This window comes from Nocardioides sp. DN36, assembly GCF_055380375.1.
This window is the reverse complement of the sequence record NZ_AP043822.1, coordinates 57,672-173,014: the sequence shown is the minus strand read 5'-3', so window position 1 is coordinate 173,014 and position 115,343 is coordinate 57,672. Positions and strand designations below refer to the sequence as shown.

Below are 115,343 nucleotides of genomic sequence, written 5' to 3'. Positions count from 1 at the left end.
TCGACATCAACCTCGACTCGCTGCGGGAGATCACCGAGAAGTACCCCCAGGCCATCGCGGTCGAGGCGAACGTCGCTGAGGAGGACTCGGTGCACGCTGCCGCGAACGAGATCGCGTCCGCCTTCGGCCGCCTCGACCTGCTGGTCAACAATGCGGGCATCGTCAAGGGCTCGAACTTCGAGGACCTGTCTCGTGAGGAATGGGACCAGGTGTTCGCGGTCAACTCGACCGGCCCCTTCCTCATGAGCCAAGCGATGAACGGGCTACTGCGCGAGGGGGTCGCCGCTCGAGGGGACAACGCGACCGCGGCGATCGTGAACATCACCTCGGTTGAAGCCCACATCGTCATCTCGAGCAGTGGCCATCCCCAGATCCACTACAACGCATCGAAGGGCGCTTTGCTCCAGCTCACCCGCGCACTTGCTGTCGAGTGCGCGAGCAACAAGATCCGGGTCAACGCCGTCGCGCCCGGTTTCATCGAGACGCCCTTCACGCGCGCGGTGCTGGGCAATCCCGAGGTGCTGAACTGGCTCCTCGAGCGCACGCCCATGGGTCGGGTCGGGCAGCCCGAGGACGTCGCGAACGCCGTCTCGTTCCTCGGCAGCGAGAAGGCCAGTTGGGTTACCGGAGCGACGCTGTTCGTCGACGGCGGCTGGACGGTGTACTAAATTGTCTCGCCCGCTCATTGGTGTCTCGGCCGCCGCAGAGGAGCTTCCGACTGCGTTCGGTCCGAAGGACTGCACCAAGCTCAACACCGCTTACACCAACGCGATATACGCAGCCGGTGGGCAGCCCGTCATCCTGCCGGTCACCCTTGACCCGCCTGCCGATCTTCTCGATCGCATCGACGGTCTGATGTTGACCGGTGGTGGCGACCTGGACCCGGAGCTGTACGGCGAACCGCCCGACCCGACGGTCTACGGAGTAAGGCGTGACCGTGACGCGTTCGAGGTCGCCCTCTATCAGGAGGCTATGAGGCGCGAGCTCCCGGTCCTCGCGATCTGTCGCGGAATGCAACTGGTCAATGTTCTGCGCGGTGGCAACCTGATCCAGGAACTCGAGACCGAGCATGATCACTGGCAGACCAACCCGAGCCACGAGCACAGCCACCACATCACCACAACGCCCGGCTCGCGCCTCGCCGAGATCTTCGGGAGCGACCTCGACGTAGCCCCGGTGAACAGCTACCACCACCAGGGACTCCGCAACCTCGGCAGCGGGCTCGTGGTCACGGCGATGTGCGGCGACGTCATCGAGGCAGTCGAGGCGACCGACGCGGACATCTTGGCGGTCCAGTGGCACCCCGAGCACATGGCTCCTCATGACCACCGGCAGTTCGCACTGTTCTCCGCATTCGTGGCCCGGGCTGCGGACCGAATCTCGACCATCGCATAGGAGAGGGAAACCATGCCCGACAACCAGACATCCGAAGTCGACTTCGACTTCCACGGATCCGCCCTGGACAACATCTTCGAGACCTACAGCGATCTTCGGGGTCAGTGCCCCGTCGGCCGCAGCGAGAAGCACGGCGGCTTTTGGTACATGATGAACAGCGAAGACATCTTCGCTGCCGAGCAGGACCCGTCAACCTTCTCTGTCGCCCCGTCGATGCTGCTGCCGGCATTCGGCACGGACGTGCCGCTGATCCCGATCGACATCGACCCGCCGGAACACACCGACTACCGGCGTATCCTGCTGCCGCTGTTCACCCCGAAGATGGTTGCGAAGCTCGACGAGGGCATGCACAAGACCGCGCGCGAACTCGCCGCAGACGTAGCCAGTCGCGACGTCGTCGACGCAAGCGCGTTGTTCGCCCGTCCCATGCCTACGATCGTGTTCAGCCGCCTCGCGGGATTTCCCGAGAAGGACTGGCCCAAGTTCGATCAGTGGGTCGATGACATCATCTACGAACGCACCGTCAACCCCGACCGCGCCTGGAAGGCCGGGCAGGAAGTCATGGAGTATTTCGACAACCTGCTCAAGGAGCGCGACCAGGTTGAGCACACCGACGACCTGATCGCGGAACTGACTGCTGCGGAGATCAAGGGACGCAAGCTCACCCACGAGGAGTTGCTCTCGTACTGCTTCCTGCTGTTCCTTGCCGGCCTGGACACCACCGCCTGGGCAATCCGGTCCAGCCTTTGGTACCTCGCGCAGCATCCCGAGGAGCAGGAGCGCCTCCGCAACGATCCCGACCTCATCCCGCTGGCGAGCGAGGAGTTCCTGCGCACGCTGTCACCGGTCCAGGCAATGGCGCGGACGTGCCTCAAGGACGTTGAGGTCTCCGGCCAGCAGCTCAAGCAGGGCGATCGTGTCGTTCTCGTTTTCGGTGCCGGCAACCGTGACCCCCAGGTGTACGACCGCCCCGACGACATCGTCATCGACAGGGAGAACAACCGACACCTCGCGTTCGGAGGAGGCATTCATCGCTGCCTGGGCTCGAACCTTGGGCGCCAGGAGCTGATCATTGCGCTCGAGGAGTTCCTCGCCGCTGTTCCTGCGTTCTCGTTGGCCAACCCGGACGAGCAATGGCACGGCGTCGGATCCCTCACGCTGAAGATCGGAAAGTGACCAGCCATGCAACGGGTATCGGTTGATCCAGCCAAGTGCCAAGGTCACGCACGGTGCTTGGCATTCGCTCCGGACGTGTTCGACTTCGACGACGAGGGCTACGCGTTCGTGCCCGACGACCGGGCGCAGTTCGAGGAGTTGCCCAACCCGGTCAAGCTCGCTGTCGCCAACTGCCCGGAGCGCGCTATCTCTGTGAGCGAAGTGGCGGAGTGATGGACGAGAGTGTCGGAGTCCTGGTCGTGGGCGGAGGCGTCGCTGCGGCGTCGCTGATCGCTCAGCTCAGATCGGACGGGTACGACGACAAGATCGTGGTCGTCGACCATGACCCTGACACTCCCTACGATCGTCCTCCGCTGTCCAAGGAATTCCTGGGCGGTGAGGCGGCGGCGCCCGAGGCGCCGTGGTGGGCCGACGAGTGCGAATTGGTATCTGGGTCGGTCGTCGGCGTTAATGTGGCGAAGTCCAGCGTCACGGTGCACCAGAATGATGGCCGCATCCTGCGCATCACTGGCCGTGACATTGTCGTGGCCACGGGTGCCTCGCCGGTTCGGATCCCGGGGATACACCCCGACGTTCTCCATTTCCGAACCGCCGAGGACGCGCGTGCCTTACGCAGCCAGCTTAGAGACGAAGCGCGCCTGGTCATTCTGGGCGCTGGCACGATTGGCACTGAGCTCGCGTCGAGCGCGGTGGATCGTGGCGCGCGAGTCACTCTGGTCGACATCGCCTCCAGGCCGCTGGAACGCTTTCTCGGCGGATACCTTGGGCCAGAGGCGGAGACGTGGATCCGCGAGGCGGGCGTCAACCTGATGCTCGAAACGGTTGTCGAAACGGTCCAAGCGGCGAATTCGGGGTTGACAGTCGAGACGACGAGAGGTCCCGTCCAGGCGGACGTGGTTGTCAGCGCTGTCGGAACGCGACCCTGCGTGTCGTGGTTGAACGGCTCCGGGCTCGATCTTCGTGACGGGATTCGCTGCGATCCAGACGGAACGGCCGTCGACCTCTTGGGTCGGCCGATGCCCCACATTCACGCCATCGGTGATGTTGCTGCTTGGTCCGACCAGTACGGAGTTGTCAGCCGGCGTGAAGACTGGACGTCTGCGCAGCGTCAGGGCAGACATGTCGCGCGGACGATCATGGGGCTCAGCCCTCTTTCGGCCGAGTTGCCCTACTTCTGGACGCATCAGTTCGGCCGCCGCGTTCAGATCCTTGGCACCCCAGCGCCCGACGGCGAGCTCGTCGCCCAGATGTCGAATCCAGAGCGTAAGTCGTCGTTCTACACCGTGGAACGAGATGCGCGCCCGATCGCATGGATCTCAATCAATGCCCCCCGAGAGTTCGCGCTCGCCATGCGCGACTCGATGTCCATGACCGGTTGACCGGCAGGTGTGCCCCCACCCACTACCAACCTGCCGCGCACGACGAAGTGCGCAGCGCACTCCATGAGTTCCAGACGTGTGCGCCACGGCTACATACGGGCTAGGCCGTCCGCCCTAGCATCGAATTAGTGCTTCAGATCACACCCCAAAGCGAGGTAGGACCAGTGTCCAACGAACAGCCCTCTGTCAGCACCGCCAACGAGCTCCAAGCCTTCGTCGACGAGCACCAAATCAAGACATTCAAGGTCGGTGCGGTCGATGTCGACGGGCTCTGGCGGGGTAAGCGGATCGCGGCGCCCTACTTCTTGGAGAGCGTGGCCAGCAAGGGAACGAATATCTGCAACATCCTGTTCGGATGGGACCTGCAGGATCAGTCGATCCCGAACCTGAAGTACACGGGATGGCAGACCGGATACCCCGACATCACCCTTCTGCCTGACCTGAGCACACTGAAGCTCGTGCCTTGGGAACCAGGCACGGCTTCGGTGATCTGCGACATCTACGAGATGGACGGGACCCTGCTCGAGCTGGCCCCGCGAGCGCTCCTGCGACGGATCGTTGAGCAGGCGAACGCGGCTGGTTATGCGCCCAAGTGCGGGTACGAGCTGGAGGTCTACCTGCTCAAGGGCACGGCTGATGAGCTGGAGGCGAAGGGCTTCCGCGATCTCGAACCCTTCTCCCGCGGCAACCACACATACAGCGTCCAGCGCGACACCGGCTCGGAGTACCTGATTGGCGAGATCCGCGAGCAGTTGGCCGCCTACGGGATCTACATCGAAGCAAGCAATAGTGAGCACGGTCCGGGCCAGTTCGAGGTCAACATGCGGTACTGCGACGCCCTGGCCGCCGCCGACGGGGCCATGCTCCTGAAGAACTCCATTAAGGAAATTGCAGCCAAGCACGGCTGCACGGCCTCCTTCATCGCGAAGCTCTCACCGGAATGGGCTGGATCCTCGGGTCACCTCCACCAGAGCCTCGTGGACGCTCATGGCAACATTGCCTTTGCGAACCCCGAGGAGCCGGGCCGGCTCAGCGCGGTCGGCGAGGCATACATGGCTGGAGTCGTAGACCTCGCGAAGGACATGACTGCGCTGTACCTTCCGACCATCAACTCCTACAAGCGAACCGAAGGTGGCTCGTGGGCCGGTTCGAGCTCAACGTGGGGCTACGACAACCGAACCGTCGCGGTGCGCGCAATCCCCAGCGCCGGTCCGGCCGCGCGCATCGAGAACCGCATTGCCGGCGCCGACGCCAATCCGTACCTCGTCATCGCGGCCAGTTTGTCAGCCGGACTGCACGGCATCTCCAAGGGGCTGACTCCGCCCGCGCCGATGGAGGGCAACGCCTACGAGCAAGTTGGCCCCGAGACGGCGCTTCCGCACACCCTCGAGTCGGCTTGCGATGTCCTGGAGAACAGCAACACGGCCCGGACTCTGCTCGGCGACGCATTCGTGGACCACTACGTCGCCACTCGACGCTGGGAGGTCCAACAGTTCAGGGCTCAGGTCACTGAATGGGAAGTCGCCCGATACCTCGAGCACATCTGACGGCCGGGCCCGTCGACGCAGGTGACACAGTCATGGGACCGTATCGTCATGGGCGAGGAAGGCGATCGGTCGAGCGTCAATATTCGCTCGACAGGTGACGTCGAGGTCCTGCGCGAGTCACTTGCGGCGGCCGAAAGGCGAGCGGCAACTCTCGCGGAGCTGACCGCGCTGATGAGCGAGGGTCGGGACTCGCTCGCTCTCGCTCAGAGAGCTGTCGAGCTCACCGCGAGGGCCACGAGGGCCGCGGGTGCGTTCGTCTACCTGTGGGATCGCGACGAGGAGAGATTGGTCCTCCGCGTTGCGACCGACGGCTGGCAGCAAGGGCACTTGGGGAAGATCAAGCTGCGGATCGGCGAGGGCGTCACCGGTTGGGTTGCACTGATGCGACAGGCCGTGGTTCTCGGCAAAGATCCTCAAAAGGACCCTCGGTACAAGGACTTTCCGGAGCTTCGAGAAGGATCCTTCCGGTCGATGGTCGCGATCCCCATCGTGGCACCAGGTGAGGACGTGCTCGGCGTCTTCACTCTCTATGCTCTCAAGAAGAACGCATTCGATTCCAGCGACGTGAGCCTTGCCAGCGAGGTGGGCGGCCTCCTCGCAAGCGGTTTGGTGCAATCGGAAACGCTGACCCAGCTGAGAGTTCAGTCCGCCGCCGCGCAATTCCTTCGGGACCTGCCGGAAGACTCCTGGGGATCGTTGGAGAGTTGCCTGCACGCCATGGCGTCGCAGTGCGCGGTGGACCTCGAATCCGACGTGTGCGTCATCGAGGTCACAACGGACAGCGCGCATGCTCAACACGGAACCTACGGCATGGCTATCTCAAGCTCGTTCCGAGAGGAGCATGGCGGGGCGTGGGGAACTCGACCGCTCGACCGCAGCGTCCTCCTTGAGACCTTGACCCCGCTGTCGATGCAGCGGCTGCGCATACCGCTGGGCACTAGCGCACCGATCGGTGCAGTGACCTGTTTCCGGATGAAGAAGTTCAGAGCCGACGACGAGGTTCTCCTCGAGGGAATCGGAGCACAGATCGCTGCCGGCGCCCTTTCTCTGCACGGGACCGAACGTGTCCGTCCCGTGCTCGACCAGCTATTCACATCGACGGATGTGAGCACAACCGAATCGATCCTGCATCGGTACGGTTGGAGATACCGAACGAGCTGCGCCACGGTCATCCGGGTACAGACCAACAACGCTGCGGAACTGCGCACGCCAGATGATGAGCGTGTCCGACTCGCGCTGCAGGACGTGCTCGACACCCAAGGCGGCGAGTCAATCCTTCTGGGGACCGGCGGCAGGTACGTAGCGTTGCTGGAAGCCTCCGAACCGGGACGCCGGCTCGCTCTAGTCAGCCGTCTTGGCGATCTCGGCAAGCAGCCTGGCGTCCGTCTGACTGCCGGCGTCGGCCCTGTCGCCAACGATGCGAACGAACTGCATCGGGCGATCCGCCACGCGCTGCACGCGTTCTACTGGGCTGAGCTGACCGCGCCGTCGGACAGCGAGGTCGTGGGTTTCGAGGACATCGCTCATCTGCGTCTGCTTCCCAGAACCGCCATTGGCATGGCTGGCGACTTGAGAGAGCTCATGAACTCATTCGGCGCAGTGTTGAAGTACGACATCGACAACTCCACCGACCTCGCCCAGACCCTCGACTCGTTTCTCACCAACAGCGGCTCGGCGGCGAAGTCGTCGGCGGAGCTCTTCATCCATCGCAACACCCTCCGCCAGCGCATCCAGAGGATCGAGGAGCTGATTGGGAGGTCGCCCGAAGAGTTCGAGGATTGGGTGACGGCCGGCGTAGCGATCCGCCTGATCCGCGAGAGCGAGACCGAGCTCGCTAGACCAGGTCAGCGTGTGCGGTGCCCGCTCGGCGTCCTGACCCTGGGTAAATCGTGCTGCGGGATCCCTAGCGCGTGTCCAGTTGCTGCCGGCAAGAAGCCGTCACGAACGCTCTAGATGTCTCCGCGCACGTGGTCGAAGACCAGGCTCGTCTCGGTAGAGGCGAACTCGCGCGAGGCGCTGAGGTGCTCTGTCACAAAGCGGCGGAGTGCATCAGGTGACGCGGCCGCTACCTGGATCAGAAAGTCGACGTTTCCGGCAAGGAAGTAGACGTTGAGAACGCCGGGGAGACGTGCCAATCGACTGGTGTAGTCACCGATCCGTGCACGCGCGTTGGGTTGCACCCGCACTGCAATCATCGCCTGGATCGGCAAGCCAAGGGCCTCAGGGGCGATGTCGGCATGAAACCCCCGGATCGCTCCAATCTCGCGAAGTCGCCGAAGTCGCATTGAACATGTCGACGGGGCGACGCCGACGCGCTCAGCCAGCGCGTTGTTCGGGAGTCGGGCGTCCTCGGACAGTTCGGTTAGCAACCGACGGTCGACCTCGTCCAGTTTCGAATCGGTTCGGAACCGCCGAACAGGATTCGCCGACTCGGGACTGCTGCCTGTCATCGTCGAACAATATACGAACTTGCGTCAATGTTGCGACAGAAGTTCGCCCGTGGTGGCTATCCATTGAAGATTCGGTCACTTTTGGAGCCCGACCTCGACTAGGAGACCACCATGCGCATCGGCGTACCAAAGGAAGTAAAGAATCACGAATACCGCGTGGCGATCACGCCCATCGGCGTTCACGAACTGAGCGCACGCGGCCACGACGTCTTCGTCGAGGCGGGCGCAGGTGCTGGGTCTTCGGTCACTGACAGCGAGTACGCCGCAGCCGGTGCGAAGATCCTCGACTCTGCTGACGACGTGTGGGGCTCGGCCGAGATGGTCCTCAAGGTCAAGGAGCCGATCGCCGAGGAGTACCACCGACTGCGCGACGACCTCATTCTGTTCACCTACCTGCACCTCGCCGCCGACCGGGCCCTGACCGATGAGTTGGTGAGGGCGAAGACCACCGGCATCGCATATGAGACCGTCCAGCTGCCTTCCGGCGGCCTTCCGCTGCTCTACCCGATGTCTGAGGTTGCCGGCTGTCTGGCGCCCCAGGTCGGCGCGTACTCGCTGCTCAAGGCACAGGGCGGCCGGGGAACTCTGTTGGGTGGTGTCGGTGGCGTCGCGAATGCCAAGGTCGTGATCATTGGCGCCGGAGTGTCGGGTCAGAACGCGGCGAACATCGCTCTCGGCATGGGCGCAGACGTCACGCTGCTCGACACCGACCTGGACAAGCTGCGCATGTCGTTCTGGCGCTACAACAACCGGGTGCATGGTTTGGCGTCGTCCAAGCTCGCAATCCAGCAGCAGGTCACGGAAGCTGACATGGTGATCGGGGCGGTCCTGATCCCGGGTGCGGCTGCACCCAAGCTGGTCACCAACGACCTGGTCGCTCAGATGAAGCCTGGATCGGTTCTCGTCGACATCGCCGTGGACCAAGGTGGCTGCTTTGAGGACACCCACGCCACGACGCACGCCGACCCGACGTACCAGGTGCACAACTCGACCTTCTACTGCGTGGCCAACATGCCGGGTGCTGTGCCAAACACCTCTACCTACGCGCTCACAAACGCCACGCTGCCGTACACCGTGGCGCTGGCAGACAAGGGCTGGAAGCAGGCTTGCCGCGACGACAAGGCGCTCGCCCTCGGACTGAACACCCACGGGGGAAACGTCACCAACGCTCCCGTGGCGGAAGCCCACGGCGTGGCGTCTATCGAACTCGCCGACGTGCTCGGCTGACCTCAAACACCAGGAGTCGCTACATGTTCCGGAAGGTTCTGGTCGCAAACCGCGGAGAGATCGCGATCAGGGCCTTTCGCGCGGCCTACGAGCTCGGTGCCCAGACCGTGGCCGTCTTCCCATGGGAAGACCGCGGTTCTGAGCACCGGCTCAAGGCCGATGAGTCGTATCAGATCGGAGAGCGCGGGCACCCAGTCCGCGCATACCTGGATCCGGAGTTGATCGTTGGCACCGCTGTTGCGGCAGGGGCTGACGCGATCTATCCGGGCTACGGCTTCCTCTCGGAGAATCCCGAGCTCGCCGAGACGTGCGCCGCTGCCGGGCTCGCGTTCATCGGGCCCAGCTCCGACGTCCTCACGTTGACCGGCAACAAGGCGCGCGCGATCGCAGCGGCGAGAGCGGCCGGCGTTCCGACGCTCGCGAGCATCTATCCGAGCACGGACGTCGACGTCCTGATTGCTGCGGCAAGGGACCTGCGCTATCCGTTGTTCGTCAAGGCCGTGGCCGGCGGCGGAGGTCGCGGGATGCGTCGTGTTGACAATCCGGACGACCTGCGCGACGCCCTCGAAACCTGTATGAGAGAAGCGGAAGGGGCCTTTGGTGACCCAACGGTGTTCATCGAACAGGCCGTCGTCACCCCTCGCCACATCGAGGTGCAAATTCTCGCGGACGGCGAGGGGAACGTTGTCCACCTCTACGACCGCGATTGCTCCGTACAGCGACGCCACCAGAAGGTCGTAGAGATTGCACCAGCGCCGAACCTCGACTCGGCGCTGCGCGACCGCATGTGTGCAGACGCCGTCCGTTTCGCCAGGGAGATCGGATACGTCAACGCCGGTACCGTGGAATTTCTTCTCGACCCTGAGGGCAACTACGTCTTCATCGAGATGAATCCCCGCATCCAGGTTGAGCACACCGTGACCGAAGAAGTCACCGACATCGACCTGGTTCAGGCACAGATGCGCATCGCGGCGGGCGAGACGCTTGACGACCTTGGCATCGATCAGTCGAAGGTACGACTGCGCGGTGCAGCGCTGCAGTGTCGCATCACCACCGAAGATCCCGCCAACGGCTTCAGACCCGACACGGGCGTCATCACCACCTACAGGTCACCGGGTGGTTCGGGTGTTCGTCTCGACGGAGGCACCACGTACACAGGAGCAGAGGTCTCGGGACACTTCGACTCGATGCTCACCAAGCTCACCTGCCGAGGACGTGACTTCCAGATCGCCGTCGACCGGGCCCGACGAGCCGTGGCTGAGTTCCGTATCCGCGGTGTGGCGACCAACATCCCGTTCCTTCAAGCGGTGCTCGATGACCCGGACTTCCGCAGCGGTCGGATCGATACCAGCTTCATCGAGACCCACCCGCGTCTGCTCACTGCGCGTTCGTCAGCTGATCGCGGGACCAAGCTCCTCAACTACCTGGCTGATGTGACGGTCAACCAGCCCAACGGTCCACTGCCCCTCGCGCTGGACCCCTCCACGAAGCTCCCGAAGCTTGAGCAGGGCTCACTGCCCGGCGGCTCTCGACAGCGTCTACTCGAGCTCGGACCAGACGCCTTTGCTCGCGCGCTGCGTCAGAGTGCCACTGTCGGCGTCACCGACACCACCTTCCGTGATGCCCACCAGTCCCTTCTGGCAACGCGCGTCCGTACTCGCGACCTCCTCAATGTTGCTGGGCACGTCGCTCACACCACGCCCGAACTGCTCTCCCTGGAGACCTGGGGCGGCGCCACGTATGACGTCGCTCTCCGGTTTCTCGCCGAGGACCCATGGGAGCGACTCGCGGCCGTGCGGGAAGCTGTGCCGAACATCTGTCTCCAGATGCTCCTCCGGGGCCGGAACACAGTGGGCTACACGCCATACCCGGGGATCGTCACGTCAGCCTTCGTCGAAGAATCCGCCAGGACCGGTATCGACATCTTCCGCATCTTCGACGCTCTCAACGACGTTGACCAGCTCCGTCCTGCCATTGATGCAGTCAGAGAAACCGGAACGGCGATCGCCGAGGTTGCGCTCTGCTACACCGGCAACCTCATCGACCCCAACGAGCGCCTCTACACACTCGACTACTACTTGCGCCTGGCCGAATCGATTGTCGACGCAGGCGCCCACGTCCTAGCCATCAAGGACATGGCGGGCCTGTTGCGTGCTCCGGCGGCGACGACGCTCGTAACGGCTCTCAGGGATCGTTTCGACCTGCCCGTCCACCTTCACACCCACGACACCCCTGGCGGTCAGCTCGGCACACTGCTTGCGGCGATCGAAGCAGGAGTCGATGCCGTCGACGCAGCCTGCGCAGCGCTGTCGGGCACAACCAGCCAGCCATCGCTCTCATCCCTCGTTGCAGCGACTGACGGAACCGAACGTGCGACGGGCCTATCCCTCAAGGCCGTCTGTGACCTCGAGCCGTACTGGGAAGCGACGCGGCGCCTGTACGCGCCGTTCGAATCCGGTTTGCCGGCTCCGACGGGGCGTGTGTATAACCACGAGATTCCCGGCGGCCAACTCTCTAATCTTCGTCAGCAAGCGATCGCCTTGGGACTTGGGCACAAGTTCGAGCAAGTCGAAGACATGTATGCGGCCGCTAACTCGATGCTGGGCAATCCCGTCAAGGTGACGCCCTCCTCGAAGGTCGTGGGTGACCTTGCTCTGCATCTTGTGGCGGTGGGCGCGGATCCCGTCGAGTTCGACGAGCGGCCCGAGAACTACGACCTGCCGGATTCGGTGATCGGGTTCCTTGCTGGTGATCTTGGTGAACCTCCGGGCGGTTGGCCGGAGCCTTTCCGGTCGAGGGCTCTCGAAGGTCGGTCGCACAAGGCGCCAGCGGAGGTACTCACTGCGGCCCAGGCAACAGCCCTGATCATGAAACCGCGCGAGACGCTCAACGAGCTGCTCTTCCCTGCACCGACCCGGGAGTTTCGCGAATCGCGCGAACGCTTCGGTGACCTATCAGTCCTGTCGACCGCGGACTTCTTCTACGGGCTCGTGCCAGGGGAGGAGCATGGGGTTGAGATTGAGGAGGGCAAGACGCTCATCCTCGGCTTGCAGTCCATCTCTGAGCCGGATCAACGCGGCATGCGCACGGTGATGTGCACCATCAACGGTCAATTGCGTCCGATCGGCGTACGCGATCGCTCCGTAGAAGCGGATGCTCCAGCGCAGGAGAAGGCGGACCGTTCGCAGCCCGGCCACGTAGCCGCGCCTTTCGGCGGCGTGGTGACACCGGCGGTCGCCGCCGGCGACCTGGTGACGGCAGGCGACACAGTCGCCACGATCGAAGCGATGAAGATGGAAGCTTCCATCACCACACCAATCGACGGCGTCGTCGAGAGGGTCGCCCTATCTCACACCCAGCAGGTTGAGGGCGGTGACCTCGTGGTGGTGGTCCTCGCGACATGATTCCGTCCTCCGAGCGCGGCCGCCGTAACACGGATGCCTGGTGGAGCGCGGCCGCCTGCGCCGACGAAGACCCAGATCTGTTCTTCCCCATTGGCACGAGGGGCCCGGCGAGAGCCCAGTTCGAGGAAGCTCGAGTGATCTGCCTCAGTTGCCCGGTTCGGACTCGGTGCCTGGAGTACGCAATGAAAACCGGCGCAGAGTTCGGCATGTGGGGCGGCACGACCCCTGACGAACGCAAACGTATCGGGCGCCGGGCCGAGGCATCTCGCACGCGAGCGATCCGCCAGCGGCTTGGCGGACAACGACTTGCCGGGACGGCCTTCACGCCCGTGTCGGACGGACCAAGAGGCACTCTGCCGGCCAAGGAGCGGGATTCGCGGGACCGGGCCCGCTCCCGACCCATCTGATCGGTGCAGGCCCGGACTGACGTGCGCTGCTGTCGTGAAGATTCACAACGGTCATCGATCTGGGCGCGAAGTTCTCCGCCGCATCGGGTCCAAGCATGCTGCCAACCCAACGGACACACGTACTTCCGGGCTCCCCGATCCGAAGGGCAGGCGACGCTCGGCACAAGTCCGCGCCCTTGCCGACTCGGGCGCGTTCCGGGCGCTTGCCTGCGAAGTTTCCCGAAGGGGCCACCGGTGGAGGCGACGCCCCCCTGCCGCCGGGTTCTGGGTAGTGGGGCAGGGGGGCGTCTTGATCATCGGGTCAGCTGGGAGTCCGACCGATGATCTCGCATGTCAGCGGACGGCGATGATCGCGCCGCCGACAGGGAAGCGATTGACAAAGGTGCCAGGCCCGCGGTTGCTGAACCAGCGCTCCTTGTAGGGAATCGCTTCGGGATTCGGATCTGGCTCCGGGTTGTGGCCGTGGTCCAACTCCGTCATGTGGGTGGCGATCTGGCGGAGGTTGACGCGGTGACCCTTGTAGGTGAACCACCTGCTGCTGAGGAGTCGCATGTCCACCCGCGTGTCGAACACACCACCGCGCGGGTCGATGGAGAACGTCTCGTCTCCGGTGTAGACGCCGATCAGCTTGCCCTTGAGGAACGAAGCGCGGTTCTCGTAGCTTCGCGTGCCGTTCGGGTGAGCGTCGTAGTAGACGCGGACGCGTGAGCTGGTCGCGGTGCGGCCGACGGTGTTTCCGGTGAAAGTCGAGTCTCCCGATTCGAATCCTTGCAGGATGTATCCGCTGCGAACGGCGACGAAGTGAGCGCACTGAGGCCCCCGCCCGTAACTGCGAACGCAGTTCTCGTCGAAGAGCGAGGCGTTGTTGCCGAATACCTGGCCCCGGCCGTCGATCATGCCGAAGATCACGAAGCGCCCTTCAAAACGGGTGCCGTCCACGTGGCCAGGGGGGTGTGCCTCCATATGCCCGCGGCCTGCCGTTTGCATGACCATCTGGCCCGCCGGCGCGGCCGTGACGCGGCGCGTGCCGCGCACGCTGCTCTGCGCGTCCGCGGTGGCATGGAGCATGGGGACAGCGGCCAGTGCCGCCGCTCCGACGACGAGTGGCCAGCGCCACCGTGCTGTCTTCAACTGCACAGGATCCTCCTGCTATCGGACTGCGCGGCACAACAACGTGACGTGCTTACGCAGCAAGTGACTGAGATGTCGCACAATCTGCTGGCGCCGGCCCGCGCGCCACTAGTCCGCAATACCTACTGGTCAGGGGCATGTCAGATGGTCGTGTCCGCAAGCTCGGCGTACCGCCGGCACAGGTCCATCTTCTGGACTAGTTGCGACAGCAAATGACGACGAACGATGGACGCGTAACGGAGATGTCGGCTCTCTGGCCGCAGCTCCATCGGGATACCCCTCAGTCCGGGATGGTACGGCGAGTGTCCACTCTGCAATCCGGCCCATGCGGCGACCAGGGGCGGGAGAAACGAGAGAACATGTCACGAAGGATTCGGCGGCGCGCTTGGGCCACCGCTGCGGGCTTGGGGCTCGGACTCGCAGCACTGACTCCCGGCGTTGCCGCCGCACAGTCGGTTGCGCCGCAGATGGTGAACACCGACGATGGCGGCCTCCTCGGTGGTGGCTCAGGCGGCGGCCTGCTCGGTGGTTCCGGCGGCGGCCTCCTCGGGGGCGACGGTAGCGGAAGTGGCTCCGGCGGCGGCCTGCTCGGCGGCTCCGGTCCCGGGTCGCAGGGCGGGTCGAGCACGGCGAGCCCGGGCGGAAACCCCATCGGCACCGTGGTCGGTACGGTCAACGACGCGCTGGGTAAGGTCACACTGAGCAACGATCTGCTGCAGAAGCTGTCTGGAGCTGCCGGCCCCAACTCCACTCCCACGCTCTCCATCGACGAGGCCCGGACGAAGCTGTTTGGCTCTGGGTGGGACAACCCCAACATCGTCCGCGGCCGGGCAGTGGGCAACACCACCTGGCTGATGGACTACGGCGGCACGATCATCCTCCACGACTCGACGATCGAGGACCAGCTCACCGACACGGGGGCGAACAAGAACACCAATGGGTACGTCACCCTCGGAGACGTGATCGCCGCGAAGCCGGCTGCGATACTTCAGGGCGTACGTCCTGCCGGTACGACTGGACAGCACCAGCCTCGACGGGCTGTTGCCGAGCGTGATCTACGTCGACGCCAACCGCGTGGGCATGAGCGGCCTCGTCGAGCTGATCAAGGCCAAGATATCGGGAGCCGCACCCGCTGTGAGCGGCTCGCTCCTCGACGGCCGGGTGCCGAGGTCCCCCGAGAGCATCGACGCTCTGATCGCGGAACGACCCGACGGTTGGGAATACCTCCTGTATGCCGGGCTGCTCCGAGCGGGTGTCGATGCTTTGGAGCCTCGGTACCGCGATCACGCGATGGAGTACGCCGCTCCCACCGGTCGGCATATCGCCCGCGATGATCTCACGGCATTTGCCCAGGCAGCCATGGGCGACGCCCTCTCGATCGCAGGCAACTTCAGCGCCGTGCTCGACCCGCGCGCTCAGGAGGCCGCTTTCGGTGCCCCCGGAGAACCAGGCGACGTTGACAGGATCCGACACATGGCCGAGCGCTTCGTCTCGGTCTACGGCGACTTCATGAGTTGGGCTGCGAGCCTCCGAGGGGCTTCAGTCCTGGGTGAGCACGCCCGGGAGGCCATCCGTCTGTTGGCTAGCACCTCAAACCACCAAGTCGACGAATTGCGCCGCTTCGTGGACGAGTTCGTAGCCGAATGCGACACGCTCAGCGAGCGGCTTGAGCGCGGAGAGACCGTCAACATCCAGATGAGGGTGACGCTCGACCTCGACGACGAGCTCATGGACCAGTACCTAGAGGAGCTGCGCCGCGCGGTCGAGGACGCTGATTAGCCGAACGCCTCCGGTCCGGCCCCATCGCGCACTCTGCGTCACAGTGGGCGGAATGCCCTACCTCTGAGGACCCGGCGCTGAGCGGGTTTGCCATCGATCCATGTGGGTTAGTGCAACGTGTTCGCGGTCCACACGGTGACTTGTGGAAGACATGCGAGTGGAGTCGCGCGAGTTGAGCGCGTCGGCGAGCTCGGTTGAAACAGTAAGTGTCGGAAGCCTGGTTTCGTGGCTCAGACGTGTGGCGAGTGCTGCTACGTCGGCCGGCCTTATCCGCGCGATCATCGTTGCCGCTTCACGCAAGCATCCGATCGCCGCCTCAGCGCTGTCGAGGCGGTCTGGCCACTTGGCGAGGTGTGCCTCGAGGAGCACCTCTGCCGCTGGACGAGCTGAGGAGAGTGCCGCCGAGAGCGCCAGCGGCCCTTCATTAGCGAGGAAGCCGGCCGGATCTTGCTGCGGGCGCCGGACGGCCACAGCCCGGTCGTCGCACATTACTGACGCTGCGTTGTCGAGTCCGCGTGCTCCGGCGGGGTCCCCGTCGAAGGCCAGGATCAGCTGCTCGTGGGACGCCGAGCGGAGGAGTCGGGCGTGCTTGTCTGTGAGCGCGGTGCCGCAGAGCGCCTGTGCGGCGGTCGCGGGTTCGGCGATGGTGACGGCGATAGCGTCGAGCGGCCCTTCGACCAAGACGCAGGTTTGGGCTGGCGACCTAGTCGCCTCGCCGAGCCCGAACAACTCTGCGCTCTTGTCGAACAGGTCGGTCCTCGGAGTGTTGAGGTACTTCGGGTCGCGGCCTACTGGGCCAGTGCGGGCGGTGAAGCCGACGAGTTGATCTTGTTGGTCGCGTATGCCGAAGGTGATGCGGTCGCGGAAGCGGTCGATCATGTGTCCACGCCGGCTGATCGAGGTCAGTCCGGCTCCGAGCTGCGCTTCGTCGGAATAGCCCAGCTCGGAGAGGTGGTCGTGCAGTGGCGTCCAGGTAGCGGGCGCGTGGCCAACCGTCCAAGGCGTGTCGTTAAGGAGCGTCGCGAAGCCGCGTTGAGTCAGATACCTGCGGGGGCCGGCGCCGTCGGGGCCGAGCAGGTGACGGCGGTAGAACTCGGCGGCGTCTTCGTTGGCGGCGATGAGCTGATCGCGCGACGGAGCGCGGGTCATCGGGCCGCTCCTTGTTGCTCGAGGGAGTGGGAAAGGTGCCTTTGCAGAACTTGCTCGCGTGGGAGGGCCTCCCGCGGCGGTGCGGAGGGTCGCTGCAGGTCGCGGACCGCGGCGAGAGCCCGGGATGAGGTCAGTGCGGCGGTTCCGAACCGTTCGGTGAGGGCGGCTGCGTGCTCGTCGGTGATGGCGCGCCATGCGGTTCGCGGCTGTAGGGGGATGGGTTGGCGTGTGACCAGGCCGCCGCGTCGGGCGAGGGTCTGCACGGTGCGGGCGGCGTCTCGGCCCAGGGCGGGAAGGGCGGTGAGGAGGGCACGCTGGGTGCGCTCGTCCAGTGGCTGATCGAGGAGAGTGCGGATAGCTGTTCCGTAGGCGCCGGGAGCCTTGGTGAGTCCCCGGACCGCGGTCGTGAGCTCGGTGGAGGCTCTCGTCCAGGCGCTTCTGGCGGCGTCGAGCTGGTCCTCTGCGTGAGCGCGTTGGAGTCGGGTGAGCGGCCGATCGTCGCCGGTGCTGGGGAGGACATCTGTGGAGGCGACGCGTGCGCCGAGGAGGGCGACGTCGCGGAGGCTGGCCGGGCTGGCCGTGGTGAGCCCGCGGGCCTGGTCGTGGTTCAGCTGCCGCAAGACCCGTAGTGCAGCCAACGGGCTGGTGATCGGCGGGGGCGCCACCGTGAGCTGCGTAGGCAGGGCGGGCTGCAGGTCGTGCAGCGGGTTGGTCGGGCTGGTTGGGAGCTGGGCGAGGTCGTACATCGTGGCTCTAGCGCAGAGCGAGACCGCGTGGTTGGTCGCCTGGAGATGGGCGAACATGCGCGCGGGGATCAGCGAGGCGCCGTGTCCGCGTTGTTGTGCTCGGGCAGCCTGGTGCATCAGCTGGCGTGAGCCGTCGATGGCGTCGAGGATCATCGCGATGACGTCGCGGCTGGCTGCGGCCGAGGCGGGTCGCAGGAGGATCTCTTCGGCTTCGACCGTGCGTGGGGTGCCGTCGAGGAGATGGGTCGCGACCAGATCGTGGGCGGCGTTGATGATCGTGGCCGCGTGCAGCCAGGTGCTTTCACGGGCGTCGGGGCGGTTGCTTGTGTCGAGGCGATTCGTGAGCCGGCGCAGCGCGTCGGTGTGCAGGTCCGCGAGCGTGACGAGCTGGCGCAGGTGGCCGCCGGTTGCGTAGAGGAAACGCTCGTAGCCGAGCAGCTCCCGTAACGCAGTGTCACGGTCCGGCGGGCGGTCATTCGAGTGCGCGATGGCGTCGTCAAGGGCGTCCCGCGCCGTCCGCATCAACGTCCCGTAGGTCGCCGGAGCGGGCGCCCGGCGTGGGGCTGTGTTGAAGGCAGGGTTGTTCAGGGCAGGCTGCAGCACGGCACCTCCCGAAATGGGTGCAGCGAAGTGGCTTGGAGTGGGCATGGCGTCTACCGGGTCAGCGAGTGGCTCTGCTGGTGGTCTGGTCGACGAGTCGGTGAGGGGGCCGGCGTGCTCTGCGGAGCCGGGGCCGGTCGTGGCGGTGTCAGGGCGAGTTCGGCCAAGGCCGCGCGATAGGCGGCCTCGCGTCGGGTGCCGGGCTGAGGCGGCTCACCCAGCGGGCCGGCGTTCGTGGTCGTGATGTCGTACTGCTCGCGGTACGCGTCGACCAGGGATCCGAGCTCGGCGGCCCGGTCTGCGATCAGTGCGGCGCGCATCTTCAGGTACGGATCCCAACCGGGGTGCCCGACGCTCGGTGCGTGCAACCAGGGGAGTGGTCGGGCATTCGGCGAGCCGTCGGCCGGTCGATCCGGGATGCCAAGGGTGCGCGGGTGATCGGTGATCCGCGAGGCCAGGACCAGGGCCGGTGACCGGGTGTTGTCGGTCGAGTCCAGGTCGAGCGCTCGTCGCACCAGGACCGGGCCGTCAATGCCGCGGGCCACGGCGTCGGCGAGGACCCGGGCCAGGTGCGGGGCGCCCCTATCACCCAGGATCCGGGTCTGTTCGGGTTCCGGCAGCTCAGCGACGGCGAGACGGAGGGCGTCCATGGCGGCGCGGTCGCGGGCGTGCTCGTAGCGGCCGACCAAGCTGCGCAGGCGGGTCGCCTCCCCCGTGGTTTCGCGGAGTGTCTGGGTTGCGGAGAGCTCGGCGCCGGTCCGGCGCAAGACCGCGTCGAGGACCTCGTAGGTCGTGCGTGGTGGCTCGGGCTCGTGGTCGCAGTCCAAGGTGACGGGTTCGTCGCTAGCGACGTACCACCGGTTGGAGTCGCGGCCGCGAGTCGAGGCGACGTAGAGCCCTTCACGCGTCATCTCCGTGGTGACCAGTGCGTGGGCGGTGTCGACGGTGGCACCTTGGGCCCGGTGCGCGGTGCAGGCATAACCCAGCTCGACGGCGTCAGCGACGTAGTCCCGGGGAAGACGCACGGATGAGCCGTGCTCGAGGTGGCGGACAGTGAGCGACCCATCACGGTGACGGCCAGTGACCCGCCAGGCGTCGCCGTTGTGGACCCAGCGGCTGCGGCCGTACCGCAAGGTGCGGGCGTTGGTCCGGGTGACCACCCAGTCGCCGACCCCGGCCAGGTTGCCGTCGTGCAGCACCACACCGTCGGCCTCGATCTGGCCCGCCAGGGCGCGCTCCAGGCGGGCGCGGGCGTTCAGCGCGTTGACGTCGCCGGTCGTGGCCGCGATCAGCACCGACCTCTTCCCAGCCCGGACGTCGCAGGCCCAGTGGTCGTACGCAGCCTCGAGCATCGCGTCGCGGGACCCGGCCGCGATCCGGTCACGGTCGTCGTAGAACGTGACCGCCTTCGGGTTGCCGCGCCGCAGTGCCAGGGTGGCGTCGCCCTCGGCGGGATCGGTGAACCGGTGCAGTGTGGTCAGGTAGGTGGCGCCGGTCTCCTCCTCGAGCAGGTTCAGTGCTCCGCCGGCGTCGACCGCTGCGAGCTGGGCCGGGTCACCGAGCAGCCGAACCGTCGCCCCAGCCTCGGTGGCGATGCGGAGCAACTGGTGCAGGTGCAGGGTCCCGGCCATGCCGGCCTCGTCGACCAGCACCACATCACCCGCTCCGAGCTGGAACCACCGATCGGCGAGGTCGCTGGACTCACGGTCGTTGGCCCGGTGGTGCTCGAAGAGGAACTTGTGCAGGTTCTCCGCGCGCATCTCCAGCTCGGCGCCCAAGACGTGGGCGGCCCTGGAGCTGGTCGCGAGCGGGATCACCCTGCCGCCGTCGGCCTGCCAGGTCGCGGCGAAGGCACGCATCGCCGTGGTCTTGCCGGCCCCCGCCGGTCCGATCCCGACCACGATCCGCGCCGACGAACACGCGAACGCCTCGACCAACCCACGCTGACCCCGATCCAGCACCAGACCGGTCCTGGCCTCGTGGATCGCCAACCCCGCTTGCAGTGAGTGCGGGTCCACGCGCGGTCCGTCGGTGGATCGTGCGGCGGCGATCAGCTCGTCCTCGGCGATCATCACCTCACTGGTGGTGTACCGGTCCGAACCATGCGCCCGGAACATGCTGACGCCGTCGCTGGCCCGGATCAGCTCGGGTGCCTCACGGACGAACTCCGGCTCGGTGATCCGGATCGAGTGATGCGACCCTGTCGCTCGGTCCACCACCGCCCGCGTCACGAGCTCCCGTTCGTCGGCCGTGGCGAACCAGTACCGCCTCAAGGTGCGCTCGGTCTCGGCGTGCACGTTCCAGACCGTCCAGGTCGAGCGCTGCTCGGCGATCGTGCCCACGATCTGACTCGCCAGCTCGTCGACGTCTGGTACGTCAGCTGCTCCCGCGGACCGCTCGCGTCCCATGCAATCGGAGGCCAGCCGGTCGAGCCGGCGGGCGCCGATCAGCTGGCGCGCTTGGGTGGTCCAGTCGGTGACCTGCTCTGCCAGGCTCCGTGCGGCGCCCTTGGCCTCGCGGGTCTCCAGGGTGGCCTGCTGGGCCAGCTGGATCTGGGTGGCCCGGTCCGGTTCGCGGCCGTGGGTGGCGCGGTAATTGCGGCGCAGCTCGGCGTACCGGTCCTCGATCGCCGCGCGCCGCTGGGAGAAGTGCCGCAACAGCTCAGCCGGCACGCCGTCGATCTCGCGGACCGGGCGCAGGTCCCGCCGATTCGACGGCCGCTCGACGAACTCCACCCCGAGGCGGCGGGCGAGGGCGTCCTCGAAGCGGGTGTTGTACCGCTCCGAGGCTGCGACACCGAGCGCGTACAGCCCGCGGGCGTCCAGTGAGCGCCACTTGCCGTCGACTCCGCAGACCTTGTTCGCCACCGCAACATGGGTGTGCAGGTCCGGGTCCCCGGCACGGGACTCGCGGTGGTCGAACATCGCGCAGATCAACCCGGTCGCATCGATCTGCGCGACACCGCCGCGGCCCACCCGGGTGTAGGCGGCGTGGGACTCCAGCCAGCCCAATGAGGAGAGCACCGCCTCGTGATGGGCGTCCTCGACAGCCCCACGCACCTCGGCTCCGCCCAGAGCCCACAGCACCGAGGCGGACTTCACCGGCGTGAACACCAGGTCGAAACCGGCCACCGCCCGACGACCGCGTCGGGCCTCGACCGCCGCGATCCGGTTCCGCTCGGCCGCGGACGGTGGCCGGCCGTTCAAGGACTCCCACTCCGCCAGCCGCTCCGCCACCCGCTGCTGGTACGGCGCCAACGTGGCGTAGCTGGGATAGGCGGCGCCGAGCCTGTGCACCCCGTCTGGGTGCCGACCCGCGCCGAACAGGGCCCGCATCTGGTCCTCCGACACCTCGGTGCCAGCCAGACCGAGCTGCTCGGCGCCTCGGCCGGTCCACACGCCCGGCGGGTTGCCGCGAGCCACGTAGTACTCAGCCAGCGACTGGCCAGCTGGCCGGCGCTCGTCAGCCGACGCCACCTGTCGGGTCAGGTACGTGTAGCCGTCTCCCGCAGACAGCTTGTGCACGGTCATCACGGCCACCACCGCCGGAACGAACCACCAGTGACCTGCGGCGTGTCGTGCACCCCACGTGCACCAAGCACCGGCAATTCGGGGCCCTTGGCGGGCGCCAGCGGTAACCCACGGTCAATCGACTCGATGGCCCGCGAATGACGAAGCCGCAGGTCAGAGGCTCTCTGACCTGCGGCTCCGGTGGTGGGCAGGGGCGGGGTCGAACCGCCGACCTTCCACTTTGCCAGCAGAACGCCGGACCCCGGCCGTGTGCGGGCCAGCCTGCCCCGGTAACGCTGCGATCTGTCGGCACGGTCAGAGAGGATGAGATCCGTGGCAAGTTCGGGTTCGTACCAGTACCTCTATGAGCGTCTTGGCGACAAGCGCTTCCAGCAGTTGTGCGCAGCGCTAGTGCTTGACCGGTACCCGAACGTGTCGGTGTTTCCCGTCGGCGAGAAGGACGGTGGCCGGGACATGGTCTCGGGAACCGGCGAGAACAGGACAATCCTTCAGGTCAAGTGGTCCGGCAACCGGGCCAAGAAGTCGGCCTCGTGGTTGAAGTCGGCAGTGAACGGCGAGGCCGCGAACATCAAGCGCCTCGTGGCTGAGGGCTGCAAGCAGTACGTGCTGATGACGAACGTCGAAGGCAGCGCGGCTCCGGGGAGCGGTACACGGGACCAGATCGAGAAGGTTCTTGACGATTTGGGCAAGCAGTACGGCATCCCGATGTCGTGCGTGTGGGCGGCGGACCTAGACGCCTGGGTCACGAATTCGCCCTGGGAGATCAGGGCCACCTACTTGGAGATGCTGGCGGGCTCCGACCTGCTGCTCGCTCTGCTCGACGCCAAGTCGTTGGAAGAGCGCGAGAGGCGGGAACGCGACATCCTCGTCACTTTCGTCGCCACCCACTGGGACCGTGACAAGAGGGTGAAGTTCCGTCAGGTCGACCTCGCTTCCGACCTACTCACCGATCTGTTCGTCGACGTCACCGCGCACAGGGCCCGCAGTCCGCGGAACACGACTCTGCCCAGCATCGATATCGGCGGGCTGGCTCATCACCTCCTGGATCCAGCGGCACCGCCCCTTGCGCTAATCGAGGGAGTGCCGGGGCAGGGCAAGTCGACGATCGCTCAATACGTGTGCCAAGTGCACCGGGCCGGCTTCATCGGGCGCGACCAGCTCGCCGACCGCAAGGAGTCGCTGCCAGCCGATGAGGCGGCGGAGCTCCGGGTCGCCATCCGTATCGACCTTGCCGACTATGCCGAGTGGATCGGTGGCCATGATCCCTACGCGAGCACCGACAGCGCGAAGAAGCCAAGGCAGCGCACCAAGATCGGCCTGGAACGGTTTCTGGTTGCTCACTTCGAGCACGCGGCACCCGGGCATGAACTCGGCGTTGACGACGTCCGCGCGATCTTGGACAGGTTCCCCACTCAGGTCTTCCTCGACGGGCTCGATGAGGTCGCATCCGCGAGCCTGCGCGAAACGGTGGTCCGCGAGATCGACGAGTTCACGTCTAGGTGGGCTCAGGCACGGCCGGGGAACATGCGGATCGTCGTCACCACCCGTCCGAACGCATCCGGCCTGGCCGAACCTGCTCCGGACATCTTCGAACGACTGGTACTCCAGCCGCTCAGCGAGGCCACGAAGAAGAGGTACCTGCGCCGGTGGGCCGCGGCCCAGCACATCGATGGGTCGGACCGGCGCACCCTGGAGCGAGTCTTCGGCGAGCGTACGGCCGCCCCGCATGTCGCGCAGCTGGCCGCGAACCCGATGCAGCTGACGATCCTGCTGCACCTGATCCGGACCAAGGGCGAGTCCCTCCCCACCGCTCGCACGAGCCTCTACCGGTCATACATGGACCTGTTCCTGGAGCGAGAATCGACGAAGTCGAAGACGGTCCTGGACAACCGGCCAGATCTGGAGGAAGCCACCTCGTTTATCGGCTGGCTGATGCAGGCACTCACCGAGGTCGACGCCTCGTCCACCCGGTTACCCGCGCAGCGGATCGTCCGTGAGATCAGGATGTACCTCGCCGGCGTCGAGAAGACAAACTCACCGGTCCAGGATTTGTTCGACGCGATGCGGGACCGGGTGTGGGTCCTGACCAGCAAGCAGTCCGGCACCTATGAGTTCGACGTGCAGTCGATCCGCGAGTTCTTCGCGGCGCGGTTCCTTTACGAGTTCGCCGAGGGTGACGAGCAGGGCTACGAGCCCGAGGCCGCGCTTGTCGAGCTGCTTCCGCGCGCGTACTGGGCGAACACGGCCCGGTTCCTGGGCGGTCACTTTCAGCGCCGCGAGGTTCCGAGCCTCGCCGAGGCGATCGAGGAGCGATTTAAGGACCTCACAGGGGCGCGGCAGCTGCGGACGACCGTGTGGAGCCTGTTGTGCGACGGGATCTTCACGGAGCGGACGGCAAGCCAGCGGCGTGTGGCCGAGTTGTTCGCCGATGACTTGTCTGTTCGTTTCCTCGCCCCTGAAGTCAGCGAAGGCGGCAGCCTGCCGGAGCTCCCGGCTGACTTTGGAGGTCGTGACCTCGCGGGCCGCCTTCGGGAAGCGATCACGCGGGATGTTGGCTCCCCGTTGACCAGGGCTCGGGCGACGGTCGCAGCCGCGGTCGGAGATCCTGGCGACTTCAACATCTGGTGGTCATCCGAGGTGGGCAAGTCGGTCGGTACGGACCGGGAGGCCCAGTGGCTCGCGGTTGGTCGCCCGCTGGCTTCCGGACAGGGCCTTCCGCGGACCACAGTCGAGGCTCTGAGGCTGGACTCGGCCGCGGCTGCCCGCGGCGCGCTGGAGTCCGGCGTCTCGCCGGCCGACGGGACACACCAGGCCCAACGGCTGTTGGCGTGGACCTTGGACGGCCACTGCTCTGACGTGGCGCCGAAGGGTACGAGCGAGGCCGCGGACCTGCTGCGCGTCGTGGCACCCCACGTGCTGTTAGCAATGGCGAGCGACCAGTCGGCGGCCGGGCCGCTCAATCTCGGCGGGCATCACGTCCCCGGAGTGAGCCAGAGCCATCGGACTGCGGCGTTGAAGCGGCTCGCTGAGCGTCACGGCAGCGACCTCGTGCAGTCGTCACTGCGGATCAAGAAGGGTGAGTCCGGCACGACCAGCCGGTGGGTGAACACGGCCCGAGCGCTCACTGATGTCTACGGCCGTCCGACGTGGCTGGCCACCGAGATCGCAGCCGTGGCAGCGGCACTCCCCGAGGCCAAGGTCCGGACTGGAGGCAACCGCACGAAGGACGCGCCTTGCTTCGGAAGCGACATGGACTACGGCCAGTGGCTGCCCGCGATCCGGGTGAACCGGGGCAGGCGCGGCTGGTGGACGGAGCAGCTCACCTGCTGCACTGAGCCGCACGCCAAAGCGACATGGGTCATCGGCCTCCTTGTCGCGGGAGATGAAGCCGTGATTTCAGCGCTGTTGGACACGATCGCCCACTCCGCCAGAGACCTGCCAGCCGAGTACCTGGAGGCGTTAGTGGCGTCGAGCAGTCGAATCGCGGCGTCCGGGATCGCGCGGGCGGTCACGTTAACGAACATCCCCGACGAAACAGACCCCGTGGTCAGGCTCCTGCTCGCGCACTATGCGAAGGATCCCGCGCCGGTCCTCGGAGAGGACCCCGAGGTGATCCGGCGGATCGCTCGGTTCCCGGTCGGCGGCTGGCCCGCCGCCCGGCTTGCTGCCGACCTGACCGCGAGCGCGCCCACAGCGGAGAGCCTCGCCCTGGTCGAGGAGTTCGGCGTTGGCCCAACTGAGCCACTCGCCATCCATTTCGACCTTCCGAGGGACTCAGCCGAGCACGTCCTTGCCAATCCGGCCCGGTACACCACTCCATGGCTCGCTGCGGCGGACCGCTCCTTGTACAACGGTGTCTACGATCGGCCCTTGAAGACTCATGCCGACACCAATTGGGGTATTTGAGCCGCGTGTTCGGGCCCGCGCCGGAGTGACCAGTCGCTCCCTACAAGTCGCAGCGAGTGTCGAGGATGCAGCGAAGTTTCACGAGCCGCCCTCGGCGATCGAACTGCGCTGAGACGCTGGTGGGCGCGACCGGTGTGTGTCGGCGGGGGCTGCTACACCTTTCCCAGGAGGTGGGGGTCGATGCCACTGTCAGGTCTAGTCGACGGGGAGCCGGTGGTGAGTTGCCTCCTCACCGAGGAGGAATGGGCGCAACTCAAGGACGATGTCCGGGCGAAGCGCCGTACGGCCACGATGCGCTGCGGGTGGAAGGGGCTGGCAAAGACCAGCAAGCTCGGCACCCAATACTTCGCACACGCCCCCGGGCGGCGATAGCTGCAGCGCCGGCGAGAGCGCACAGCACCTGCGCGCGAAGGCGGTCATTGTCGAGGCCATCACTCGAGCCGGTTGGACCGCCCAAACCGAGGTCCCAGGGGACTGGGTCGCGGACGTGATGGCGACCCGTGGGGACGTGCGCGTCGTGTTCGAGGTCCAGTGGTCCCGGCAGGACGTCGCTGAGTACCGACGTCGTCAGCATCGCTACCTTGATTCCGGCATTGCCGCGATCGCGTGGTTCGCCCGTCACATCGACGACCTGCCCAGGGCCGACAGGCAGCTGCCGGTGTTCGGGCTCGACGTCGATGACGCGGGCGAGGCCACGGTCCTGGTCGGCATCGCGAGCATCCCGCTCGCCGAAGCGGTCGACCGTCTGCTGACCCGTCGGCTGCAGCACCGCGAGTACGTCGCGAACGGGCAGCCGGCCCTGGTGGTCGTCGGTGCCGGGATCATGGGCTGCTACCGCTGCCACAAGGAGTTCGGCATCTGGACCGCACGCCAGACCATCGTCGAAGGGCGGTGCGGCCGCAGGGAGATCCGGGACCAGCGGCCCCGAGTGTTCGCACAGCACCGGGCCGAAGAGCTGCCCGAGGTACGCGCGGCGGGCGAGCAGATGGCGCAGGAGCTGGGCGTGCCTCCGGGCCGAATCTTCCGCCGCTACACCCAGGCCGCCGGCAGGCACTACATGGCGTTCACGTGCCCGCATTGCAACGCCACCTGCGGCGACATGTTTGTCGCCGAGTTGTTCAACAGGAAGAACTCTGCCCGCAATGCTCAGATACACATCCCCGCGACGGTGGTGGTCCGTCCGCACTGGTGTCTGGCTGGCGACGAGGGGCTCTGCCCGATCCCTCCGGAGGCGGTGCTCGCCGAGTACGCACGGCTGTACGCGGCCGACCCGGAGCCGGCTCCAGCCCGGCAGTTGGCCACCGATAGCGGCGTCTCCACCATCGCCTCCGTCGGCACTGCCGCGGGCATCCCGCTCCATCAAGCCGTGGCTCGCATGTTCGGCAGGCACTGAGCGCGTCGAGCTCAGCGCCGGACCCGCACAACCCACTGGTGTTCCGGATTCGGGAGTCCGACCGCAGGATCGCAGGTAGCGTCCCGGCCAAGTCGAGTGCGCTCTGGGAGGAGAGGTCGGATGGCGAGCGAGCGAGCCAAGGGGCACCCCGCCGCTGGCATCCCTCCAGGTCGGAACCGCCGGCGATACCGGGGCTCCCCACGGCCGCGCGACCTCTACAAGGACGGCCCCGACGCGATCCCCGTACGACACGTCGCCAAGGTCGCTGCCCCCGAGAAGCCTGATCCATGGACTGCGCACGCCCGCGAGGCGGCGTTCCGGGTGACCGACTTCGAGGTCGACGCGGTGCGGGTCGAGGTTCTCGGCAGCACCGAGCCGCGACGAAAGCTCCTCGATATCCGCCTCGAGTACGTCGGCGCGATCGCGGACGCTCGGCCCTGGCTCTCTGTCGTCGCCCGCGGGCCGCGGCTGCTGGAGCGTCTCGCGGCCGCGCCGCTGCCCTGGGACAAAGTGCTCGCGGCGCCGTGGAGGCTTCCGCTGCGACCGGCCGCCGAGGCGGGCGCCCCGTGCGTCCTGGTCTGGCGTGATCCTGGGACGCCGATCGAGTGCGGGTTTCTGGCCGTGGAGATCGTGCGCGACGCTCTCGGTGTCGGCGACCCGGCGCGGGTGCGCGTGCGGCGCGACGAGGCCGACGGCCCGACCATCGTCGAGCGCACTCGCCTGGCCGGCGTTCGAGCCAAGCGGGAGTCGCGATACAAGCAGGTCCTCGCGAGCTGCTCCAAGTGCGGGCGCGACCTGCGCGATCCCGTCTATGCCGAGGTGGGGATCGGGCCCGAGTGCATCAAGTCCTACCCGGCTGAGCAGGTCCGGCTGCGGCGCCAGATCAACCGGACGCTAGGCGCTGGTCGACCAATCCACCTCAATGCCAAGCCTGGGGAGCGGTGGCTCTCGACCGTCGTTCGGCACTGGCAACTGGGGGCCGCGAGCGCCTGATCGCTGTTCGCACAGACGTTCTGCATGTCCAAGCCAAGTCGGCGACGTCTTACTCGTGCGACCAATGTCGCGGATGTTCTTTGGCCAGACTTCGCGCTGGCCAGGATTGGCTGCATCTCGACTCGACGCGACGACGACGACGGCTCGCTGAACGGCCGTGTTCATTGGCCGAGAGGCGCGGCGAAACGTCCGGACGCGCTTCAGATCGCTTCCTGACGAAGCTCATGGCCCTTGAATCGTGCCGATTTGGCGCTTGGGCGGCTGGGGTTTCGCTCAGAGCGATTCTGAGCGATGCAGGCGTCATCGTGCCGGGCCGCCCGGATCGGGCCCCGCGGAGGGCTGTCTCGTGGGGTCGGGGCGAGTGGTGGCGGCGCTGGTGGCGAGCCGCCGCTCGGCGGCGCGCCGACGCGACCCGGGATCGTTCCTCGCGGTTTGCTTGCGGACCTCGTCGTTGATCTCCTCGATGCGGGCCTGGGCGTACGCCGGACGGTTGCGGTCGCGGTCCATGCTCTCGGTGACGGTCTGGTGCTCGAGGATGCCGGGCGCGAGGTGAAGCTTGACGCGGAGTCGTTCGAAGCCGGTTAGCCAGTTCTCGGCGCCGCGGGAGCCGAGGATTCGGGCGGTCTGGTGGATGAGCTTCTGTCGGACGTCGGTGTCGGACCAGTGGCCTGCGGTGCGGAGTAGGTGGTCGATCATCGCGTCGCCGAGCGGGGATCGGTTCTCGATCGCTGCGGCGATCGCGTCGGCGCCCTGGGTCTCGAGGAGGTTGGCCGGGTCCAGTCCGTCGGGCAGGTCGAGATGCGTGGGGTCGAGGTCGGCGGCGGTGAGGTGCCAGAACGCCTTCTGCGCGGAATTCCAGCCGGCGGGGTCGGAGTCGGTGGCCACGGCGATGCGGTCGCGACCGTTGACGAGGTCGATGTGGGAGCGCAGGAGCTTGATTTGGTTGACGGTGAGCGCGGTTCCCATGGGGGCGATGCCGACGGCAGCGCCGTTGCTACCCAGGGTGATGGCGAGGGCGTCCATGGGGCCTTCGACGATGACCGGGAGCGCCCCGCCGGCGAGGAGTTCGCGGGCTTCGGTGTACCCGAACAGCGCCTCGCCCTTGGTGAAGATGGGGGTGGTTCGGGTGTTGAGGTACTTCGGCCCGGCGTAGTCGTCGTCGGTCTTGGTGGGGTTGCGGCGGCCGACGAAGCCTAGGATCGCTTCTCCTGTGGGGTCGTGCGGATCGCGGATGGGCATGACGAGGCGGTCGCGGAAGAAGTCGCGGTAGTAGCTTGTGCCGTCGTTGCGTTCCCGCTTGGAGATCAGGCCGGCCTGTTCGAGCTCGTCGAGCGTTGCGCCCTGGTCGGTGAGGTGGCGCAACAGGCTGCGACCGCCGCCGGGGGCGTACCCGACTGAGTAGGCGGGGTAATCCGTGAGGTCGGTCCCTAGGCGCTCGCGCAGGTAGCCCGGTGCCCACGACCGCGGGTAGCAGGATTCGAAGTAGGCCAGTGCCTGCTTGTTGAGCTCGTGGATCCGTTCGGCGGGGATCTGGTTCGGGTCTGGGAAGGCGTTCTCCGCCGTGGTTGGGCGGGCGTCCTGCTCCCAGGGCAGCGGGGTCGCGTAGGGGTCCTCGACGTACGGGTATGGGGTGGTCGGGTCGGCGTACGACGTCGGGTCGTACTCCTCGAAAGGCGGATCCCACTCGGCGGGCTCGGACGGGAGGCTGGCTCCGTCGTCGGGGATGGGGGAGTGGCTGAGGGCGACGTTCGTGTCGTCGGGCTGGTCGCGGTAGAACGCGGCCATGAACTCGTCGGCGTCCTCTGGCGGGAGCAGGTCCGGGTCCGGGGGTATGTCGGCGTCGCGGTACGGCGCGTTCTCGTCGAGAGGGGCGGGCGATGCGGTCGGCTGGTCGGTGAGCATGGCGATGCGCAGCACGAGCGCGTCGGCGACCTCAACACCGGTGAGCGACCCGTCCTGGGGAACCCCGCCGAGCGCGCTGGAGAGGATCTCGCGAGGCGTCCAGCCGTGGTGCTGGCAGGCTTCGTCGACCGCGGCCACGAGGGCGGGCCAGGCGGGCGCCTTCTGGAGATAGTCGGCCTTGGTGGCGCCGACGAGTTCGGTCAGCACGGTGCGCCAGGTGGGCTGGAGCAGGTCTGCGGAGTGCTGGTCGGCACCGAGCGCGGCGGGGCCGAGGTGAGGAACCAGGCGCCACCACAGGGCCGCGGCCTGGTGCTCATCAGGCAGGGGCCGTGCTGCCGCGGCGTCCGTGTCGAAGCCCTTCTGACCGCCGGGCAGGGAGGGGTCGGTGGCGAGTGCCTGCTTGATGTAATCGGTGACGGGCAGACCGGCGCGCTCGAGGCGTGCGAGCCGCTGGCACAGTGGGGTGATCCACGGGTCCGCGCGGACGGTCTCGGGCAGCACCTGGTACCAGGTGCGCTGGGAGAACGGGTAGCTCGGCCGGGCTTCGCGTACAGCCCGGTTGAGTTTCGCCTGGTAGGCGCCGGGCGCGCCGATGGTGCGGTCGCCGGTGGGGCGCAGGTCGTTGTCGTCGGTGCCGGCCACGGCTCGCCACACGGCGAGGTCGGCGCGTAGTTCGGTGTCCTCGTCCTCGAGGAAGGGTTGTGCCCAGGCCGGCGCGGTGGCGCCGGTCCAGTTGCGGGCGGCGTCGCGGACGGCGTCGATCTGTTCACGAACGAGCTGGTGGTAGGCGCCGGCGAATGGGCCCCAGTCGTGTGCGTCGGCGAGCCGGGCGGGGATGCCGGGCAGCCACGGCAGCGGCGCGTCGGTGGCCGGGGGCGTGTCGGGGTCGTGCGGTCTTGCCGCGTTGAGGTCGGCGACGAGATCGTCGATCCGGGCATCGAGCACGGCGGCGGGGTCGCGCGCGTCGGCCAGCGACCCGACGCCGACGGCTGCGGTGAGCAGCTTTAGCGGGCTGTGGTCGTCGAGCGCGATGAGTGCGAGGTGGGAGCGCAGCGTGGGCCATGCGGGGGCTTCGGTGAGTCCGGTCAGGAGTGCTTCGGCGTGGGCGTCGATCTTGTCCATGCCGACCGGGCCGATGAGGTTCTCGGCTCCGGCGGTGACCGCGTCGTGGTAGCGGGCGGCCATGTCGCCGAGCAGCTGGTGGGGGTTGGTTTGGTCGCGCAGTGCAGTGGTCGCAGACACCGGCGAGCCGTCGCGGCGCAGCATCTCGGTGATGCGGTCGAGTGCGGTCGGTGGGATCAGAGCCTCGGGCCGGATGAGGTTGTGCGGGTCGCCGTCGGAGGCGACGTTGAGGTAGAGGTGGTTGGCGAACTTGCCCCGCGAGAGCGCGACGTAGAGGAGGTTGCGGTCCTCGTCGCCGGTGAGCACGACGTGGCAGGTGCCGGTGGTGATGCCCTGGGCGCCGTGGACGGTGGTGGCGTAGCCGAGCTGGACGGTCTTGGAGACGTAGTCCGCGGGCAGGGTGATGGTCTTGCCGAGCTTGTCGTGGATCACGGTCAGGGAGCCGTCGGTGTTGACGTTCTTGACGTGCCAGCGGTCGCCGTTCTTGACCCAATTGGTGCGGCTGATCCGCAGCCGGCGGTCGTTCTCGCGGGTGATGATCCGGTCACCGGCGGAGACCTTGGTGCCGTCGGCCAGTGTCAGGACGCGGCCGATTTCCTTGTCCGGCTGTCCTGCGAGGCGGTCGTTGCGGGCGCGGGTGTTGAGCTCGGCGACGAGGTCGCGGGTGGGTGCGATCAGGACGGAGTCGGTGCCGTCGGCGCGGTCGGCGGCCCACGCGGCGTAGGCCTGGTCGGCGCAGGCGCCGAGGTCCCCGACGTGGATTCGTCCGCGGTCTGCGTAGAACGCGATGGCCGACGGGTCGCCGTCGCGCAGGGCGAGGGTGGCGGCTGCCTCGGCGTGGTTGAGGCTGCCGTCGGGGTTGCGGAAGCGGTGAACCTCGCTGAGTGTGACGGCGCCGATCTGGTGGGCGATGTCGCGCAGCACGCCTCCGGCGGCGACTGAGGCGAGCTGCCGGTCGTCGCCAACGAGGCGGACCTGGCCGCCGCGGGAGGTGATGTAGTCGATCGCTGCAGCGAGGTCGGTGGTGGCGGCCATGCCGGCCTCGTCGATCAGGACGAGGGTCTTGGAGTTGATCTTCTCCATCCAGGCTGGCGCGTCGCCGTGCTTGGCGTGCCACACGAGCTTGGCCAGGGTGTCGGCGCGGACCTTCTTCCGGCCCGGGCGCCATGGCCCATTGAGCAGGTTCTTGGACGTGCCAGCGGTGTTGGTGTCGGGGTTCTCGAGGTTGATGGAGGCGCCGAGCTCTTGTGCCGCGACCGCGGATGGGGCGAGACCGATGACGGTTCCGCCGGAGTCCTGCCAGGCGCGGGTGAGGACCTGCATGGCGGTGGTCTTGCCGGTTCCTGCCGGGGCGAGCGCGAGTTGGACGGCGCGGCCACTGGTCGCCATCTCGCGGACCAGCGACTGCTGGGCGGCGTTCAGCTGGAGTTCGTTGGCGGCAGCCTCGGCGATCGCGATGCCGACGCGGACCTCGCTGATCGTGCGGCCGCCGGTGTGGCGAGCGGACTCGACGATGCGCCGTTCGGCCTCGATCACGGCCCGGGAGGTGTATTGGCGGGCGCCGGCGAGGCTGTAGGCGCTGACGACTTCCTCGGCGTCGACACCACCCTCGGCCGGGCGGTCGGTGCGCTGCAAGGGCGCGGGGATGGTCACGTCCTGCTCGGCCGCAGTGGTCTCGCGGGTGAGTGGGTCGGGGTCGTTGAAGGCGATGGAGTGTTCACGTATAGCGGTGGCCACGACTCGGTCGACCGCGTCGTCGAGTTCGGTCAGCCGGATGCCGTGGGCGCGGGCCTGGCGCTGCGCTTCGGCGCGCAGGTGCCAGACCTGCCAGGTCGCGCGGTCCTCCGCGACCCGCGCGACGACCTGTTGGGCGGTCTCGGCGACCCACTGGTCGGTCACGTCCTGGGCGTCTGGCCGGTGCCCGAGGCAGTCCTCGACCATGTCTCGGACCGCCTGCTCGCTGCCGATGATCGCGGCGGCCTCGGCCAGCCACGCTGCCCGCTGGTCGGCCTCGGCGCGGGGCGCATGCTTGGCCTGCCGCGTTTGGTCCCAGGCCTTCTCGGCGAGGGTCACCGCCTCGCCTTCGGTCGGCGGGCGCCCGTGTTCGGCCTGGAACGCGGCCGCCAGCTCGCGGCGCCGCGCCTCGATCGCGCTGTGCCGCTTGGACCATGACTTGGCTAGCCGCTCGTCGACGCCGACGATCTCGCGCACGGGGCGCTTGTCGACGCCCTTGTTCAACCCACTGCGACGGTTCTCGAATCTCACTCCCAGTCGGGCGATGAGCTCGGATTCGATGAGGGTGTTGTACATCTCGGCGAGGGTGACGTTGGCCTTGTAGAGGACGCGTCCGTCGACCGCGAGCCAGCGGCCGGTCTCGTCCTGGACCTTGTTGCTGACCGCGACGTGGGTGTGCAGGTGCGGGTCGGAGGAGCGTGCGTCGCGGTGGGTGAACATGCCCGCGATCAGGCCCTTGGCCTTGACCTGCTGGAGGCCGCCGCGGCCGCGGCGCGTGAACAGCACCTCCTTTTCCAGCCACTTCAGCGTGGCTTCGACAGCAGCGTGGTGGGCGGCCTCGATCTCCTTGGCGACGTCGCGATCGGCCAGTGCCCATAGGGTCGAGACGGACTTCACCGGGGCGAAGGTGAGGTCGTACCCGGCAACCGCGGTGGTCTGCTGGCGGGTGGCCTTGGCCATGAATGCGCCGCGTTCACGGTCGTCGATAGGGGCCCGGCCGTGCTCGCGGAGGAAGTGCTCGTTGCCCAGTTCGGTGCGGATCTTGGCGCGTACCTCGGCAGGCACGGGGGTCTTCCAGTGCTCGCCGTGGGCGAGGTTGTAGGCGATGTACCGCTTCGCGGTCTCTTGGATGAACTCCGGCTGGTTGCCCAGGTATCGGGCGAATACGCGGCCGAGCTGGGATGACTTCTTGGCCTGCTCGACACTCTTTCCGGCGTCCAGTGCCGCGTTCTCCAGCCGCTCCGCGCCGGGGTGGCGGCCCTCGCCGAACAGGTTCCGCATGTGGGTCTCGGTGACCTGCGAGCCCTGCTCGAGGTCGAGCGCAGCGAGCCCAGCGCCGAACCAGCGCCCCGGCGACTCGCCCTTCTCGGCGTAGTAGTCGGCCAGTCCGGCATGCCCGCGGTCGGTCGCGTCGTGCACGGCGACCTGGCGGGTCAGGTACGTGTACCCGTCGCCCGCGGTCAGCTTGTGCACACCCATCACGCCACGGATAAGCAACCGCCGTGAGCCGGTTTCGGACACCTGCCCGGCACCGATTTCCGACAGTGCATGGGGTGCGAGGGTGGTGAGGGGTTGGAAAGTCGTGTGAGTTGGGCGGATTTCGGCGGCTGGAAATTCGGTGGGTGTGAGGTGTCCGATCCGAATCGGTCGAGGTTGCTTCTTGCTTGTGAAGGGTCGCGGTGGGTTGCCGTGACGTTCCGGAGCAAGGAAGAGGTGATCCCCGGTGGGGAAGGCGGCACAGGCACAGGCGGGTCGAGATCGAGCGCGCGATGCTCGGCTGAAGGCGGCACGGGAGCGCCGGCTGAAGCTGGACCCGGACCAGTTGGCCCGGGAGCGGCGCATCGACGAGGCGTCGGTTGACGTCGAGGTCACCTGGGAGGAGCGGGCTCAGGCCGAGCAGGCGGTCGTGGATGCCGAAGTGGCGGCCGCGGCCGCCATCGAGCGGCTCCTCGCGGAGCGGCTCGCGGTCAAGGACGTCGTGCAGCTGACCGGGCTGGACCAGGCGACGATCCGTCGGCTGCGACAGCTCGACACCGACGACGGTGAGGGTGACGGCGGTGTCGGGGACGAGGGCGGCACGGTCAGCCGTGGCACCGCTGCTGAGGGTGCCGCGGCCGAGGTGGCGTGATGCCAGCTCCGCCGATGGTCGTGCCGGGTCGTCGGCGCCAACTCGAACTCCTGAGGTCGTGGTCGGGCTGGGCTCTCACCTCGATCCTCCTCGAGCCCGCCGAGGTGGCCCATGTCCGTGACGGTGGCTGGGCTTGCAGTCACCACCGCGACCAGGACACGGGGGAGCGGATTGTCGGGACACACGGCGGGCTGGGGTTCGGCGTCGACGAGTCTTGGCGCAACCCACGCGAGGTGATCCCCTGGTCGCAGATCGAGGAGATTGCCCGGGAGGTGCCCGCCGACGTCCGCGATGAGCTGATCGAGTTCCGGGCGAGGTGGCGAGCCCACCAGTCGGCCTACCCGCGGTTCACGGCCAGTGCGGCCGCGGTCGGATGCGGTCCGATCATCCCCGGCGAGCCGCTTACGCCTCGCCAGCAGGCGTACGTGCGCGAGCACGAAGAGTTCGAGGCCAGTGGCGTGCTGCCAGCGTGGGAGCAGCAGAAGACGGCGCTCGAGTCCGAGCGCCTCGGGCTGCACGACCAGGCCCTCCGCGCCAAATCGGTCGAGGAGGCCGGCGACCTCCTCGAGCTCCTCGACGATCAGCAGCTCGGCCAGCCCCTCGCGGCGGCTCCGGCCGGCGAGCTCTTGAGACAGACGGCGGGTCGCGCCACGGCGCTAGGAGACCCGGACGAGAGCTGCGGCGCGGCCGCACCCCGTCCAGGCCTGTTCCCGCCCAACCCGCAGCCGCAGAGTCGAGACGAGCTGAGTCCGGGGACCCGGATTGCTTCTCCGCGATCGGGAGTGAGCCGATGATCGCGAGCAAGCCCGTCCGGCTGCTGTCCCTGGCGATCGTCGCCCTGGTCGTCGTCACCGGTGTCCGGGCGGTCGTCGGCGGCTTCGCCTTCGGCGGCGAGCTGCTCGACGCCACCCCGGGCCGCTCGGACGGCCCCGGGCAGCGCACCGCCGGTGTGGTGGCGTACGTCCTCGACGGCGACACCGTCCAGGTGACCACGGAGGACGGTCGTAACGTCCGAGTGCGGTTCCTCGGGATCAGCGCTCCCGAGATCCCGCATCCCGGCAAGCCTGGGGAGTGCTACGGGTTCGCGGCCACCCGGCACCTCAAGAAGCTGGTGCCGGCTGGCACTCGGGTGACGCTCGTGAGCGATCCCACGCAGGACGACGTCGACGCCTACGGCCGATGGCTTCGGTACGTGCAGGCCTTCGGTCGTGACGTCGGAGCCGCTCAGATCCGCGCCGGCGCGGCCACCGCGCGCGACAGCTCTGCGCCGGTCAGTCGCCACGCCGCCTACGTCGAGCTCGAGGAGGCGGCGCGCGGCCGCGGTGCCGGGATGTGGGCGTCGTGTCGCTGATTGCAGGCGGTGCGGGGTGCAGGGTTTACACGGGGTATACCCGGGGTATACGGTAGACCCGGGGTATACCCCCCATGAGAGCCGCATCCGTTAGGTGTTGGAGGTCGCCAGATGAGCAGCTGCGAGGCGTGTGCAGAACCTGGGCATGGTCCCGGGGACTGTGCGAACCGAGTCCTGCCGATGTGTGCGCAGCGCTGCACGTGTCGGCACGGAGCACCTGAACCCGACTCCGCGCCGTACTGGACGGCGATGAACCGGGCCGCGAGCGCGACCGGGGGTGCGGCATGACGTCGATGGCTACGGCGCAGTGGCGGCCGGCGCTGCAGCAGCGGCGGTTCAGGCACGACACCCTCGTCGCCGTCGACCTGTTCTCCGGCTTCGGCGGCCTCACCCAGGGCATCGCCCACGCAGGCTTCGACGTGATCACCGCGGCGAACCACAACGAGTACAAGGTCAAGGTCCACGAGGCCAATCACCCCACGACCGAGCACTGGATCGCTGACCTCGTCGACACCGACTCGCCCGCCTATCACTCCGTGCGGGAGCTACCCGCTGGGGATCTCCTCGCCGCTGGCGTCAGCTGCGTCAACCACTCGCCCGCGAACACGAAGAGGGCTTACGAGCAGGGGCTGTCGCTGTTCGACCTCGAGGACCCGGACTATGAAGCACGGGTCACCCGCTCCGAGCGCGACCGAGCCACCGCTAACTGCGTCCTGCACTACGCCGCCATGCACCATCCGCGGCTGATCCTCGTGGAGTGCACCACCGAGCTTGCCTCGTGGGGTCAGCTCGTCCCAGGGAAGCGGAAGATTGGCGACGGGTCGACCTACCGCTGGTGGCTCAAGCAGTTCGATCTGCTCGGCTACAACCACAAGGTCCTCTACCTGAACTCGATGTTCTTCGGGGTCGGCCAGTCCAGGGATCGCGGCTACTGGGTGTTCTGGGACAAGAAGTTGCCCACCCCAGATCTTGAGCACCGTCCGGAGTCCTGGTGCGACCACTGCCAGAACGTCGTCGAAGCCGTGTGGTCGTGGAAGACCGGCGTCCCGCCCACCGGCTCGGTCCGGTACGGCAAGCAGTACAACTACCGGTGCCCCTCGTGCTATCGCGAGGTCATCCCGCCGTTCACACCCTCGCTCGACGCGCTCGACCTGTCGAACCTGGGTACTCGGATCGGCGATCGGGACAAGCCGCTCGCGGCCGCGACGATGGCGAGGGCCGAGCGTTGCCGCCAGCGGTTCGCCGAGTTCCCCGCGGTCTTGATGCCCGCGAAGTCGCAGCGGGGTTCCGAGCGGCAGCCCTGGCAGCCGATGGCCACCCAGACCAGCCAGCAGGAGACCGCGGTCCTCTCGACCGGAGCGCTGATGGCCGCCGCCGGCAACACCTTTGAGTGGCCCGGTTCGCAGTGCCGCAGCCGCGACTTCTCCCAGCGTCTGCCGTCGCAGACCTCGACGAACGGCACCGGCCTGATCACGCCGCCAGTCGCGATGGCGATCGACAACTACCAAGGGGTACCGCGCGGCGTGGACGAGCCCCTGCCCACCCAGGGCGGGTCCGAGACGATGGGCTTGCTCTCGGCCGGGGTGATGCCATACCGCCGGCACACCACACCCACCTCGCACAGCGAGGCCATGCCGACGGTCACGGCTGACCAGATCCCCGGCCTGCTCACCGCGGCGGGCACGATCAAGAACAACGGGTCGATCCTCGAGGCGAAGTACCGGGCACACCCGGTCTCTGACCCGCTGGGTGCGCTCACCGCCGAGCCGACTCAGGCTCTGCTGTTCTCCGGCTGGTACAAGCAGAACGGGTCGACCGGCACCGAGACCGCGCCGCACCCGGTCACCGATCCATTCGGGACGCTCACCTCACGCGACACCACCGCGATCCTGACCGCTGAGTGGCGCGACGCGCTGGCCGACCTCGCGCTCGAGGACTGCTACTTCCGAATGATGTACGACCACGAGATCGGCCGCGGCTGTGGCTTCGACGTGGACTTCGCCGGCTACGAGGGCACGTTCCAGGTATGGGGGTCGGCCCGCGACAGGGTCGACGGCTACGGCAACGCCGTCTCACCTCCGGTCGGCTGGTGGATCAGCAATCGGCTCCGTGCAGTCCTGCACAACGAGGAGGTGGCAGCGTGATGAGTGTCCAGAAGCTCTCCAGCAGCACAACGCCGGCGCACCAGGTCAACACCGCCGAGGCCCGTGCCACGTGGAGGCGGGAGCAGAAGCACCTCGGCGCTGCCTGTGACTTCCCCGGGTGCGATCGCCACGCCGAGCACGGCGTACGCATGTGCGAGTACCACGCGATGGTCCGACTGGCCTCGAACGGCTCCTGGGTCAACGACACGCACGCCGATGGGGGGCACGGCTGATGTGCTACCGAGAGACCGCGCACTACGTCGTCCTGTGCGACCGCTGTGGCCTGGGAGCACCGGAGGGAACGGGCTGGTGGACGCCGACGCACGCCGACCGGGCCGCCCTCGAGGCCGGATGGGAGATGACCGCGACCGAGCACCTGTGCCCGACGTGTGCCATCGCGGATGTGACCGAGGACGACGCCGGAGCCGTTACTCAGGAGCGGCCGGCGTTGCCGCCGGCCACTGACACCTCGACGCGAGCGGATTTCTGCCGGCCGGCGTCCTCGACCGGCGCCGTCCGGTCGTGGGCGCAGACGCGATGACCAACTCAGACCGGAGTCGGAGTACCGCATCGAGTGCTCGACCAGCGACGGGAGGACGGCGATCCCCACTTCACCGAGATCGGCTTCGGCTCCTCGAGCAGCCGGCCGGCCATCAAGCAAGGGATCGAGCCATGGATGACCGAGCCGTGCGGTGAGTCCTGAGATCGTTACAGTCGGCGGCATGCAGCCTGCCGATGTGACCGCCGCGTCAGCCGAGGTGGTGACGGAGGTGCTTGGCGACCCCGCCGGGTTCCTCACGGCCGCTGCGGAGGCCGCGCCCGGCTGGTCGGCGCGGTACGGAGGCCCGGAGGGCGTCGCGCAGCTGACGAGCGTCCTTCACGATCACCTGGCGCAACTCACTCAGACCAATGCGGCACTGCGGACCGCGACCGTGGTCTACCTGCGAACCCACCCGCAGATGTCACTGTTGACGATCGCGCGGCTGCTTGGTGTCACCAAGGGCGTCATCCAGAAGGTCATGCGCCGGGCTGAGGAGGATGCAGCCGATGGACAGCGACCGTTCGCGCATCTGGAGTCGCCTAGCGGCTGGGAAACCTGACACGAGCCGTGGCCAGACGATGACCGCCTGGAGCGTTGCCGGCGAAGTGTTCATGTGGCTCGTTTGAGCGGCGCGGATCATCGGACGGTGAGGAGTTGGGCCCAGTTGGTGGTGCCGGCGGGGGAGAGCCGCTCGCGGCGCATGTCCCATCGCTGGCGGTCCCGTAGCCCGCTGGGACCCCAGCCGAGGGCACTGCGGCCGTATCGGGCGGCGAGCTCGTCGACGGCGGCTGCGAGCCGGAGCCGAGACGGCGTTTCGCCGGGCCATAGCTGTGGGGCGGCGCCGGCAGGGGAGAGGCCGGTGAGCAAGATCCCGGCGCGGTTGTAGGGCCAGTTCTCCCGCATCTTTGGCAGCACCGCGCGGGCGCTCGTGATGAGCCTGAGCGGGTCGCTGGTCGGAGGGTCGAAGGCGACCGCGGCGGTGTGGTGGGCGACGTCGTCGCGGAATCGGCTGCTGCTGATCCAGACCTGCATGAGGGCGGTGTCGAGGCCGTGGGCGCGTAGGCGTCGGGCGGCCGCGGCTGCGTACTGCGCCAGCACGCTCCGCATCTCAGCCGAGGTGCTCACCGTGGCGCCGAGCATGCGGGAGTACATCAGCTGCTGGCGGTTCTTAGGGGTGAACCCGACGGGCATGCATGGCACGCCGGCGAGTTCGCGCGCGGTGCGCTCGAGGACGACCGACCAGCGGCGTCGTAGGACGCCGGCGTCAGCGGTGGCGAGGTCGGCCGCGGTGTGGATGCCGAGACCGGCGAGGCCGGCGGTGAGGCGCGACCCAATGCCCCACACCTCCGAGACGGGGGTGTTGGCGAGGAGATCTCCAACGTCGCAGGGCGGCCAGGCGGTGAGGTCGACGAGCGGCCGCCCGATGGCCTTGGCGTGCCGCTGGGCAACCTTGGCGAGGGTCTTGGTCGGCCCGATGCCGGCTGCGGTGGGTAGGCCGGTCCATTGGCGTATTCGGGCCTGGAGCGTCTCGGCGGCCACGGCCGGGTCGGTACGGGGGAGGCCGACGAAAGCTTCGTCGACAGAGTAGGTCTCGGTCGTGGCCGAGATGGTGGCGACGGTCTCGTGGAACCTGCTGGAGAACGCGCCGTACTCTTCGTAGTTGCTCGACTTGGCGACCAGGGCGGCCAGATGGGGCTTGTCGCGGAGCTGGAACCACGGGTCGCCCATCTGCACTCCTAGGGCCTTGGCCTCGTCGGACCTGGCCACTGCGCAGCCGTCGTTGTTGGACAGCACGATGACGGCGCGCTCGCGCAGTGACGGGTCGAGGACGCGCTCGACGGAGACGAACATCGAGCGGACGTCGACCAGTGCGAGTGGTGGGGAGGCGTTGGCAGTGCCCCAGGTGCAGCGAGTCATCGGCTACCTCGCGGCGGTGCGGCGCTCGCGTTCCCCGGCGGGGCCGAGTGGGAGGTGATGCAGCAGCACGGTGGCGACCCCCCAGGGTTCGACGTCGGCAGTGAGCGGGACCTGCTCGAGGTCGGTGACCAGGACGGCGATTCCGTCGATGACGTCGAAGCGGCCGAGACGGCGCTCGTGGTCGAGGAGGACCACAAGAACGCGTCCGGGCGCGGGGGAGAGGGCACGGTCGACCAGGAGCTCGTCGCCGGCCCGGATGCCCATGCTGGCCAGCGCGTCCGAGCTGACTCGCAGCACAAAGGTCGAGGCCGGCCGGCGCACCAGGTGACGGTCCAGAGAGATCTGGCCCTCGAAGTAGTCCTGGGCAGGGTTGGGGAACGAGGCGGTCGTCTCGACCGCCATTCCCCGCGCGGTCGAACGTATGTTCGACATATCCGCAGAGTAGTCGCCCTCGTCGAGTCGGGACGAGTCCACCGCAGCAGCGGGCGTAGCGCGTGGCGCAGAGCACGCGCTTCCCACGGCGGGTGTGGAGGCGTCGCCCACGCAAGGTGGGGGATGAGTGCGCTCAGTTCGTACGCTGAATGAATGGCGACCCGCTGGGAGCCGATGCTCGCCAAGCCCGCAGCCAAGCTGCCGGCGGGGGCGAGCATGCCCGGCGGTACGAGGTGGGAGCCGAAATGGGACGGATACCGGGCTGTCCTCGAGCGCACCAGCGCCGGGTGCCAGGTCTGGTCACGGAACGGAGCAGCCCTGACAGCAGGGTTTCCCGAGATCGTCCAGGCGGCCCACGAGCAACTGGAGCCGGGCACGGTGATTGACGTCGAACTCGTCGTGTGGCGGGATGGGCGGCTCGACTTCGGCGCCCTGGCCCCACGGCTGGCCTACCGCGGCCACCGGCGGCCGCCGGCGAACCTGCCGCCATCCTCGCTTCTGGCCTTCGACCTGCTGGTCGCAGACGGCGTCGACATGCGGGCCAGACCGTTGCGCGAGCGCCGGGCGGCGCTTGAGCAGTTGGCGGTCTCGTGGCGGCCGCCACTGCAGCTCACGCCGCAGACCGCGGACCCCGCCGAGGCACAGCGCTGGCTCGAGGAGTACGCCGCCGCCGACGTGGGCGTGGAGGGTCTGATCGCCAAGGGAGCGAACCAGCGCTACCAGCCTGGGCAGCGGGGATGGGTGAAGTTCCGCATCCGCAACACCCGGGAGGCCACGGTCGGGGCGGTGATCGGCCACGTCGACCAACCGATTCGGCTGATCCTCGGCCTCCGTGACGACACCGGCACGTTGCGCGTGGCCGGCGCCACCCATCCGCTCAGCTCCGGAGAGTCGGCCGAGCTCGCCGCGGTCCTCGTCAGCACCGATGACCACCCATGGCCGGCCGAGCTCAGCACCCGTCAACTGGGCCGGTTCAGCCGCGAGCCGGTCGCGATCACTCGTGTGGTCCCCACGGTGATCGTCGAGGTCGAGGCGGACACGGCGTTCGAGTACGGCCGCTGGCGCCACCTGACGCGCTACCGCCGGCTGCGCCTGGACGTCTCCAGTTGAGGATCGACGCTCAGCGGTCGACTCGGAGCCACAAGATGCGCCAACCCGGCTGCAGTCGCTCGCGAATCTGCCCGAGGGCATCGTCGTAGGTCTCTGCAGTTGCCGAAAGATAGTCGGTGTCCAGCTCGTAGCCGCCGCGGTGGTCAGGAGGGACTTCCTGGACGGCGGCCGTCATCGTGAGCACGGCCGAGAGCGTAGAGCCGTGGGCCGACACCCGACCCGCCGCCGGCGGAGGAGCGCGAGACGGCAACGTGTGTCGGCCGGGTGCCGTACCTTCTCGCCATGGAAAGTCAGGGCCGCGAGTCGATCCGGTTCACGCTCAACGGCCAACGCTATGAGCTGTCCCGTGAGGACGTCGGGGCACGGCTTGCCGACGTGGCGCCTGATGCGATCCGAAAGCACGCCGTGCGGGTCAACGGCGCCTGGTTCCCGGTCATCCAGGCGTTCGAGGTGGCCACTGGCATCCCACGTTCGGAGTTCATGTCCAACACAGCCCGCCGCCACCTCGCAGCGCTCGGCTACGAGATCTCCGGTCAGGTCGAACGGCGGAACCCGATCCCGACACCTCCGCCGCCGACGGCTGCGCAGGTCGCTCGACCACGTCCGCAGGACCTGGTGGAGGCAGAAGCATCGACGGGCGAGTGGCACACCGAGGCCAACGTTCAGGCCGCGCTGGTGACCGCGCTGGCTGGGGACGGGTGGCGCATCCTGTCGGTGGCCAACACCGCCACGAAGGAGCACGGCATCGACGTGATCGCGTCCCGCGACGGCAGGACGGTCGGCGTCGAGGTCAAGGGGTTCCCCAGCCGCAACTATGCCGACCCCGCGCGCGCAGGAGAGGCCAAGCGGACGAGCCCGAGCACCCAGGCGGGCCACTGGTACTCCCAGGCTGTGCTGGCCGCGATGCGACTCCGTGGCAAGGAGCCGGGCTGGGGCAGCGTCATCGCTCTGCCGGACTTCCCGCGTTACCGCGACCTGCATGCCGAGACGGCCGGATCGCTCGCCGCGGCGCAGATCGAGGTCTGGTGGGTGGACGAGACGGGCGCGGTGCAGCGACCGTGATCGAACCGCGGTGGTACCGCCGGCCCCAGGGAGAGGGCGTAGTGCTCCGGAAGGCGCCGCTGCTGGCCAGCTGGAACAAGTCGACCGACCCCGACCAGGTGCGGCTCCGCGAGTACCTCGAGGACACTGCACAGCTGGTGACGCCCCACCGGACGCCCGACGGCCCGTGGGCGCTGCTGCTTGAGGTCGGCCTGCCGACAGGGCGCGACTTGGTCGACATGGCTGACCTGGACAACTACGCCTTCCCGCTGGCCACCCGGCTACGGGACGAGGACCTGGTGACGGTGTGGTGCACCAAGCGGCACGCCGACACCTCGCGCGTCCTCGTCGCACCGGCACATGAGACCACCGGACCCAGCACCTACACGGTCCGCACCACCGCCTCGGCCACCACGACGGCCTACAAGGAGCAGGTCCGCTCCGCGGTTGTCGACGCAGCGGCGATCCCTGACGGCCCCGTGCAATTGCAGCTGGCGTTCGTCGTCGGTCCAAAGCGCAACTGGCTGACTCTCTGGAAGCCCACGATCGACGCCCTCGACCCGCTGCTGGGCCGCACCCGAGAAGACCGCGACTGGCACCCGCGGGACGGCAGGATCACCGACCTCGGTCTTCATGTCGCCGTCGACCCCCTGCTAGGTCACGACATCGTGGTCGGCATCGCCGCGGCACCGGCCACGGCTCCCTCGTGCCCTTGACGGCGCAGCACGCCGGGCGGGCTGTGATCTACAGCAGAGCGGGCCGGGTGCGGTAGACCTGGACCTGGTCGCGCAGCTCACAGCTGGCGATCGCCAGACCGGCGTACGCCGCGGCCGCGGCCGCGAGGTTGAATGACGACGATGGTGCGCACACAACGTCGGAGGCGCTCAAAGTGCCTTCCTCCATGCGGTCGGCAAAGGTGTCGGCCGCGGCGGCCGCGTCCGCTGCGTGCTGAGTGATCCCCGCTGGCACGGGCTTACCGGCCCCGGACACGAACGCCTCCCACACGAAAAGCTCTGCGTCGCCGGCCAGCCACGGCTCCGGCCGGGTCGTGCATCGTAGTGTCGGCTGCGCCGAGGCGACCCGTTCAAGCACCCACGCCATCTGCACCAGTCCGGTGGCCAGTGCGCCGCTGCCCGCGCCGGCGGACCACGGTCTGGAGCGACCCTCGACGGTCTCACCCTGGCGGGCCTGTCCCAGCGTCCTCCAGCCGTCGACGGATCCGACCGGGCTGACCGGGACCATCAGCGGAGCCTCGAATCCGAGAGCGACCGGCGCTCCCGCGTTGATCGCCTCGAGAACCGCGAGGGCCGCGCCCTCGGGGTGGGTGCCGCCCTCGCCGACCGGGCGTCGGCCGGGTAGATCGAGGGCTGCCCAGGCGAAGTTGCTCCGTACGGACCCGACGTCGACGGCGACGACTCGCGGTGCCATCAGCGCATCATCTTCTTCGCGGCTGAGGTAGTCGGCGCCAGCGAGCCGTCGTCGAGCAGGACGAACGCGGCTATCCCCGCCGTCTCTGCCCAGGCCCTGGCATCGGCGGTGTAGCCGGACCGGGAGAAGAACGCTCCCTTCTTGCGTGCGTGGGCCGCCGCGCCGTGGAGCTGCTGCAGTTTGGGCCGCCCGACCGGCGTGGCCTCCCATTTGACCTGGGCGAGGACCTTGCGGGCGATGACGTCGACGCCGGCGTCCTTGCCGGTGGGGGTCACCTGGGCGTCGTTGAAGCCCATATGCCGCAGCCACGCGCAGGCTGCGGCCTCGGCCTGTTGCCAGCTGCCGATCGGCGCGGCCCGCTTGCGCCCCAGGAACCCGGTTCGTCGAACCACCGGGACGGCGGGGGATCCGTCGGCGGCGGTGACGCGGCGCGCCCGCTGTTGGCTGGCTCGTTGGCCTTCGACGACGGCATCGAGCTCTGCCCACCGGTGGACGAGGTCGACGACGGCCTGGAGGGCGCGAGGTTCGCCGCGGAGCCGGGCGACAGTGGAGCGGGCTGGCTGGTCGTGGAACAAGGTGAGCTCGGTGCCGCGCAGGTCCCAGCCCAGCGACCCCCGACCGACGGCCATGGTCGGTCGGGACTTCGCATCGGCCCCGACTGCGATGAAAGTGATCTTCGTTCCGGTGCCGACGACGACGACCTCGCCGCCGGGCAGCGATGGATGAAGGCTGAGCTGAGTGGCTTGGACCAGGCACTGCGCTTTGGCGGACCCGAGTGAGCCGAGGACGGCGTCTGCGACTGGTCCCGTCGCTGGTGGCGGCAGGGGACTGGCTTCGTACGCGGCCTTGGTCTTGGGTGAGGTGCTCAGGTCGAGGACGACGGCGCGGACCGGTCGGGCGTCTGCGGGCAGCCGCAGTGCTTTGAGCAGGGCCGTGCGTTGCTCGGGCCGGCCGACCAGGCGCAGAGGCGTTGAGGAGCTGCCGTCGGACAGACGTAGTACGCCTTTCACTGTCCGGGTGTGCTCGGTGACCTGGACGCTGTGGCGGACCATCCTGCGAAACCGATCGCTCAGCACGGTCCACGACAGCAGGCGTCCGGAGGTGACGGCGACGAACACGTCCCGGGAGCCGTCGGTAAAGACGTCGAGGTAGAGCACGAGCTCGTTCGCGTCGAGCTCGGCCAGCAGGCGGCGCCACACCCGCGAGGTAGGCAGTGCGAGAGACGCAGCCCGCGTGGCGGAGTCCCACGCTTCACGGGTGCGTGGATCGGTGCTGACGTCCATCGCTGCGGTCACGAACCGCTGGGGTAGTCGACGCCGAAGTGGTCGGCGATCACCTCGGTCGTCTCGCATCCCCAGTTCCGACGGTACGTCACCGGGTCGTGGTCGTCGGCGCCGACGTCACACACTCCGGAGCCGGACCCGCAGTCGCGGTGCAGGGCGATGAGCTTGCGGGCCAGAGGGTCGTTGATCGCGTTGAGGCGCCGCATGGCATCGACCCACCTCGACACGGGCACGGGACCGTCGTCCGACACTTCGTGCACGACGTCCGTGTGCCACGCCTCGCTGGCCTCCTCGTCGTACTCGTGGCGGCTCATCAGCGCATCCCGAAGAAGGACGTGATCCGGTCGATCTGCTTCTGGTCCAGCAGCGATGGCCGGCATGCGCCGTAGGCATTGGTCAGATCGATGACGAGTTGCCGGGTCTGGTCGAGGCTGAGATCGACGGTGGTGGCCTCGCCGTCGGTGCTGGTGATCTTGAGGTCGACCCGTTGGACGTCCTCGTCGACGTACCGGGCGTGAGCACCGATCTTCTTGGCCCGTACGGTCTCGCTGCGCTTGAACAAACCCACGGGTGCATCGTGGCACGCAGCGGGCCTCACTAAGCGGGGAACAGCGTCACGAGAAGAACGTCGGCATCGCTCGGTCGATCTTCTCAGTCAGGTCGTCGTGCACCGATCGTGGCCAGCCGAAGTAGGAGGTCACGTAGGACAGAGCGTTGTAGAACGCCATCACTGCCGCTGAGGCTTGGCGTTCCAGGAAGTCGAGGTCGAGTTTCAGGTAGGCGACAGGATGTCCGGCGGCGGGGTCGTCGGTCCATGCGCGCAGCTGCCGGGCGGGGTAGAGGGTCGGATGCGTCATGTTCGACAGGAATCCGTAGATCCCAAGCGCAGCGCGGTCGCCGACGCTCGATCCTCCCGCCTTCTGTGCGAGTGCGTACATCCAGGCGACGGTGGCCTCTGGCCCGAGCAGAGTCTGGTCCTGCAGCGTCCACTTTCCGAGCGTTGCCGTGTCGGCGCTGGGGAAGCGGGCGAGGATCTGGCGCTTCAGGGTCTTGTAGTCGTCGTTGGCCTGCATGTGGATGGGACCGCTCTTCGCGCCCAGCCGGCCAGCGTTCATCTTGGCCTGCTCGGCGCTGAGGAGCTCCTCGAGGTAGGCGCGGGCGAGCCGGTTCTCGGACGGCTCCGTGGGGTCGTCGCCGAGCACCCACATCGCGTGGGCGCAGTTCTCGATCGTCGCCCGGATGAGTGCTGCCGGCGGGAAGAAGACCTCGCCGCTCGCGTAGAGGCTCGCGAGGCCGCCGAGGTGGCCGCTCGCGGTCAGTAGGTAGGTCTGGGCGACTTCGGCGATCAGCCGGTGACCGGTCTCGCCGCGCGGATCGGCGATCGCTGGGTCGGGGGAGGGGAGTTCGGCGGCTGCGCGCGCAGCGACGGAGCCGAGCTCGGGGCTCCAGTGAAAGCGGTCGGCTGTTTCGAAGAACGCTGCCCGGCAGTCAACGAACAGGTGCGCGAGCTCGACCAGACGGTCGTCAACGTCGGCGGGGCTGTGCTGCCAGAAGGCCACGCGGGCAGGGTACGTGAGGCCGACTCCGCAGGCCCACGGGATTGTTGGGGCCGTCCGGAGACGGGCCGGACCCGCTTCAGACTCGTGGAGTCTGCGAGCCGGAGCGCGTCACCAGAGCCGAGGTTAGTGTGGGTCGCCGGACGATCGGGAGGTGCACGTGACGAGTCGGGCGGCTGTCGAGGAGGCACTGCGGAGCGCGGCGAGTGGGGCGCACGTCGACCGCGATGCGCCGGCGGGTGAGCAGGTGAGCTTCGAGCGGGGTGCTCTGGATCGGGTGGTCAGGCTCTTCCGGGAGACCGGCGGCGAGGATCGGGTGATCAGCGCGTGGAACCAGGTGCTGCGTGAGTTCATCACCGCGGGCGCCGAGGCGGGCAAGGGCAGCCCTGCTGCTGCCCGTCACCTCGACGCAGCGCTGGCGCTGTTCGCGCTGAAGGATCGACTGCGAGGTGGCGGACCCAGGCAGTACCGGATGGGACCCGGCGGAGAGCTTGAGATGGTGGGCCAGGAGGACGTCGACCCGCTCGACGACCCGTGGCTCGCCGAGCGCAACGCCTAGCGACGCGCCGTGTCGATCACCGCCAGCGCCGAGGCGCCGGCGTTATCCGGACACCTCCGCAGGGCTGTGAATAGCATCTGTCGGGGGGGTAAGCCCATCCTTCGCGAGGCTCGGGGCGTTCCGTGCCCCAGGGTCAGGAGGCGATGGTGAACAACGAGATCGAGTTGATCAGTGACGGTGATGGTCTCGCCGTCATCGGGGACCCGGTAGCGGTCGAGCGGTTCCTCGTGTCTGAGGGGCTGGCCTCGAAGGATCTCGAGTTGCCCCGCCTCCGCTCCGTGCTCGGAACCGGTGCCGCGGCTGCACAGGCGGGGTCAGAGATCGCCGCCAACTCGGGTCGCTGGGTGAAGCTGACTGAGAAGTCCGCGCAGGCGATGAAGAAGTACCGGCTGATGAAGGGGTCGAGCCCCGGTGTGAGCCGTGCCGTCTTGACCCAGAACGGCAGGAGCAAGGGATTCCTGGAGGTGGTGAAGACGCCGGGATCGCTGCTCACCAACCCGTCGGTGCTGGCCGGCACCGCGGGCATCATGGCGCAGCTTGCGATGCAGCAGACCATGGAGGAGATCACCGACTACCTCGCGACGATCGACGCCAAGCTCGATGACGTGCTCCGCGCTCAGGAGGACGCCGTGTGGGCGGACATGATCGGCGTGGGCTTCGATATCGACGAGGCGATGACCCTTCGCGAGCACGGAGGCCGGGTCAACGAGGTCACCTGGTCGAAGGTTCAAGACTCGTCGGCCACGATCGGGCGTACCCAGGCGTACGCCCTGCGCCAGCTAGACGCGTTGGCCGAGAAGTTGGAGCGCACGACGAAGATCAGCGACCTCGCGAAGGAAGCCAAGCAGGCTGAGTCCAAGGCACAGGGTTGGTTGGCGGTGCTGGCCAGATGCTTCCAGCTACAGGACGCGATTGCCGTGCTCGAACTCGATCGGGTGCTAGACGTAGCACCGGATGATCTGGACGGACATCGCCTGGGCTTGAAGGCTGCACGGCAGAAGCGGTTGGACACGATCTCTCGCTGCACGGAGCGGTTGATGGCGCGGCTAGATGCCGCTGCAGGGGCCGCCAACACCAAGGTGCTGCTGCATCCGACCAAGTCGCCAGCGGTCGTCGCGTCGACCGAGAAGGTCGCGAGCGCCGTCGCCGGCTTGCATGCGCCGCTCGGGATTGAGTCGGGGCGCGAAGCGGTTTCGGCGAGGAGATGGGGCGGCGCAGCCGCGGAGGTCAGAGATCGTGCGCTGGAGACCGGCGCCGCGGGAGTGCATGCCGCGAGGCGCCGCGGAGAACAGACTCTCGACCGGGCACGGCTGGCGAAGGACAAGGCCTCCAGCAGGCTCGAGGACCGTACGTTCCGTCGACGGGGCGCCGACGACGAACACGACTAGTCCCTGAGCCGGGCTCGCTGCAGCAGCCTCGCCCTTGCAATGGCTGGCCTCTACAGCGACGAGCAGCGTGTCGCGTCCATTCGCCGATGACTGCGCCCGCGCTAGGGCTCGGCTCCGAACTCAGTTGCGATGATTGCCAGTGAGTCGAAGCGGCGCCGGCGGGCTGTCAAGGGACAGTAGGAACTGCCCAGGGGCGGACATGAAACCTGCCCGCTGACGGCCACGAGAACTGCCCGGTGGTGGCCACGGGATCTGCCCAAGGGGGCGGTGGCCACCACCGACCGGGGTGCTCAGCTCAACGGGCTCACCCCCTGGCCGGCGAGTGCCTGGGTCAGGCGCACGCTGTCGCCGCTGGTCTGGCAGACGTGGGCGTGGTGGAGCAGCCGGTCGACTGTGGCGGTGGCCAGCGTCTTGGGCATGAGCTCGTCGAACCCGGACGGGTGCAGGTTCGAGCTGATCGCGACCGAGCGCTTCTCATAGGCGGCGTCGACGAGGCGGTAGAGGCCTTCGGCGGCGTCGGCGGCGACGGCCAGGAGCCCGATGTCATCGACGATGACCAGGTCGGCCCGCAGGATTCGGGCGATGGCCTTGGTGACGGTGTCGTCCGCACGGTGCCGGCGCAGCAGGACGCCGAGGTCTTCCAGGGTGAACCAGGCGACCTTGAGTCCCTGCTCGACGGCTTGTTGTCCGAGCGCTTCGAGCAGGAACGTCTTCCCGGTCCCGGATGGCCCGCAGACCACGAGGTTCTCTCGCCGGTGGACCCACTCCAAGGTCCGCAGCGCCTGCTGGGTCGGGGCCGGGATCGAGGAGATCTCGGGCTGCCACGCATCGAACGTCTTGCCGGTCGGGAACCCTGCGGCCGCCCGCCTCGTGGCCAAGGCGGAGCGTTCCCGGCCGGCGACCTCCTCAGCGAACAGGGCCTTGAGGACCTCGGCGGGCTCCCAGCGTTGGGCCTTCGCGGTCGCGACCACCTCGGGCGCGTGGCGACGGATGTGCGGCAGCCGCAGCTTGCGCAGCAGCTCCTCCAACTCGACCGGCAACGGCGGCGCGGTGCTGATGGGGCTCCTCGTCGTCATCGGGTCACCTCGCCGTCGCCGTCCGCGGTGGACCGCTGGCCGAGCCGTGCCCACGCGGCGGTGCCCTGGGTCAGCGAGGAGTCCTCGCTGGCACGATGCTCACCTGTGCCGGGCTGCCGGGCGTGGTGGTCCAGGATCGAAGAGAGGTCGGCCTCGGCGAACCGGCCATGGACCGCGGCGTGGCCCAGTGCCCAGTCGACCTCGACGGGGTCGAACAACTTGGCCAACGCGAGCGCCTCGGTCATCTTGACCCGCATCCGCGGCGTGCCCGCGGCAGCCGCCTCGACCAACCACAGCCGGGCCCCCTCACCCAGGTCGAGGAACTCCGACTCCGCGGCGTTCTTCGCTCGGGGCTGGCGGTCCAGCGGGCCGGACGGCTGGGGCGGGAAGTGCCCGTCATCGATCTTCGGCGTTCCCGGCGTGGCGCGACGGTGGCGGGCGACCTCGATCGGACCGTCGTCGCCGACATGAACGATGACGACCCACTCGTCCTCACCGACCCCGTGGGTGCGGACCCACACTGTTGCACCGAGCAGGGTGTGTGGGACCGAGTACTGGCCGGACTCGAACATCACCATCGGGGTGTTCGCCGGCACCATGCGGGTGGTGCCGAACGCGACCGTGTGCGCTCGCGCCGGAACGGGGTGCAGCCGAGCTCGTTCCTCGGCGAGCATCTCGATCGGCGGCCGCTTCGTCGTCCGGTGGGCACGGGTGTTGACCTTCTCGCAGAACGCCTCGCAGGCCGCCTCGAGCTCAGCGAAACTCGCGTACTCCTCCCGCAGGTTGGTGTCCTTGGGGACGAGGTCGGCCTTGCTGATCTTCACCGACGCCTCGGTGCCGCCCTTGGACGCCGGATCCGCGGGCACACAGGTGTGCACCACGACCGAGTAGTGCTCGGCGAAGGTGACCAACTGCTGGTTCCTGACCGGGATCCCGGCGATGTGCTCGACCGTGACGGTCTTCTCGTTGTCGGTCAGCACGTAGGTCGGCACTCCACCGAGTCGGCGGAACGTGACGTCCAGCGCGGCGAACACGGACGGCATCGTCTTGTCACGCAACGGCAGCACGACCCGGAACCGCGACCACGCCAGCCACGCCACGAACAGCACCGTCTTGACGCCGTCGACGACCGGGCCGTCGCCGTAGTCGTACTGCAGCCACATCCCCGGCTCGGTGACCCAGGGCCGGTGCACCCGCACCCGACCAGAGCGATAGGACGCCTTGACTTTAGCGACCGCGCGGCGTGTGGTGCGTTCCGAACCCTTGTAGCCCAACGCCACGAGCTTCTCGTGGGCGACATCGGCACGGACCTTCCCGAACGACCGCTCGACCCACTCCTCGACCTTGGGCAGGTACTCATCGATCAACTGCAGCCGGGCTGCGGTCTGGTCCAGCTCCCCGCCGGCAGCGCGGCGGTCCACGTAGTGCTTCACCGTGTGGTGCGAACAGCCGGCCAACTCACCGGCATCACGAAACGACCCAGTCAGGTCGTAGGCATCCAAGATTTCCATGATCTCCTCGGCAGACTTCACATGTCCCTCCTCAGGGGCGAACGGCGCATCAGCACGCCAACCGCACCTGAGGAGGGGCCTCAACCGTGGGAACCGGTGAGGCAGACGACGTCGTGTCGGGCAGATCCCATGACCGTCAGTGGGCAGTTCTCATGTCCGCCACCGGGCAGCTTCGTGGCCGTCTCCGGGCAGTTTCTCGTGGCCGCCGACACTGCTCGACGCCAACGCGCAACCGGCAGCACTCGGCGCCGCCTTCAGGTGACGTGCAGGTTGGGCGCGATCGCGATGAAGCCCACCAGTCTCATCTGCGTAGGGAATGACACGTTGTCTCCTGACGAGGGGCGGCTTCGGGTGAGCGCCGCTGTCACGAGTCAGGTGCCCAATCGGGGGCCACGGTCCTCGTCCGTGTCATGGACCTTGCGATGCGCCCGCCGACCCATGCGACACAACAGTCGCGTGCTCGCGTTCCGACGTCGGGTTCGGAATGCCCCCAGGTGTATTGACCAGTGCCGTGCGACGGCTCTCTGGGCAGCGCAGATCTTCCCGCGTGAAGCCCATCGGGCTCGTGAATCGAGCCGCGCTGCTGTCGGCCTAGGTTCAGAGTGTGCGGCCCGGAGGCGATGCCGCAGGAGGATTGTTCTGCTGCGGACGGGCGTCGCCGCTATGAAGTGGATCTCTTACCCATCGGTAGGCGAGGCGAGACCCCGGTTGGCGCCCTAGCTGTTCTGCCCGGGGAGGTTGGGTACGCGGTCGATGGGTGACTTGCCGTTGAGGCTGGTGTGGCCGCGGTGGTGATTGTAGTGGTGTAGCCAGGCCGGGTAGGTGGCTGCGCGGTCGTCCTCTGAGAGGTAGAGGCAGGCGTAGGCCCACTCCTCGAGCAGGGTGCGGTTGAACCGCTCGACCTTCCCGTTGGTCTGCGGCCGGTAGGGGCGGGTGCGGCGGTGCTTGACCTGCTTGCCGAGGGTGTTGGCCCATAGCCGGGAGCGGTAGCAGGACCCGTTGTCGGTGAGCACGGCCTTGACGGTGATGCCGTGGGCGGCGAAGAACGCCTTGGCGCGCTTCCAGAACGCCGCGGCGGTCTCCTTGCGCTCGTCGGCGAGGATCTCGGAGTAGGCCAGCCGGGAGTGGTCGTCGACGGCGTGGTGGAGGTAGACGTAGCCGCGTGAGCTGGCGGCGCCGGCCCGAGCGGCCTGCCCACGGCCGGACTTCGCGTGCAGGTCGTGGGCAGACCCGCGCCCGAAGGCTCGCCAGCCGCCGCCGTCGGGGATTCGGCCGAGCTTCTTGATGTCGACGTGGACCAGGTCGCCGGGCGCGGCGTGCTCGTAGCGGTTCTTGGCCCGCGAGGAGGTCTTGATCCGGGTGCCGGTCGCTGGGTCGGTCCACTTCAACCGGGGGCAGCCGTAGCGTCGCAGCACCTGGTGGACGGTGGAGGGGTTCAAGCCCAGGTGGTAGGCGATCCGGGCTGGTCCCCAGCGGCGGGTCACCCTCAGCTTCACGATGCGGCGCTCGGTGCGCTGGGGCAGTTGGTTCGGGCAGCGGCGTGGGCGTGAGGACCGGTCGACCATGCCGTCCTTGCCCATCTCAGGGCCGGACTCGCGGTACCGCTCGGCCCACCGGCGTGCGGTGGTGATGCTGACCGAGAAACGCTCGGCCGCGCGGGCATAGGTCCAGCGCTGCTCGACGATGAGCTTGGCCAGACGCAGGCGGCCGGCAGGAGCGAGGGTGGCGTTAGCGTGGGACACGAAGACCTCCGGGGTTCATGAGATGTGTTTGCTGTGGTAGCTCCACACCTCACCCGGAGGTCTTCGTCATGGTCCAGCCGACCCGCCGTACCTAACGTCCGTGGTCAGAACACCTAGCGTCCCGACGAACTGTCGTGATCTCGCGGACCTCGACCCCCTGAGGTCATCGACAGCACAGCAGCTGGCCTCCTGTTCCTCCTTCCTCTGGCGGCCAGCGCGCGGGGCCCGGCCACCGGCTCGGTACGAATCGGTGCGTCAGGTTTCCCGGCAGATGCCATGGGGTGCTCGAACCGACCAGAAGTGATGACTGTGAAGAAGATCCACGTGATGACCCTGCCGCCCGACCTCGACCTGGCCCTGCTCGGCGGGCTGTTGGGTGGGGTCGAAGCGACACTGTTCCGGCTCGGTGCGCATCAGGGGTGGGTCGACCCGGACCAGAGGCCCGCCCTCGCGATCATGGCGGAGATGCCGGACAGGGTTCATGCGCGGCCGCGTGGCCTGGATCAGATGGCCGGCAGCCCATGCTGAAGATCGTCGGGCTGTTCGAGGTCTTTCGAGACGGCGGCGAGTACCACTGGATCCTGCGCGACTGGGACGGTGAAGTGCTTGCACGCAACGGCGGATACATCACCCGCGCGGGTGCGGTGCAAGACATCGAACGGCTGCGCGTCGCGGCCGTGACCGCGAACGTGGTCGAAACGTGAACCATGGCAGGCGCGGACGAGCGAGATCGCTGGAGTGAGTGAGGTGAAGCTGCTCGCCCAGGAGAAGCGTCAGGTCGCGACACTGGAGGAGGTCGCACGTCGAGCGGTCCACAACGGAACGCCGACGGAACAGGCCGTCGCCGAACTGCGGCGGATCAGCCCGAACCCGCTTCTGCTTGGCGTCGCCGCCGGACGAGCCCGGGGGCGATGGATGACGATCCCGCTCTTCCACTCGATCGGCCAGGAGGTCGCCGAGCTCCTGCTCACGGCCGGCGCCGATCCGGACGTGTTCGCGATGACCGCGTCTTCCGTCGAGCGACGACTGCGGCGACACGTGCGTCGGGGCTGAACTCGCCGCCATCGCGTGCCCGACGGGCCGATCAGGATGGCCGATCAGCATGGCAGCGCGAACGACGTACCGCGCCCCAATGCGACGAAGCGCTCAGCGCCACTCGACTGCGTGAGCGAGTACCTCGGGGCGCCTCGTCGCAGACAGGTCTGGCGGACACGCGCCGCGCCCACAACCATGCTTGATGAAGCAACTTGAACCTGGCCTAGCCCGACGTCATCTTCGCTGGTCTGTCTGGCTCGTTCTCGTGCTCGCCCGTGCCGGGGCGTCGTCGGCGTTCGCCGTCCAGGAGTGTCTCCGCGGTGCACCTCGACCCTGGCAGTAGCTGGTCGTCGCCTCGAGTCGGCGGGCAGGCCCGAGCCGGCCCGCCCGTGGAGGCATCCCGGGCGGGCCGTCCTCCCTCGTCCTGCCTCGAGGAAGCATGCGGCACAGCAGGGGCGCCCGGTCACGCCAAGTGACAGAGAGCAGACGTGACCGGGCGTGCGCTGGCTGTTCGTGGGAGGGAGTGGCCAACGCATTGATCTGCCGACGACCTGCGGGTCTCGGGGTCCGCGATGCCGTCGGCAGTGACGGCACGCTAGTCAACTCGAGGGGGTAACTGGCCGGTAAGAGATCCAGTTCATAGGGTCGTCTGCCGTCCGGATCAGCGAACCCGTACGGCGCATGTGCCAGTACGGCGAAAGTGCTTCTGACGGCAGGCACATGAACGCCGCGGCACCCCCGGATGCGTGGCGAATGGCCGCAAGGCAGTCGGCCCTCCGACGGTCTGTACCACCGCGCCATCGTGCCTGGCTGATGCGCCCGGCCCGCCCCTCGGGCCGTCACAGTCCTCACCCGCAAACCGCTCGCGCGGACGGTGCGCGCCTTTGCGGCTACTGACTGCCGTTGTCGTGGAGGGCGTTGACTCGGTCAAGCATGTCGGTCAGGTGGTGCAGCAACTGCTCTTGCTCATCGTACGGCGACGCATGTAGAGCGAGATTTCCGTGATGGCTGGTGGCTCGTCGAGTCGGGTTCTGTCGATAACCGGCGCTGCTCCCGGAACTGTGGCTGGGTCACTGTATGTCCCGGAGGTCGCCGGTCGCGACTCTATGGATGCGTTAGCAGCGTACCGTTGCGAACGGGAGGTCCTGATCGTCCTGGACTGCGAGCAATCTGAGACCCTCGGGCGGCCGGTGCTGCCTCACGTGCCTCGCAGCCGTTTGGCAGGCAGCCGACGCAGTTCTCGGAGGCCGAAGCGTCGCCAGGCCAAACGTCAGACGACCCTCCCGAGCAGCGCAAGTGCCGCACACGATTGCAAGGCTGGATCAATGCGGCCCAACCGGTCGTCGACGTGGCCGAGCTGATCGGCGGAGCCGTGGTCTGGCGGCTCTGCGTTACGAATCTCCGGGCGCGTATGGCTGCTGAGGACGCCACGATCGCCAACGTTGAGAGGAGCTTAGACGAGAGGTATAAGGCAGGTACCTGGAGAAGCGGTCGCAGTAGTTCATGGAGGTGATTCTCATGGAACGGATCAGCACCCGCCAGGCCGATGCCGCGGCTCGACAAAGTCAAGAGAACGACGCCCATCCTGAGGTTCCAAGCGGAAGAGAAGGCTCTGCTTGAGGGCCGTCGATGAATGCGAGAGGCATCGCGGCGATGCTCGAGTTGGCGGGAGACGAGGGGACGGCGACGTGTTTCAGGGCGACATGGTGGTCGTGAGGCCAGGGGAAGTCGGCGTGGAGAGTCGTCAAACTCCGCATCACCGATCCGTGCCACATCGACCCTTGGTGGCGAGACGAGTACATTCGGAGATACGACAGGTGCCGAGGACGATCCCAGCCGACCTCCGTCACCAGTCAGTGAGGACGGATGCACCCTTGAGCCCGAGCCGGTAGCCCAGGACATGCCGAGCCCGCCGTGATCGGTCGGCGCCGAGCGGATGACCGGCGTGCTCGGCCGCGACGCTACCCCAATGGGTCTGTGCCGCCGATCACGGGGGTTGCACCTGCTCCGGTCGGTTGGTGGACCCGTCGGACCTCCCGATTCCTGGCAGGCCTCATACGCCCAAGCGTTCGTGCCGTCGATTTCACAAGAGGTCCATAGATCTGCGATCCCCGAGATCCTCCAGAGAGGATTCGCAGAGCGCAGTTCAGGCCCCTGCGACATGGCTTGGCACAGGTTGAACAGGAGCAGCTGATGAAAAGGTGCAGGTCAGCGGTCGTTTCCACCTCTTGACCTACTCGGACTCATTGGTGCCCAAGGCAGGAGTCGAACCTGCGCCCTTTGCTTACGAGGAGGCCGTTCTATCCGGGCGAGGTTGCCTCCGGAGGGTTGATTCCTTCGGTGGCGTCGGTTGGATCACCCAGGGTGTCGGATCGGGCGCCGTTGGCTCGCGCCGCGGCCCGCGCGGCGACGTTGTCGTCGCTGCAGAATCCTTTGCCGCTTGCCTTAAGGCAGAGAAGACCGAGGAGGATGCCTGCCTCGTCGACCACTGCGAGCCGCCGGATGCCTAGGTCGCGCATTTCTCGCCAGGCGTGCTCGGCTGGTTCGTTGGGGCCGATCAGTCGCGACTCCAAAGTCCCATAGGCAATCGCCGGGGCGTGGTCCAGTGCACTTGTTGGTATGTCTCCCCGTATGAGGGTGGCGACCAGGCGTGACTTCTCCACGATCAGGAGCATGTGGACGTGGTCGTCGGAGAACGCCTGAAGTGCTTCGGCCACGGTGATAGTGGAGGTCGCCGACTTCGGCGTAGTCACCATGTACTCCCACACCAGTCGCTTGGCGAGCGGCGGCGAGCACGGGGCGGATAGGCCGAGGGCAGGGTGAGGACTCTTGGCGGACACTGCGATGCGATCCGAAGTTGAGGGGGTGTTGTAGGCGCCCGTCATCGGCTGGTCGCGTGATGTCACGACGCTCCTGCAGGAGCAGGGGCCGTCAGTCCAGTATTGCTTTGGCCCGTTGCGTCACCGAGCACGGCAGTGAGTCCCGGTCGAACCGTGGGTTGAGGCCAACCCCGTAGCTGGGTGCCGTGGATCGCTCGCAGACGGCGATCCGGTCGGCCTCCAATAGGCGGAGCACAGACGTGCCGGCGATCGGGCTGTTGGGGTCCACGGCTCCGGCCGGCTTCCGGTGTCGTCGGCGCTGATGACGAGAACGACCGACTTGCAGGCCATTCGACGTTCACTTCTTTGCTCTCTGACGATGTGTGTGTCGGCGGCCACGAGAAACTGCCCGGAGACGGCCACGAAGCTGCCCGGTGGCGGACATGAGAACTGCCCACTGACGGTCATGGGATCTGCCCGACACGACGTCGTCTGCCTCACCGGTTCCCACGGTTGAGGCCCCTCCTCAGGTGCGGTTGGCGTGCTGATGCGCCGTTCGCCCCTGAGGAGGGACATGTGAAGTCTGCCGAGGAGATCATGGAAATCTTGGATGCCTACGACCTGACTGGGTCGTTTCGTGATGCCGGTGAGTTGGCCGGCTGTTCGCACCACACGGTGAAGCACTACGTGGACCGCCGCGCTGCCGGCGGGGAGCTGGACCAGACCGCAGCCCGGCTGCAGTTGATCGATGAGTACCTGCCCAAGGTCGAGGAGTGGGTCGAGCGGTCGTTCGGGAAGGTCCGTGCCGATGTCGCCCACGAGAAGCTCGTGGCGTTGGGCTACAAGGGTTCGGAACGCACCACACGCCGCGCGGTCGCTAAAGTCAAGGCGTCCTATCGCTCTGGTCGGGTGCGGGTGCACCGGCCCTGGGTCACCGAGCCGGGGATGTGGCTGCAGTACGACTACGGCGACGGCCCGGTCGTCGACGGCGTCAAGACGGTGCTGTTCGTGGCGTGGCTGGCGTGGTCGCGGTTCCGGGTCGTGCTGCCGTTGCGTGACAAGACGATGCCGTCCGTGTTCGCCGCGCTGGACGTCACGTTCCGCCGACTCGGTGGAGTGCCGACCTACGTGCTGACCGACAACGAGAAGACCGTCACGGTCGAGCACATCGCCGGGATCCCGGTCAGGAACCAGCAGTTGGTCACCTTCGCCGAGCACTACTCGGTCGTGGTGCACACCTGTGTGCCCGCGGATCCGGCGTCCAAGGGCGGCACCGAGGCGTCGGTGAAGATCAGCAAGGCCGACCTCGTCCCCAAGGACACCAACCTGCGGGAGGAGTACGCGAGTTTCGCTGAGCTCGAGGCGGCCTGCGAGGCGTTCTGCGAGAAGGTCAACACCCGTGCCCACCGGACGACGAAGCGGCCGCCGATCGAGATGCTCGCCGAGGAACGAGCTCGGCTGCACCCCGTTCCGGCGCGAGCGCACACGGTCGCGTTCGGCACCACCCGCATGGTGCCGGCGAACACCCCGATGGTGATGTTCGAGTCCGGCCAGTACTCGGTCCCACACACCCTGCTCGGTGCAACAGTGTGGGTCCGCACCCACGGGGTCGGTGAGGACGAGTGGGTCGTCATCGTTCATGTCGGCGACGACGGTCCGATCGAGGTCGCCCGCCACCGTCGCGCCACGCCGGGAACGCCGAAGATCGATGACGGGCACTTCCCGCCCCAGCCGTCCGGCCCGCTGGACCGCCAGCCCCGAGCGAAGAACGCCGCGGAGTCGGAGTTCCTCGACCTGGGTGAGGGGGCCCGGCTGTGGTTGGTCGAGGCGGCTGCCGCGGGCACGCCGCGGATGCGGGTCAAGATGACCGAGGCGCTCGCGTTGGCCAAGTTGTTCGACCCCGTCGAGGTCGACTGGGCACTGGGCCACGCCGCGGTCCATGGCCGGTTCGCCGAGGCCGACCTCTCTTCGATCCTGGACCACCACGCCCGGCAGCCCGGCACAGGTGAGCATCGTGCCAGCGAGGACTCCTCGCTGACCCAGGGCACCGCCGCGTGGGCACGGCTCGGCCAGCGGTCCACCGCGGACGGCGACGGCGAGGTGACCCGATGACGACGAGGAGCCCCATCAGCACCGCGCCGCCGTTGCCGGTCGAGTTGGAGGAGCTGCTGCGCAAGCTGCGGCTGCCGCACATCCGTCGCCACGCGCCCGAGGTGGTCGCGACCGCGAAGGCCCAACGCTGGGAGCCCGCCGAGGTCCTCAAGGCCCTGTTCGCTGAGGAGGTCGCCGGCCGGGAACGCTCCGCCTTGGCCACGAGGCGGGCGGCCGCAGGGTTCCCGACCGGCAAGACGTTCGATGCGTGGCAGCCCGAGATCTCCTCGATCCCGGCCCCGACCCAGCAGGCGCTGCGGACCTTGGAGTGGGTCCACCGGCGAGAGAACCTCGTGGTCTGCGGGCCATCCGGGACCGGGAAGACGTTCCTGCTCGAAGCGCTCGGACAACAAGCCGTCGAGCAGGGACTCAAGGTCGCCTGGTTCACCCTGGAAGACCTCGGCGTCCTGCTGCGCCGGCACCGTGCGGACGACACCGTCACCAAGGCCATCGCCCGAATCCTGCGGGCCGACCTGGTCATCGTCGATGACATCGGGCTCCTGGCCGTCGCCGCCGACGCCGCCGAAGGCCTCTACCGCCTCGTCGACGCCGCCTATGAGAAGCGCTCGGTCGCGATCAGCTCGAACCTGCACCCGTCCGGGTTCGACGAGCTCATGCCCAAGACGCTGGCCACCGCCACAGTCGACCGGCTGCTCCACCACGCCCACGTCTGCCAGACCAGCGGCGACAGCGTGCGCCTGACCCAGGCACTCGCCGGCCAGGGGGTGAGCCCGTTGAGCTGAGCACCCCGGTCGGTGGTGGCCACCGCCCCCTTGGGCAGATCCCGTGGCCACCACCGGGCAGTTCTCGTGGCCGTCAGCGGGCAGGTTTCATGTCCGCCCCTGGGCAGTTCCTACTGTCCCTTGACATGTGTGTGGAATCGCAGCTCCCGCGAGCAGTGCGTTCATGCGCTCGAGGATCCTGCTTGCGAGCGGGGTGTATCGCGAACCTCAACTGGACGCGGAGGGGCCGGGTCAACTCGGCGACGACGCGCTGGTCCTGGGCAACGGCCATGCCGTACCCCGAGCAATGATGACAGGTCTCGGCCAACAATGAGGTCTGCCCACCGGCTGGCGTCGCTGTCGCGGTGCTCGCCGAGATCGGCAGCGACGGCGGGACCAGGCATGATGTCGACCCCTCCGGCGATCACAGAGATGGCCAAGCGCTTCATGAGGTTGCTTGATGTAGGCGCTGTACGCCCTGACGAACCGGCCCGAGCTCTTTCGCCTTTGTTGGTCCCACAACCTGAACAGAGATCGGACTCAGTTCGAGTACGGGGTGCGTCTGCTTCCGCACCGAGGTGTCGGTCGCTCGTCGATTGCAGGTCGGTCATTCCGCCGTCGTCCAGTTCGCGCGTCTCCCGGAGGTCGGTGCGCCGACCTGACCGGTCAGCCTCGGAGTTGGTCGACTTCTGTCGCCGCCCACCGACTTTGGGCTCAGTCGTCCGAGGCCGTCACTCAGGAGGGCTTGAAGCGACTCAGCGTCACGATCACTGACTTCGAGGTCGGGGTGTTGCTGATTGCAGCAGTTGAGCCGATCGGGACGAGTGGATTCGTTTCGGGGTAATAGGCAGCGGCACTGCCGCGAGGTGTGTCGTACGCGACGACACGGAATGCGGGTGCAACTCGGCGTCTGCCGTCGCTCCAGACGGCCTCCACATCGACGAAGTCACCGGGGGCGAGCCCGAGGTCGTCAATGTCCTCCCGGTTCACAAAGATGACGCGACGGCCGCTGCGCACACCCCGATACCGATCGTTGAGTCCATAGATAGTGGTGTTGAACTGGTCGTGGCTGCGCAACGTCTGGAGCACCAGCTGACCCCGCTCCACCGTCAACGTGGAGAGTTCGGACACGGCAAACTCGGCCTTCCCTGATGGCGTCTGGAACTTGCGGTCGTCTCGTGGTGGATGCGGGAGCACAAATCCGCCGGGCTTGCTAACGCGTTCCTCGAACTGCTCGAAGCCGGGAATGACTGCCTCGATGTGATTGCGAATCACCCCGTAGTCATCGGCGAAGGCGCCCCAGTCGATCCCAAGGGCGCTCTCCCGGAAGGTTGCTGCCGCAATCCCACAGATGATCGAGACCTCCGAACGCAACATCTTGGAGGCCGGCTGGAGGCGACCGCGAGAGAGATGGACCGAAGACATAGAGTCCTCGACGGTGACCCGCTGCGGTCCTGTGCGTTGGATATCGAGCTCTGTACGCCCGAGTGTCGGAAGAATCAGGGCGGTCGCTCCGCAGACAGCATGGGAGCGATTGAGCTTCGTCGAAATCTGAACGGTCAGGTCCGTCGCCTGCAGCGCTTCCGTCGTGAATCCAGTATCTGGTGCGGCGTGCGCGAAATTGCCGCCCAACCCGACGAACACCTTGACCCGCCCTTTCGCCATCGCCTCGATCGTCTCGACGGCATCGAAGCCATGGTGTCGGGGCGGCTCGAAGTCGAATTCGGTCGCGATGGCATCAAGGAACCAGGCGGGGGGGACGCTCCCAAATGCCCATCGTGCGGTCACCCTGCACGTTCGAGTGACCACGTACCGGGCACAGCCCGGCGCCTGGCTTGCCCAGGTCGCCCCGTGCCAGGGCGAGGTTCACGACCTCGCGGATGGTGGCAACGGAGTTGTAGTGTTGCGTCAATCCCATCGCCCAGCACCAAATGGTTGCACTCGAGGCCGCAAGCATTCTCGCTGCAGCCTCGATCTGGTCCTTTGGAATCCCACTGGCATCGGTGATCGTCCGCCAATCGACCTCGCGGACATGCTGGGCCCATGCTTCGAAGCCTACTGTGTATTGAGCGACGAACGCGGGTGCGACAGCGTTCCATTCGACGAGTAGACGCGCGATGCCGAGAAACAGAGCGTGATCGCCATTCGCGCGAACCCGCAGGTGGAGGTCGGCCAAGTCGGTCCCGGCCCCTACCACGCCACGCGCATTCTGCGGATTTCGGAAGTTCGTGGTGCCTGCCTCGCGCAGTGGATTCACCGAGATGATCCTGGCGCCTCGGCGCTTCGCTGTTTCAAGCGCTGACAGCATGCGTGGATGGTTTGTTCCGGGGTTCTGGCCCGCGATGACGATCAACTCGGCTGCGTAAATGTCGAGAAGTGAGACGCTGCCCTTGCCGATGCCGATCGAGTCAAAGAGTGCAACGCCGCTGGACTCATGGCACATGTTGGAGCAGTCAGGCAGGTTGTTCGTCCCGAATGTCCGCGCAAAGAGCTGGTAGACGAAGGCCGCTTCGTTCGATGCTCGGCCCGATGTGTAAAACGCGGCCGCGTCTGGCGTGACGAGCGCGTTGAGGTGATCGGCAACGAGCTCCAACGCCTCGGCCCATCCCACGGGCTCGTAATACCGCGACCCGGGCCGCTTCACCATCGGCTCGGTGAGCCGTCCCTGCTTCCCGAGCCAGTACTCGGACCTGGTCGCTAGGTCGTCGACGCTGTGAATCTGGAAGAACTCGCGTTCCACGCGGGCCTTCGTCCCTTCCTCGGCGACGGCCTTGGCGCCGTTCTCACAGAACTCTGCCGAGTGGCGTTGACCCGGATCTGGATCGGGCCAAGCACATGACATGCAATCGAACCCACCAGGCTGGTTGATTCGCGTGAGCGTTCGGACCGTCCGCGTGACGCCCATCTGGGACACGGCCTGCCGCATCGCGATGGCCACAGCCTTGACCCCGACGGCATGGTCGGCCGCTTCGGCCACCTTCAGGCGCGGTTCAGGCTGAGGGGGCGGCTGCTGGCCGGCCCTGGGTGATTCGATCGACATCTGAGCCTCGGTTCTCTCATTGGTGATGGCGTGACTGGCGCAGCGCGGCCGCCGCGCGCGACCGCGCTGGTCGCTAGGGCCTTGATAGGGACGCCTTGCTGCGCCGCGTCACACCTTTGCAACGTCTCAAGCCCGTCCTCGGTACTGGTCGTGACCTGCCGCCGCGTTAACCCTGAGGATCCTCCTGCGACCAGGTACCGCTGGGGGCTCTGCAGGCACGACCCCGCGGCGCGTCTCCGCACGGCACTCACCGGAGCGGCCGATCACCTAGTACATGATCAGGGGCCCTTCGTACCTAGTCAGGTGCGACGTCCTTTCACGCCCTCAACTCGTCACTCACGAACTCGAACTGCTGTCCCCAGGGAGTCAGCAGGTATACCCATCGGCGGCCACCCAGTGGGTGGTCCCCACGGAGTGTTTGGGGTTCCCCGAGCACACGAACGCCGGGATAGGTCGCAGCAAGGCGAATCGCCTCGTCGATGTCTGGAACGACGATGCCAAGATGAGTCCCGCCGAGGTCGCAGTTGCGCGGCTGAGACCGGGACTGATCCGGGGCGGAGTACTCGAAGAGTTCAATGCCAAGCCCGCCGAGCTCGAGCTTCGCGAGCGCGAAGCCTGCCTCGCGATGGGCGAGGTAATTCTCTTCCATCAAGGCCGGTTCGCTGCCTGGCGCCAGGACGCGGGTGTACTTGAGCCGAGCTCCAAGAGCGCGGATGAAGAAGTCCACGGCTTGCTCGAGGTTTGGAACCGTGAGGGAAAAATGGTCGAGCGCGTACGCGGGAAACGTCACAGGTCCGCCACTTGATTGCGGGCCCAGCCCTCGTCGTAGAGACTCCGGTACTCCAGATGGAGGGTGAGGCGGGTGAACCGCCATTCGCCCTCCCGCCGTTCGAACACGTCCTCGTAACGCCCGCCCTGCCATACGGCGACCTCGTCGCGAACCGTGCAGGGTTCGAACAGTTTCCACGCACCGGTCGCGGTGTTGCCGTCGACTTCGATCGATTCGTTGGTGAGGTAGTGGACCGTGAACGTGAGCCGAGGCGGGGTCGCGGCGAACAATTCGCCGATCGCCGGTGCGCCGACCGTAGTCCCGGCGGTGCTCGCACCCTTACCCTCCCAAACGCCGTTCTCCCAGAAGAGCGAGCCGATGTCGATGCCCCGCCGGTCGTCACACCACTGCATGTATCTGGCCTTCAGGCGACGAATCTGGTCTGCCGACTCCAAAGCATCCAGTCGCCGCAGGATTTCGGCGTGCTCGTTCTCCTCAACGCTCACTGCAGTTCTCCTGAGTTGCCGCGGTGGTGATTTCCTCCATTCGCGTCACATGCACTGGTTCGAGCTTGAACGCGACATCCTCTGCGTTTTGCCTGACTTGTTCAGGCGAGGTGGCACCGGCCAGGACCGCGGTCACCGAAGGCCGAGACAGCGCCCACGAGAGGGCCAGAGCCGATGGCCGAGTTCCACACTCCGCTGCCAGTTCGCGCATTCCTTCGGCGATGCGCATATTGATCGGTGTAGCGATGCCGGCGAACTGTGGCATCACCCGCATGCGCGAGCCTTCGGGGAACTCGGCCCCGCTGCTGTACTTGCCTGTCAGCAGGCCAGAAGCCAAGGGTGAGTAGACTACTGCTCCGATCCCTAAGCTTTCGCACGCGGGCAGAAGCGCGTCTTCCGCGGTTCGCTGCAGCACATTCAGTTCGACCTGGATGCCCGCCATCGGCGGCCGCTCACCGAGCTCCGCAAGGTTCCACATGTCCGTCACTTGCCACGGCTCGTGGTTGGAGCAGGCGATGTGGCGCACCTTCCCTGCCTCCACCAGTTCCTTGAACGCTCCGAGCGTTTCGCAGATCGGCGTCCCTGGGTCAGGCCTGTGCAGGTAGTACACGTCGATGTAGTCGGTCCCGAGACGGCGAAGGCTGGCATCGCACGATCGAGCCACGTGCTCACGGGAACCGCCACCAACGAGGGCGTCGCGGCGGATCCCGACCTTGGTCGAAATCACAACATCCGCACGCTTGCCGCGGATGGCGCGACCCAGATACTGCTCCGACAAGCCATCCCCGTAGATGTCGGCCGTGTCGAAATGATTTATGCCCACGTCGAGCGATGCGGCCACGACGGCCTCGGACTGGTTCGCATCGAGCCGGGGTCCGAAGTTGTTGCACCCGAGGCCAAGGGCGGACAGCTCGGGCCCGGCTCCCATCCTTCGCCTGATCACACCATTACCGCCTCGTCGCCGGATGTGACAGCCAATACGCGGCCCTTCACCCGGCTGCCCAAGTAGGGAGCCCGGTCAGGGCGCTGACGTGGCCAGAGCTCGACCGGCGCCTGCAGTTCGGGATCGACCAGAATCGCTCCCGGCTTGACGCTCAACTCGAACACGTCGACTGGAGCCGAGGTCACCTTCTGCCAAGTCTGCGCGAGGTCGAAGCCGAATTGGTCCACGCACGTCAGCAGGGCGGAGGTGAAATGTTGTTGGGTCTGGAGGCCGGGGCCGGTCGGCGCACCGATCGGAGGGGAGACGTGGTCACTGGCGACAACGGTGATGCCATCGAACACGCTTACCAAGGAGAGACGATCCTCGTCGTTCGGCGGGGTAGGTAAGACCGCCAGCTCCTCTCGCCGCTCCGCGGCGAGGGCGAGGAGCATGTGCGGGCTTGTCTGACACGTGGCACCCGGCACGGCCCGTACGCGGTCGTACATGCGGCGCGAGGTCACGTGCCGCACATGCAGCGGAGAATGAGCGCTTTCGATGAACAGGTCGAACTCGTCGGCTGTGTATGCGAACACCGCTGGCTTGAGTCCCGCGTTTCGCACTGCGTCGAGATTTCGTTGGAAGTTCGGATCGGGCGTGTAGAGCTTCACGATGCCAGGAAGCAAGTCCCGAATGCATCCGATGTTCGCCGACAGCCAGCGGGGGAAACCCTCGCTGTCGGTGGTGGGGCCGACGGACAGCACTGGGGTGATCGACGGCAGGGCCGTGGACGTCATGTCGGCGATCAAGGCTGGCAAAGGGTGCACGCTTGCGAGTTGATACGGCAGAGCGACAACCATGTGGTGGACGCCACCGGACAGTGCTGCTAACAGGTCGTACTGCCGGATGCCCGCAGGGACGAACGGCATGTGCGCGTCCGCGTCGATGGCTGCCGGGAGGATCCACCATGCGGATCCGTCGAGCTCGCGTCGCACTGGTCCGGCGCAGCCGGAGCGGTGCAGGTTAAGGACGACATCACGTCGTTGACCTGTGAGCGGATCCAGGACGTTTCTAACGGTGGTGCTGGAGCGTGCGTCGCCCATTTACCCGGCCTTCTAGAAGAAATCACATGGAATGCTGGATGAAGTATTGCATCCAACTTCGGATGTCGTCTAGGGTCCATCGCTCAGTGGGGTGACGCACCGCACACAAGACCTCCGCGAGGGAACATGACGCAAGTAGCACCGGACCTAGGACGGACCGAAGACCGCCACGCGCCGTTGCTCGAGGTCGACGCCGTCAGCAAGTCGTACCCGGGCGTAAGAGCCCTGCACGAAGGAGAGAGAATGATCCTGATCCGCGGACTGACACGTGTCATCACTTTCGACGATCAAGAACGCGAGTTGGAAGACGCCGACATTCTGATCGACGGGCCGAAGATCGTCGCCGTCGGAAAGGACCTGTCGGATCGCAGCGTTTCACGGACAATCGACGGGCGTGGAATGATTGCGCTGCCAGGTCTCATCAACTCGCACCAGCACCTGTACGAAGGCGCAATGCGGGCGATTCCCCAACTCGAGCGGGTCACGATGGCCAGTTGGCTCGAAGGCGTCCTGACCAGAAGCGCAGGATGGTGGCGCGACGGGAAGTTCGGTCCAGATGTCATCCGGGAGGTTGCGCGCGCCGTCCTCCTCGAGTCGCTCCTCGGTGGCATCACCACGGTCGCCGACCAGCACCTATTCTTCCCCGGTGCCACGGCCGATAGCTATATCGACGCAACCATCGAGGCCGCCACCGACCTCGGGATCCGGTTCCATGCGGCAAGGTCATCGATGACGCTCGGCAAGAGCGAAGGTGGCTTCTGCGACGACCTGTTCGTCGAGCCCGTCGACAGAGTCGTCCAGCACTGTCTGGGTCTCATCGACCAGTACCACGAGCCGGAACCGTTTGGAATGGTTCGAATCGCTCTTGGACCCTGCGGCGTCCCCTACGACAAGCCCGAACTCTTCGAAGCGTTCGCACAGATGGCGGCGGACTACGACGTGCGCCTCCACACCCACTTCTACGAACCGCTCGACGCGGGAATGAGCGACCACCTCTACGGTATGACGCCGTGGCGTTTCCTTGAGAAGCACGGCTGGGCCAGCGACCGAGTATGGCTGGCTCACGCTGTGGTACCTCCACGGGAGGAGATCCCCGAGTTCGCCGACGCAGGCGTCGCGATCGCGCATCTCATTGCGCCGGACCTTCGGATGGGCTGGGGACTCGCGCCTATCCGGGAATACCTCGACGCCGGAATCACGGTTGGGTTTGGAACGACCGGGTCCGCCAGCAACGATGGCGGGAACCTGCTTGGCGATCTGCGCCTGGCTGCGCTGGCGCACCGCCCCGCTGACCCCAACGAGCCCGAGAAGTGGCTGTCGGCACGCGAGCTGCTCCGAATGGCAACCAGGGGATCAGCGGAGTGCCTCGGCAGGCCCGACCTGGGCGTCCTCGAGGAGGGTCGTGCTGCGGACATCGCCTGTTGGCGCCTCGATGGAGTCGACCGGGTTGGTGTGCACGACCCGGCGATCGGCCTGATCATGACTGGTCTTTCAGACCGGGCAAGCCTGGTGGTCGTGAATGGTCAGGTGCTCGTCGAGAACGAACGACCCGTTCTGGCAGATCTCGAACGCATCGTCGCGAATACGACAGCACTCATTCCCAAGAACTTGTAGTGCCCTGCGCCCCCTGCAGTAGGGGTCACGGCGGTACTGGACGCCGAGCATCTGTGCTCCCAAGTTCCTTGCCACACGCACGTCATCGACGCTCTTGCTCGCCGTCGATGCCCGCTCGGGCGAATCGCCTCTGTCAAGGCCCAAGACTCGGCGTGCGGGTACTGGGTTTCTGTAAAGGGAGGGGTTATGATGACACCACCTTTCGATCCCGGTCGATGGGTACGACAAAGGCCCGGTTCCCTACCGGTTCTTGTCGGAACTGCCTTGATCTACCAGGTCGCCAAACTCAGAGGATCAGGCACTTAGCTTCGGCCCCCGTCTCGTAAGAGGCGGGGGTTCGCTCGTTCTATGCGGCTTTCGTCGGGGCCTCCTCCGGCAGGTCGAGCTGGTTCGCGCGGTCCCGCGCGGGAGGGTCGACGAGCGGCATGCCGCCGTTCTCGTTGACGAGCTTGGTGATGAGCGCATCCAGGTAGTACGACATGGTGACGCCGGATGCCTCGGCAGCTTCGCGCACGTCGTTGCGCGCGGTAGGGGAAACCCGGCCCTGTAGCAGGACCGTGGGCGCGTCGTTCGGGCGTCGCGCGCGTCGGCCGTAGTCGCTCATACGAGCCATCGTGCCGGGATTATGCATAAACACTGCGGCGACGCGCCGACGCCGCCCGGGGTAGATCAATGCGCCCTCGTGACGGTGCAGTAGACGTCGCCCAGAAGGATCGTTGCGCCGTCGGGGATCACGGTCGGTTCGCCGGGCGTGAGCCAGTGGGGCGGGGCCGACTGCAGTTCGATGCCGTTCGCGGAATCGAGGTCGGTCACGACGATGCGACCGGCGTCGTCGACGTCGATCGTCGCGTGGGTGCGCGAGAGCATCCGTCCAGGCGTGACGACGGTGAGCGCTTCGCGTCCGTCGACGGGCTCGGGGTTGCGGCCGACGACGACATGCGGGCCGGCGTCGATGCTGCGCTGGGTGTTGAAAGCCAGGTGCAGGACCGGCGCGGGAGGCGCTGCGGGGGCCGCTGCGCGGCGGCTGATGCGTGTGTGCTCGATGTCGTGCAGCTCGTCGAGCTCGTCGAGCTCAACGGGGCTCGGCCGGGTGACCCGCGCGGCCGCGGGCGGTGCGACGGTGTTCGGCTCCGCCGGGGGAGCGACCTCGACGCGCAGCGGTTCGTCGACGCCGCACTGGACGCACGTCGCGGAGGTCACCGGCTGTAGCCGGCGGCAGACGCGGCAGCGTCCCTCGTCGATGCTGAGGCCGTCAGGGGCGGGAATGGTGCCGTCGGCGCCGATGAGCTGCACGTAGCCCTCCGGGCGCACGGCGAGGGCGTGTGTGCGGCCGTCCTCGGTCACATCGAGACGGATCGGGCGACGTAGCTGCGTGCCGATCGCCACGGCGCGCGCGATCATGCCGGTGCGGAGCGCTGCGACGGACTCGGCCGCGCACGCGCGGCTGACGCCGTTGATCGTGAGGGTGCCTGTGCCGTCGTGCGTGACGGTGGCGGCGAGACGGGGCCACTCGGGGACGCGATGCAGCCCTGTGAGCGGCTGTGTGGCGTTCATAGCCCGCGGGCGACCGCCGCGCCCGCTGCGAGCCACGCACGCTGCGTCTGGGGGCGCAGGGAGCCGAAGCGCAGCACTCCGTCGACCATCGCCGGGTCGTGGGGGACCGTCACGGCCTCACGGGCGAGGGACCGGTAGCCGTCGGCCACGCGCGCCAGGTCAGCGGCGGTGGACTTCGGATCGGCCTGGTTCACGATCACGACGGCATCACGGGCCAGCTCGGCCGATCCGGCGTCGCGCTCTGCGAGGGCTTCGAGGAGGAGCGCGCCGGCTTCGGCGTGGTCGTCGCGGGTGGTCGTGGCGACCACGAGCTGGTCGGCGTGGTCGATCATGCGCAGCCACATCGGATCGGACTCGTCGTTGCCGGAGTCGATGAAGATCAGCCGGTAGTACTTCGCGGCGACGGCGTGGATCGCGTCGACGTCGCTCGGCTCGACGCGCTGCTCGTGCGCGAGGGCCATCGGCTTGCTGCGCAGCACGTCGAACCGGTCGCGGGTCTGGTGGTGCACGTAGTGCGCCAGGTCCGCTGACTGCGCTCCGGTGCTCAGGAGCCGGTCGACCTGGGGGAGGAGGTCAAGCAGGGTCGCCTCGTGCGGTCCCTGCTCGGTGCGCCAGCCGAGCGTTCCGCGGGTCTGGTTGTTGTCCCATGTGAGGACGCCTGCGCCGCCGTGGCGGGCGAACACGGCCGCGAGGAGGACGGTGGTCGGGGTCTTGCCCGCGCCTCCCTTGCCGTTCACGACGGCGATCGTGCGGGGGCCGGGCCAGTGCTGCGAGACGGCGAGGACGTCGGAACGCTCCGCGCGCTCGGATTCGCTCGGGCTCATGCGGATGCCGGCACGGGTGAGCGCTCCGCGCCATCCCTGGGTTGCCGGCTCCTCCATCTGCTCGTGCGTGAGGAACGACTGTCGGGCCTCGCGACGGCTCGGGTACTCGGTGGCCGGGGCGGGAGCCTGACGCACCCATGCGTTCCCGTCGGGCGCGGGAGCCGGCGCTGCGGCCGGAACCTCCGGCGCGGGAGCGAACGTCGGAGCCTCCGGCGCGGGGGCGGGCGCGGGAACCTGGTCGATCGGCGCGGGCGTCGACTCGATGGGGGACGCGGCGTCCTCGATCGGCGCCGGCCGGGCGGGCAGGCTCTCGTCGGGCTCTACGCTGCCGTCGGGGTGGACGATTAGCGGCCATTCCCCGTCGGGGCCGCTGGTGGTGACCCGCACGGGGCGCTGCATCTTCGTGGCCGTGTCGGCCACGCGAGCGAGGATCGCGGCGCGAGCATCCTCGAGAGTGGTCGTCTCGATCGGGTGCGACGTGCCGTTGATCGTGACCTCTCCCGATCCGTTCGCGAACGTGCGCGCCTCGATCTTGGGGAACGTGGGTACTTCGATGCTGCTCATGGTCGTCTCCTGATCTACTGTCCGAGCTGAATGCCGACCTCTGCCATGAAGGGCGCGGGGTCGACGTTCTCGCCGTTGACGCGCACTTCAAAGTGCAGGTGGCATCCGGTGGATTCACCGCTGCTGCCGACGCGAGCGATCTGCTGGCCGGCCTTCACCTTGTCGCCGGTCTGCACGAGCATCCCGGAGTCGTACATGTGGAGGTAGCGGGTGGTGACCCCGCCGCCGTGGTCGATCGAGATTGTGCCGTTGCCGGCGTCGTCGAAGCCGCGGAACGTCACTACACCGTCCTGTGCGGCCCAGATCGGGCCGTCGCAGCCGCCGCCGGCAAGGTCGGTGCCGGCGTGGAGTCGCTGCGTGCCGTAGATCGGGTGCACGCGGATGCCGTAGGGGCTGCTGACCGGGCCGGCGCCGGGGGAGGCCCAGCCTTCGGCGCTGACTTCGCCGGGAAGCAGGCCCTCGCATGCGCCGCCGCTGGCGCTGCCGTCGCCGGAGTCGAGGCCGGTGCGGACACCACTCAGGCCCTCGACGATCTGCACCGCGCCGTCCCAGAACTTCGTGTAGTGGTACGGGTCGGCGTTCACCTGAGTGCGGTGGGCGACGATCGTCGGTTCCAGCGACTCGCGGTCGGGAACCTTCGTGGTCATCGCGTTGAAGAACTTCGTCGACGAGATGTAGGGGTCCAGCCGCTCCTCGCGGGTGCCCCATCCGTCCTGCTGCTGGAACAGGCCGATCGACGTCGTGCGGGTGCCGTCGGGGTTGGTGACCCCGCCGGTTTCCCAGTCGCCGTAGTCGATGTTCCGGAGGCTGGATTCACCCATCGCAGTCCTGACGCCGATGGTCTGATCCCGCGCGTTCAGGCCGAGGTCTTTGCCCGCCTGCATGACATATGCGGCGTTCACAAGCTGCTCGTGGCCGTAGCCGGCAATCTCCGTCTCGGGGACGGATGCGGGGTCGATCGAGACGCTCGATCCGCCGTTGCCGGCGCTCGGGCCGCACTCGTCCTCGCCCATGAGGAGGAGCCCGAACAGGGAGCCGACGATGAGGAGCGGCACCGCCGCGATCGCGTAGGCGGCGCTGCCCTTGGGCGCTGCCATCAGTTCACCCCTTCGGGGAGGATGAAGCGCCCCGCGAGCCAGGGGGAGTCAGCGTCGGCACGGCTGAGCACGACGCCGTAGGTGCCGGCGTTGGTGGGGACGTCGACGAACGCGACGTAAGCGCTCGTGTCGTCGGTGATGACGGCGGGGCCGGTGACGCTCGTCGCGACGATGCGTGCCGGGTCCATGTAGGCGTAGTCCTGGGTGGCCTTGTTGTCGAGGAGGGGCTGCAAGCCGGCCCACCACTGCTCGAACGGAAGATCGGGGCGCGCGTAGGCGGTCATCACGGCGACCGCGGCCGCCGTTGCGCTCTCGCGCGATTCGTCATCCCACGTGGGCACGGGCCGCGGGCCGTGCGTCTCTCCGCTGTCCTCGTCGATGAGGCCTTCGGGGGCGGGGGTGAACTGGTCGAGGTCGGGATAGATCGGGCCGGTGCTACTGGCGCTGGGGGTCGGCGCTGGCGCGTTGTTCTGGCCGGTGCAGGCGGTCAGGGCCGCCGCGGTGACGACTATGAGTAGCGCCGTCCCGATCTTCCGCATGTCAGTCCCCTTCGTGCCGTTCTGAGTTGATGACGACGACCGGGCCGGTGTCGCGAGGGACATTCGCACCCCGGCGCAAGGTGTCTTTCAGCTCGTCGCGGATGATGAACCACGTCGAGCCGACCTTGTAGCCGGGGATCAGTCCCTCGCGGAGCCACGTGTACACGCTCTTGTTAGAGACTCCGAGTCGTTCTGCTACTTCGGTGGGGCCGAGGGTCGGAGGGCTCTGCTCGAATAGGCGATCGAGCGCGTCACACGCACCGCTGTCGCTGCTCACGGTGAGACCTCCTGTTGGCTCCACGGTCCTAGTGTACCGGTTAGGGCATGTTTGTATAGGTTCGGGTTCATTCGGGTTCACCCTTCCTTGTTTGGGCGCTTGGGCGTAGGATTCCCTTATTAGGGTGAATCTCACTGTACCTAGGGGGGCAACATGAGCGACCCGCTCAACCCGTGGCTTTCTCGGCCGACGACGCCGCCGCCTACCGAGGCGGCCCCGACGCCTGGATGTGGTGGAAATGATGGACGGCCTGATGCAGGGCGCCGACCGCGACCTGGTCAAGATCTGGCAGAAGATGAACGCCAAGCGCTTCGACAACATCATGTTGAAGACGAAAACCGTGGGTGCCGAGGCCACACCTGAAGGCATCAAGGTCACATTCGCGCCAGCGGAAGAGGGCGGCACCACCCCCGAACCCCAGGTGTACGACCTGGTGCTGCAGGCCGTGGGCCGCACGCCCAACGGCAAGAAGATTGCCGCTGAAAAGGCCGGCGTGTCTGTGACGGACCGCGGTTTCATCAACGTCGACATCCAGATGCGCACCAACGTGCCGCACATCTTCGCCATCGGCGACATCGTCGGGCAGCCCATGCTGGCGCACAAGGCGGTGCATGAGGCACACGTGGCGGCAGAAGTGATTGCCGGTGAACTGCAAGGCAACAAAGAGCTGGCAAGCGCCGCCTTCAACGCCCGCGTGATCCCAAGCGTGGCCTACACCGACCCTGAAGTGGCTTGGGTGGGCCTGACGGAAGACCAGGCCAAGGCCCAAGGCATCAAGGTCAAGAAGGGCCTGTTCCCCTGGACGGCCTCGGGCCGCGCCATTGCCAACGGCCGCGACGAAGGCTTCACCAAGCTGCTGTTCGACGACAGCCCCGAAGCAGGATCAGGAGACGGCCATGCTGGCCGGGGCCACGGCAAGATCCTGGGCGGTGGCATGGTCGGCACCCACGCGGGCGACATGATCGGAGAGATCGCGCTGGCTATCGAGATGGGTGCGGACGCAGTGGACATCGGCAAGACCATCCACCCGCATCCGACGCTGGGCGAGAGCATCGGCATGGCGGCGGAAGTGGCGCATGGCAGCTGCACGGATGTGCCGCCTGCGCGCAAGTAAGTCCGCAGCCAAGCTACCCTGACAAGGCCCGAACTGGCGACGGTTCGGGCCTTGTGCTTTGCGTACCCAAACAATCGCCGCAGAATACTGTGCATTTGTACAGTATTCATGTCAGCCACTTCCAAGCCCAAGCTCTACAACCCACGCCACCCCGAACGCACGCTGCTCTACCAAATGGTAGCCGAGCACTACGAGACCTGGCTAGAGTTGGCCAGCGCGGGTCAGTTCGACGGCCAGGGCGACCACCACACCCCCAAGCCCTTCGTGCGCAAAGCGTTTGCCAAGTATCTTGAGTGCGGCATCTTTGCCCATGGCTTTGCCCGCGCTCGCTGCGGCGACTGTGGGCACGACTACTTTGTAGCCTTCTCCTGCAAAGGCCGGGGAGTCTGCCCCTCGTGCACCACGCGGCGGATGGTGGAGACGGCGGCACACCTGAGCGACCACGTTTTCCCCCGCCTGCCGGTGCGCCAGTGGGTGCTCTCCGTGCCCAAGAGGTTGCGGTACTTCATGCAACGCGACGGAGCGGTGCTGAGCATGGTGCTGCGCATCTTTCTGCGGGTGATCGCACAAACTCTGCAGACCCACAGCCCCGGTGCGGCCCATATGGACAAGGCAGGCCTGCACATCGGTGCCATCGCCTTCATTCACCGATTCGGCTCCAGCCTCAATGAACACGTCCACTTCCACGTTTGTGTGGTGGACGGGGTGTTTGAGGAAGTGGAGGGCGAGGGCGATGCTGATGCGACCCCTCGAATCTCATCGCCGGGTGTCATCTTTCACGCGGCCACCGGCATCGATGCGGCTACCGTGGCCCCAGTGCAGACCACACTGCAAAAACGCATCCTGCGCGCCTTCGTTGCTCGGGGCCTGCTGGAGAACTGTGACGCCAAAGACATGCTGGGCTACAAACACAGCGGCTTCTCGGTGGACGCCGGTGTCTGCATCGAAGCCCACGACCGCGCTGCGCTGGAGCGGCTGCTGCGCTATTGCGCGCGTCCACCGTTTTCCATGGAGCGCCTACGCAAAGAGGGAAGCAAACTGGTGTACCGCTGTGCCAAACAGCGCAGCGAGCCCACCAGTGACAAGCGTGGTGCCAAGGCAGATGAGCTGCACCTCACACCGCTGGAACTGATCGACCGCATCGCCGCGCTGGTGCCACCGCCACGCACCCACCGGCACCGCTACTTTGGTGTGCTGGCACCAAACTCGCCGCTGAGAGCGGCGGTAACGGCGCTGGCCCAGCCTGCTGCGTCGCAACCAGCCACGGTGGAGACTGCACAACCTGGCGCGGGCGTACCTGGGGTGGCGGCGCCGGGCAACGCGGCCACACCCACACCCGAACCTGAAGCACGCCCGAAGCGAGCGGCGCATTACTTGTGGGCGGTGCTGATTGCCCGCATCTACGAGGCATTTCCGCTGCTGTGCCCCATGTGCGGTGGGCAGATGCGCATCATTGCCTTCATCACCCACAGCGCCGAAATCCGCCACATCCTGAACCACATCGGGGTGGAGTCTGCCCCCCCGCACATCACCCCGGCACGCGGGCCACCGCTGTGGGAGGGCTGCGACGCGCCGGTGGATGATGGTGCGCAAGGCGAGCCGGATTGGGATCTGGCAGCTCAACCCGACGAGGTAGACCAGCGCGTCAATTGGTGACCCAGTGAAGCGGCGGTATCCATCGCTGCGGGGAAGCAGCTGCACGCGCGCCAGGCCCAAATGCATACTGCCTCCCAAGCTCTTGCCATTGAGCGGCAAGCGAGCGCTCAACCTTCCTTGGCCGAACGTGTTTCGAGGCCCAAAACTCGTGCCATACTTGGCCTCATGCGGTTGAATTTCCTATCCGTGAACCCTTCAGCACTGTTGTGCATGGGCCATGGCAGTTCTGACGTCTGACGTGAACACGCAACACGAATGCAAGAGCATCCTGCCGAGGCCCGGTGCACTGCGGTTGCGTCTGACGTCTGACGTGCAGCGTCTAACGTGCAACGTCTGGCGTCTGATCCTTTACAACAGGTCAGACAATCACAGTCTGAACAATGTGCACAAACCCTTGTCCTGGCACAGATCAAAGCGGAACAACAGCCGTCGGTACGCAATTTGCAGACCATTTGGACAGGTTTTCAAAACCATCCGCTGCTGCCACTGCTCCCGAGGCTGCCCTTGAACAAGTCTGCTGATACCGCCGCGCCCGACTGCACCCCTACCCCCATGCCTACCCCGATGGAGCGGGTGGACCGCTTTTTCGAACTGAGTTCCCGGGGCACTACCGTGCAGCGGGAGTTGCTGGCGGCGGTGACCACCTTTGCCACCATGTCCTACATCCTGGTGGTGCATCCACTGATCATGTCCGATGCCGGCATGGACAGAGCCCAGGTGCTCACCATCACCGCCGTGGTGGCGGGGGTTTTTTCCATTCTGATGGGGCTCATGGCCAATCTGCCCATCGCCGTGGCGCCCGGCATGGGCGCCAATGGACTGGTGGCCTACACCCTCATTCTGGGCCTTGGCGTGCCCTGGCAGGGCGCGCTGGGGCTGGTGTTCTGGAGCGGGGTGGTGTTTCTTGTCCTCACCCTCACCGGCATCCGGCGGCTGCTGCTCGATGCCTTCCCCGATGCCCTGCGCCGGGCGCTGACGGCGGGCATCGGTCTTTTCATCATGTTCATCGGCCTCAAAACGGCGGGCATTGTGGTGGCGGCCCCGGCCCCCTCCCTGGTGCAGATCGGCGTGGTCACGGCACCCACGGTGCTGCTGGCGCTGTCCGGCATCCCGATTGTCATGGGACTCATGGCCCGGCGGGTGCCCGGGGCGATCATTCTCACCATCATACTGCTCACCGCCATCGGCTTTTTTATCCCCACAGCCACAGGTTCCCTGACTCCGATGCCGAGCGCCGCCCTGGCCCAGCCGACAGGCTTTGGTGACCTGTGGCTGGCGCTCGATTTTGGCTATCTGTGGTCGCATCTCGGCATTGCCCTGCCAGCCATGCTGTCCCTGGTGTTCATGGACCTGTTCAGCTCCCTCGCGGCCATGAACGCCCTGTGCCAGCGGGCCGGTCTTGTCGATGACCAGGGCGCGATGCTGAAGCCGACCGAGGCCCTGTCGGCGGATGCCATGGCCGCCATCGGCGCCTCCCTGGCGGGCACCTCCACCGCCATCTGTTTCGGCGAATCCGCCGCCGGTATCGAAAGTGGCGGGCGCACCGGCCTTGTCGCCATTTTCGTGGGCCTGTTCTTTTTCCTGGCCCTGTATCTGAACCCGCTGATTCTTATCATTCCCGCCGAGGCCTCGGCCCCGGCACTGGTGTTCATTGGCCTCTTGATGTTCGTGGAAGTGGCGCGCATCGATTTTTCCGATGTCATCACCGGCGGCGCTGCCACCCTGACCCTGATCCTGATGGCGGTTACCTCCATCAGCGATGGCATGGCCATAGGGCTGATCGTCTACGCCATCGCCATGGTGATCACCGGCCGCGCCCGCCAGGTACACCCCATCGCCTACGGTCTTGCCGTGGTGCTCGGCGCCTACTACGTACTGCTGCCGCCGCTATGAGCCGAGGCGTTGTGACTGTGGGCCTTGGCTTTGTGACCGCAGTTACCGGATAATCCCTCGCCATCACCGGGGTTGGTCTTGCAAGGAGATTGGTCTTGCAACGGATTGGTATTGCAAGACCTCCGCCAGTGAAAACATCCCTGTCCCGTAGCAAGATCCGGTGCATCGCAACCATTGCCATGCAGATCGGGAGCTGCCTATCATCGAGAGCTAGTTATCATCGAGAGCTGGTTATCATCGAGAGCTGCGCATTATCGAGTTATCGAGAGCTCTCCATGATCAGGGCTGCCCATGCCTGGCTCGCCAGGCCGAACATTGAAACTCGAATAGTCAAGCTCGAACAGTCAAGCTCGAACATTGCGCTCTTCTGAATTATTGACGGTATGACATGACCAAAGAACCAGGCACCAGAGCTCTTGAAACCCGGAAAAGAATCATTGCTGCGGCACTTGAACTCACCCTGCGACAGGGTGAAAGCGGCATCACCATGACCGAGATCTACAAGCTGGCAAACATTTCCAGAACTTCCCTGTACCGCCACTTCAGCACTGTCGAAGAAATCCTGACCAGCATCTATTTAAAGATCAGAAGCGAATTTGAATCGGGCCTGCAAAATGCCATAGAGGCAAACCCTTCGGCGGAAAACCGGCTGGATGTGGTGACAGATTACCTGCACCACTTCTTTACCAGTGACCTTGCCCAGAAGCTCAGCGCCGCCAATACCAGCTACCTGAAAAAATTGAGCCTTATCAGTTTCGATGCCCGGGTCGACATGTACAAAAAAGTTCTGGGGCCGTATTTCGACATTGCCGAACAGCAAAAAGGCGCGCCGGTGGACCGGGATCTGGTCGCCTATTTCATCACCCACTACTATGCATCCATGGCACTCTACGGGGGTTATGGTAGACCCGAGGCAATAAACCTTTTGCTCAAGAAACTCATCACCGGCCTCAGCATGGTGTGACACCGGTGCCCCGTCGAAGGGCTGCCACCAAAGGATCGCCGTAAATCACCCGGCGAAACACCCCGTCCGCAGCCCGGGCCAGCTCCATTTCATCAAGGCCCGGAAATTCACCGTTGCGCCACACCACCTTGCCGTTGATCACGGTCATGTCCACGGGGCCGGAAAAACCCACTTTCGCGGGCAGGCTCCGTGGATCGTGGTTGGCGCCGATGTATTCGATCCGGTTCAGATCGACGGCAAAGAAATCCGCAGCCCTGCCCACGGCGAGGGCGCCGAGATCAGGCCGGTTGAGGCAATCCGCACCACCCTGGGTGGCCATGCGCAGAAAGTCATAGGGAGCTGGCACCGGATGCTGGCGCTCACTGGCCTTCAGGCACTGGAGCAGGTAGGCAAGGCGGATGCACTCGGCGAGGTTCGAGCTGTCGTTGGAGGCGTGGCCATCCACCCCAAAGCCCACCCGCACACCTGCCGCCGCCATGGCGGGAATGTCGGTGACTTCGGCACCCACCAGAAACACCGGCGCCGGGCAATGGGCAACACCGGTGCCGGTGGCGGCAAGGCGGGCGATGTCCGCTGCGGTGAATTCCCAGCCGTGGGCGAGCCACACATCCGGCCCGACAAAGCCCCGGTTTTCGCACCAGTCGAGGCTGCGCTCGCCAAAACGGGCCACCATGGCGGGGGTTTCCCCCTCCCCCAGATGGGTGTGCAGGCTCACCCCCAGGTGGCGGGCCAGACGGGCAGACTCGACGAAGGTTTCCGGGTAGGCAATCACCGGCGAGCTGGGCGCCACCACCACCCGCTGCATGGCGAAGGGCCGCGGGTCATGAAAGCGGCTCACCAGGCGTTCGCAATCGGCAAGAAAAGTATCGGTGCTCTCCCGCATGGCATCGGGAATGGTGCTGCCCTCCGCCATCGGCAGGGTGATGCAGCCGCGCCCGGCGTGAAAACGCAGCCCCAGCAGGTTAGCGGCATCAAACTGGCGGTCCACCAGAAAGGGTCCACCCCGGCGGCTGTAGTTGTACTGGTGATCAAACGCGGTGGTGCAGCCGTGCTTGATCAGCTCCGCCATGGACACCACTGTGCTGTGGTAGATGCAGTCTTCATCCACCAGGGCAAACACCGGGTAGATCTTGCGCAGCCAGGCCAGCACATCAAGCTGGGTCCAGTCGAGGGGGGCAAGATTGCGGACAAAGGCCTGAAAAAAATGGTGATGGGTGTTGATCAGCCCCGGATAGGCGGTCAGCCCCCGGCAGTTCACCACCTCAACACCCTGTTCCTGGCCAACGCCAATTGGGGCCAGAGTTCGGGGCAGATCCGGGCCAAGGCCAATAATCTCCCCGTCTCTCACCAGAATATCGACGCCATTAAGCACCGTGCCCGCGACATCCCCGGTGACCAGCTGGTGAAACCCGGTGTAAAGAGTAACGGCAGCTTTTGCAGGTGTGGCGGTGTGGCTCATGGTATCTCCCTTTTTCTGGTAAACCTGTCTGATGGCATGGTTTCACGAAACACCGGTGTTTGTCAACGTAGTTGTCGTGTAGACCGTGTTTTTATGCAGCCTCGTTCAACTGCATTTCTTGCCTCTCCGGATTGAGTGTGTTCCCGGTCTGGGCTGGAGATCGAAACCTGCCAGATCATTCCCAGACTTGGTGCCACCACTTCAACTGGCAGCTTTCTGGATCCTTTGAGATATAAAGCTTGCAGCTTGGCAAGGTACTCGATGGCAGGATGCTCGCCGGTGGCCTGCCAGGGCAGCTTTGCAATGGCGACGAGCAACGACCGCACGGGGCGAATTCCATCAATCAATCCCTCGCGGACCAGGGAGGCCCTGCTCGGTGGTTTGCGTTTCTGGGTTTCGGTGATCAAGGCTTCAAGACGGGCACGCAACTCAGCATCTGGCACCGCACCTTGCGCGCTCAAGGCAACAAGTTCGCCGAGCAGCGTTTTGTACATTGCGGCCCAATTGACGGTAGCGGGGACATCGGCGGCAGCCTGACGCCACAGATCGGCGATCCGGCGCTGCACCATAAGGATCAACTGGTCTGTGGTGGTGAACAGGCAATACCGAAGAAAGCATGCGACCTCCACGGTGCGCGCTGGCTCTTTGATCTTGGCTCCGGCTGAGGGCGGCCTGGAGACAAGTCGGCGCGCGTAGCGGCGCAAGATGAGATCGGGGATGTCTGCCAGGTGCTTATGAACGTCCAGCGTGTAAAGCAGGTCGATGCGCTCCAGTACCTCGCTGATTTGGCGGGTTGAGTGTTTCGCCGGTGCAGCCCATAGCCAACTCTGCTGGGTTTGTCCATCTGGGCGCAGCTCTGAAACTGAGGCTCGCCAGCGATCAAGTGTTGCTGGATCAACGCTGGCGGCGATGGCGGTGCCTGTTTCAACTTCAAGCTGGGCAAGTGCCGCCGCAATCAGTGTCCGAATTGCCCGCTCGTGCACGATCACCAGCTTGTTCTTGTACAGCCATTGACGCGCCCGCACGAGTAGCTGATCGCGGTCGGCGCAGCGCGCCACTTCGTCGCGCAGTTCACGTACCAGTGAGCGGCGCTGGTGCTCGCTCATCCACTGGAATCCAAGGACCGTGCAGGCTACTTGTTGGTGATCGAATAGCGTGCGCCCGCGTTCATACATGGCTCTCAGCGAGGCGACTTCTGGTGCTGCAATGCCAAGCTCGTTGCCAAGGTGGCGCCACAAGGCTACTGGAATTACCCGAAAGGCACCGAGCAAACGCCCACTCATGCGCAGGAAACCAATATGGAGCGCCAGACCAAGCTTGTGGGAATCACCTCGGCGTGCATTGATTGCGTCGCGCTCGGCACCATCGAAGGTGAAAAATGCCTTCATCTCGAAGTCGCTGATATCGCGGGGGAGCCCACGCATCCCCAAAAACGTTGTGTGCCAACCCTGCATCGTGAACCTCAAAAGTGGGAGGCCACCATACCCGTTTACAAAGCGAACAGGAAAGTCAATGAAATCAACGGTCTACCCAGACCACCCCCGCGCCAGTGCTAGCTTTGCGTACCGTCACTTATTGCACTGAAAACGAGGAGACCCCGCCATGGCCAAAATGCGCAAGGTCACCACCGTTCGCGGCTACGGTGCCTTTGTCGGCGCCAACCACCTCGAAGTGGAAGAAACCACCGGCACGGGCCAGGAGAAGACGGGCACCAAGAAGGTCATCGCCTTCAAGCGCGCCATCATCGCCGCTGGCAGCCAGGCCGTGCGCCTGCCGTTCATGCCCAACGACCCGCGCGTGGTCGATTCCACCGGCGCGCTGGCGCTCAGCGGCGTGCCCAAACGCATGCTCATCCTGGGTGGCGGCATCATCGGCCTGGAAATGGGCACGGTGTACAGCACCCTGGGCGCACGCCTGGATGTGGTGGAGATGATGGAAGGCCTGATGCAGGGCGCCGACCGCGACCTCGTCAAGATCTGGCAAAAGATGAACGCCAAGCGCTTCGACAACATCATGTTGAAGACGAAAACCGTCGGTGCCGAGGCCACACCTGAAGGCATCAAGGTCACATTCGCGCCAGCGGAAGAGGGCGGCACCGCCCCCGAGCCACAGGTGTACGACCTGGTGCTGCAGGCCGTGGGCCGCACGCCCAACGGCAAAAAGATCGCTGCTGAAAAGGCTGGCGTGGCCGTCACGGACCGTGGCTTCATCAACGTCGATATCCAGATGCGCACCAACGTGCCGCACATCTTTGCCATCGGCGACATCGTGGGCCAGCCCATGCTGGCGCACAAGGCGGTGCATGAGGCACACGTGGCGGCAGAAGTGATTGCCGGTGAACTGCAAGGCAACAAAGAGCTGGCAAGCGCCGCCTTCAACGCCCGCGTGATCCCAAGCGTGGCCTACACCGACCCTGAAGTGGCTTGGGTGGGCCTGACGGAAGACCAGGCCAAGGCCCAAGGCATCAAGGTCAAGAAGGGCCTGTTCCCCTGGACGGCCTCGGGCCGCGCCATTGCCAACGGCCGCGACGAAGGCTTCACCAAGCTGCTGTTCGACGACAGCCCCGAAGCAGCGACCCCTCGAATCTCATCGCCGGGTGTCATCTTTCACGCGGCCACCGGCATCGATGCGGCTACCGTGGCCCCAGTGCAGACCACACTGCAAAAACGCATCCTGCGCGCCTTCGTTGCTCGGGGCCTGCTGGAGAACTGTGACGCCAAAGACATGCTGGGCTACAAACACAGCGGCTTCTCGGTGGACGCCGGTGTCTGCATCGAAGCCCACGACCGCGCTGCGCTGGAGCGGCTGCTGCGCTATTGCGCGCGTCCACCGTTTTCCATGGAGCGCCTACGCAAAGAGGGAAGCAAACTGGTGTACCGCTGTGCCAAACAGCGCAGCGAGCCCACCAGTGACAAGCGTGGTGCCAAGGCAGATGAGCTGCACCTCACACCGCTGGAACTGATCGACCGCATCGCCGCGCTGGTGCCACCGCCACGCACCCACCGGCACCGCTACTTTGGTGTGCTGGCACCAAACTCGCCGCTGAGAGCGGCGGTAACGGCGCTGGCTCAGCCTGCTGCGTCGCAACCAGCCACGGTGGAGACTGCACAACCTGGCGCGGGCGTACCTGGGGTGGCGGCGCCGGGCAACGCGGCCACACCCACACCCGAACCTGAAGCACGCCCGAAGCGAGCGGCGCATTACTTGTGGGCGGTGCTGATTGCCCGCATCTACGAGGCATTTCCGCTGCTGTGCCCCATGTGCGGTGGGCAGATGCGCATCATTGCCTTCATCACCCACAGCGCCGAAATCCGCCACATCCTGAACCACATCGGGGTGGAGTCTGCCCCCCCGCACATCACCCCGGCACGCGGGCCACCGCTGTGGGAGGGCTGCGACGCGCCGGTGGATGATGGTGCGCAAGGCGAGCCGGATTGGGATCTGGCAGCTCAACCCGACGAGGTAGACCAGCGCGTCAATTGGTGACCCAGTGAAGCGGCGGTATCCATCGCTGCGGGGAAGCAGCTGCGCGCGCGCCAGGCCCAAATGCATACTGCCTCCCAAGCTCTTGCCATTGAGCGGCAAGCGAGCGCTCAACCTTCCTTGGCCGAACGTGTTTCGAGGCCCAAAACTCGTGCCATACTTGGCCTCATGCGGTTGAATTTCCTATCCGTCTTATAGTACAATGGTTACAACCATGGCACGAAACGGGACAGAATTTGGAATTCGGATAAGTGGTTTAGGAACCAGATGGTTTACAGCTCCCGCTGAAATGGTTAAGGGCCTCATTTTCCCAGGGTTTACCGAAGAAGACGCCAATCCGGACATTGGTGATAGTGCTATCACCGAAACGGCCGGGATAGGAGGATTTGCCATGGCGGCGGCTCCAGCTATTACCCAGTTTGTCGGGGGCTCCGTAGAAGATGCTTTTAGCTGTTCTAACCGTATGTATGAGATAACTTTGGACGAGCATAAATTCTTTAATATTCCTCAGTTTAATTTCCGAGGTAGTGCTACCGGGATTGACCTCAGAAAAGTTATTGAAGTTGGAATTTTACCGCAAATAAATACAGGGATAGCTCATAAAGAACCTGGGGTAGGGCAAATAGGGGCTGGCCTTGTAAATCCCCCTAAAGCCTGCTTTAACAAAGCTCTATCGGCTTTTGTCCAAGAATATGTAAAATAGCTGCAAAAATTAAAAATAACGGGGTAGTTAAATGGGAAAAAGTATTGTCATAGCTTTTGGGGGTAATGCCATTACAAAAGAGAACCAGAAGGGTACTTTTCAGGAACAGGTGGTTAATATCAAAGAAATGTGTTCTAACCTTGTTGATTTGATAAAAAATGGGTACCACCTCGTGTTAACAGACTTAGCCGGCCAACAACTAGCCAGGGACGTAGGAGCTGAAACCTTTGTAATACTTACAGGGGTGAGTCATGTCGCAATTAACTATGGAAAGGAGTCACAAAAGGAACTAGATACGATTACAGTCAGCGAAGGGCGTAGGTATCAACAAGAGGGCCACTTTCCGCCAGGCAGCATGGGACCAAAAATGGAAGCAGCTTTATTGTTTGTTGAAAACGGAGGCCATAAGTCGATTATTACCTCTCCGGAATAAATTGGACGGGCCTTAAAAGGGGAAGCTGGTACGATTATTATTCCCGAACCTAAAAAGTTAGTTTAAATCTACCAAAAAGAAGGCTCGAAGTTACAAGTCCTAGTTTAAAAAATGAGGATAAAAATGAGTAAAGATTTTGATTTAATCATTAGAAACGCCTATCTAAGTGAAAAAGACAGTGTATATGATATTGGGATTGTTGGTGACAGAATAATCAAAATAGAAGCTAAAATTGAAGGAACCGTAAAAGACGAAATTGATGCAAAGGGTAACCTTGTGTCTCCCGGATTTGTCGATGCACATACCCATATGGATAAGTCATTTACGAGCACAGGTGAAAGATTACCGAAGTTTTGGAGCAGACCTTATACAAGGGATGCTGCCATCGATGCTGCCATCGAGGATGGCTTGAAATATTATAAAAATGCTACCCACGAAGAAATAAAAAGACATGTGATAGAACATGCTCACATGCAGGTACTCCATGGGACTTTATACACCCGGACCCATGTAGATGTAGATTCAGTTGCTAAAACAAAAGCAGTGGAAGCAGTTTTAGAAGCCAAGGAAGAGTTAAAGGATCTTATCGATATACAAGTCGTAGCCTTTGCACAGAGTGGATTTTTCGTTGATTTGGAATCTGAATCATTGATTAGAAAATCCTTGGATATGGGCTGTGATTTAGTTGGGGGAGTTGATCCTGCTACGCGGGAAAATAATGTTGAGGGTTCTTTAGACCTATGCTTTAAATTAGCAAAGGAATACGATGTTGATATCGACTATCACATACATGATATTGGAACTGTTGGAGTATATTCGATAAATCGTCTTGCCCAAAAGACAATTGAAAATGGGTATAAGGGTAGAGTAACTACGAGTCATGCCTGGTGTTTTGCAGATGCTCCGTCCGAATGGCTCGATGAGGCAATCCCATTGTACAAGGATTCGGGTATGAAATTTGTTACCTGTTTTAGTAGTACACCGCCTACTATGCCGGTGATAAAGCTGCTTGAAGCTGGCATCAATCTTGGCTGTGCTTCGGACAATATCAGAGATTTTTGGGTTCCCTTTGGCAACGGTGATATGGTACAAGGGGCTCTGATCGAAACTCAGAGATTAGAGTTAAAGACAAACAGAGATTTGGGACTAATTTGGAAAATGATAACGTCAGAGGGTGCTAGAGTTTTAGGAATTGAAAAGAACTATGGGATAGAAGTTGGTAAAAAGGCCGATCTTGTTGTATTAAATTCGTTGTCACCACAATGGGCAATAATCGACCAAGCAAAAAGACTATGCGTAATTAAAAATGGACGTATCATTGTGAAGGATGAGGTTATAGTTGCCTAATAGATGCTTTTTTTGGAGCGGCACCCTAAGGATGGTCTGCACGAATCACTTTTGACCGTGGTTGCGAGTTGACTGTCATGGGAGCAAGTCGATTTGCAGTGAATCGCGGCTCCGTGTTGCTGCGAATCGCCTCTCGGTGCCCCTCAATCACCGCTTTTCTGCGGTCTTCGCTGCCTTTTGGCAGCCTGCGGGCGCACTCATCCCACCAAGCTCCCGACCTTGTTCCTCACCATCCACAGGTTGGACAGCGCGAACAGCGTCTTCAACTGCGCCGTGTTCTTCTTCAATCCCCGGTAGCGCACCTTCACGTGTCCGAACTGGCGCTTCTCCGGCCGCTACCGCGTCACCGAGTACAAGGGCGACCAGGGGAGCCGCTTGCAGCACGAGGTCCGAGCCGACGAAATCGCGGTGAGCCTGCGCGGGCAGAGCGTCCGCGTGGTCGGCAAGCCCTCGACCGCCGACCAGGGCGACGACACCCCGTTCTGATCCCGCACTCAGGGGTGCGCCTCCACCGTGGGGCGCACCCCTAACAGTACTATTGCCGTTACACATGAAAGGTGACACCGTGACCGCTCGAATCCTCGCCCTCTGCAATCAGAAGGGCGGCGTCGGCAAGAGCACGACGACATTCCACCTGGCCCGCGCCGCGGTGCTGGCTGGGCGTAGCGTGCTCGCCGTCGACCTCGACCCGCAGGGAAACCTCACGACGTCGATCGCAGCCGAAACCGTCGAGGAAGATCAGCCCGGCCTAGCCGATGCGCTGAGCAAGCACGCCGACGAGACGCTGCGCGACGTCATCGTGCCGGGACTGTGGCCCGGCCTCGACCTCGTGCCGACGTCGGGCGTCGAGCTCGGCAGTGTGCGCGATGAACTCGTGATCGCCGGAGCGGGCCGAGAGAGCCGCCTACGCGCCGCGCTGCGCGAGGTTGCAGACGACTATGACCTGATCCTCATCGACTGCGCGCCGAGCCTTGACCAGCTCACCAGCAACGGCCTGACGGCCGCGGACGGGGTAGTGGTCGTGACGCACTCGAAGCTGTGGAGCGCCAACGGCCTGACGCAGCTCCTCGACACGATCGCGCTCGTGCGCGAGCACTACAACGCGCAGCTCGACGTCGCCGGCATCCTCATCAACCAGCACGAGGAGAACACCGTCAGCGGCCGCGCCTGGCTCGACGACCTCACCGAGGCGGCCGAGGCACGCGGACTGCGCGTGCTCACCCCGCCGGTTCCCAAGCGCGTCGTGATCGCGGATGCCGTCGAAGCATCCAAGGGCCTCGACGAGTGGGGGAGCGCCGAAGCAACCGCCCTCAGCGGCCTCTACAGCGGCCACCTGACCACCCTCGAAGGAGTACGCGCATGAGCGCCCGACCCGAACGCAAACGCTCCACCCTCAGCGGGCGGAACCCCATCGCACCGGCCGCTGAGACGCCGCAGGAGCCTCCCGCAGCCGCTCCCGCGCCTGTCGCACCGGCCACGCCTGCAGAGAGCGCCACAGAGCCGCAGGCGGCCGCACCGAAGAAGCGCAGCAAGTACCCGCCCAAGGTGTCGTTCTACCAGGAGCAGGAGGACACTGACCGCATCCGTGGCGCGATCATGCACACCATCCCCTACGAAGGCGTGCGCAGCCTCTCGCAGTTCCTCAGCGGGGCCGCTATGAAGGAAGTCGAGCGGCTAGAGCGCCAGTACAACGGCGGCAAGCCGTTTCCGCCCGTGGGGGCTCGAGAACTGCCCCAGGGCAGACCGATGGGGGAGTGACCATGACGCAGCTCAACCACGAAGCGCGAGAGACGCTGCGATGGGCGGGGATCACCCCCGGTCAGTGGGCGAAACGCCACGGGTACGAGTCAGCGAAGGATTGGCGCGGCGACGAGTGCGGATGCACCGACGACCGCTGTATCGGCTACCACCACGACGCCACGGACGAGTGCGGGTGCCTGCCCGCCCTCATCGAGGAGCTGCGTCGGGATGAGCGCAAGCTGACCGCCGCCCGTCCCGTGTGGGCCGCGCACGTTCGCTCCACCGAGAGCGGCACGGCCGAGGATCGCGCCGCAGCCGACCAGCTCGCGGCCGAGTGGGTCGCCGAGTACAACCCCGGCGCCGTCTGGCACTCCCTGACGCCTCGCGGGATCGTCTACCGCAACCAGTGGAACGACCGGACGTGGCTCATCTACGACGCCGATCGCGACTCGATCGAGACGGCCGACGTCACCGACGAAACGGAGATCTCCGCATGACCGGCGTGACCGTGCAGCAGCTCGTCGACCAAGTGCTCGATACCGCCCAGGCGGCGCACCCAGGCGTGGAGTTCGGTATCACGCTGTCGTTGGCGAACGCCCTGCTTCTGCAGAAGGACTCCGACAAGCTGTGGCGCAAGGATGCTGACGGGCGAGAGGGCTACTACAGCGGCCACGTCTACCGGGATTGCCTTGTCGACGAGATTCCGAGCGAGGAGCCGGCGCCGATCGCGATTTCCTTGTCATCGTGTCGCCCGTGTACGGCACCAGCTCGGAGGCCGAGCAGGCGGTGACCTACTACGGCGACCTGCGCACGGGTGCGATCGCGACGGACCTGCCCGAGGACGTGCGGACCGATCCGCCGCCCGAGTCGGCCTAGGCCTGCCTCAGCGTCGGTTGCTCGTCGACCGGCCGGTGTGCTTGATGTACTCCCACCAGGTGAACTCGACCGCGAGACGCATCGCATCCTCCGGGAAGTATCCGATGAGCTGCCGCTCGGCGGGGTCGCGGTCGAAGGTCACCGAGCGCAGCAGTCGGCGGCCGCGGACCTCCACGTAGCGAATGATCGCGATGCGCCGGCTCTTGTCGAATACATACCAGACCCCCAGCTCGGGGGAGCGCTGCAACTGCGACATAGGCGACCAGTGCTGCACCACGTCGGTGACCGTAAAGCCATCCCCCGACACGAGCGGGACGACGTGTCACTGGCGCGGGGCAGCTCAGGCCTTGGTGACGGTCCCGTCGAGGCCTTCGTAGAGGTCGAAGTTTCGTTCTCCAATAAGCGCGACGAGCGTGTCGAACGCTTCGGAGAGCGGAACCTCAGTGGCAAGGTCGTTAGCTTCATATGCGCGGATGGATGGCATCGTGTCGTTCAGATCGGCCAAGAGAACGTAGAACTTCTCGTACTGCTCATCTCGGCCGGCAGGGTCCTGCCGGCCAGTGAAGAGCCGAAGGCGTGGACCAGCGTTGATGAAGGTCGACTTTCGCCGACCCGTGCCGTCGTGCTCGGCTCCGGCATCGAAGATGAGCAGTGCAGCAAGCACGGCGTACGGGAACCGGCGATGCAGGGTGACGGCTTCGTTGAGGAGGTCTGCTCGACGATTGGTGAGATTCTTCTGGTAGTTCCTGGTCTGGCCGTCCTTGAACAAGATCGTCTTCACGCTGACGGCGAGGATGAGCCCGGATTCTTCGGTGGCCCAGGTCACGTCGACCTTCTTCGCGCCGATCCCGCCGGCCAGACGTCGTTCCGCGCCGCTGACCCCTGCTTCGCCGGGTCCGGTTGGTCTAGCGCCGTCCATGCCCCGTGCACGGAGCTCGGCGGCGACGGCCAGGGCGACCGCGGCCGATAGCTTTTCGTTGTAGTTCTTCTTGGTGGCCTGCGGAGCGGTGTCGGCGGGCTTTGAGCCGCACGATCGGATAGCCGCGATCAGGCGATCGTCAATCGCTGCCACGACGGCTCCTCGACTCTCGCCGCTTCGAGAGGTCAGCGCGTGCCGCGCGAATCTCCGCGACGTCCGGGCGGCGCATGCCGAGAGTCCGAACCAGCAACACGTCGTCGACGAGCTTGGCGGCCTCGAGGACTTGTCCGCGGCGGAGCTTCCCGCCGACGACGGGGCGGATCGCGAGTAGCGCGTCACGTGCAGCGGCGACCGTCGACGGATCGGGCAGCGCCCACAGGTCGGCTTCGCCCGGCTCCATCTTCAGCATGCCGCCGCCGTACGCGCGGCCGGTGAACTCGGCGCCCAGCATCGTGACGGAGTTCAGTGCGGCAAGAGGCAGCAGCTCTCGGCCAATGCTTCGGTGCTCCGGCGTGAGGTAGACCCCGTGGACGGAGTTCAGGTGCAAAGCGCCGGCTGTATTGGTGGTGATTCTTGGGGTGTCCGCGTTCATGTAGGTCAGGAGCAGATCGGCCTTTTTCACGAGAGGAACGCGCCACCACTCTCTGCGGACGCGGCACTTATAGGCCGCGTGCACCGACTCTTCCTCGCCTTGCGCGATGTACGCCATCGCGGCGGTGGACGGCTTGTCCGCAGGGCGGAACAGCATCGTACGTTTACCGGCTTTCCCGAGCTCCGTGTGCGCGCGGGTTGAGAACTCCAATCCGCGCAGATGGCTCGAGCCCGGAGGGGAGAGCCGCACCACGTCGCTCGGCTGCAGTTTGAGCTCAGCGACTCGCGCGGGCGACAGCGCGAAGTACTTGTTGTTGCCGGTGACCATCCCGAGCGACGTCTCGCCCCAGTTCTGCATCGCCATGAATTGGCCGCTCAGGATCAGCTTTCCGTAGATCTTCAGGGCTTCGGGTGTGACTGTCGAGCTTGACCATTTCGCTGCGGGGTCGGGGGGCGTCCAGGTGGCGATCGGGGGCAAGTCGGTGGCCAGCGAGGCCGCGTTCGCCACCTGGCGGATGCGGGCATGGTCGGTCGAGCCGCCGTAGCCGTCGGCCAGGAGCAGAATGGCCTCTGTCTCTGCCTCCTCGAACACTCGCTGCTCGAACAGCACAAGGTCGACCTGAGCAAAGTTCTCGAAGAGGAACCGACGGACGGGGGCGGCGTAGTTCGCGTGTAGCAGTTCCGCAGGCAGTACGTAGCCGAGTCGGCCCCCAGCGCGCAGGCCGAGGGCGCCGTGGACGGTGAACGCCGCCCACGACGATGCCAGTCCCGAGAGCGCGACCCCTCCGCGGAGAGCCGCGGCACGCGCCTTCGTGCGCGCCTCGCCCGTGAAGTCTTGGAATCGGATGTACGGAGGATTGCCGACGACCGCGGTGTACTGGCCGCTCGCAGGGGTATCGAAGAAGTCGCTCACGGTCATGACGACCTCGCCGCCCGCCGCCCTGATTCGTCTGGCTCCGTATTCCGCGCTCCACCCATGCAGCTCAACACCGTGTACGACCGGCGTTGATACGCCGAGCATGCGCAGTCGCGACACCGCGTGCGCAAGAAACTCGGCATCGCCTGCGGACGGCTCGAGGATCAGATCGCTCGCGTCTCGTACCGCCCAGTTGGCGATGAAAGAAGCGATCGCAGGGGGAGTAAAGAACGCTCCGCGCGCCTTCCGAGCTTCGGCGCCGTCGGAGGGGTCGCGCGCGCCGAGGATCACGCACCAATTCTGTCCGATACCACCCACACCGCGGGGATCGACGCTCCCTAGACGTCCCGAAATCGATCGATTTCGGGACGAGTGCCAACCCCGGCTCGTCGACGTCGACACGCCGTGCCGAAACTCCGTGCCAAAACCTCCCATGTTCCGAAACCTGATTCGACCGTTTTCGACCCATAGCTGATAGAATCGAAGCACGCCACGAGAGGGGCAAGCATGGTCCGTACGCTCATCGCCGCACCGCCGGCATCGACCACTGCCGAGGACCGCCTGGCGTTCGCGGATGCAGCTCTCGCGCTGGCCGGCCACGAGGTCATCGACCCGGCGCTGCGCACCATCGTCGAGCGGGCCGCTCGCCACGAGCTGACGGGGGATGAGGCGCGCGCTGCGATCCGCCGCCACGTGCAGGGCTGATGCCTCGCGGCACCACCTTTCGTACCTGGGATGACTACTTCATCCCAGGTACATCTGTGTTGAGGAACAAGTTCACCGCACCCGGCAAGCCGTATGGGGAACCCGACCCCGACAAGCTCCGGCAGTTGGAAGAGGCATACGCGCACACGCGCCTTCAAGAGCTGTACGACAACCCGATTCCCGGCCAGTTCGACTACGACCACATGAAGGCGATCCACGCTTACGTGTTCCAGGATGTCTACGAGTGGGCTGGTCAAGAACGGGTGGCGCCGGCCGGGCAGTTCATGACAAAGGACGGGCACGCCTACTACGGCGCCGGTCCTCACCTGACGGCGGCCGCCGAGGCCGAGTACGCCAAACTCGCCGGCAAGGACTATCTGCGCGGACTGCCGCAAGCGAAGTTCGTCGACGAGCTCGCGGAGAGCTGGGGGGAGCTGAATGTCGTACACAGCTTCCGTGAGGGCAATACGCGGACGCAGTTCGTGTTCTTCTCCCAGCTCGCAGAGCAGGCCGGCTATCGGATCGACGCCGCGCAATTTGCCCCTGGCTCGCCGCTGCGCGACGAGTTCGTGCAGGCACGGTTTCACTCCCAGGACACCGGCCGAAACGATCAGCTCGCCGCGGTGCTGGGGAAGGCGATTACCCCTTTAGACCGTGACGCTTCGGCGTCCCGGATGAGCGACAACGGCGTAGCCGACGCCCTCCGCGCAAGCTTCCCCATGAGTGCGAGAGGGGCGGTGCGACCTACACCCACGCCGGGCGCGAACGTCGCAGGGCGTTCGACGACGCAGCACCCCGAAAGAGGCAGAACCGACACAGGACGGAGCGGACGTGACTGACCCGATGACTACTCGATTCGACGTTGAGCAGCGGTGGCCGGAGTTGTTCGACGGCCTGACCGAGACGCAGCGCTGGTCCGTCGTGCAGTCCCTCGCGGCCGCCTGGCATGAGGGCTGGGAGCCGAACCGCGCCGACGTCGCCAACCTCACCGAGTATGCGGGTGGCCGGATCGACCACGCCGAGTACATCCGTCGATCGGATGCGTCGTCGACGGGCATGCGGGGGAGTGTGCGATGAACGTTGTCGGCTACGCCCGTGTGTCTAAGCGGGAGCAGAACCCCGCCGCCCAGGAGTCCGAGTTGATCACCCGAAACGGGTGCTCCACCTTCGCGCGCACACCCGCCTTGATCCGCTCGATCTTCTCAAGCAAGGCATCGGCTTCGTTGTGCTCCGTGTCCAGTGCGCGCCGCTTGCCCGGGCGCATTGCCACATGCCACGTCACACCAGGCTTGGCATCAGGACGCTTGTCCGCTCCTTGGTAGCCGGCATCGGTAAACACCACCGTCTCTTCGCCGTGCAGCAGGCTGTTGGCCTCGACGACGTCATTGACGTTGCCCGACGTTCCTTGCACCGTGTGCACCAGACCGGACTCGGCATCCACGCCGATGTGCGCCTTCATCCCAAAATACCACTGCTGTCCTTTCTTGCTCTGGTGCATCTCGGGGTCTCGCTCTCCCTCACGGTTCTTCGTCGAACTGGGAGCCGCGATCAGCGTGGCGTCCACCACCGTGCCGGCCTTGAGCAGCAGCCCCTTGGCGCTGAGCAACCCATTGACCGTGGCAAGGATCTGATCGGCCAGCTTGTGGCGCTCCAGCAGATGGCGAAAGCGCAGGATGCTGGATTCGCTGGGCATGGCATCGGCCCAGTTGGACAGGCCCGCGAAGTCACGGAACACCGGCACGTCGTGCAGCGCCTCTTCCATCGCCGGATCACTGAGATTGAACCACTGCTGCATGAAGTGGATGCGCAGCATCGCCTCTACCGCGAAGGGCTGCTGGCCGCGGTGGCCGGACTGCGGTGCATAGGGCTCGATCAGCGACACCAGTTCGCTCCAGGGAACCACGCGCTCCATCGACTCCAGGAATTCGCGCTTGCGCGTTCGCCGCGAGGTGTTCGGCAGGCCAAGGCTCGTTTGCTTCATGCTTCACATCGTCGCGGTTCATACGGATTCAGGCAACCACGGATTCGGGGGATTCGTGCAGAGATTCCCTAACGCGTAAGATTTTTACCTATTGATGTTAATTTGAGGAGATGAATAACATGGAATTTTTATTACTGGTATTACCTTTGCTGATTATTATCTTTCTTTTGGTGCGGAAGCAGCATATGTTGGTTGCGGCATTCATAGGCGGAGCCTTAGCAATTATATTGGGACGATTAGATGCAGTAGTAATTAATAAGCTTTTTACAGAAGGCATTACCAAAATGCTCGGTATGACGGTTCCAATTTTGTATGCCGCTACGGCATCAATGGTTACAAAAGCTGGTTCCATCAATTCTGTTGTAAATTTGGCTAATCATTATTTTAAAGGACGTATAGCGATACTGGCAGGTTTTATGGTTCTAATCCAGGGAGTAGCCACTTTAATGTCAGGGTTAGCATCAAGTAATAGTATCGTAATAGCACCTTTAGTCTTTGCTGCGTTCGGTGCGGTGCCTGAAGTTATAGCCGGTATGACGATTGTCTCCGCAGTTGCTTTTTCTACCACTCCAGTATCGGGTCATGCTGTAGTTGCGGCTCAAATGGCTAAGATTGATATATTTGAATATTTTTCTTTAATGCAGCCGATAGTTGCTCTGTTCTTTGTGATAGGCATAGGAATTGCAGTATTTGGAGTATTAAAACGGGGGACTATGTTTAAAGGCACTGGAAGTGAGACCAGTGAAAATGCTGCGGCTGCAGAGGATGCTACTGATTCTGTTAATCAAATGTGGATAAAAGCGGTACCCTTTATTGCGCTTTTGATTATGGCGGTGTTCGGATCTAATATTAACAAACTTATTCACATTAATATTTTTACGCGTATCGCGGCCGCAGTGCGAGCGGGCGAGGTCACGCCCGAAGAAGTGCTCGATGACACCCTCGCGGCCGTGGAGGCGGCCAACCCCGGCATCAACGCCTTCGTGCACGTGGGCGAACCCGAGGCTCGCGCCGCCGCGCGGAACCTGCTCGCACGCCTGCGGGCGGGCGAGGACGTCGGCGCGCTGGCGGGCGTGCCGACCGCGATGAAAGACCTCTTCAACTTCTACCCCGGCTGGCCGTCGACCTTCGGCGGCATCCCGAGCATGCGCGAGTACGTCACCGAGATGCGCTCGAACTACCCCGAGCGCATCGAGGCGGCCGGCGCCGTCATGGTCGGCGCGACCAACAGCCCGCTGCTCGGGTACCGCGGGGCGACCGACAACGACCTGTTCGGGGCGACCGGAAACGCCTTCGACCTCGACCGCAACAGCGGCGGCTCGTCCGGCGGCAGCGCGGCGGCCGTCGCATCCGGGCTGCTGCCCATCGCCGAAGGAGCCGACGGCGGCGGATCGATCCGCATCCCGGCCGCGTGGAGCGGGGTCTTCGGATTCCAGCCCTCGCCCGGCCGCGTACCCATGGTGATGCGGCCCAACGGTTTCGGCGCGGTCTCGCCCTTCCTCTACTCCGGGCCGCTCGCGCGCACGGTGGAGGATGCAGCACTGGTGCTGGAGGCCATCAGCGGCGAGAACCCCGCCGACCCCTTCTCGCTGCCCGGTTCGGTGGACTGGAGCGCAGCCATGCGCGGATCGCTGAAGGGCGTGCGCGTGGGCTACACGCGCGATTTCGGGGTGTACGCGGTCGACCCGCGCATCGCCGAGGGCGTCGAGGACGCCGTCCGCGCGCTCGAACAGCAGGGCGCGATCGTGGTGCCGCTGGATATCACGCTGCCCTACGACCAACGCGAGCTGAGCGATCTGTGGTCGCGGCTGGCCGGGGCCGGAAGCCTCAGCGCCGTCGCGGGCATGGAGTCGTCCGGCCTCGAGATGCGCGCGCACCTGCCCGCGCAGGTCGCGCACTGGATCGACGTGGTGGGGGCGCAGACCTTCGCCGACCAGCAGCGCGATCAGATCATGCGCACGGCCATCCTCGACACCATCCAGGCCGCGTACGCCACGGTCGACATCATCGCGTGCCCCACGGTCGGAGCGCTCGCGGTGCGCAACGCCGAGCGGGGGCAGACCGTGGGCCCCTCGAGCATCGACGGCACCGAGGTCGACCCGTACATCGGCTGGTGCCTGACGTACCTGACCAACCTGTCGGGGCTGCCGGCCGCCTCCCTGCCCGGCGGCCTGATCGACGGCCTGCCCTTCGGGGTGCAGCTGATCGGCCGCCGTCACGACGACGCGCTGCTGCTGAGCGCGAGCGCGCGCTTCGAAGAGGCGCGCCCCTGGGCCTGGACGTACGACCGTCTCGACGCGCGGCTCACCCGGGCGCTCGCCGCCTGAGCTCGCCGCATCCGCTCTCGGGCGGGAGGAACGACGAAGAGGCCACCGGATCAACCGGTGGCCTCTTCGCTCGTGGTGCCGGGGGTGTGGCAGCGGCGACAGCTTCCACACCCCCGGGGCTTGTTACGCAACGCCCTGGACGAGCCAGATGGCGGCGAGGCCGACGGCGAAGATCCAGTCATGCGTTCTGCTCTTCTCTGCGCGGTGCGCGCGTCGTGCGGATGCGGTTGGTCAAGCGGCCGATCCCCTCGATCGAGGTCGTGACCACGGCGCCGTCGGCCAGGTAGCGCGGCGGGGTCTGGCCCGATCCCACGCCCCCGGGGGTGCCGGTGAGCACCAGGTCGCCGGGGCGCAGGCGGGTGAAGGCCGAGATGTAGGACACCAGCCGGGGGCGTCGAAGACGAGCGTGTCGGTGGAGGCGGACTGCATCAGTTCGCCGTCGACCTCGCACCGCACCTCGAGCCCTGCGGCGGGGTCGATCTCGTCGGCGGTCGGACGCGACCGGGATCAAGCTGCGCACGCTCACCCGGCGGCTGCACCTGACCAAGCCGGCGGGCCTCACCGTCGACGAGCTGAACGCGATAGCCGGCGCCCTCGACGTCGCCCCGGGCGTCCTGCTCCGCGATGACCAGAGCGACGCTACCGCTGCGTCTGAGTGAGTTCCTGATCCGCCCTGCTCAGGGCTCGCGCGACCGTGGACTTCCCGACGCTGAGCACCGCGGCGATGTGGTCGAGGCTGCGATTCTCGGCACGCATCCGCTGCGCCTGTGCGATCTTCTCCGGCGTCATCTTCGACGGCCGTCCACCGACCCGGCCCTGCGCCTTGGCGTGGGCGAGGCCGCGCATCGTGTTCTCCCGGATCGTGTCGACGCGGAGCTGCGCGAACACGGCGACCATCCCGAACAGCGCACGGCCCATCGGGGTCGTGGTGTCGATCATCGGCTCCGTCAGGCTCTTGATGTTCACGCCTCGTCGGTCGAGGTCGTGCAGCGTCTCGATGATGATCCGCTCCGTGCCTCCCAGCCGGTCGAGGCGGCGCACCAGAAGGGTGTCGCCCTCCCGGAGGTAGTCGAGGCACGCGCGCCACTGGGGGCGGTCTGCGATGCGGCTGGACTCGCCGTGGTCGACGAATACTCGAGAAGCGCCGGCCGCGCGCAGATCGGCAGGGCTCTCCATCCGGGCATCGCGTGGTCGTGCTCTGCGAGGTCGCACCGGGTGTCGGCGTTGAGCATGTGCAGCTCGTGGGCCTCGTCGCTAGCGGCGACGTCCTGCCGACCGAAGTACGCGCGGTGCCACATGTGCGAGCGCATCAGGCATCCGAAGTTCCCGTGTTCGCCGGTCCACCGCTCGAACGCGGCCGCGAGGTCGTCGGGGTGGTGGTAGTCGGTGACGTACCGCAGGGGCACGCCTTCCCAGGGGGTCGCGGCCACGGCCTCGCGCTCGAACTCGGCCATATCGAACAGGGTCGGCTCTCCGTGCATGACGTTCTCCTAACGGGATTAGTACTATTCGGGTTACGCGGCGACGGGCTCGGGGGCGGGCTCGGTGATCGCGTCGGCCAGGGCGTGCGCGGTGCGCAGCACGTTTGCCGCGGTGGCCTTGATCGTCTCGGCCTCGCACTTGCTCCACCCGGCGACGTAGCCGACGCTGTAGGCGCTCGTGTCGAGTCCGAGAATCCCGGCGACGATGTAGGCGACGCTCTCGGCCTCGGTTTCCTTGATCCCGCGGTGCTCGACGTACTCGGCGTGATCTTCCTCGGCGTGCAGGATGACGTGGGCGGCCTCGTGAAGGGCGGTCTTGGCTGCCTGAGCGGGGGAGAGGTCCGCGTCGATCACGACGCGCTGCGTGCCGTCGGTGGTGGTGTACCCGTTCGCGCCTCCGGCGATCTGCTCGCGCTCGACGGTCCAGCCCTTGCCGGTGAGGTAGTCGGCCACGGCGTCGAAGATGCCCGCGGGGTCGTCTCCGGTGAGCTGTCGCGCAATGTCGGCCGGGTCGCCCGCTTCCTCGTCGATGAGGTCGGTCTGTCCCATGTCGAACACGGACACCGGGAAGAATCGCACGCGGCGCTGTTCCTCCTCCTCGCCGGTCTGCTCGTTCTCGACCGTCTCGCGCACGTCGCGGCCGCCGAAGATGCGGATTCCGCGCTCACCCTTGCGCACCTGGCGGTTGAGCTTCTGCCACGTCCGGTAACCGGCGACGTGCGACGCCTCGGGGCACTGGGCGAAGATCAGCAGCAGGTTCCCCAGGCTGTAGCGGTGGAACGACTGCGCGAACGTCAGGAACCGCGCCCACGTCTCGGACTCGCGCAGCGCCTCGACCTGTTCCGCGATCGTCGCTTGCAGGGCCTCGGCCTCGGCGCGACGCTCCTCGGGGCTCTTGGTGTTCTTGACCGTGCGTGCCATGTTCGGAACCTCCACCTAACGGGATTAGTACTATTTGCGTCTGTCTCACCCCCACGTTTTTTTGCCGTGAAGGCGGTTTACCGCCGCTAGGGAGGACGGCCGGAGTGCAACCCGGAGGGCGGTGGGGGAGAGAGTTTCGGCGCGATGTGAGGGAGCGCAGCGACCGCGTGCCGAAAGTCTCGGAGGAGCCGGCGGCGCAGCCGCTTGCATGGAGGTTGGCCGACCGTATGCTGCCGAAGGCTTCACGGCAAAACAACGGGCCGAAGGCCCTGACAGCGCCGGCATCGCCGGCTCGACCAGCGAGCCCGTGGGCTCGCCTCCGCGCAGCGGATCGTCGCTAGGCGACCTGACGTCGCGGTGTCTCGCCCGCCTTGGTGGCGGGGCCGTCGCAGTACCGGCACCTGACACCGATCGTCATCCCGTGCGCGCAGTAGCCCGGATCGATCCATTCCGCGTCGACCTCGTCGACGTCGGCGACGTCGACGAGGGTTCTCGAGCGGAGATCTCCGTCGGCGTTGCGGTCGTACGCCCGCACGGCCGTTCCCTCGCGCTCCTCGACGATGATGCGACGAGCTGCGGCATAGTCCAGCCGGCCATCGGGTCGGCGCGGGTGTGGGCCGTAGGCGTGGGTGCCGTCATCCGGGACGAGGGAGAGCTGACCCCGGCTCGGTCGACGTTTCGCGTCGGGTCGACGGGGCGCGTGCATCCACGCCTCCTCGGCCTTCCACCATGCCCACGCCTCGCGCTCGACGCGGTAGCGGGTAGCGCGGGCGTCGAGTCGGCCGGCGACCCCGGCGCGCTCGGCGGCCACGTCGAGGGGGAGCGCGTCGACGCGGTGCCAGCCGTCGCGGGCGCGCTCGACGATGCCGGAGTAGGTGAGGCGGTCCAGCAGTCGACGGGTGCGCAGCGGGTCGGCGCCGATCAGAGGGGAGAGTTCGTCGAGGGGGCGAGCTGTGGTGTCGATTCGTGCGTAGAGGTTCCCGGCCAGGTGTCCGAGCGCAGGGCGGGTAGCGGTGAACAGGTCGTGTGCGGCATCTGTTGTTCGTGCTCGGAGCGTTGCGAGGATCGCGGTTCTCTCAGCGGCCCCGGCCCCAGGGGGGCGCGGGTCCGCTTGTGACCGGGCATGATCCGAGTTGCTGTGGAGAGCGCTCTGAGGGTCGATCGTCCAGTGAGCGGCGCGGGGTCCGTCCGCGGCCGCGGTCTGTGCGATCCATCCGTCCTCGGAGAGGCGCAGCAGCGCCGTCCTGGCCGTCTCACGGCCGACCCCGGCTAGTAGGGCCAGGCGGCGGGTATCGGCTTCCAGAGAGGCGCTGAGGGCGTGCAGGGCGAGAACGCACAGCACGTCGAGGATGCGGCGATCGGCAGGGCCGCCTCCGCGGGCCCAGCGGCCGGCTGCGGCGTCGGCGCGTTGCTGGACGCCGCGCACGTGCGCGGCGATCGCGTCGGCGCGACGGTCGAACGTGGGATCGTCCCCGATCTGCCGGTCACTCGCGGCGACGTAGCGCACGGCCTTGTCCCACTGACGGGCGAGGATGCGGCGCTGCTCGCCGCGGGGGCGGTTCACGCGGCCGCGGACGGTCGCGCGCGTGCGGACGTGCTCTAGGCCGGGCTCGGTGTCGACGAGGGCGGCGACGTCGACGTGCCGCCACCTGGCGGCCGCTGCGCCGATCAGGACGCGCCAGAGCGTCGCTGAGGCGTCCGCGGGCGTCTCGTGCAGCGCTGCGGCGCTGACGGCGGGGAGCTGGCGGCGTGGGCCGACCAGGTGCAGACGGCCGTGGGCGTCCAGCGGCAGGGGCGCGTGCGGGTCGATGGTGCGAGCGGGCTCGGTGTCGTCGACGAGGCCGGCGAGGAGGCTCACGAGCGCGCGCACCTGTGCGGCGGTGGCCGTAGGCGCGCTGAGCGCGTTCAGGTCGCCGCGGAGGACCGTGGAGTGCCCGCCGGCACGGTGCGGCGCTCCTGGGGGCCGCACACAGCCCGTCACGGGGTTGCTGAGGGGCGACAGGTCGAGGGTGGGGCACACGTGCCGCGCGAGACGGGCGAGGGTGGCGACGGTATCGGCGTCGACAGACTCGGCCAGGCCGACCCACAGGTGGCGACCGCCGGTCGGCCCGGACTCGCAGACGACGTGCGACAGGCCGACGTCGGAGAGGAGGCCGGAGAGCACGTCAGTGTCGCGAGCTGCGGCCGCGGGGTCGCCGTGAGCGTCGAGGTCGAACGCGAGAAGGCGGAACCGCTGATCGGGGCCGGCGAGGTAGACCGCCCACGGGCGCTCAGGCGCAGCGGCGCCGATCACGCGATCGCGGTACTCGTTCGCGATCGTCCCGTAAGCGTCGACGACAGCCACACGCACGCGCGGCCGCGGGCTAATTGATACGGATTTCCCACTTGAAAGGATCGATATCGATGGCAGTTCGACGGGTTTCAGCCGCGCTCGCGGTCGCACTCCTGATCATTGCCTCCATCGCGGGATGCGGCAAGGACAGCGAAGGCGGCACCACCACATCAAACGGCGCGCCGACGAGGCTACGGATGCAGCTGAGCTGGGTGGCGAACGCACAGTTCGCTGGATACATGATGGCTAAGGAGCAGGGCTTCTACGAGGACGCAAACCTGGATGTAGACCTTCTCTACGGCGGGCCGAACGTCAACAACGTTCAGCAACTGACCAGCGGTCAGGCCGACCTCACCGTCGACCGCGTCAGCACCCTCTTCCTGTCGCGTGACAAGGGCATCCCGATCAAGGGCATCGCGGAGTTCGATCAGAAGTCCGGATTCTGGCTCGTGGCCAAGAAGAGCAGCGGAATCAACTCACCTGATGACCTTGTCGGGCAGAAGGTAGGAATCTTCGCAGACGACGAGTTCCAGGCCGACGCCCTCCTCACAGCGATGGGCGTCGACCCCAGCGATGTTAAGACGTTCTACCAGGGATTCACGATGGATCCGTGGCTCAACGACGAGTACCCCGTCGCAGAGATGACATCGTTTGGGCAGCTCCAGGAGGTCTATCACGCTGGTTACACAGACAAGGACCTTGTCTTCTTCAAGCCTTCTGACTATGACGTCGGCATTCTCCACGGGTGCCTGATCGCCAACGAGAGCGCCATCCAGTCCAGCCCCGACGCGCTCACCGCTTTCGTCGAGGCAACGATGAAGGGGTGGACCTACGCCTTCGCGCATCCCGACGAGGCTGTTGACGCCATCCTCGCAGAGGAGCCCAGCGCCAGCCGACCAGTCGAAACCTCTGCGCTGGACGCGATGAAGGACGTCCTCTGGGATGGAGACACGCCTCCAGACAACTGGGGCCAGATTCCCATGGACAACTACGAGGAAACGGCCAAGATTCTTGAGGACGGCGACTACGTCGACCACCCGATCGACGTCGAGAAGTCGGTGGATCTGACCATCGCGCCGTGAGGACTGTCCGTCGGCTCGGCGGCTCCTGCAGGAGGCGCTCTGGATTGGGGAGCCCGCACGACGGCAGGCAGGCGCAACTGCCTGCGGGACGTGCCATCGGCTGAGCCGATCGCTCAAACGACCAGCGCCCCAGACAATCTGACTGGGGCGCTGGTCTTTCGTGGGTATGGCCTGTGAAGGTAGGCACCGAACCGCAGAGCCGATGCCTAGTTTGGTTCCGGCAAGCCGGACGGACCATACATTGGTCCGGTGGCGGCTAGCCGATGATGGCGTCTGCCTCGATTTCGACGAGTAGGTCGGGAAGAGCCAGTGCGCCAACCTCAACAAGCGCATTCGCTGGCCGTACCTCCCCGAACACCTCACCATGGACGGCGGCCACCGCCTCGAAGTCCGAGATATTCGTGACGAAGATCCGAGTCCGGACCACGTCCGCGATCGACGCGCCCGCTTCTTTCAGCGCGGACTCGACTCGCGTAAGAGTCTCACGCGTCTGTGCGACGACGTCGTCGCCGCCAACGGCTCCCTCACTCGACCCTGCGGTCATCCCACCAACAAACACAAACGGCCCCTTGCAGACGGCCCGCGAGTAGCCCCGGAGGCTCTCGAGGTGAGACCCAGACGAGATATTCTGCCGAGTCATCGACTCCATGTTGACCCTTTCGGTCGGTCTCGGGCCATCCGACCCGGTGATTTGGGCGGCGGAGTTGCCCGCCATCCGTCGTCGGCCGCGCACCTTGGGACGGCACGGCTTACGCTGTGTGAAAGTCTAACTCCAATGAACGAAGTTCTCAGATGGGGTCTGCGCTTGCCGTGACTCCCAATCGACAGCAAAGGCTGAGGTGAGTCGTGGTAGCGTGTCAAGGGACAGTAGGAACTGCCCAGGGGCGGACATGAAACCTGCCCGCTGACGGCCACGAGAACTGCCCGGTGGTGGCCACGGGATCTGCCCAAGGGGGCGGTGGCCACCACCGACCGGGGTGCTCAGCTCAACGGGCTCACCCCCTGGCCGGCGAGTGCCTGGGTCAGGCGCACGCTGTCGCCGCTGGTCTGGCAGACGTGGGCGTGGTGGAGCAGCCGGTCGACTGTGGCGGTGGCCAGCGTCTTGGGCATGAGCTCGTCGAACCCGGACGGGTGCAGGTTCGAGCTGATCGCGACCGAGCGCTTCTCATAGGCGGCGTCGACGAGGCGGTAGAGGCCTTCGGCGGCGTCGGCGGCGACGGCCAGGAGCCCGATGTCATCGACGATGACCAGGTCGGCCCGCAGGATTCGGGCGATGGCCTTGGTGACGGTGTCGTCCGCACGGTGCCGGCGCAGCAGGACGCCGAGGTCTTCCAGGGTGAACCAGGCGACCTTGAGTCCCTGCTCGACGGCTTGTTGTCCGAGCGCTTCGAGCAGGAACGTCTTCCCGGTCCCGGATGGCCCGCAGACCACGAGGTTCTCTCGCCGGTGGACCCACTCCAAGGTCCGCAGCGCCTGCTGGGTCGGGGCCGGGATCGAGGAGATCTCGGGCTGCCACGCATCGAACGTCTTGCCGGTCGGGAACCCTGCGGCCGCCCGCCTCGTGGCCAAGGCGGAGCGTTCCCGGCCGGCGACCTCCTCAGCGAACAGGGCCTTGAGGACCTCGGCGGGCTCCCAGCGTTGGGCCTTCGCGGTCGCGACCACCTCGGGCGCGTGGCGACGGATGTGCGGCAGCCGCAGCTTGCGCAGCAGCTCCTCCAACTCGACCGGCAACGGCGGCGCGGTGCTGATGGGGCTCCTCGTCGTCATCGGGTCACCTCGCCGTCGCCGTCCGCGGTGGACCGCTGGCCGAGCCGTGCCCACGCGGCGGTGCCCTGGGTCAGCGAGGAGTCCTCGCTGGCACGATGCTCACCTGTGCCGGGCTGCCGGGCGTGGTGGTCCAGGATCGAAGAGAGGTCGGCCTCGGCGAACCGGCCATGGACCGCGGCGTGGCCCAGTGCCCAGTCGACCTCGACGGGGTCGAACAACTTGGCCAACGCGAGCGCCTCGGTCATCTTGACCCGCATCCGCGGCGTGCCCGCGGCAGCCGCCTCGACCAACCACAGCCGGGCCCCCTCACCCAGGTCGAGGAACTCCGACTCCGCGGCGTTCTTCGCTCGGGGCTGGCGGTCCAGCGGGCCGGACGGCTGGGGCGGGAAGTGCCCGTCATCGATCTTCGGCGTTCCCGGCGTGGCGCGACGGTGGCGGGCGACCTCGATCGGACCGTCGTCGCCGACATGAACGATGACGACCCACTCGTCCTCACCGACCCCGTGGGTGCGGACCCACACTGTTGCACCGAGCAGGGTGTGTGGGACCGAGTACTGGCCGGACTCGAACATCACCATCGGGGTGTTCGCCGGCACCATGCGGGTGGTGCCGAACGCGACCGTGTGCGCTCGCGCCGGAACGGGGTGCAGCCGAGCTCGTTCCTCGGCGAGCATCTCGATCGGCGGCCGCTTCGTCGTCCGGTGGGCACGGGTGTTGACCTTCTCGCAGAACGCCTCGCAGGCCGCCTCGAGCTCAGCGAAACTCGCGTACTCCTCCCGCAGGTTGGTGTCCTTGGGGACGAGGTCGGCCTTGCTGATCTTCACCGACGCCTCGGTGCCGCCCTTGGACGCCGGATCCGCGGGCACACAGGTGTGCACCACGACCGAGTAGTGCTCGGCGAAGGTGACCAACTGCTGGTTCCTGACCGGGATCCCGGCGATGTGCTCGACCGTGACGGTCTTCTCGTTGTCGGTCAGCACGTAGGTCGGCACTCCACCGAGTCGGCGGAACGTGACGTCCAGCGCGGCGAACACGGACGGCATCGTCTTGTCACGCAACGGCAGCACGACCCGGAACCGCGACCACGCCAGCCACGCCACGAACAGCACCGTCTTGACGCCGTCGACGACCGGGCCGTCGCCGTAGTCGTACTGCAGCCACATCCCCGGCTCGGTGACCCAGGGCCGGTGCACCCGCACCCGACCAGAGCGATAGGACGCCTTGACTTTAGCGACCGCGCGGCGTGTGGTGCGTTCCGAACCCTTGTAGCCCAACGCCACGAGCTTCTCGTGGGCGACATCGGCACGGACCTTCCCGAACGACCGCTCGACCCACTCCTCGACCTTGGGCAGGTACTCATCGATCAACTGCAGCCGGGCTGCGGTCTGGTCCAGCTCCCCGCCGGCAGCGCGGCGGTCCACGTAGTGCTTCACCGTGTGGTGCGAACAGCCGGCCAACTCACCGGCATCACGAAACGACCCAGTCAGGTCGTAGGCATCCAAGATTTCCATGATCTCCTCGGCAGACTTCACATGTCCCTCCTCAGGGGCGAACGGCGCATCAGCACGCCAACCGCACCTGAGGAGGGGCCTCAACCGTGGGAACCGGTGAGGCAGACGACGTCGTGTCGGGCAGATCCCATGACCGTCAGTGGGCAGTTCTCATGTCCGCCACCGGGCAGCTTCGTGGCCGTCTCCGGGCAGTTTCTCGTGGCCGCCGACAGCGGGCGACGTATCTCGGACTCGCGAGCTGGGCCCTCCAACCGGGGTACTCGATGCCGAGAGGCGCGGCCGGAGGGTTGGCGAGGTAGTCGGCAAATCGGCAGCCCGACAGGTGTCGACACAGGTCGACCACCGTGTTACAGGCTCCGCATAGGTAGCCACGGACCAGTCCGGTCAGGTGGTCATGATCGATCTTGGTCGCCCATGGATCCGGACACGTCGCGCACCCACACCCGAGCTCTTCGACAAGCCGGCGTCGGATCTTTGCGCGCGGCCCTTTGCCGTCGATCTGGGGCGGCCAGCGGCCAGCTGCGCGATCGCAGCGAAGCTCGAGCGGGATATTGGCCACATTGGAGACGGGCTCTGCGCCTGATCGCGAGACTTGCGCCTCGCACCAGCGTGACTCGGTGAACCGTCCGAGGCAGGCCGCGCGTGAGCCAGCGAAGAGATGGTAGATGCCGGATCGGTCCGCGACAGCGCGATCAAACGGCGGCAATTGCTCGAACTGCAGCAGGCTCGCCTCACAGGTGTCCTCCAGGTGGTCGAGTGCCTGAGCCAGGTGGAAGCCATCGCGATCGCTGAGGCGCCACGCGAGCGTCTCGCGCCGGCCGGGCGGAAGATCGGCGGCGGTCCGAGCAACGGGGGGCGTGTCCCTGCGCGCCCACTCGTAATGCCCCTGGACGCGCCCCATGCCGCCGAACTGTAGTTGCTGTTGGCCCGCGCGAATTCGGCGATCTGGGGGCGCGTGTGTGTGAGTGCTACGGGGAGGTCGCGGGTCACCGACTCCATGGGACGGGCTCTCTCATCTGCTTCGACTCGTCCCGATTGACCGCCGATAACAATGCTTATGTAAGGTACTAGTCTGCGTATTGCATCGGATGAATCAATCGCGGGCGGCTGACTCACTGCCCCGCTGGCCGTACTTAACCCAGCTCTGACCAGCGGAAACGCAGCACCGAACGTCGTCGTAACGGCGTCAAACCGTGTGTGGCGGCGGAACGATCAGGCGTTGCGCGGCCACCGCGACACGCCGTTGACCTGCGCAAACACAGATGGCGTCTCATCAGATGCATCATGGAATCACTGGATGAAACCGGATTCTCGGGAGGATTTGATGCAGGTTGATGGCTCCGGACGGGTCCGCCTGGTCGAGTCGGTGCCGGTCCTCCGGCCCGACGAGCAGGTGCTCCAGAAGATGCTCGAGGGCTGGCGGAACCAGCAGCTGTCACGCAACCTGCAGTTCGCGACCATCGACCAACGGCTCCGGATGGTCGAGCGCTTCATCAGCCACGTCAACGAAGACCCGTGGAACTGGACGCCCGCGCTTGTCGAGGAGTTCTCGGCGGACCTACGCACCCAGAAGCACGTTGCCCACTCGACGCTGCGCGGCTACCACTCCGCGTTGCGTGCCTTCACTAGCTACATCAGCAATCCCGACTACGGGTTCGACGTCGTGTGCGAGCGGTTCTTTGGCACCCACCCGGCGCAGGTGTTCTTCGACTGGAACACCGCTCCCCACGTCCAGGAGTACGACGGACGCCCGAAGAAACGTCCGTACACCCGTGATGAGATCAGTCAACTCTTCGACCACGCCGACGACGAGGTTGAACGGATCGGCAAGTCGGGCCGCAAGGGCTGGCAGGCCGCCTACCGGGACGCGGTCATGATGAAGATCGCGTACGGCTACGGGCTCCGGTTCAACGAGTTGAGGCACCTGCAAACGGTCGACTTCGCCCGCAACCCACACGCCCGAGAGTTCGGCGCGTTCGGCGTCTGCAAGGTCCGCTACGGCAAGGCAAAGCGGTCCTCGCCGCACAAGCCGCGCAGCGTTCTCACTGTCTGGCGGTGGACGCCCGGCATCATCGAGGACTGGCTCGCCAACGGCCGCGGTGATCCGGGCACCCTGGATCTCTTCCCCAGCGAACGCGGCGGACTGGTCGTCGAATCGACTCTGATCCGACGGGTCCGGCGCTACTGCGAGGAGTTGGGATTCTCCGATGGGCTCGATCTCCACTCGTTCCGTCGTTCGTACGCCACTCACCTGCTCGAAGCTGGATGGGACCCGCGGTTCGTGCAGGACCAGATGGGCCATGAGCACGGGGCGACAACCGGCATCTATCACTTCGTGTCCGACGAGTTCAGGCGCTCCACGCTCAGGAGCGCCTTGGACCGTACGGTGAAGGAAGCCATGGCCCGCAAGACCGAGGACGGAACATCATGAAGCGCAAGGTCGACTACACGTGGCGCCTGGCCGAGCTGATGGCCGCCCGAGGCCTGCACAACACCACGGATCTCATTCCCCTGCTGGCCGAGCGCGACATCAATCTGTCTCGACCGCAGGTGTACCGGCTGGTGAACCAGCGGCCGGAGCGCGTCTCCCTGATGTTGATCGCGGCGCTGTGCGACATCTTCGAGTGCGAGTCGACGGACCTGTTCACGACGACGGCGACGGATGTACGCGTGCGCAAGACGGGCACCGCTTCCCCGCCGAACGTTGTCTCGCTCGACCGCAGCGTGCGGCCGCGGCGCGCAAACATCCTCGACGAGTAGCGCCAGGAGCATCGATGGATCCGAAGCCGGCGGGCCTCTCCCCTCGCTCGACCGTCCAGGGTCGTCCGCGCGCGACGAGCACTCGCGACGATCCGTGTGCTCGCTGCGGCCGGAACATCCCCAGGCTCGCAGCCAACTGGCCAGAAGGCCGACTCTGCAACATCTGCTACTACGACGCCGTGCACACCCGCGGAACCTGCCCAGAGTGCCTCCAGGATCGGCTCCTGCCGGGCCTGCGCGCCACCGATCGCCAGCCGATCTGCTCGACATGCGCTGAGATCCCCGTCGACTTCCACTGCGAGCGCTGCGACGTCGAAGCAGCGCGACATCGCGGACGGCTCTGCGTCCGCTGCGCACTCCGCGACGACCTCCACGCGCTGCTCGGCGGCGCGCCAAGCGATCCCGCACTCCTCGGCCTTGTCGATGCTCTCTGCGCGTCAGACAGGCCCGAGTCCATCCTCGTTTGGAAGCGGTCGGCCAAGGTCCAGGAACTGCTTCGCGGGCTCGGTAACGGCGCCATCGCCGCGTCGCACGAGGGTCTCGACTCCGTGCCCGGCAAGCCCGCCGAGCATCTCCGGGCACTGATGCAGCACCACGGTCTACTCCCCCCTCGCGACCCCTACCTGCCGCGCTTCGAGCAATGGATCGACGCCAAGCTCGACGGACTCCCCGACGAGGTACGGCAGCCAGTTCAGCACTTCGCCACGTGGCACCACCTGCGGCGCATCCGCGCCAAGACCGGGGCTGGCGCACCCACTCGCGGGCCAATTCACTCCGCGAAGCAGGAGATCACCGAAACGGTGAAGTTCCTCGTGTGGCTCCACGAGACGTATCAGCGCACCGCGGCCACCTGCACTCAGCAGGACGTCGACGAGTGGCTCGCGGCCGGACCGACGACGCGCAGTGCGATCAGGACGTTCTTCGTGGTCGCGAAGCAGGCGCGTCTCAACACGGCGGTGACTGTTCAGCACCGATCCGCGAAGAGCAGCCCATCTCTCAGTCAGGACCAACGGCTCGCCTGGATCCACGAGCTCCTCACGGGCACCAGCGAGTCACTCCCCTACCGCGTCGCCGGGATGCTCCTGTTGCTCTACGCCCAGCCGCTGGTCAAGGTCGTCACCTTCCCGACCAGCATCGTCGACGACGCCGACTCTGGGATGAGCATCGTTCTCGGCACGCATCCGACCGATGTTCCCGAGCCGTTCGCCTCGCTCATCAGGGAGCACCTTGCCGCACGGCCGAACCTACGCACCGGCGCCGGATCCGACAGCCCGTGGCTGTTCCCGAGCACGCTTGCCGGCCGCCACCTACACCCCAACACTGTCATGGACCGCCTCCGCGACGTGGGCATCAACCTCCTCGGTGCCCGCAACCGTGCCATCGGTGAGCTCGTCCTTGAATGCCCGCCCTCCCTGGTGGCAGAGGCGCTCGGTTACAGCGCCCAGGTCGCGTTCCTCCACGCCGACAAGGCGGGCGAGCCGTGGGCCCGGTACGCCGGCCGATCCATCAAGGCCACTTGACCGTTGGCACACGCCGCTCTTTGCCGCCGTCACCCGGAATGCGAGGATCCTCGTCGTGTCTAGCGAATCGCCCGACCACTGGGTCTATGTCGTCACGGACATCGAGGTCGACGGACCGTGGCCAGGGCCGAACTCGATGCGATCGTTCGCGTCCGTCGCCATCACCCTCGACGGCACGGAGCACGGGCGCTTCGAAGCCGTTCTCGAAGAACTGCCCGGAGCCGCACCGAACCAGCAGACCCTCGCGTGGTTCCAGTCGATTCCCGACGTGTGGGAGGCCGCCACGACCGATCCGGAACCAGCGCCCGATGTGATGGCCAGATACGCGAGTTGGGTGAAATCACTGCCCGGCCAGAAGTGCTTCGCTGCCTCGCCCTTGGCCTTCGACGGCCTGTGGATCGACTTCTACCTTCGCCGGTTCACTCGCTACGGCATCATCCAGGGCCCATACGAGGACGACCGTGTCTTCGATGGCACTGGCCTCTGCCTTCGGAGCTACGCAGCAGCCGTGACCGGTCGCCCTGCGTCGGAGATCTCGCCAGCGAGCTTGCCGACCGAGTGGTTCGGCGACGTACCGCACACGCACCGCGCGATCGACGATGCTCTCGGATACGCCAACCTCCTCGTCACCCTGGGACGGATGGCGCAGTCGGGAGAGCGCGATGCCTGAAGACACGCGAGTCGCAGTTCGGATCGTCCTCCTGGACCAGTCCAGCCGCGTGCTCCTCTTCGAAGGCCGGGACCTCTCCGACACCGGTGACACGGTCCGATTCTGGTTCACGGCCGGCGGCGGAGTGGACACGGGCGAGTCGCTCGCGGAAGCCGCGGAGCGCGAGTTGCTCGAGGAGACCGGCCAGGCAGGACTGACTCTGATCGGGCCCTTCCATCGCCGGGAATTCGACTTTCTAAACCACGGTCAGCCACAGCATCAGATCGAGCACTTCTTCGCCGCAAGGACGAACAACAGCGCGCTGAGCGCCCACGGATGGACCGAGCTGGAACAGCGAGCCGTGACCACGTGGCGATGGTGGTCGACCGACGACCTCACAAGCGCGGACGTACAGGTCTTCCCCGACAACCTGGTCGATCTCGTCCGACAGGCGTCTGAGCTCGTTCGCACTGAGGCGGCCAGCCCGCCTGGCGAGCTGTAGTCGGGTCAGGCGGCAGGGTCGTTGAGGCGCAAGATCTGAAGGCACTCGTCGGAGGTGAGGTCGGACTCCGCGAGGACCTTCTGGAGAACCGCAGACTTTCGAGCGATGTAGGTATCGATGTCCATGTCGGGCTCCGCTGCAAGCGCCAGCTTCACGGCTCCGTACTCGTCACGCAGATCTTCCCGCACACGAAGGACGTCGCGAACCGCGAGGTGGTTGCGGACGTTCAACGTGCCCGCCCGGCAGACATAGACGTTCCGCCGCGGGTTCGCATCAGGAGCATGGAAGGCCTCCCGATCGACAACTCCCAGATCGCCGCGGTGAACGTACCCGGCCGAACCCAGGGCGGCGACCGCTGCCGACATCTCCGCTCCGTCGACGATGACGTCGATATCGAGGATGGGCTTGGCCGCCAGCCCTGGCACTGAGGTTGAGCCCACATGCTCGACTCGCGCGGTCGCCAGTCCAGCGAGAGCCTGCTTCAGGTCGCCTGCGACCAGCGCAAACTGCGCAGGCCACGATGGCGAGGACGCGACCACTTCGATAGGCACTGGGCGATGCTAGCCGCCGGTCTCACCGGGTCTCATACCCGCCGAATACGCGCGGACTTGATACGCAGCCTGTCCACTAATCCAGTTTACTAACGAGACATATGTCTTGTCCAAGGTAGCAGACGGACCCCCGCGAGAGACGGCGCCCGCCGCGTGAAGCCGCGACCCCGTTCCCGCGCGGCGAACGAGGGCGGCGTCGCGCTGCGGGCGGCTCCTCAACCCGTAGAAATTCAGTATCGCGGCGTGTCACACGCGTCGACCCCAGCGCACCTTCGATTGGCGAAGGCACCGGCACCGGCGGCATCGAGTTCAAACAACCCCCGGAGGTTCTCCGATGACGCAGGAGAAGACGGTAACCACCCGACACCGGCATGGTCCCACCGATCTGTCACCGGACGGGTCACGGTCACCACCAACGCTGAGGAACGGAGCATCGGGATGAGCGCGCTGACGGACCCTGGGACGGGGTTGGCCGGTCCACTGGGTCAAGTCCTGTTCGGCGCGGGCTACGTGGGAGGCGCCGCTCTGGGCGGGGCGCCCTGGTGGGCGATCCTCGGGACAGGACTGTTGGTCTACATGATCGGCACAGTCCGCGTCCTGCTCGTGACCAAAATGGAGACCGCCCGCGATCTCGCGGTGGCGAAGGCTCAGGCGCAACAACGGGGCGATGACCAACCCGCCCGCGCGAGAGGGCCGGGCCCATCTGGTCCCGGTCGTCCTGGCCAGAGCTCCGCTCGCACGGTCCTCCGCGGCCGCCAAGGTGCGTGAGGTGGATGCCGACCCGGTGCACCTGCGTGACGCGATTGACGCGCTATTCCGCGTGCTGGCCTAGGAATCGTGACGGCGGACATTGTCGGCACACGTGACGAAAGTGGGCCCACTCCGGGGAACGGGGTCAGTCGACGTGGAGGAGAGAGCGGATCTCTGCTGCTTCCTTCTCGGGCCAGTCGAGACTATTCACGCGCTCGAGGTAGTCGGCGCGGCATTCGTCGGCAGTCCACTCCCCCGTGGCAGCGGCGAGGTCATCCCAGGTCGCGCCGGCCTTGAGGGCAGGCAGCGGCGCGTAGTACAGCGCCGTGTGGACGGCAGCCTGGATGGCTTCGACCGCGGAGACCAGTGCTGTGAGCGGCCGGCGGTCCTCGGGGCCGATCTGGTCCCAGCGCCGGGGGCAGTGGGCCCGGACGTGCTGGTAGTTGGCGACGGCCTCCTCGATGCCGTCGACGGCGTGGGCCCACTCCCCCGACAGATCGAGGCTGACGGCGAAGCTGGACGGTCCACCGACCAGAGCGGTGAGTGGGTCACAGTCACCTTCCTCGGCGGGCGCGAGCTGTCGCAGTTGGCAGGCGGCGCGGTCCGAGCAGACGTAGCGCCACACCCCGTCTTCCTCGACGGGCCGGTAGCGCCGCCATGCCGCGCGCCAGGCTGGCGGCTTGCTCGGGTCCGGAGGTGTGACGTGGCCGCAGTCCGCGCAGGCGGCTGGCTCGGTGACGCCGTGCTCGCGGACAAGGGCCGTCACAGGATCGACCTCGCGGGAATCGGCGAATGGGCCCCACTCGCCACAGCTGCAGCGGTTGGCGTACCGATAGGCCCCGTCCTCTGACTGCTCCGAGCGGACGACCCGAGTCAGCGGGATGTGGATCGGCAGAGAGCGCATAGGGTCGGGATCGGGCATCAGGCCCTCCCAGCCGCTACCGGCGCCGACCGGGCGCGTGTGCAGCGCCGCTGGTACTCGGTGTGGGTGATCTCGCCGACGACGTACTGCACCATGTCGTCGACCTCGACACGGGTGGGCGGGGCACCGGCGGGGTGGGCCCGGGCCAGGTTGCGGACGACCGTGCGACGCTGCGCCGGAGTGAGGCCGACGAACAGTTCAGGCCACTGTGCGGTGACGTTGCGGATCATTCGCTCGACGGCTTCCGCTGTGTCTTCGGCTTGCTCGCCGCGGCTCGGAGTTGATCCAGCTGTGTCTGGAGACCGGCGCGCTCGGTACGAAGCTCCTCGAGCTGCTCCTGGAAGCTCGCGCGCAGATCGGTGAGCCGCTGCTCCCCGTGGCTGCGTTCCCGTTCCACCTCGGCACGGGCGGCCTCGCGCTCGGCTCGGGCGGTGGCCTCGCCGGCGCGCAGCTCGCCGATCTGGTCGCGCAGCTCGTCGACCTGGCGTCGCGCTGTGTCGACCTGCTCGCGAGCCGCGGCGGCGGCCTGCTCGGCCCGGTCCGCGCGGACGGTCTCGGCGGTGGCCCGCTCGACGGCTCCCCGGGCGCGCTCCTCGGCCTCTGCGCGGGCCGCCTGGGCAGTGTCGAGTTCCTCGGCAAGGTGGTCTCGCTCGCCCTCGACGACGGCGATGCGCTCCTCGAGGCGGGTCTGCAGCGAGGCGAGCTCGTTGCGCAGCGCCGCGATGGCGGCCTCCGCGTCGGCGGCGGCTGCTGCCGCGGTGTCTCGGGTCGCGGTGAGCTCCTCCTGCAGGGCATTGGCCTCGTTCTGGTAGCCGTCCGCCTGAGCGCTCACGTCGGCGAGTTCGGCCTCCAGTCGCTCGACGGTCTCAGTGGCCTCCATCGCCGCGGCGTCGGCCTCGGCGCGCTCGGCCTCGGCTCGGCGCTGGGCCTGCTCCGCCCGCGAGGCTCGGGCGGCCGCGGCCGCGATGCGCTCCTCGGCTTCGGTGGTGACCGACTCGATCTGCGCCTCGGCCGCGTCGAGGTCCCCCGCGGTGCGGATCTCCTCGATCGCGCGGGGAAGCTGGTCGAGGAACAGCTCGGCCATGCCTGTGAGCTGCGCGACCAGCTCGCTGGCCTTCTGGCGGGCTGCCTCGACAGGCCGGTCGTCAGCGGTGCCGCCGGCATCGGCCTGGCCGCCGTCCTTGAGGCGCTGACGCTCGCGCCAGGCGGCCGCCCGGTTGTGCCCGGGGTCGTCGCAGTACTCCGGGGGCCGGCCGGTCCCGGCGTCCCCCGCGGCGGCCGGGCGGTCGCAGCCCGGGAAGCGGCACGTCCGCTGCTCTGTCTGCACCTGCTCGCTCATAACGTCACGATAGCATACGAAAGACGTAACGAAACGAAAGACGAAACGAAAGACGGAACACCTCCGCTACCGCGTCATTTCGCGGTCGCCTGCGTCGCGGTTCCACGCCATTCGCCGGACAGGTGTCGGGGTGTCGTGCGATGCTCGCGTCTGAGAGCCCGCTGGTGACCCGAGACGCCGGCGGGCTCTCAACATGTGCCCGCCCCCGATGTAGGCGCGGCCGCCAGGGCTTGGGAAGGCGCTCGGTGCTCTGCCTCGGCGAGACCTACCGGCCAGTGGAGCGCCCGGGTCGGGGCCTCAGAGGTGCTGGTTCCGGGGGAACTGCGCGGAGATCTCGGCGACGACCTCGCTGATCGAGACGGGCGCGGTGTCGTCGGCGAGTTGGTCGAGCAGCTCTTCGGCGGCGTCGTCGAGCCGAGGGGCGGTGTAGGCGTCCCAC

95 protein-coding genes, 1 tRNA gene and 10 pseudogenes (2 of these 106 cut by a window edge) are annotated in these 115,343 nt (G+C 66.3%); 55 read left to right on the top strand and 51 right to left on the bottom strand.

Annotated features, from left to right (window positions below):
* From ACZ43H_RS00770 to ACZ43H_RS00740, 7 genes are all read left to right on the top strand, one after another.
* Nucleotides 1–668, top strand: the 3' portion of a protein-coding gene (locus ACZ43H_RS00770) for an SDR family NAD(P)-dependent oxidoreductase (RefSeq protein WP_011776861.1). Its footprint begins 106 nt before the window's first position; 668 of the gene's 774 nt are visible here — the last part of the coding sequence; its start codon lies off the left edge, out of view; the stop codon is at nucleotides 666–668.
* Nucleotide 669: 1 nt separating this feature from the next.
* On the top strand, nucleotides 670–1,395 hold the full coding sequence (locus ACZ43H_RS00765; protein WP_011776862.1) for a gamma-glutamyl-gamma-aminobutyrate hydrolase family protein: 726 nt from the start codon (nucleotides 670–672) through the stop codon (nucleotides 1,393–1,395).
* 12 nt (nucleotides 1,396–1,407) lie between these two features.
* Entirely contained in the window at nucleotides 1,408–2,571 is a 1,164-nt protein-coding gene (locus tag ACZ43H_RS00760; RefSeq protein WP_011776863.1) for a cytochrome P450, read from the top strand.
* Between the two features lie 75 nt (nucleotides 2,572–2,646).
* Entirely contained in the window at nucleotides 2,647–2,784 is a 138-nt protein-coding gene (locus ACZ43H_RS00755) for a ferredoxin (RefSeq protein ID WP_238324734.1), read from the top strand.
* Complete coding sequence (locus ACZ43H_RS00750) at nucleotides 2,784–3,950, top strand: NAD(P)/FAD-dependent oxidoreductase (RefSeq protein WP_011776865.1); 1,167 nt, start codon at nucleotides 2,784–2,786, stop codon at nucleotides 3,948–3,950. Before ACZ43H_RS00755 ends, ACZ43H_RS00750 begins: the two co-directional genes overlap by 1 nt.
* A 164-nt stretch (nucleotides 3,951–4,114) precedes the next feature.
* Nucleotides 4,115–5,497 (top strand): glutamine synthetase family protein, encoded by a 1,383-nt coding sequence (locus ACZ43H_RS00745; RefSeq protein ID WP_043806894.1) that lies wholly within the window; start codon nucleotides 4,115–4,117, stop codon nucleotides 5,495–5,497.
* Between the two features lie 48 nt (nucleotides 5,498–5,545).
* Nucleotides 5,546–7,450, top strand: coding sequence for a helix-turn-helix domain-containing protein (locus ACZ43H_RS00740; protein WP_011776867.1), 1,905 nt, complete (start codon nucleotides 5,546–5,548; stop codon nucleotides 7,448–7,450).
* On the opposite strand, the gene ACZ43H_RS00735 is transcribed toward ACZ43H_RS00740, so the two are convergent.
* A complete protein-coding gene (locus ACZ43H_RS00735; protein ID WP_011776868.1) occupies nucleotides 7,447–7,947 on the bottom strand; it encodes an Lrp/AsnC family transcriptional regulator in 501 nt (166 codons plus the stop codon). The genes ACZ43H_RS00740 and ACZ43H_RS00735 overlap by 4 nt on opposite strands.
* A 111-nt stretch (nucleotides 7,948–8,058) precedes the next feature.
* Here ACZ43H_RS00735 and ald point away from each other — a divergent pair, with 111 nt between their 5' ends.
* The 3 genes from ald to ACZ43H_RS00720 are packed head-to-tail and all read left to right on the top strand — an operon-like array spanning nucleotide 8,059 to nucleotide 12,985.
* Nucleotides 8,059–9,174, top strand: a complete 1,116-nt coding sequence (ald, locus tag ACZ43H_RS00730) for an alanine dehydrogenase (protein WP_011776869.1) — start codon at nucleotides 8,059–8,061, stop codon at nucleotides 9,172–9,174.
* Nucleotides 9,175–9,197: 23 nt separating this feature from the next.
* Complete coding sequence (locus ACZ43H_RS00725) at nucleotides 9,198–12,578, top strand: pyruvate carboxylase (RefSeq protein WP_011776870.1); 3,381 nt, start codon at nucleotides 9,198–9,200, stop codon at nucleotides 12,576–12,578.
* Nucleotides 12,575–12,985 (top strand): WhiB family transcriptional regulator, encoded by a 411-nt coding sequence (locus tag ACZ43H_RS00720; protein ID WP_011776871.1) that lies wholly within the window; start codon nucleotides 12,575–12,577, stop codon nucleotides 12,983–12,985. Before ACZ43H_RS00725 ends, ACZ43H_RS00720 begins: the two co-directional genes overlap by 4 nt.
* Before the next feature lie 333 nt (nucleotides 12,986–13,318).
* On the opposite strand, the gene ACZ43H_RS00715 is transcribed toward ACZ43H_RS00720, so the two are convergent.
* Nucleotides 13,319–14,053, bottom strand: coding sequence for a hypothetical protein (locus ACZ43H_RS00715; RefSeq protein ID WP_464583040.1), 735 nt, complete (start codon nucleotides 14,051–14,053; stop codon nucleotides 13,319–13,321).
* A gap of 1,113 nt (nucleotides 14,054–15,166) precedes the next feature.
* On the opposite strand from ACZ43H_RS00715, the gene ACZ43H_RS00710 reads away from it, so the two are divergent.
* Nucleotides 15,167–15,895, top strand: coding sequence for a hypothetical protein (locus ACZ43H_RS00710; RefSeq protein ID WP_043806902.1), 729 nt, complete (start codon nucleotides 15,167–15,169; stop codon nucleotides 15,893–15,895).
* A gap of 57 nt (nucleotides 15,896–15,952) precedes the next feature.
* Here the strand turns inward: ACZ43H_RS00710 and ACZ43H_RS00705 are convergent, their stop codons facing one another.
* The 4 genes from ACZ43H_RS00705 to ACZ43H_RS00690 all read right to left on the bottom strand — a co-directional run bounded on the left by ACZ43H_RS00705 (nucleotide 15,953) and on the right by ACZ43H_RS00690 (nucleotide 22,187).
* Nucleotides 15,953–17,044 carry a toprim domain-containing protein gene (locus ACZ43H_RS00705; RefSeq protein ID WP_011776875.1) on the bottom strand — a complete coding sequence of 364 codons (1,092 nt, stop codon included), beginning with the start codon at nucleotides 17,042–17,044 and terminating at the stop codon, nucleotides 15,953–15,955.
* Nucleotides 17,041–18,393 carry a hypothetical protein gene (locus ACZ43H_RS00700; protein WP_071416689.1) on the bottom strand — a complete coding sequence of 451 codons (1,353 nt, stop codon included), beginning with the start codon at nucleotides 18,391–18,393 and terminating at the stop codon, nucleotides 17,041–17,043. The genes ACZ43H_RS00705 and ACZ43H_RS00700 overlap by 4 nt, the downstream gene beginning before the upstream one ends.
* Nucleotides 18,394–18,443: 50 nt before the next feature.
* Nucleotides 18,444–21,920: a MobF family relaxase gene (mobF, locus tag ACZ43H_RS00695; protein WP_011776877.1), complete on the bottom strand. Its 3,477-nt coding sequence runs from the start codon at nucleotides 21,918–21,920 to the stop codon at nucleotides 18,444–18,446.
* 181 nt (nucleotides 21,921–22,101) lie between these two features.
* A tRNA-OTHER gene (locus tag ACZ43H_RS00690) sits at nucleotides 22,102–22,187 on the bottom strand.
* Nucleotides 22,188–22,223: 36 nt separating this feature from the next.
* Here ACZ43H_RS00690 and ACZ43H_RS00685 point away from each other — a divergent pair.
* The 3 genes from ACZ43H_RS00685 (at nucleotide 22,224) to ACZ43H_RS00675 (ending at nucleotide 28,212) form a co-directional block, all read left to right on the top strand.
* Entirely contained in the window at nucleotides 22,224–25,826 is a 3,603-nt protein-coding gene (locus tag ACZ43H_RS00685; RefSeq protein ID WP_032491047.1) for an NACHT domain-containing protein, read from the top strand.
* Between the two features lie 517 nt (nucleotides 25,827–26,343).
* A complete protein-coding gene (locus ACZ43H_RS00680; RefSeq protein WP_464583037.1) occupies nucleotides 26,344–27,219 on the top strand; it encodes a hypothetical protein in 876 nt (291 codons plus the stop codon).
* A 321-nt stretch (nucleotides 27,220–27,540) separates the two neighbouring features.
* A complete protein-coding gene (locus ACZ43H_RS00675) occupies nucleotides 27,541–28,212 on the top strand; it encodes a DUF6011 domain-containing protein (RefSeq protein WP_143711728.1) in 672 nt (223 codons plus the stop codon).
* 300 nt (nucleotides 28,213–28,512) lie between these two features.
* Here the strand turns inward: ACZ43H_RS00675 and mobF (ACZ43H_RS00670) are convergent, their stop codons facing one another.
* Nucleotides 28,513–34,449, bottom strand: coding sequence for a MobF family relaxase (mobF, locus tag ACZ43H_RS00670; protein WP_043807044.1), 5,937 nt, complete (start codon nucleotides 34,447–34,449; stop codon nucleotides 28,513–28,515).
* Between the two features lie 244 nt (nucleotides 34,450–34,693).
* Here mobF (ACZ43H_RS00670) and ACZ43H_RS00665 point away from each other — a divergent pair, with 244 nt between their 5' ends.
* The 6 genes from ACZ43H_RS00665 (at nucleotide 34,694) to ACZ43H_RS00640 (ending at nucleotide 39,693) form a co-directional block, all read left to right on the top strand.
* Nucleotides 34,694–35,098: a hypothetical protein gene (locus ACZ43H_RS00665; RefSeq protein WP_043806911.1), complete on the top strand. Its 405-nt coding sequence runs from the start codon at nucleotides 34,694–34,696 to the stop codon at nucleotides 35,096–35,098.
* Between the two features lie 14 nt (nucleotides 35,099–35,112).
* Complete coding sequence (locus ACZ43H_RS00660; RefSeq protein WP_464583034.1) at nucleotides 35,113–35,892, top strand: hypothetical protein; 780 nt, start codon at nucleotides 35,113–35,115, stop codon at nucleotides 35,890–35,892.
* A complete protein-coding gene (locus ACZ43H_RS00655; RefSeq protein WP_011776883.1) occupies nucleotides 35,889–36,449 on the top strand; it encodes a thermonuclease family protein in 561 nt (186 codons plus the stop codon). The genes ACZ43H_RS00660 and ACZ43H_RS00655 overlap by 4 nt, the downstream gene beginning before the upstream one ends.
* A 293-nt stretch (nucleotides 36,450–36,742) precedes the next feature.
* The gene (locus ACZ43H_RS00650) at nucleotides 36,743–38,593 is read left to right on the top strand and encodes a DNA cytosine methyltransferase (RefSeq protein WP_464583125.1); all 1,851 of its coding nucleotides are present in this window, start codon (nucleotides 36,743–36,745) and stop codon (nucleotides 38,591–38,593) included.
* Nucleotides 38,593–38,826: a hypothetical protein gene (locus ACZ43H_RS00645; RefSeq protein ID WP_459985899.1), complete on the top strand. Its 234-nt coding sequence runs from the start codon at nucleotides 38,593–38,595 to the stop codon at nucleotides 38,824–38,826. The genes ACZ43H_RS00650 and ACZ43H_RS00645 overlap by 1 nt, the downstream gene beginning before the upstream one ends.
* A gap of 489 nt (nucleotides 38,827–39,315) precedes the next feature.
* A complete protein-coding gene (locus ACZ43H_RS00640; RefSeq protein ID WP_459985901.1) occupies nucleotides 39,316–39,693 on the top strand; it encodes a hypothetical protein in 378 nt (125 codons plus the stop codon).
* Nucleotides 39,694–39,770: 77 nt separating this feature from the next.
* Here ACZ43H_RS00640 and ACZ43H_RS00635 read toward each other — a convergent pair whose 3' ends face one another.
* Complete coding sequence (locus ACZ43H_RS00635; protein WP_459985902.1) at nucleotides 39,771–41,051, bottom strand: Y-family DNA polymerase; 1,281 nt, start codon at nucleotides 41,049–41,051, stop codon at nucleotides 39,771–39,773.
* 3 nt (nucleotides 41,052–41,054) lie between these two features.
* Complete coding sequence (locus tag ACZ43H_RS00630; RefSeq protein WP_459985903.1) at nucleotides 41,055–41,483, bottom strand: LexA family protein; 429 nt, start codon at nucleotides 41,481–41,483, stop codon at nucleotides 41,055–41,057.
* Between the two features lie 174 nt (nucleotides 41,484–41,657).
* Here ACZ43H_RS00630 and ACZ43H_RS00625 point away from each other — a divergent pair, with 174 nt between their 5' ends.
* Entirely contained in the window at nucleotides 41,658–42,593 is a 936-nt protein-coding gene (locus tag ACZ43H_RS00625; protein ID WP_464583031.1) for an ATP-dependent DNA ligase, read from the top strand.
* A 10-nt stretch (nucleotides 42,594–42,603) separates the two neighbouring features.
* Here ACZ43H_RS00625 and ACZ43H_RS00620 read toward each other — a convergent pair whose 3' ends face one another.
* Nucleotides 42,604–42,777, bottom strand: a complete 174-nt coding sequence (locus ACZ43H_RS00620; RefSeq protein WP_459985906.1) for a hypothetical protein — start codon at nucleotides 42,775–42,777, stop codon at nucleotides 42,604–42,606.
* A 98-nt stretch (nucleotides 42,778–42,875) separates the two neighbouring features.
* Here ACZ43H_RS00620 and ACZ43H_RS00615 point away from each other — a divergent pair, with 98 nt between their 5' ends.
* Together ACZ43H_RS00615 and ACZ43H_RS00610 are read left to right on the top strand one after the other, a co-directional pair.
* Nucleotides 42,876–43,655, top strand: coding sequence for a hypothetical protein (locus tag ACZ43H_RS00615; RefSeq protein ID WP_459985907.1), 780 nt, complete (start codon nucleotides 42,876–42,878; stop codon nucleotides 43,653–43,655).
* Between the two features lie 41 nt (nucleotides 43,656–43,696).
* Nucleotides 43,697–44,350: a hypothetical protein gene (locus ACZ43H_RS00610; RefSeq protein ID WP_459985908.1), complete on the top strand. Its 654-nt coding sequence runs from the start codon at nucleotides 43,697–43,699 to the stop codon at nucleotides 44,348–44,350.
* Nucleotides 44,351–44,378: 28 nt separating this feature from the next.
* Here the strand turns inward: ACZ43H_RS00610 and ACZ43H_RS00605 are convergent, their stop codons facing one another.
* The 5 genes from ACZ43H_RS00605 to ACZ43H_RS00585 are packed head-to-tail and all read right to left on the bottom strand — an operon-like array spanning nucleotide 44,379 to nucleotide 47,904.
* Nucleotides 44,379–45,062 (bottom strand): hypothetical protein, encoded by a 684-nt coding sequence (locus ACZ43H_RS00605; RefSeq protein ID WP_459985909.1) that lies wholly within the window; start codon nucleotides 45,060–45,062, stop codon nucleotides 44,379–44,381.
* A complete protein-coding gene (locus ACZ43H_RS00600) occupies nucleotides 45,062–46,357 on the bottom strand; it encodes a restriction endonuclease (protein WP_459985910.1) in 1,296 nt (431 codons plus the stop codon). The genes ACZ43H_RS00605 and ACZ43H_RS00600 overlap by 1 nt, the downstream gene beginning before the upstream one ends.
* Nucleotides 46,354–46,659, bottom strand: coding sequence for a hypothetical protein (locus ACZ43H_RS00595; RefSeq protein ID WP_459985912.1), 306 nt, complete (start codon nucleotides 46,657–46,659; stop codon nucleotides 46,354–46,356). The genes ACZ43H_RS00600 and ACZ43H_RS00595 overlap by 4 nt, the downstream gene beginning before the upstream one ends.
* Nucleotides 46,659–46,913 (bottom strand): hypothetical protein, encoded by a 255-nt coding sequence (locus ACZ43H_RS00590; RefSeq protein ID WP_459985913.1) that lies wholly within the window; start codon nucleotides 46,911–46,913, stop codon nucleotides 46,659–46,661. Before ACZ43H_RS00590 ends, ACZ43H_RS00595 begins: the two co-directional genes overlap by 1 nt.
* Nucleotides 46,914–46,959: 46 nt before the next feature.
* On the bottom strand, nucleotides 46,960–47,904 hold the full coding sequence (locus tag ACZ43H_RS00585) for a hypothetical protein (RefSeq protein WP_459985914.1): 945 nt from the start codon (nucleotides 47,902–47,904) through the stop codon (nucleotides 46,960–46,962).
* 157 nt (nucleotides 47,905–48,061) lie between these two features.
* Between ACZ43H_RS00585 and ACZ43H_RS00580 the strand changes: the two genes are divergently transcribed.
* Together ACZ43H_RS00580 and ACZ43H_RS00575 are read left to right on the top strand one after the other, a co-directional pair.
* Nucleotides 48,062–48,460, top strand: a complete 399-nt coding sequence (locus ACZ43H_RS00580; RefSeq protein WP_459985915.1) for a hypothetical protein — start codon at nucleotides 48,062–48,064, stop codon at nucleotides 48,458–48,460.
* A gap of 146 nt (nucleotides 48,461–48,606) precedes the next feature.
* The gene (locus tag ACZ43H_RS00575) at nucleotides 48,607–49,848 is read left to right on the top strand and encodes a hypothetical protein (protein ID WP_459985916.1); all 1,242 of its coding nucleotides are present in this window, start codon (nucleotides 48,607–48,609) and stop codon (nucleotides 49,846–49,848) included.
* Nucleotides 49,849–50,138: 290 nt separating this feature from the next.
* Here the strand turns inward: ACZ43H_RS00575 and istB (ACZ43H_RS00570) are convergent, their stop codons facing one another.
* The 3 genes from istB (ACZ43H_RS00570) to ACZ43H_RS00560 form a co-directional block, all read right to left on the bottom strand.
* Nucleotides 50,139–50,924, bottom strand: a complete 786-nt coding sequence (gene istB / locus ACZ43H_RS00570; RefSeq protein WP_021473521.1) for an IS21-like element helper ATPase IstB — start codon at nucleotides 50,922–50,924, stop codon at nucleotides 50,139–50,141.
* Nucleotides 50,921–52,456: an IS21 family transposase gene (gene istA / locus ACZ43H_RS00565; RefSeq protein ID WP_021473522.1), complete on the bottom strand. Its 1,536-nt coding sequence runs from the start codon at nucleotides 52,454–52,456 to the stop codon at nucleotides 50,921–50,923. Before istA (ACZ43H_RS00565) ends, istB (ACZ43H_RS00570) begins: the two co-directional genes overlap by 4 nt.
* 695 nt (nucleotides 52,457–53,151) lie before the next feature.
* Nucleotides 53,152–54,177: an IS481 family transposase gene (locus ACZ43H_RS00560; RefSeq protein WP_459986746.1), complete on the bottom strand. Its 1,026-nt coding sequence runs from the start codon at nucleotides 54,175–54,177 to the stop codon at nucleotides 53,152–53,154.
* A gap of 309 nt (nucleotides 54,178–54,486) precedes the next feature.
* On the opposite strand from ACZ43H_RS00560, the gene ACZ43H_RS00555 reads away from it, so the two are divergent.
* From ACZ43H_RS00555 to ACZ43H_RS00545, 3 genes are read left to right on the top strand one after another with little or no spacing between them, the layout of a single operon-like run.
* Nucleotides 54,487–54,705: a hypothetical protein gene (locus ACZ43H_RS00555; protein WP_459986747.1), complete on the top strand. Its 219-nt coding sequence runs from the start codon at nucleotides 54,487–54,489 to the stop codon at nucleotides 54,703–54,705.
* Nucleotides 54,699–54,881, top strand: coding sequence for a YegP family protein (locus tag ACZ43H_RS00550; protein WP_459986748.1), 183 nt, complete (start codon nucleotides 54,699–54,701; stop codon nucleotides 54,879–54,881). Before ACZ43H_RS00555 ends, ACZ43H_RS00550 begins: the two co-directional genes overlap by 7 nt.
* Nucleotides 54,882–54,924: 43 nt before the next feature.
* Nucleotides 54,925–55,230, top strand: a complete 306-nt coding sequence (locus ACZ43H_RS00545; RefSeq protein WP_464583025.1) for a hypothetical protein — start codon at nucleotides 54,925–54,927, stop codon at nucleotides 55,228–55,230.
* Nucleotides 55,231–57,512: 2,282 nt separating this feature from the next.
* On the opposite strand, the gene ACZ43H_RS00540 is transcribed toward ACZ43H_RS00545, so the two are convergent.
* Nucleotides 57,513–58,118, bottom strand: a complete 606-nt coding sequence (locus ACZ43H_RS00540; protein ID WP_464583023.1) for a CBS domain-containing protein — start codon at nucleotides 58,116–58,118, stop codon at nucleotides 57,513–57,515.
* 489 nt (nucleotides 58,119–58,607) lie between these two features.
* Here ACZ43H_RS00540 and istA (ACZ43H_RS00535) point away from each other — a divergent pair, with 489 nt between their 5' ends.
* Nucleotides 58,608–60,143 (top strand): IS21 family transposase, encoded by a 1,536-nt coding sequence (istA, locus tag ACZ43H_RS00535; protein ID WP_021473522.1) that lies wholly within the window; start codon nucleotides 58,608–58,610, stop codon nucleotides 60,141–60,143.
* Nucleotides 60,140–60,925 carry an IS21-like element helper ATPase IstB gene (istB, locus tag ACZ43H_RS00530; protein WP_021473521.1) on the top strand — a complete coding sequence of 262 codons (786 nt, stop codon included), beginning with the start codon at nucleotides 60,140–60,142 and terminating at the stop codon, nucleotides 60,923–60,925. The genes istA (ACZ43H_RS00535) and istB (ACZ43H_RS00530) overlap by 4 nt, the downstream gene beginning before the upstream one ends.
* A 714-nt stretch (nucleotides 60,926–61,639) precedes the next feature.
* On the opposite strand, the pseudogene ACZ43H_RS00525 reads toward istB (ACZ43H_RS00530), so the two are convergent.
* The 5 genes and pseudogenes from ACZ43H_RS00525 to ACZ43H_RS00505 all read right to left on the bottom strand — a co-directional run bounded on the left by ACZ43H_RS00525 (nucleotide 61,640) and on the right by ACZ43H_RS00505 (nucleotide 67,241).
* A pseudogene (locus ACZ43H_RS00525) lies at nucleotides 61,640–63,944 on the bottom strand (FdhF/YdeP family oxidoreductase).
* Nucleotides 63,945–64,260: 316 nt separating this feature from the next.
* Nucleotides 64,261–64,734 carry a VOC family protein gene (locus ACZ43H_RS00520; RefSeq protein ID WP_459986753.1) on the bottom strand — a complete coding sequence of 158 codons (474 nt, stop codon included), beginning with the start codon at nucleotides 64,732–64,734 and terminating at the stop codon, nucleotides 64,261–64,263.
* A complete protein-coding gene (locus ACZ43H_RS00515) occupies nucleotides 64,731–65,219 on the bottom strand; it encodes a nuclear transport factor 2 family protein (RefSeq protein ID WP_459986754.1) in 489 nt (162 codons plus the stop codon). Before ACZ43H_RS00515 ends, ACZ43H_RS00520 begins: the two co-directional genes overlap by 4 nt.
* Nucleotides 65,209–66,147 (bottom strand): aldo/keto reductase, encoded by a 939-nt coding sequence (locus ACZ43H_RS00510; protein ID WP_459986755.1) that lies wholly within the window; start codon nucleotides 66,145–66,147, stop codon nucleotides 65,209–65,211. The genes ACZ43H_RS00515 and ACZ43H_RS00510 overlap by 11 nt, the downstream gene beginning before the upstream one ends.
* An 11-nt stretch (nucleotides 66,148–66,158) precedes the next feature.
* Nucleotides 66,159–67,241 (bottom strand): hypothetical protein, encoded by a 1,083-nt coding sequence (locus ACZ43H_RS00505; protein ID WP_459986756.1) that lies wholly within the window; start codon nucleotides 67,239–67,241, stop codon nucleotides 66,159–66,161.
* A gap of 243 nt (nucleotides 67,242–67,484) precedes the next feature.
* Between ACZ43H_RS00505 and ACZ43H_RS00500 the strand changes: the two genes are divergently transcribed.
* Nucleotides 67,485–68,855 (top strand): amidohydrolase, encoded by a 1,371-nt coding sequence (locus ACZ43H_RS00500; protein WP_011776884.1) that lies wholly within the window; start codon nucleotides 67,485–67,487, stop codon nucleotides 68,853–68,855.
* Nucleotides 68,856–69,201: 346 nt separating this feature from the next.
* Here the strand turns inward: ACZ43H_RS00500 and ACZ43H_RS00495 are convergent, their stop codons facing one another.
* The 6 genes from ACZ43H_RS00495 to ACZ43H_RS00470 form a co-directional block, all read right to left on the bottom strand.
* Entirely contained in the window at nucleotides 69,202–69,459 is a 258-nt protein-coding gene (locus ACZ43H_RS00495) for a hypothetical protein (RefSeq protein WP_130110741.1), read from the bottom strand.
* Between the two features lie 65 nt (nucleotides 69,460–69,524).
* Complete coding sequence (locus ACZ43H_RS00490) at nucleotides 69,525–70,409, bottom strand: FHA domain-containing protein (RefSeq protein ID WP_130110723.1); 885 nt, start codon at nucleotides 70,407–70,409, stop codon at nucleotides 69,525–69,527.
* Nucleotides 70,406–71,797: an AAA family ATPase gene (locus tag ACZ43H_RS00485; RefSeq protein WP_130110724.1), complete on the bottom strand. Its 1,392-nt coding sequence runs from the start codon at nucleotides 71,795–71,797 to the stop codon at nucleotides 70,406–70,408. Before ACZ43H_RS00485 ends, ACZ43H_RS00490 begins: the two co-directional genes overlap by 4 nt.
* Nucleotides 71,798–71,811: 14 nt before the next feature.
* Entirely contained in the window at nucleotides 71,812–72,894 is a 1,083-nt protein-coding gene (locus ACZ43H_RS00480) for a M23 family metallopeptidase (RefSeq protein ID WP_464583116.1), read from the bottom strand.
* The gene (locus ACZ43H_RS00475) at nucleotides 72,894–73,433 is read right to left on the bottom strand and encodes a hypothetical protein (protein WP_071416686.1); all 540 of its coding nucleotides are present in this window, start codon (nucleotides 73,431–73,433) and stop codon (nucleotides 72,894–72,896) included. The genes ACZ43H_RS00480 and ACZ43H_RS00475 overlap by 1 nt, the downstream gene beginning before the upstream one ends.
* Nucleotide 73,434: 1 nt before the next feature.
* Nucleotides 73,435–73,710 carry a helix-turn-helix domain-containing protein gene (locus ACZ43H_RS00470; protein WP_071416685.1) on the bottom strand — a complete coding sequence of 92 codons (276 nt, stop codon included), beginning with the start codon at nucleotides 73,708–73,710 and terminating at the stop codon, nucleotides 73,435–73,437.
* Nucleotides 73,711–73,930: 220 nt separating this feature from the next.
* On the opposite strand from ACZ43H_RS00470, the pseudogene ACZ43H_RS00465 reads away from it, so the two are divergent.
* From ACZ43H_RS00465 to ACZ43H_RS00450, 4 genes and pseudogenes are all read left to right on the top strand, one after another.
* A pseudogene (locus ACZ43H_RS00465) lies at nucleotides 73,931–74,824 on the top strand (dihydrolipoyl dehydrogenase family protein); the annotation flags it as partial.
* A 108-nt stretch (nucleotides 74,825–74,932) separates the two neighbouring features.
* On the top strand, nucleotides 74,933–76,480 hold the full coding sequence (locus ACZ43H_RS00460; RefSeq protein ID WP_011117152.1) for an IS91-like element ISCR8/ISPps1 family transposase: 1,548 nt from the start codon (nucleotides 74,933–74,935) through the stop codon (nucleotides 76,478–76,480).
* A 564-nt stretch (nucleotides 76,481–77,044) separates the two neighbouring features.
* Nucleotides 77,045–78,373, top strand: a complete 1,329-nt coding sequence (locus ACZ43H_RS00455; protein WP_031217402.1) for an NCS2 family permease — start codon at nucleotides 77,045–77,047, stop codon at nucleotides 78,371–78,373.
* 388 nt (nucleotides 78,374–78,761) lie between these two features.
* Nucleotides 78,762–79,337, top strand: a complete 576-nt coding sequence (locus tag ACZ43H_RS00450; protein WP_011117161.1) for a TetR/AcrR family transcriptional regulator — start codon at nucleotides 78,762–78,764, stop codon at nucleotides 79,335–79,337.
* Here ACZ43H_RS00450 and ACZ43H_RS00445 read toward each other — a convergent pair.
* Complete coding sequence (locus ACZ43H_RS00445; RefSeq protein WP_011777000.1) at nucleotides 79,324–80,796, bottom strand: amidohydrolase; 1,473 nt, start codon at nucleotides 80,794–80,796, stop codon at nucleotides 79,324–79,326. The genes ACZ43H_RS00450 and ACZ43H_RS00445 overlap by 14 nt on opposite strands.
* Nucleotides 80,797–80,936: 140 nt before the next feature.
* Nucleotides 80,937–82,250 (bottom strand): annotated as a pseudogene (locus ACZ43H_RS00440) (Tn3-like element IS1071 family transposase); the annotation flags it as partial.
* A gap of 136 nt (nucleotides 82,251–82,386) precedes the next feature.
* Here ACZ43H_RS00440 and ACZ43H_RS00435 point away from each other — a divergent pair.
* The 5 genes and pseudogenes from ACZ43H_RS00435 to atzC form a co-directional block, all read left to right on the top strand.
* A pseudogene (locus tag ACZ43H_RS00435) lies at nucleotides 82,387–83,367 on the top strand (dihydrolipoyl dehydrogenase family protein); the annotation flags it as partial.
* A pseudogene (locus ACZ43H_RS00430) lies at nucleotides 83,368–84,282 on the top strand (IS91-like element ISCR8/ISPps1 family transposase); the annotation flags it as partial.
* 190 nt (nucleotides 84,283–84,472) lie between these two features.
* Nucleotides 84,473–84,982 (top strand): annotated as a pseudogene (locus ACZ43H_RS00425) (oxamate carbamoyltransferase subunit AllG family protein); the annotation flags it as partial.
* Nucleotides 84,983–85,013: 31 nt separating this feature from the next.
* The gene (locus ACZ43H_RS00420; RefSeq protein WP_464583112.1) at nucleotides 85,014–85,415 is read left to right on the top strand and encodes an amino acid kinase family protein; all 402 of its coding nucleotides are present in this window, start codon (nucleotides 85,014–85,016) and stop codon (nucleotides 85,413–85,415) included.
* 123 nt (nucleotides 85,416–85,538) lie between these two features.
* The gene (gene atzC, locus ACZ43H_RS00415) at nucleotides 85,539–86,762 is read left to right on the top strand and encodes an N-isopropylammelide isopropyl amidohydrolase (RefSeq protein WP_011776997.1); all 1,224 of its coding nucleotides are present in this window, start codon (nucleotides 85,539–85,541) and stop codon (nucleotides 86,760–86,762) included.
* 197 nt (nucleotides 86,763–86,959) lie between these two features.
* Here atzC and ACZ43H_RS00410 read toward each other — a convergent pair.
* A pseudogene (locus ACZ43H_RS00410) lies at nucleotides 86,960–87,088 on the bottom strand (IS5/IS1182 family transposase); the annotation flags it as partial.
* Nucleotides 87,089–87,327: 239 nt separating this feature from the next.
* On the opposite strand from ACZ43H_RS00410, the gene ACZ43H_RS00405 reads away from it, so the two are divergent.
* Genes ACZ43H_RS00405 through ACZ43H_RS00385 form a run of 5 tightly spaced genes read left to right on the top strand, consistent with a single transcriptional unit; the run spans nucleotide 87,328 to nucleotide 89,378 of the window.
* A complete protein-coding gene (locus ACZ43H_RS00405; protein WP_205879336.1) occupies nucleotides 87,328–88,125 on the top strand; it encodes a ParA family protein in 798 nt (265 codons plus the stop codon).
* Nucleotides 88,122–88,520, top strand: coding sequence for a ParB family protein (locus ACZ43H_RS00400; RefSeq protein WP_130110733.1), 399 nt, complete (start codon nucleotides 88,122–88,124; stop codon nucleotides 88,518–88,520). The genes ACZ43H_RS00405 and ACZ43H_RS00400 overlap by 4 nt, the downstream gene beginning before the upstream one ends.
* 2 nt (nucleotides 88,521–88,522) lie before the next feature.
* Nucleotides 88,523–88,999, top strand: coding sequence for a hypothetical protein (locus ACZ43H_RS00395; protein ID WP_130110732.1), 477 nt, complete (start codon nucleotides 88,523–88,525; stop codon nucleotides 88,997–88,999).
* The gene (locus ACZ43H_RS00390; RefSeq protein WP_130110731.1) at nucleotides 88,996–89,292 is read left to right on the top strand and encodes a hypothetical protein; all 297 of its coding nucleotides are present in this window, start codon (nucleotides 88,996–88,998) and stop codon (nucleotides 89,290–89,292) included. Before ACZ43H_RS00395 ends, ACZ43H_RS00390 begins: the two co-directional genes overlap by 4 nt.
* Nucleotides 89,256–89,378 (top strand): hypothetical protein, encoded by a 123-nt coding sequence (locus ACZ43H_RS00385; RefSeq protein ID WP_276319067.1) that lies wholly within the window; start codon nucleotides 89,256–89,258, stop codon nucleotides 89,376–89,378. The genes ACZ43H_RS00390 and ACZ43H_RS00385 overlap by 37 nt, the downstream gene beginning before the upstream one ends.
* Nucleotides 89,379–89,385: 7 nt before the next feature.
* Here the strand turns inward: ACZ43H_RS00385 and ACZ43H_RS00380 are convergent, their stop codons facing one another.
* The 3 genes from ACZ43H_RS00380 to ACZ43H_RS00370 form a co-directional block, all read right to left on the bottom strand.
* Nucleotides 89,386–89,655, bottom strand: a complete 270-nt coding sequence (locus ACZ43H_RS00380) for a hypothetical protein (RefSeq protein ID WP_464583108.1) — start codon at nucleotides 89,653–89,655, stop codon at nucleotides 89,386–89,388.
* A 63-nt stretch (nucleotides 89,656–89,718) separates the two neighbouring features.
* Complete coding sequence (locus ACZ43H_RS00375; protein ID WP_240739852.1) at nucleotides 89,719–90,450, bottom strand: hypothetical protein; 732 nt, start codon at nucleotides 90,448–90,450, stop codon at nucleotides 89,719–89,721.
* Nucleotides 90,437–92,095: an Eco57I restriction-modification methylase domain-containing protein gene (locus tag ACZ43H_RS00370; protein ID WP_464583106.1), complete on the bottom strand. Its 1,659-nt coding sequence runs from the start codon at nucleotides 92,093–92,095 to the stop codon at nucleotides 90,437–90,439. The genes ACZ43H_RS00375 and ACZ43H_RS00370 overlap by 14 nt, the downstream gene beginning before the upstream one ends.
* A gap of 216 nt (nucleotides 92,096–92,311) precedes the next feature.
* Between ACZ43H_RS00370 and ACZ43H_RS00365 the strand changes: the two genes are divergently transcribed.
* The 3 genes from ACZ43H_RS00365 to ACZ43H_RS00355 are packed head-to-tail and all read left to right on the top strand — an operon-like array spanning nucleotide 92,312 to nucleotide 93,586.
* On the top strand, nucleotides 92,312–92,509 hold the full coding sequence (locus tag ACZ43H_RS00365; RefSeq protein WP_054687554.1) for a hypothetical protein: 198 nt from the start codon (nucleotides 92,312–92,314) through the stop codon (nucleotides 92,507–92,509).
* Between the two features lie 56 nt (nucleotides 92,510–92,565).
* Nucleotides 92,566–93,348, top strand: coding sequence for a Fic/DOC family protein (locus ACZ43H_RS00360; protein ID WP_240739850.1), 783 nt, complete (start codon nucleotides 92,566–92,568; stop codon nucleotides 93,346–93,348).
* Nucleotides 93,341–93,586: an antitoxin VbhA family protein gene (locus ACZ43H_RS00355; protein WP_464583103.1), complete on the top strand. Its 246-nt coding sequence runs from the start codon at nucleotides 93,341–93,343 to the stop codon at nucleotides 93,584–93,586. Before ACZ43H_RS00360 ends, ACZ43H_RS00355 begins: the two co-directional genes overlap by 8 nt.
* Nucleotides 93,587–93,650: 64 nt before the next feature.
* Here the strand turns inward: ACZ43H_RS00355 and ACZ43H_RS00350 are convergent.
* A pseudogene (locus ACZ43H_RS00350) lies at nucleotides 93,651–94,490 on the bottom strand (IS5 family transposase); the annotation flags it as partial.
* Between the two features lie 110 nt (nucleotides 94,491–94,600).
* On the opposite strand from ACZ43H_RS00350, the gene ACZ43H_RS00345 reads away from it, so the two are divergent.
* Complete coding sequence (locus tag ACZ43H_RS00345) at nucleotides 94,601–96,817, top strand: amidase (RefSeq protein ID WP_464583101.1); 2,217 nt, start codon at nucleotides 94,601–94,603, stop codon at nucleotides 96,815–96,817.
* A 178-nt stretch (nucleotides 96,818–96,995) separates the two neighbouring features.
* On the opposite strand, the pseudogene ACZ43H_RS00340 reads toward ACZ43H_RS00345, so the two are convergent.
* From ACZ43H_RS00340 to ACZ43H_RS00320, 5 genes and pseudogenes are all read right to left on the bottom strand, one after another.
* Nucleotides 96,996–97,309 (bottom strand): annotated as a pseudogene (locus tag ACZ43H_RS00340) (fumarylacetoacetate hydrolase family protein); the annotation flags it as partial.
* A gap of 147 nt (nucleotides 97,310–97,456) precedes the next feature.
* The gene (locus ACZ43H_RS00335) at nucleotides 97,457–97,993 is read right to left on the bottom strand and encodes a recombinase family protein (protein ID WP_464583099.1); all 537 of its coding nucleotides are present in this window, start codon (nucleotides 97,991–97,993) and stop codon (nucleotides 97,457–97,459) included.
* Between the two features lie 89 nt (nucleotides 97,994–98,082).
* Nucleotides 98,083–98,271, bottom strand: a pseudogene (locus ACZ43H_RS00330) (hypothetical protein); the annotation flags it as partial.
* Between the two features lie 60 nt (nucleotides 98,272–98,331).
* On the bottom strand, nucleotides 98,332–99,219 hold the full coding sequence (locus tag ACZ43H_RS00325) for an ArdC-like ssDNA-binding domain-containing protein (RefSeq protein ID WP_099197235.1): 888 nt from the start codon (nucleotides 99,217–99,219) through the stop codon (nucleotides 98,332–98,334).
* A gap of 337 nt (nucleotides 99,220–99,556) precedes the next feature.
* Nucleotides 99,557–101,569: a hypothetical protein gene (locus ACZ43H_RS00320; protein ID WP_130111496.1), complete on the bottom strand. Its 2,013-nt coding sequence runs from the start codon at nucleotides 101,567–101,569 to the stop codon at nucleotides 99,557–99,559.
* 53 nt (nucleotides 101,570–101,622) lie between these two features.
* Here ACZ43H_RS00320 and ACZ43H_RS00315 point away from each other — a divergent pair, with 53 nt between their 5' ends.
* The gene (locus tag ACZ43H_RS00315) at nucleotides 101,623–102,633 is read left to right on the top strand and encodes an ABC transporter substrate-binding protein (RefSeq protein ID WP_043426253.1); all 1,011 of its coding nucleotides are present in this window, start codon (nucleotides 101,623–101,625) and stop codon (nucleotides 102,631–102,633) included.
* Nucleotides 102,634–102,889: 256 nt separating this feature from the next.
* On the opposite strand, the gene ACZ43H_RS00310 is transcribed toward ACZ43H_RS00315, so the two are convergent.
* The 4 genes from ACZ43H_RS00310 to ACZ43H_RS00295 form a co-directional block, all read right to left on the bottom strand.
* Entirely contained in the window at nucleotides 102,890–103,273 is a 384-nt protein-coding gene (locus ACZ43H_RS00310; protein ID WP_043426263.1) for a RidA family protein, read from the bottom strand.
* Nucleotides 103,274–103,614: 341 nt separating this feature from the next.
* Complete coding sequence (gene istB / locus ACZ43H_RS00305) at nucleotides 103,615–104,400, bottom strand: IS21-like element helper ATPase IstB (protein WP_021473521.1); 786 nt, start codon at nucleotides 104,398–104,400, stop codon at nucleotides 103,615–103,617.
* Complete coding sequence (istA, locus tag ACZ43H_RS00300) at nucleotides 104,397–105,932, bottom strand: IS21 family transposase (protein WP_021473522.1); 1,536 nt, start codon at nucleotides 105,930–105,932, stop codon at nucleotides 104,397–104,399. Before istA (ACZ43H_RS00300) ends, istB (ACZ43H_RS00305) begins: the two co-directional genes overlap by 4 nt.
* A 115-nt stretch (nucleotides 105,933–106,047) precedes the next feature.
* On the bottom strand, nucleotides 106,048–106,812 hold the full coding sequence (locus ACZ43H_RS00295; RefSeq protein WP_084798156.1) for an endonuclease domain-containing protein: 765 nt from the start codon (nucleotides 106,810–106,812) through the stop codon (nucleotides 106,048–106,050).
* Nucleotides 106,813–107,235: 423 nt separating this feature from the next.
* On the opposite strand from ACZ43H_RS00295, the gene ACZ43H_RS00290 reads away from it, so the two are divergent.
* Genes ACZ43H_RS00290 through ACZ43H_RS00270 form a run of 5 tightly spaced genes read left to right on the top strand, consistent with a single transcriptional unit; the run spans nucleotide 107,236 to nucleotide 111,342 of the window.
* Entirely contained in the window at nucleotides 107,236–108,342 is a 1,107-nt protein-coding gene (locus ACZ43H_RS00290) for a tyrosine-type recombinase/integrase (protein WP_192551718.1), read from the top strand.
* A complete protein-coding gene (locus ACZ43H_RS00285) occupies nucleotides 108,339–108,671 on the top strand; it encodes a helix-turn-helix domain-containing protein (RefSeq protein ID WP_071416681.1) in 333 nt (110 codons plus the stop codon). The genes ACZ43H_RS00290 and ACZ43H_RS00285 overlap by 4 nt, the downstream gene beginning before the upstream one ends.
* 14 nt (nucleotides 108,672–108,685) lie before the next feature.
* Entirely contained in the window at nucleotides 108,686–110,191 is a 1,506-nt protein-coding gene (locus ACZ43H_RS00280) for a recombinase XerD (RefSeq protein ID WP_071416680.1), read from the top strand.
* 55 nt (nucleotides 110,192–110,246) lie between these two features.
* Complete coding sequence (locus ACZ43H_RS00275; protein WP_071416679.1) at nucleotides 110,247–110,861, top strand: hypothetical protein; 615 nt, start codon at nucleotides 110,247–110,249, stop codon at nucleotides 110,859–110,861.
* Nucleotides 110,854–111,342, top strand: a complete 489-nt coding sequence (locus tag ACZ43H_RS00270) for an NUDIX hydrolase (protein WP_071416678.1) — start codon at nucleotides 110,854–110,856, stop codon at nucleotides 111,340–111,342. Before ACZ43H_RS00275 ends, ACZ43H_RS00270 begins: the two co-directional genes overlap by 8 nt.
* Nucleotides 111,343–111,347: 5 nt before the next feature.
* Here the strand turns inward: ACZ43H_RS00270 and ACZ43H_RS00265 are convergent, their stop codons facing one another.
* From ACZ43H_RS00265 to ACZ43H_RS00245, 5 genes are all read right to left on the bottom strand, one after another.
* On the bottom strand, nucleotides 111,348–111,893 hold the full coding sequence (locus ACZ43H_RS00265) for a GrpB family protein (protein WP_071416677.1): 546 nt from the start codon (nucleotides 111,891–111,893) through the stop codon (nucleotides 111,348–111,350).
* Nucleotides 111,894–112,788: 895 nt separating this feature from the next.
* Complete coding sequence (locus ACZ43H_RS00260) at nucleotides 112,789–113,565, bottom strand: hypothetical protein (RefSeq protein WP_166188175.1); 777 nt, start codon at nucleotides 113,563–113,565, stop codon at nucleotides 112,789–112,791.
* Complete coding sequence (locus ACZ43H_RS00255) at nucleotides 113,565–113,795, bottom strand: hypothetical protein (RefSeq protein WP_192551694.1); 231 nt, start codon at nucleotides 113,793–113,795, stop codon at nucleotides 113,565–113,567. The genes ACZ43H_RS00260 and ACZ43H_RS00255 overlap by 1 nt, the downstream gene beginning before the upstream one ends.
* Nucleotides 113,792–114,904, bottom strand: coding sequence for a coiled-coil domain-containing protein (locus ACZ43H_RS00250; protein ID WP_166187964.1), 1,113 nt, complete (start codon nucleotides 114,902–114,904; stop codon nucleotides 113,792–113,794). The genes ACZ43H_RS00255 and ACZ43H_RS00250 overlap by 4 nt, the downstream gene beginning before the upstream one ends.
* 297 nt (nucleotides 114,905–115,201) lie before the next feature.
* Nucleotides 115,202–115,343, bottom strand: partial view of a hypothetical protein gene (locus tag ACZ43H_RS00245; RefSeq protein WP_143711735.1) — the final stretch only. Its footprint extends 326 nt past the window's final position; the window shows 142 of its 468 coding nt (coding positions 327–468); the start codon falls outside the window, past its right edge; the stop codon is at nucleotides 115,202–115,204.

Coding starts and splice junctions, on each gene's coding strand:
- ACZ43H_RS00605 (WP_459985909.1), bottom strand. CDS start 45,062: ATGGCACCGCGAGTCGTCGCCGTCGACGTCGGGTCCGTACGGAGCAAC.
- ACZ43H_RS00450 (WP_011117161.1), top strand. CDS start 78,762: ATGACCAAAGAACCAGGCACCAGAGCTCTTGAAACCCGGAAAAGAATC.
- ACZ43H_RS00640 (WP_459985901.1), top strand. CDS start 39,316: ATGCAGCCTGCCGATGTGACCGCCGCGTCAGCCGAGGTGGTGACGGAG.
- ACZ43H_RS00455 (WP_031217402.1), top strand. CDS start 77,045: ATGGAGCGGGTGGACCGCTTTTTCGAACTGAGTTCCCGGGGCACTACC.
- ACZ43H_RS00715 (WP_464583040.1), bottom strand. CDS start 14,053: ATGCTCCATGCCACCGCGGACGCGCAGAGCAGCGTGCGCGGCACGCGC.
- ACZ43H_RS00475 (WP_071416686.1), bottom strand. CDS start 73,433: ATGCGGAAGATCGGGACGGCGCTACTCATAGTCGTCACCGCGGCGGCC.
- ACZ43H_RS00650 (WP_464583125.1), top strand. CDS start 36,743: ATGGCTACGGCGCAGTGGCGGCCGGCGCTGCAGCAGCGGCGGTTCAGG.
- ACZ43H_RS00365 (WP_054687554.1), top strand. CDS start 92,312: ATGGTCCGTACGCTCATCGCCGCACCGCCGGCATCGACCACTGCCGAG.
- mobF (WP_043807044.1), bottom strand. CDS start 34,449: ATGGGTGTGCACAAGCTGACCGCGGGCGACGGGTACACGTACCTGACC.
- ACZ43H_RS00505 (WP_459986756.1), bottom strand. CDS start 67,241: ATGGGCGACGCACGCTCCAGCACCACCGTTAGAAACGTCCTGGATCCG.
- ACZ43H_RS00500 (WP_011776884.1), top strand. CDS start 67,485: ATGATCCTGATCCGCGGACTGACACGTGTCATCACTTTCGACGATCAA.
- ACZ43H_RS00495 (WP_130110741.1), bottom strand. CDS start 69,459: ATGAGCGACTACGGCCGACGCGCGCGACGCCCGAACGACGCGCCCACG.
- ACZ43H_RS00720 (WP_011776871.1), top strand. CDS start 12,575: ATGATTCCGTCCTCCGAGCGCGGCCGCCGTAACACGGATGCCTGGTGG.
- ACZ43H_RS00625 (WP_464583031.1), top strand. CDS start 41,658: ATGCTCGCCAAGCCCGCAGCCAAGCTGCCGGCGGGGGCGAGCATGCCC.
- ACZ43H_RS00310 (WP_043426263.1), bottom strand. CDS start 103,273: ATGACTCGGCAGAATATCTCGTCTGGGTCTCACCTCGAGAGCCTCCGG.
- ACZ43H_RS00750 (WP_011776865.1), top strand. CDS start 2,784: ATGGACGAGAGTGTCGGAGTCCTGGTCGTGGGCGGAGGCGTCGCTGCG.
- ACZ43H_RS00635 (WP_459985902.1), bottom strand. CDS start 41,051: ATGACTCGCTGCACCTGGGGCACTGCCAACGCCTCCCCACCACTCGCA.
- ACZ43H_RS00685 (WP_032491047.1), top strand. CDS start 22,224: ATGAGATCCGTGGCAAGTTCGGGTTCGTACCAGTACCTCTATGAGCGT.
- ACZ43H_RS00400 (WP_130110733.1), top strand. CDS start 88,122: ATGAGCGCCCGACCCGAACGCAAACGCTCCACCCTCAGCGGGCGGAAC.
- ACZ43H_RS00260 (WP_166188175.1), bottom strand. CDS start 113,565: ATGCCCGATCCCGACCCTATGCGCTCTCTGCCGATCCACATCCCGCTG.
- ACZ43H_RS00255 (WP_192551694.1), bottom strand. CDS start 113,795: ATGATCCGCAACGTCACCGCACAGTGGCCTGAACTGTTCGTCGGCCTC.
- ACZ43H_RS00705 (WP_011776875.1), bottom strand. CDS start 17,044: ATGACCCGCGCTCCGTCGCGCGATCAGCTCATCGCCGCCAACGAAGAC.
- istB (WP_021473521.1), bottom strand. CDS start 50,924: ATGACGACGAGGAGCCCCATCAGCACCGCGCCGCCGTTGCCGGTCGAG.
- ACZ43H_RS00630 (WP_459985903.1), bottom strand. CDS start 41,483: ATGTCGAACATACGTTCGACCGCGCGGGGAATGGCGGTCGAGACGACC.
- ACZ43H_RS00315 (WP_043426253.1), top strand. CDS start 101,623: ATGGCAGTTCGACGGGTTTCAGCCGCGCTCGCGGTCGCACTCCTGATC.
- ACZ43H_RS00660 (WP_464583034.1), top strand. CDS start 35,113: ATGGTCGTGCCGGGTCGTCGGCGCCAACTCGAACTCCTGAGGTCGTGG.
- ACZ43H_RS00510 (WP_459986755.1), bottom strand. CDS start 66,147: ATGGGAGCCGGGCCCGAGCTGTCCGCCCTTGGCCTCGGGTGCAACAAC.
- ACZ43H_RS00655 (WP_011776883.1), top strand. CDS start 35,889: ATGATCGCGAGCAAGCCCGTCCGGCTGCTGTCCCTGGCGATCGTCGCC.
- ACZ43H_RS00295 (WP_084798156.1), bottom strand. CDS start 106,812: ATGGGGCGCGTCCAGGGGCATTACGAGTGGGCGCGCAGGGACACGCCC.
- ACZ43H_RS00460 (WP_011117152.1), top strand. CDS start 74,933: ATGTCAGCCACTTCCAAGCCCAAGCTCTACAACCCACGCCACCCCGAA.
- ACZ43H_RS00490 (WP_130110723.1), bottom strand. CDS start 70,409: ATGAACGCCACACAGCCGCTCACAGGGCTGCATCGCGTCCCCGAGTGG.
- ACZ43H_RS00445 (WP_011777000.1), bottom strand. CDS start 80,796: ATGAGCCACACCGCCACACCTGCAAAAGCTGCCGTTACTCTTTACACC.
- ACZ43H_RS00725 (WP_011776870.1), top strand. CDS start 9,198: ATGTTCCGGAAGGTTCTGGTCGCAAACCGCGGAGAGATCGCGATCAGG.
- atzC (WP_011776997.1), top strand. CDS start 85,539: ATGAGTAAAGATTTTGATTTAATCATTAGAAACGCCTATCTAAGTGAA.
- ACZ43H_RS00485 (WP_130110724.1), bottom strand. CDS start 71,797: ATGAGCAGCATCGAAGTACCCACGTTCCCCAAGATCGAGGCGCGCACG.
- ACZ43H_RS00615 (WP_459985907.1), top strand. CDS start 42,876: ATGGAAAGTCAGGGCCGCGAGTCGATCCGGTTCACGCTCAACGGCCAA.
- ACZ43H_RS00390 (WP_130110731.1), top strand. CDS start 88,996: ATGACCGGCGTGACCGTGCAGCAGCTCGTCGACCAAGTGCTCGATACC.
- ACZ43H_RS00740 (WP_011776867.1), top strand. CDS start 5,546: ATGGGCGAGGAAGGCGATCGGTCGAGCGTCAATATTCGCTCGACAGGT.
- istB (WP_021473521.1), top strand. CDS start 60,140: ATGACGACGAGGAGCCCCATCAGCACCGCGCCGCCGTTGCCGGTCGAG.
- ald (WP_011776869.1), top strand. CDS start 8,059: ATGCGCATCGGCGTACCAAAGGAAGTAAAGAATCACGAATACCGCGTG.
- ACZ43H_RS00325 (WP_099197235.1), bottom strand. CDS start 99,219: ATGGCACGCACGGTCAAGAACACCAAGAGCCCCGAGGAGCGTCGCGCC.
- ACZ43H_RS00735 (WP_011776868.1), bottom strand. CDS start 7,947: ATGACAGGCAGCAGTCCCGAGTCGGCGAATCCTGTTCGGCGGTTCCGA.
- ACZ43H_RS00420 (WP_464583112.1), top strand. CDS start 85,014: ATGGGAAAAAGTATTGTCATAGCTTTTGGGGGTAATGCCATTACAAAA.
- ACZ43H_RS00480 (WP_464583116.1), bottom strand. CDS start 72,894: ATGGCAGCGCCCAAGGGCAGCGCCGCCTACGCGATCGCGGCGGTGCCG.
- ACZ43H_RS00285 (WP_071416681.1), top strand. CDS start 108,339: ATGAAGCGCAAGGTCGACTACACGTGGCGCCTGGCCGAGCTGATGGCC.
- ACZ43H_RS00250 (WP_166187964.1), bottom strand. CDS start 114,904: ATGAGCGAGCAGGTGCAGACAGAGCAGCGGACGTGCCGCTTCCCGGGC.
- ACZ43H_RS00645 (WP_459985899.1), top strand. CDS start 38,593: ATGAGTGTCCAGAAGCTCTCCAGCAGCACAACGCCGGCGCACCAGGTC.
- ACZ43H_RS00290 (WP_192551718.1), top strand. CDS start 107,236: ATGCAGGTTGATGGCTCCGGACGGGTCCGCCTGGTCGAGTCGGTGCCG.
- ACZ43H_RS00335 (WP_464583099.1), bottom strand. CDS start 97,993: ATGGAGAGCCCTGCCGATCTGCGCGCGGCCGGCGCTTCTCGAGTATTC.
- ACZ43H_RS00550 (WP_459986748.1), top strand. CDS start 54,699: ATGCTGAAGATCGTCGGGCTGTTCGAGGTCTTTCGAGACGGCGGCGAG.
- ACZ43H_RS00280 (WP_071416680.1), top strand. CDS start 108,686: ATGGATCCGAAGCCGGCGGGCCTCTCCCCTCGCTCGACCGTCCAGGGT.
- istB (WP_021473521.1), bottom strand. CDS start 104,400: ATGACGACGAGGAGCCCCATCAGCACCGCGCCGCCGTTGCCGGTCGAG.
- ACZ43H_RS00270 (WP_071416678.1), top strand. CDS start 110,854: ATGCCTGAAGACACGCGAGTCGCAGTTCGGATCGTCCTCCTGGACCAG.
- mobF (WP_011776877.1), bottom strand. CDS start 21,920: ATGACCGTGCACAAGCTGTCTGCGGGAGACGGCTACACGTACCTGACC.
- ACZ43H_RS00760 (WP_011776863.1), top strand. CDS start 1,408: ATGCCCGACAACCAGACATCCGAAGTCGACTTCGACTTCCACGGATCC.
- ACZ43H_RS00395 (WP_130110732.1), top strand. CDS start 88,523: ATGACGCAGCTCAACCACGAAGCGCGAGAGACGCTGCGATGGGCGGGG.
- ACZ43H_RS00595 (WP_459985912.1), bottom strand. CDS start 46,659: ATGAGCCGCCACGAGTACGACGAGGAGGCCAGCGAGGCGTGGCACACG.
- ACZ43H_RS00345 (WP_464583101.1), top strand. CDS start 94,601: ATGAATAACATGGAATTTTTATTACTGGTATTACCTTTGCTGATTATT.